Below are 114,863 nucleotides of genomic sequence, written 5' to 3' on the forward strand. Positions count from 1 at the left end.
CGTTCACGTACACACGGACGGTGTTGCGGAGCGCGAAGCCTCGAGCGATCAGCCACTCGCGGTAGCCGTCATCAAGCATGGTCGACCTGCCCCGGATTGGTGCCCTCAGGCCACGCGTCGTGCGCTGCCCGAGCAGCCAGCAGAGCAGCCAGGCCCTCCTTTACGCCCCGAACAGCGAGCTGGAGCGGTCCCCCGGCGACCCACGCGGGCCGGTCGTATCGGCCCTCAGCGAGCCGCGACTCGACGCTCTGCACGACGAGGAAGTCGACGAGCGGCTCGTTCCTTGCGATGTGCGCCGCGATGGCGCACAACTGCGACGGGCTCAGGGGATGCTGCGACTCATTCGACACTCGCGTCGCGAAGTCGACGAGCAGATCCCACAACTCAGCGACCTCATCCTCGGCATACGGGTGTGCGGAGCCGAGAGCGAGCTCGACTGCCATCCGGGCGTTGTCCTCGAAGTCTTCCGAGTAGACCACAGGTCACCTCCAGGTGTCCCTCCGTGAGCAGATAACTGCTCGACTCTGGAGCGGATCAACCTGGCGATTTCCCTCTGCGCACAGCGTTAGGCCGGGCCTTGTTACAAATCAGCTGCTCTGGCCAACTGAGCTACGCCAGCGAAGCGGCCGGCGCCAAGCGCCCTCGGTCATTGTACCGGCGTCCTCACCCTCGCCACCTCGAAGCATGCGATCGCCGCGGCAGCCGACACGTTCAAGCTTTCGACACCTGCGCCCATCGGGATCCTGGCGGTGACGTCGACCCGCTCCCCGGCGAGGCGGCTCAGCCCCGCCCCCTCGGCCCCGAACACCAGGGCGCACGGCTCACCGAGCAGGTCGAGGCCGAACAAACTCCTCTCTCCCGCTCCCGTGAGGCCGATCGTCCACACGCCGAGGCGGGAGAGTTGCCTCAGCGCCTCGGGGATCGAGCCAACGACTGCGACGGACGCCGACTCGAATGCGCCCGCGGCAGCCTTGAAGGCCGTCGCTCCGAGAGGCGCAGATCTGCGCCCCGGCACGACCAGACCGCGCATCCCTGCCGCCACCATGGAGCGGACGACGGCACCCGTGTTGCGGGGATCCTCGACGTGATCGAGCACGACGACGGCGGCCGGGTCGTTCGAGGCGAGGCATTCCTCGAGCGACACGAGCACGATAGGTGTTGCGGTTGCGACCACACCCTGCGGCCTGTCCGTGCCGGCGAGCGGACCCACGTCCTCGACGACATGGACGATCACTCCCGCCTCCTCGGCGTGGACGATGAGCGCCGCCACGTCGTCACGGGTCGCCCTGCGCCGCTCGACCGTCAGCAGCTCGACTCGGCCTGCTGCGAGCGCCGCCGCGATCGCGTGGACGCCGGCGAGGTCAGCTCCGATGCCAGCGGGTGCCATCGACCGTGTCCGTGGCGACGATTCCGACCTCCGCCAGCCCGTCGCGAATCGCGTCGGCCGTGGCGAAGTCCCGGTCGGCTCGCGCCAGGGCGCGCCGCGCCAGCAGCGCCTCGATCGTCGCCTCGGCTTCGGGCGGGGCAGCCACACCCACGTCGAGTGCGAGACGGGACAGCGCGTCCGCCAGGTCGACGACCCCCTCTGGCTCGTCCTCGATCCCGAGCACGGATGCGATCTCGTCGTATGCGGCCGTCAATGCGGCGGCGTCGCCCCCGTCGTCGATCGCCCGGTTCCCGTCCCTCACCAAGTCGAACAGCACTGCCAGCGCCCCGGCGACGTCGAGGTCGTCGTCCATCGCCTCCCGGAAGGCCGCCAGATGCTGGCTGCTGGGCTCGTCCTCCACCGGGCCCGGGGTCCTCCTGCGGAACGACCAGAGGCGCTCGAGGGAGGACTCGGCGTCGGCGAGCGCCTCCTCCGTGAAGTCGAGCGGCCTGCGGTAGTGGGTGCGGAGATAGAAGAGCCGCACCGCCACCGGCCGGTACTTCTCGAGGGCTTCGAGCAGGTCGATCACGTGCCCAGTCGACTTGGACATCTTCTCGCCGGCGAGGTTCACCATCCCGTTGTGCATCCAGTACCGGGCGAAACGGGTGCCCATGGCCGCTTCGGACTGGGCCACCTCGTTCTCGTGGTGGGGAAAGACGAGGTCTCCACCTCCACCGTGGATGTCGAAGCCGTCCCCGAGGTATGACCGCGCCATGGCGGAGCACTCGATGTGCCAGCCGGGCCGGCCCGGACCCCACGGCGACTCCCACTTCGGCTCGCCGGGCTTGGCCGCCTTCCAGAGGGCGAAGTCGAGCGGATCCCGCTTCAGCTCTCCGAGCTCGACGCGGGCGCCGCTCCGGAGCTCGTCGACGTTGCGGCCCGACAGCTTGCCGTAATCCGGGTAGCTCCTCACAGAGAAATAGACGTCGCCGCCGGACTCGTAGGCGTGACCGGCCGCGATCAACCTGTCGATGAGGTCGACCATCTCAGGGACGTGCTCGGTCGCCCGCGGCTCGATCGTCGGAGCGAGCACCCGCAACGATCGATAGGCCGAGGAGAAGGCCTCGGCCGACTCGGCGACGACCACGTCGATCGAGGTATCCCGCTCCTCGGCGGCGGCGATGATCTTGTCGTCGATGTCCGTGATGTTCCTCACGTACGTGACGTCGATTCCGAGCCACTCGAGGTAGCGCCGCAGCACATCGAAGACGACCGCATAGCGGCCGTGGCCCAGGTGGGGCCGCGACTGGAGCGTGGCGCCGCACACGTACATCCCGATGGCGCCTGAGCGACGTGGCTCGAGCTCGACGAGGCCGTGGTGGAGGGTGCTGAAGACCCGCATGGCGAGTGATGCTATCAGTGGGTCGTCTCGGGCCTCTCGGGAGCTCCCGACCAGGCGGCCCTCCGGCACACGGCCTGCCGCCCGTTCGCTTATGCTCCCGGGCAGACGAACGTGCATCTCACCAGGCCACCCCACCGTCCGCTCGTCTTCGCCCATCGCGGCGCCTCCGCGCTCGCACCTGAGAACACCGTGGCCGCCTTCGCACGGGCGGTGGAGGTCGGCGCAGACGGGGTCGAGCTCGACGTCCGCCTCACGCGCGACGGGACGATGGTCGTCCACCACGACGCCTCGATCCCACGGTTCGGGATCATCGCCGACCGCACGTTCGACGACCTGAGGACCGCCGCCCCGTCCGTCCCGACCCTCGAAGAGGCCGTGGCCGCCTGCGCCGACCTCGTTGTGAACATCGAGCTCAAGAACGACCCGGCCGAGCCCGACTTCGACGGCGACCACAGCGTCGCCGACCTCGTCGTCGAGTGGGCGGCGCGGTGGCGCCACCGGGTCGTCGTCAGTTCCTTCAACCACGACACCGTGACCCGGGTCAGGCACTTGGACCCGGCGGTGGCAACGGGTCAGCTCGTCGACAGGACTGCATACCTCGACTCCGAGCTCGACGGGGCGGCCGAATCCGGCCACCTCTATGTCATCCCGCACAAGCGTCACATGCGGTCGGACCCGGCCGGCGTGGTGGCGGCGGCCGCCGGGCGCGGCCTCCAGCTGATCGTCTGGACCGTTGACGGAGCCCGCAGCCAGCGGGAGCTCGCCGCCGCCGGGGTCGCCGCCATCGTCTGCAACAACCCGAAGCGGGCGCTGGCGCGCCTCGGATGACGCCTCAGGTGACCTCTCCGTGACCAGCCACCGAGGCGACCGCCATGGCGGCGATTCCCTCATCGCGGCCCGTGAACCCCAACCCGTCCGTCGTCGTGGCTTTGACTGAGACGTGTGAGATCTCGAGGTCGAGGACGGAGGCAACCCGCCTGCGCATCGCCTCGCGATGGGGGGCGATCCTGACGGCCTCGGCCACGATCGTCACGTCGACCGACGTCACCGTGTACCCGGCCTCTTTCGCCATCCCGGCGACGCGGCCGAGAAGATCCATCGAGTCTGCGCCGTGCCACCGTGGGTCGCTCGAAGCGAAGTGGTCACCGATGTCGCCGAGGCCTGACGCACCGAGGATCGCATCGGTGAGGGCGTGTGCCGCGGCGTCCCCGTCCGACGTGCCTGCGAGCCCGCGCTCCGAAGCGACGATCACCCCGCACAACACGAGGGGCCCGTCTCCGCCAAATCTGTGGGCGTCGTAGCCCCAGCCGGTCCTGATCACACCTGCTCCCTGGGAAGGTGCGAGGCTACCCGACCGCCTGGGCCTCGGTCGTCGGCCTGGCGAAGATCATGCGCCCGACGCTCGTGCGCAACACGTTGACGACCTCGACGTCGACATGATCGCCTATCAGGCCGTCTCCGCCTGCCACGACGACCATCGTGCCGTCGTCCGTGTACGCAACACCCTGGCCGGGCTCAGTGCCGGACCGCTCGATCTTGACGGACATGTGGTCTCCTGCGGTGAAGGCCACCCGGAGCGACTCGCCGATGGCGTGGGGATTGACCACCCGCAGCCCGCGCAGCCCGGCATTGCGCGCCAGGTTGTGGTCGGTCGTGACGATGGCGGCATCGTGCCGCTCGGCCAGCGTCATCAGCTTGGCGTCCACGTCGGCGTGCTCCGGCACGTCGTTGGCGAGCACCTCGAAACCTTGCCCGGCCTGGTCCCTGACCGCATCGAGGACCTCGAGCCCTCTCCGACCTCGACGCCTCCTCCCCGGATCGCCTGCGTCCGCGATCGCTTGGAGCTCGTTGAGCACGAAGCCCGGAACCCAGATGGAACCATGGAGAAGACCAGAGCGAACGAGCTCGACGATCCTCCCATCGATGGCGGCGGAGCTGTCGACGAGGTATCGAGACGACTTCGCCTCCATCTCGGGTGCGCTGGCGAACGGGTCGGCTCTTCGCAGACCGGCGACCGAGAGCAGCTCGTCCGAGCGCGATGCGAAGAGTCGGTAGCCGAACGAGGAGAACACGAGCACGACGAGCGCCGCAATCGGCCAGCCGACGGAGCGGGGCAGCAACGCCACCGCAGGAAGGGCGCAAACCGTGCCGACGACGAGCCCGGTGAGGAGACCGAACGCACCGGCGAAGAGCTCGGGTCCGGTTGCTCGCTGCAGGACGCGTGGCGTGCCGTCGAGTCCCCGGTCGACGAGGCGGCCGAACGTGCCCCCGAGGACGTAGCCGAGGCCGGCACCGATCACGGCGCCGGTGATCACAGCGACGTCCGGGTCGGCGCCGAGTTGCGGAAACCACGACGACCACGCCCGACCGACCGAGAAGCCGACGGCGGTGAACGTCAGCGTCACCAGCAGACGAATCGCTTCGACCATCACGATGGGCCTCCAAAGCCTCGCAGGCGGCGTTCCACAGGGCCTGATGAGCAGATCGGCGCAATCGGGACGACGCTGAAGAGATGACTGAAGACATGTTCGAGCGGGCCGGCGCCGGCGATCGACGGCGCCTGCCGCTACACGGCCTCGACGGGCTCGTCGACCTTGGGTAGCGACCGGTCGAGGCGCTTGATCGCCTCGTCCTCCTCGAGTTGGAGCGCGAATCGAAGCTCGCTCACGATGATGAGGCGCGCCTTGGCGAGCATGCGCTTCAGGGCGGGAGAGATCCCCTTGATCTGCTGGGCGTACGTGAGGTCGCGAACCACTTCGGCCACCTGGAAGATGTCGCCACTGTTGATCTTCTCGGTGAGCAGCTTGTACCAACGGCTCCAGTTCGCCCCCGCTTCCTGAGGCTCCTCACGGAACGTCTGGAACACCTTGCGTGCCATGTTCTTCGAGATCACGGGGCGCACCCCGAGATCGAGCGCCCGGGCGGCGGGTACCCGCACCGTCAGCTGGTCGGTCGCCACCTCCAACACGAAGTACTCGTGCTTGGCGCCGTCGAAGTCGATCCGCTCCCGGCGGATGATCGTGGCGGCGCCGTGGTGTGGATAGACGACCTTGTCGCCGACCTTGAAGGGGATCTTCGGCTTGGAGCTCCTGCCGGGGCCGTCGCCGCCGGTCGATGCGGGGGTGCTCCTCGGCTCTGTCTGCTTCGTCGGCGCCTGCTTCTTGGCGGGAGCCTTCGCCCTGCCGGCGGCGGCGACCTTCGGGGCGGGCTTCTTCGCTGCAGGAGTCTTCGGGCGCGGCCGGCCCGAAGGCTTGGTCGTCTCGGTCGACTTGGTCGACTTGGTCGACTTGGACGTCTTGCTCGCTTGCGACGGCTTCCCGGCTGCGGTTTTCCTGTTCGGCTGTGGCTTCTTCTTGGCAGGTGTCTTCTTGGGTGGCACGTGACTCTCAGGGTCGGGAGGGGGCATTGTACCGCGATGGCGGATGCACCCCGGGCCCGGTGCCGGCCCGCTCCGGCCTCAATCTGCGATCACGCCCCAGATGGAGCCGACCTCGAGGAGCCTGTCGAGGTACGAGCGGAGCTGCCTCGCCCTCGCCTGGCCGACACCCTCGACCTTGTCGAGCTGGGCGACGTCGGCATGGAGCAGCTTCTGGAAGTCGCGGAAATGGCCGATGAGGCTCTCTTTCACGGTCTCAGGTAGCCGAGGCACCCGGGAGAGCGCCCGCCAGCCCCTGGGGCGAACGCTCGTGTCGAGGGGGTCCAGGCCGAGGGCGTTCACGACGGCCGACATGTCGTAGAGGTCGTCCGTCACGAACTGGCCGAGGCGGTCGAGCACCGGGTTGGCGGGCCGCCCACGCCGCTTGGAGTAGTCGGCGTACACGAGCGTCGCCAGCTCGCCGACCCCTTCGACGAGATCAGCCGCCTGGATCGAGAGGAGCTTGCCCTCCCCGCCGAGCTCGACGACGGTGCGTTCGACCCGCTCGTCGAGTCTTCGGATGAGCGCCGCCCGCTGCAGGAGGAGAACGACGTCGCGGACGGTGACGAGGTCGTCGACCTCGTTGCGGGTGAGGTGGTCCTCGGCGTCGGCGAGACGCCGCCGCAGGCGCTCCAGCGAGTTGAGCATCTGATTCGCCTCAGCCTGCAGGTCCGTGGGGCGGCGCAGCTCGTAGCGGCTTCCGCCGAGGAAGACGCTCGCCAGAGAGGTCCCCTCCTCGCTGACGGCTAGCACGGGCGCCCCGGTCTGGGCGGCGAGCCGCTCGGCCGTCCTGAACCTGGTGCCGGTCTCCTTCGTGGCGAGCGTGGGATCCGGGATGAAGTGGACGTTGGCCCGCCTGATGGCGGTGGCAGCCTCGTCGACGACGATGCCGCCGTCCATCTTCGCCAGCTCGGCGACGCGCTGGGCGGTGAACGAGACGTCCTGGAGGAAGAAGCCGCCCGAGCAGACCTCGTCGATCGACGAGCCTGCCCCGAAGAGGATCAGGCCGCCCGTCCCCTGCCGAAGGATGAGCTCCACGGCGTCCCGCAGGTCGGTGCCTGGAGCGAACCGGCGGAGGACCGCCAGCGTGTCGACAGCCTTGGCGTTCATGGCGCCCGAGCGTAGTAGGCGGGCCGTCCACTCCGACGTCGCCAACCGTCCGTGAGCGCATCCGTCGCGCGCCCGGGTTCCGTCACGTCGCTCACGACACCACCGAGATCCTCCCCCTCGTCAGCCCGGCTGCCGCCAGTGCCTCCGGCAGGCGGCGAATGGCGGGGTCGCCCGGTGAGAGCAGCTCGGCGACGTCGAGGCGCGCCGCCTCCTTGCCCCTCCTCTCCGACTGGCTCACCGCCCGCAGCTCGCCCGTGAGGCCGATCTCCCCCCAGGCAGCCAGGCCGTTCACCGGGAGGTTGAGGGCCGAGGAAGCGAGCGCCAGGGCGAGCGGCAGGTCCACGGCCGGCTCGGTCACCCGGAACCCTCCTGCGACGCCGACGTACACCTCGTGACTGTCGAGCGAGATGCCGCCGTGGCGCGCCAGCACGGCCAGCAGCTGGCTGACCCGGGCGGGCTCCAGTCCCTTCACCGACCGCCTCGGCTGCGGAGACGACGTCGACGCGACGAGCGCCTGGACCTCGACGATGAACACGCGACGGCCTTGGGCTGCGGGGAAGAGCACCGACCCCGTCGAGGACGGATCCCGATCGGCCATGAAGAGCCGGCTCGGGTCGTCGATGCCCGCCAGACCCGAATCGCGCATCTCGAACACGCCCGACTGGTCGACGGAGCCGAAGCGGTTCTTCAGAGACCGGAGAAAGCGGAGTCCTCCCGGATCGTCGCCTTCGAGGGCGCAGACGACGTCGACCATGTGCTCGAGCAGCTTGGGGCCTGCGAGGTGGCCGTCCTTCGTCACGTGCCCGACGAGGATGAGGCACGTCCCGGAGCGCTTCGCAGCCGAGATCAGAGCCGCCGCCGACTCCCGCACCTGGGCCACGCCCCCTGCGGAGCCGTCGACGTCGTCGCTCGTGACGGTCTGGATCGAATCGACCACGACCAGGCCCGGCCGATCCGCCTCGATGATGCCGACGATCTCAGCGACGTCCGTGACGGCGACGATGCCCACCTCGGCGCCACCCAGGCCGAGCCGCTCCGCCCGGCGCGCCACTTGTTCAGGCGACTCCTCGGCGGCGGCGACGACGACACCGCTCGTGGCCGCCACCCCGGCCGCCACTTGGAGGAGGAGCGTCGACTTCCCGACTCCAGGCTCGCCCCCGACGAGGACCGCCGTGCCGGGAACGAGGCCCCCTCCCACCGCCCTGTCGAACTCGCCGACCCCGCTGGCGAGCCGGCGAGGAGGGACGGTGCTGACGACGTCCCGCAACATCGAAGGCGTGGCTCGGCGACCGGTGGCGGCGCCGTGCTCCAGGGCGTCCTGCGCCTTGCAGTCCGGGCAGAAGCCCATCCACCTCGCCGCTCGGTAGTCGCAGCTGCGGCACACGTAAGGCATTGCCTCCAACCTCTCACTCGTTCTCGGGAGAGGGTAAGAAACGGGTGTGACGAGAAGCCCGCAGGGCTTCAGCCGCGCAGGAAACGCCTGATCGCCCACACGAGGCCGAATGCAACGATGCCCAGGAGCAAGAGGCCTCCGAGGAGGTTCGTCGCGGTCCAGCCCTCCACCTCGCGTACCGCGACGATGAATGTCATCCGTGGCACAATAACCGCGCCGCGTGTGCTGCCGTTCTGGCGTCATCGGGGGGCGCGGCACCCCGAACGAGGAACTCGAGAGTGGACAACGGGCCCGACCAAGACCAGTTCGACGACCTCTTCGAGCCCTTCGAGCTCGAGGAAGGTCCGGCCGCCGATGCGCCGCCCGAGGATGTCCCGCCTCCCAGCCAGCAGCCGCCCTCCCCCGTTTCCACGCCGCTCAACTGCCCGAGCTGCGGTGCCGCCAATCCCCCTCAGAATCGCCACTGCGAGCAGTGCGGCGCCCGCCTCGGCAAGAGTCCACTCCCGGTCGCCCCACCGCCCGCCGTCAGGACCACTCCCGGGGGCAGGGCACTGAGCGTCTTGGCCGTCGTTGTCGGGATCGTCGCCATCATCACGATCGCCTTCAACCTGACGAGGGGGGAGCCGAATGCCCAGGTCACGACGACCACGATCGCCACCACCACGACGACCGATTTCGAGTTCACCGAGTTGCGGCCGACATCGGTCGAGGCGAGCTCGCATCTCACGGGCTACGAGCCGGACAAACTCCTCGACTGCACCGACGACGAGAAGTACTGGAACGACCAGAGTGCTCGCGGGGTCAACGCTGTGCTCACCTTCCGATTCGCCCAGCCGGTGCAGATCAGGGACATCGAGCTGCAGAACCTCGTCGACAACACGAAGTTCAAGTTGAACTTCAGGATCAAGGACTTCGTTATCACCGTCGACGACCTCGGGACGGAGACGGTGGGGACGCTCCGGGACGTCAACGAGCCGCAGAGCGTCGCCATCGCCAGCCTCAACACCACGTTGGTCACGCTCGAGGTGAGATCGACGTACCCGGCGGAGGCGGTCAACGACAACGCCCCGTTCTCCGAGCTCGCCCTGCAATGCGTTCGGTTCTTCGGAGCGACGGCCGGCTGAGACAGCCGCTACTCCTTCACGTACGGCTGACCGTCGGCGGCGGGCGGCCTGGCCCTACCAACCAGGCCGGCGACCACGAGGATCGTCACGATGAACGGAGCCATGCCCAGGAACTCCGACGGAATGCCCGTCTGGAGGATGCCGAGCGTCTGCGAGAGGGCGTCGGCGAACCCGAACACCAGCCCGGCCGCCATCGCCCCGACCGGGTGCCACCTGCCGAAGATCATCGCGGCCAGCCCGATGAAGCCCCGGCCGTTCGTCATGTTCTCGTCGAAACGCCCGACCGACCCGAGGGTGAAGAAGGCGCCGCCGAAGCCTGCGATGGCCCCACCGAGGATGACGTTGAGGTAGCGAGTCCTGTAGACGTTGACGCCGACGGTGTCGGCCGCCTTGGGGTGCTCGCCGACCGCACGCGCCCGCAGGCCCCACCTCGTCCTGAAGAGGAGGAACGTCAACAGCGCCACGAAGATGAACGCCCCGAACACGAAGATGTTGTGGTCGAACAGGATCGGCCCGATGAGCGGTATCCGGCTGAGCAGCGGGATGCCGAGCGGCTTGTAGATCGGCGCCTGGTTGAGGCCGCTGTTCTCGGCGAGCCACCGCAGCGACAAGAACGACGTAAGGCCCCCGACGAAGATCGTGATGACGACGCCTGCGATGATCTGGTCGACGACGTATCGGATCGCCAGCACGGCGAGCACCCACGCCAGGAGCATTCCGACCAGAACGGCGGCCAACACCCCCACCCAGCTCCCGAGGGGGGCGCCGAGTAACAGGCGGTCGTCGGGCTCCGTGAGCGGGGAGGCCACCACGGCCCCGACGAAGGCGCCGGCGAGTAACTGGCCCTCGATGGCGATGTTGATGACAGCCACCCGTTCCGACATCACGCCGGCGAGTGCCCCGAGCGTGATCGGGACACTGCGTACGATCGTCGCCTTGAGCATTCCGACCATGCTGAACGCCCCGAGGGAACTCTGACCGGTCGCCCACGCCAGGAAGGCGAAGATGAAGATGACGAGGCCGAGGGCGAGCACCAGGTTCTCTCGCCTCCCAAACCCTCTGACGAGCTGGTAGCCGCCGAGCACCGCCAGAGCGATCCCGCAGAACAGCGTCACCCGACCGGTCGACAGCGTCAGGTCGGGCAGCGACGGATCGGTCGGCCTGGCGAGACTGAACGTGAAGTTGCCGAGGTCGCGGCTCCACCTGGCGAAGTAGAACAGCACGAACGCCGCCAGCACCAGGTACGTGATGGCGAGATAGCGCGACCTGCGGATCTCGGCGGTCGTGCGGGCCGGAATCGCGTCTGGGTTCGTCGCCACGGCCGTCATGACGCCCAGCCTTTTGTGACCTGGCCCGTCCCCTCGCCGGTGCGCACCCGGAAGATCGCCCTGATGAGCGCCGGGGCGGCGATGAACACGACCACGAGCGCCTGGATGACGGCGATCAGGTCGATCGGGACGTCCGTCACGACCTGCATGTCGAGACCGCCGGCTCGCAGTGCCCCGAACAGCAGGCCCGCCGCGACGACGCCTGCGGGATGCGACCTCCCGAGCAGGGCGAGCGAGATGGCATCGAAGCCGATCCCCGCAGAGAAACCGGGGCTCGCTCTGAAGAGGAGCCCGTTGATCTGGTTCATGCCGGCCAGCCCGGCCAGGGCGCCGGAGAGGAACATGACGGAGACGTAGATGGTGGTCACCCTCATGCCGGCGTAGTGGGCGGCGTCCGGGTTGGCGCCGACCGCCCTGAACTCGAAGCCGATCGTCGACTTGAACAGCAGCCAGTAGATGCCGTAGGCGGCGATCAGAGCGAGGATGATTCCGAAATGGACCCGCAGGTCCGACCGGTCGAGGAAGCCGAGCAGCCTCGGCAGCCGCGCCGAGGTCGCGATGTCCCTGGAGACCGGGTCCTGCCTCCCCGCAGGCTGGAAGAACGATGTGGAGAGCATCCAGACCACGGCGAGCCCTGCGATCGAGTTGAGCATGATGGTCGTGACGACCTCGTGGGCACCCGTCTTCGCTCGCAGCCAGCCGGCGATGCCTCCCCAGATCCCTCCCCCGATCGCCCCGCCGACGAGGGCGAGAGGGAGGTTCAAGTAGATCGGCAGGTCGAAGGTGATCCCGAGCGCCACCGCAGCCATCCCGCCCATCAGCATCTGCCCCTCGGCGCCGATGTTGAACAGCCCTGCGTGGAACCCGATGGCGACCGCCAGGCCTGCGAAGATCAGCGGAGCTCCGAACTCGAGCGTCGACGAGAACGCCCGCAGAGAGCCGAACGATCCGATGAAGAGCGCCGAGAGAGCGTCGCGTGCCTGATCGAGGGTGTCGCCGAGTTGGTCGAAGCTCGGGTTCTGCCAGAGGTCGATGTCGGAGACCACGATGATCACGGCGCTGACCATCAGGGCGAGGAGGATGGCGAGCACGGGGACGAGAACGGCCCGTCTCCAGTCGAGTCGCGTGCCGAGAAGATCCTCGATGAACCCCGGAGAGTCGGCTGCGCCGTCGGGGCGGTCGCTCATCGGCTCGCCCCCGCCATCGCCAGCCCGATCTCGGCTGCGGTGACGCTCCCGCCCTGATACTGGGCGACGATCTCGCCTGCGAACATCACGATGATGCGGTCGGCGACCGCCATGACCTCGTCGAGCTCCGTCGACACGATCAGGAGGCCCGCCCGGTTGTCTCGCTCCTCGACGAAACGCTCGTGGATGTACTCGATCGACCCGACGTCGATGCCTCGAGTCGGTTGCGAGGCGATGACGAGCTTGACGTCGCGACCGAACTCGCGGGCGACGATCACCTTCTGCTGGTTCCCCCCCGAGAGCGTGCTCGCCGGCAGCTCGATGCTCGGCGTCCTGACGTCGTACTGCTCGACGAGCTCCTCCGCTCGCTTCCTCGCCTCGTCCCAGTCCATCACGATGCCGCGTGAGTACGGGCGTGAGTAGTACCCGTCCAGCACCATGTTCTCGGTGACGGTGAACCCGATGATGAGACCGCTTCGCTGCCTGTCCTCGGGGATGTGCGCCACGTTCTCCTCGTGGATCTCACGCGGCGAAGCGTCGGTCACGTCCTTGCCGCCGATGTAGACGTGGCCTGCAGTCACATCGCGCAGCCCGGTGATGGCCTCGACCAGCTCGGTCTGCCCGTTGCCCTGGACCCCGGCAACGCCGACGATCTCACCCTGGCGCACCTCGAACGAGATCCCTTTGACGGCGGGGTGCTGCCTGTCGTCGAGGACGACGAGGTCTTGGACGGTGAGCACCGGATCGCCCGGGGTGGCCTCGTCCTTCCTCACGACCAGCTCGACGGGGCGGCCGACCATCAGGGCGGCGAGGCCGGCCTCGGTTGCTTCAGCAGGCACCGTCTCGCCTACCTTGGACCCGCGCCGCAGCACCGCGATCCTGTCTGCGACCTCGAGCACCTCCTTCAGCTTGTGCGTGATGAAGATGATCGCCTTGCCTGCGTCGCGCAGCGAGCGCAGTATCCCGAAGAACTCGTTGACCTCCTGCGGCGTGAGCACAGCCGTCGGCTCGTCGAAGATGAGGATCGCCGCCTCGCGGAACAGCACCTTGATGATCTCGACCCGCTGCTGGAGGCCCACCGGGATGTCCTCGATGACCGCGTCCGGGTCGACGGCCAGCCCGTACTTGTGGGAGATCTCCTTCACCTCGGCGCTCGCCTTCTTGAGGTCGAGCACCCCGGCGCCCCGGGTCGGCTCGACGCCGAGCACGACGTTCTCCGTCACCGAGAAGACCGGCACGAGCATGAAGTGCTGGTGAACCATCCCGATACCGGCCGCGATGGCATCCCCGGGACCGGAGAAGTGCTGCGGCTCACCGTCGATGAGCACCTCGCCCTCGTCGGCGCCGTACAGCCCGTACAGGATGTTCATCAGGGTCGTCTTGCCGGCGCCGTTCTCGCCGAGCAAACCGAGGATCTCGCCTGAGCTGACCTTGAGATCGACACGGTCGTTGGCGAGCACGCCGGGGAAGCGCTTCGTGATGCCCTTCAGCTCGAGCGTCGCCACCGGCGCGTGCTCCCCTCATCTCGTGCCTGCGGTGCGGGCGGCAGACTAGACGAGCGGGTCCTTCCGATGTCGCCGGCCAGCCCGAGGCTGGGCGCCCCGGCCTCGCGGGCACCAGCGACGCGGGAGAGGGGCCCGCAGGCCCCTCTCCCCTCGATATCGCGAGCCGAGGCTCGCTGCGGATCAGCCCTCTTCCGGCGCCGCCAGCGCCTCGAGGTACGCCTCGAGGCTCCCTGCGGCGATGATGGCGGCCTGTTCCGCCGCGACGGCGTCGGCCAGCTCTTGCGGCACGGCGACGTCGTGGAACGGGGCCAGCCCGACACCATCGTTGGCGAGCGTGCCGATGTATGAGTTACCGATACCGCCGAGCACCAGGACGTTGTTGATCGTGTTGAACACGGCAACGTCGATGTTCTTGAGCACGGACGTCAGGTAGATGGCGCCGTACTCGGGGGCGGTCTCGAACCAGTCGGCGTCGACGCCGATCATCATGCAGGCCGAGGTCTCGGCGCACAGCGCAGCCGTGCCGTTCCCGACGGGGCCGGCGACGGGCAGCACGATGTCTGCGCCGTTGTCGATGAGCGTCTGCGTGAACGCCCTTCCGTCGTCCTGGCTCTCGAAGTTGTTCGTGAACAGACCGTCACCGGTCTCTACGTCGTATCCGAGCGCCTGCACGGAGGTGCCGTTCACCTCGTTGTAGCGGGCCACCCCGCGGACGAAGCCGTCCATGAAGATCGTCACCGGCGGGATCGGGAGGCCGCCGTAGGTGCCCACTGCACCGCTCTCGGACATCCCTGCTGCCAGGTAGCCGGCCAGGAACGCCGCCTCGTCGGTCTCGAACGTGATGCCGCGCACGTTGAGATAGTCGGCGAGCATGGTGCCCGAGGCATCCGCCCATGGCTCGAACGGCCCGGGCGCCTGGTCGACGATCCCGAACAGCTGCTCCGGGTTGTCCGCCGCGGCGGCCGCGGTGTCTGCCGCCAGCAAGAAGCCGATCGTCAGGATGACGTCACAGCCCTGGTTGATGAAGGCGTCGATGTTCGGCCGGTAGTCGGCCGCATCCTGGGATTCCAGGAACTCGATCGACACCCCCTCGAGCTCGGCGGCGGCGTCCTGGGAACCCTTCCACGCTGACTGATTGAAGCTCTTGTCGTCGATTCCGCCGACGTCCGACACCTGGCACGCCAGCACCGTGTTGCCTTCCGGTGGCGGCGGGAGCGTCGTGGTCTCCGGAGGCGCCGTCGTCGACGGAGGAGCCGTCGTCGTCGGAGCGGCCGTCGTGCCGGGCGCCGCCGATGTCGTCGTCGTGCTCGAGTCCGACTCGGCACACGCTGCGACCAGAAGAGCAAACGCGAAGAGGAGCGCTACCAGCGCGCCTCGCCGTCTTAGCCCTGCGAACATGTGTGATAACCCCTTCACTTGCGTGAGTGAATACCCGCCCTCTACTGGGGGCGGAATGCACGCGAGTGTACCCAGTTCGCGGGCGGCTTGTTCGCTGAGAGGGGTCTTGCTGCAACGCCGGACGCCGCTTGCGTGCCGTCGGCACGAGCGTCTCTCGCAGTAGCTGGTGTCGGATCCGCTTCCGGATCAGCCCTGGTCGGCGAGCTCGACGGGGGGCTGGTCGGGCATCTCGACCGCGTTGAAGGCCAGCCGCTCGCCGTCGTCCTGGTCTGCGTCGACCAGCACCGTCGAACCGGCGGTGAACTCCTTGTACAGCACCTTCTCCGACAGCGGGTCTTCGAGAAGTCGCTGGATCGCCCGCCGGAGCGGCCTGGCGCCCAGCTGCGGGTCGTAGCCCTTCTTGGCGAGCATCTCCTTGGCGTCCTCCGTGAGGACGAGATCGAGCGCCTGCGACTCGAGCTGGGCTCTCACCCGTCCCAGCATCTGGTCGACGATCTGCTTGACCTCGTCCAGGGTCAGCTCGTGGAACACGATGATCTCGTCGATGCGGTTGAGGAACTCGGGACGGAAGTGGCCCTTGAGGGCGTCCATCACCTTGTCCTTGATTTGGAGGTAGTCGAGGGCATCCGACTGGTTGGCGAAACCGATCGCCTTCTTGCGGAGCTCGGCGGTGCCCAAGTTCGACGTCATGATGATCACGGTGTTCTTGAAGTCGACGGTGCGTCCCTGCGAGTCCGTCAGCCTGCCGTCCTCGAGGATCTGCAGGAGGATGTTGAAGACGTCGGGGTGAGCCTTCTCGATCTCGTCGAAGAGCACGACGGAGAATGGCTTGCGCCTGACCGCTTCCGTGAGCTGGCCGCCCTCGTCGTACCCGACGTAGCCGGGGGGCGAGCCGACGAGCCTGCTGACGGCGTGCTTCTCCATGTACTCGGACATGTCGATCTGGATCAGGGCGTCGTCGTCACCGAAGAGGAAGTCGGCGAGCGCCTTGGCGGTTTCGGTCTTCCCGACGCCTGACGGGCCGAGGAACACGAACGAACCGGCGGGGCGCTTCGGATCCTTGAGCCCTGCCCTGGTCCTCCGGATGGCCTTGGAGACCGCCTCGATGGCGTCGTGCTGGCCGACGATGCGCTTGTGCAGCTCGACCTCCATGTTGAGGAGCTTGGTTGTCTCCTCCTCCGTGAGGCGATGAACGGGGATCCCGGTCCACTGGGCGAGGACCTCTGCGATCTCCTCCTCGTCGATGACCGACGTGTATCCGGCCATCGTTCCGAGACTCGAGGCTTCGCGCTCAGCCCGCTCAGCGAGGAGCTGTCGCTCCCGATCGCGCAGCTGGGCGGCACGCTCGAACTGCTGCGCTTGCACGGCGTCCCGCTTGTCCTCGCGGACCCGGGAGACCTGGTCGTCGATCTCCTTGACCTCGGGAGGGAGGTCGGACCGGCGTAGCCGCATGCGGCTGCCCGCCTCGTCGATCAGGTCGATGGCCTTGTCGGGCAGGAAACGATCGGCGATGTACCGGTCTGCGAGGTTGGCGGCGTTGACGAGCGCCTGGTCCGTGAAGCGGACCTTGTGGTGGTCCTCGTAGCTCGGCCTGAGGCCCTCGAGGATCTTGATCGTATCTGCCACGGTCGGCTCCTCGACCTGGATCGGCTGGAAGCGGCGCTCCAATGCCGAGTCCTTCTCCAGGTACTTGCGGTACTCCTCGAGCGTCGTGGCACCAACGGTCTGCAGCTCCCCTCTGGCCAGCATCGGCTTGAGGATCGAGGCGGCGTCGATGGCCCCCTCCGCAGCCCCGGCGCCCACCAAGGTGTGGATCTCGTCGATGAACAAGATGATGTCGCCGCGGGTGCGGATCTCCTTCAGCACCTTCTTGAGCCGCTCCTCGAAGTCGCCGCGGTAGCGAGACCCCGCCACCAGCGCCCCGAGGTCGAGCGTGTAGAGGTGCTTGTTGGTGAGCGTGTCGGGCACGTCGTTGTGGACGATCTTCTGGGCGAGCCCTTCGACGATCGCCGTCTTGCCGACGCCCGGCTCTCCGATGAGGACCGGGTTGTTCTTGGTGCGGCGGCTGAGCACCTGCATGACGCGCTGGATCTCGTCGGCGCGGCCGATCACGGGGTCGAGCTTGCGGTCCCTGGCGAGCTGGGTGAGGTTGCGCCCGAACTGGTCGAGCACCGTGGAGCCGCCCGGCGAGCTCTCGGAAGACGAGCCCCTGCCGGATCCGCCCGGGTGGCCGCCACCCGTCTCCTCGGCTTGCGGACCGGAAAGCAGCTGGATGACCGTCTGGCGCACCTTGTGGAGCTCTGCGCCGAGCTTCTGGAGGACCTGGGCGGCGACGCCTTCGCCCTCGCGGATCAGACCGAGGAGGATGTGCTCGGTGCCGATGTAGTTGTGCCCGAGCTGCAATGCCTCGCGCAGCGACAGCTCCAGGACCTTCTTCGCCCTCGGGGTGAACGGGATGTGGCCGGTGGGCGCTTGCGAGCCCTGGCCGATGGTCTCGACCACCTGGTTGCGCACCGCCTCGAGGTTGATCCCCAGGCTCTCGAGGCCGCGGGCTGCGACGCCCTCTCCCTCGTGGATCAGCCCGAGCAGGATGTGTTCGGTGCCGATGTAGTTGTGGTTGAGCAGTCGAGCCTCTTCCTGCGCGAGGACGACCACCCGTCTGGCCCTGTCGGTGAACCGTTCAAACACTCGCTCATCACCCCAAGAAAACTGTGGCGCACCGATCCGATCGGGCGCCTTGCGGAGTATAGCCAGGGGTCCTGTCTAGACCTCGTTGTGCCATGTCGGTCCGCATGCCCTTCTCTTTCGGCAGCTTGCACGCCGTTGTGTAGAACAGATCGCAGGCCGCCGGTATGCCATCGGCCCGAACCACGATCCTGCCCCGGTATACCATGTCCTGCATGGATGCTCCCATCCTGCGAGACCTCGTTCCCATCGACCGGGTGTGGGACCGGCTCGCCGCCGTCGAGCGGCGCCTCCTCGACGTCACCGAGGCGGACAACCCGTTCCTCACCGAGATCGCGCAGCACCTGATCATCGCAGGGGGCAAGAGATACCGGCCGCTGCTCGCCCAAGTCGCCGGCGAGCTCGGCCCGTCGGACGGCGACGGCCCGGTCGAGGCAGGCGTCGCCGTCGAGCTGGTCCACGCCGGATCTCTCTACCACGACGACGTCATCGACAACGCCGCCACCCGCCACGGCGTCGCCTCGGTCAATGCCAAATGGGACAACACCGCGGCGATCCTCGGTGGCGACTTCCTGCTGGCGAGGGCATCCGAGGTGGCGGCTCCTCTCGGCGAGGAGGCGGTGGCTCTCATCGCCAACACATACGCCGTCCTCTGCGAGGGCCAGGTGCTCGAGCTCCAGCTCGAGGGGAGCGTCGACCACGGCCCCGAGGATTACTACCGGGTCATCGAGGGCAAGACCGCCAGCCTCATCAGAACGTCGGCGAGGCTCGGTGCGCTCACCGCCGACGCCGACCGGGACGCCGTCGAGGCGATCAGCGCCTGGGCGTGGGAGATGGGGGTCGTCTTCCAGCTGGCGGACGACGTCCTCGACATCGTGGCGGACGCCGAGTTCCTCGGTAAGCCCGCCGGGTCCGACATCGTCGAAGGCACCTTCACGCTCCCCGTGCTCCACGCCATGGCGGGAGCTTCGGGGCGCGAGATTCGATCGCTCCTCATGGGAGGCGGCCCGTACGAGCCGGTGGCTGTGGAGCGGGTGATCCGTCTCGTCGTCTCCGGCGGGCACGTCGACGTGGTCTTGGACGAAGCGACCGACAGGCTGAGACGAGCTGAGGATGCGATCCGTGGTCTCGAAGATCGCCGCCTCGTCGCAGTGCTCCACACCCTCGACCGATATCTCCTCGACCGGGTCGACCTGGCGAGGACGTGACCGGAGAGCCCGGTCTCGCGTCGAACGAGGCGACGACGCGCCCCGTCCGGGGTCAGGCCTCGGGTCGCAGCAGCGGGAAGAGGATCACGTCCCGGATGTGGTGCTGATCGGTGAGCAGCATCACGAGCCGGTCGACGCCTATACCGAGCCCTCCGGTCGGCGGCATCCCATGCTCGAGGGCGAGGAGGTAGTCCTCGTCGACGGGGTGAGCCTCGGCGTCGCCCGCCCGGCGCAACATCGCCTGCGCTTCGAAGCGTCGGCGCTGGTCGAGGGGATCGTTCAGCTCCGAGAAGGCGTTGGCGTACTCGCTCCCGGCGATGAAGAGCTCCCATCTCTCGGTGAGGTTCGGGTCGTGGCGGTGCTCCCGGGCCAGAGGGGAGACCTCCTTCGGATGGTCCATCACGTACGTCGGCTGAACGAGGTCGTCGGCGACGAGCTCGTCGAAGAGAGCCTCGATGAGCTTGCCGTGCCCCCAATGCGCCTGCGGCTCGATACCGTGGCTCGTCGCCAGGCTGCGCACCTCGTCGAGGGGCGCCTCGAACGACACCGGGACGCCGACCCTCTCGGCCACCACGTCGGCCATGCGCACCCGTCGGTACGGCGGGGAGAGGTCGATCGCCTCGCCCTGGTACGTGATGGCGGTCGAGCCTGTCACGCTCTCGGCGATGGCCGCGAAGATCTGCTCGACCATCACGGCGACGTCGCCGTAATCGGCATACGCCTCGTACGACTCGAGCATCGTGAACTCCGGGTTGTGGGTCGAGTCGATCCCTTCGTTGCGGAAGATCCGGCCGATCTCGAACACCTTCTCGATGCCCCCGACGATGAGGCGCTTCAGGTAGAGCTCGGTTGCTATCCGCAGGTATATGTCCATGTCGAGGGCGTTGTGGTGGGTGGCGAAAGGCTCGGCCAGCGCTCCGGTCGCCAGCGGCGTGAGCACCGGGGTCTCCACCTCGACGTAGCCGCGACCCTCGAACTCCCGGCGCAGCCCGGACACGATGGCTGCCCGCGCCAACGCCACATTGCGCGACTCCTCGTTGACGATGAGGTCCAGATAGCGCCTCCGGCTCCGCAGCTCGATGTCGGCGAGGCCGTGGTACTTGTCCGGCATGGGTCGCAAGCTCTTCTGGAGCAGCGTGAAGTCCTTCACCCTCACCGAGAGCTCGCCCTTCTTGGTCGTGACCACCTCGCCGCTCGCCCCCACCCAGTCACCCAGGTCGAGCTCGGCGAAGGCCGGGAAATCGTCGAGCTCGGACTCGTCCGCCAGGAGCTGGATGCGACCCATGCCGTCCTGAAGGGTGGCGAAGACGAGCCTCCCGAACGACCGCAGCAGCACGAGGCGTCCCGCAACCGTGGCGGTGACCCCCGTCGCCTCCGCCGGGCCCAGCCCTGCGAACCGCTCGTGGAGCCCGGCGGCCGTCGCCGTCCGCTCGAAGCGGTACGGGTACGCCGACGCTGCCCGCTGGTGCTTCTCGAGCCTCCCGGCGGTGAGCGGATGATCGGCCAGCCCGACCGTCTCGTCGACGACGCTGTCGTTCGTCTGTGGCGTGTCGCTCATCCCTCGTCCACATTGCGCTCGTAGATCATTCGCAAGCCGTCGAGCGTGAGGAACTCGTCGATGACCTCGACGGTGCGGCAATGGGGGACGATGGTAGATGCAAGCCCTCCGGTGGCGACTCTCGCCGGCTCTCCCCCCACCTCGGCGACGAGCCGCTCGAGGATCCCGTCGACGAGGCCGGCGTGCCCGTAGAGGGCTCCCGATTGGATCGCCTCCACGGTGCCTTTGCCGATGGCGGCGCGCGGGGGCACGAATTCGACGTTGCGTAGCGCCGCAGCCCCCGAGATGAGCGCGTTGGTCGAGATCTCGAGCCCCGGGGCGATCGACCCGCCGAGGTACTCGCCTCCGGGGCCGACGACGTCGAAGTTCGTCGACGTCCCGAAGTCGACGACGATCACCGGCGCCCCGTACCTCTCCCTGCCTGCCACGGCGTTGACCACTCTGTCGGCGCCGACTTCCCGAGGGTTGTCGATCAGGATCGGCATTCCCGTCTTGGTGCCCGGCTCGACGACGACGACCGGACCGCTCGTCAGCTTCGATGCCACCATGCGGAACGTGCCTGTGATCTTGGGGACGACGCTCGACACCGCCACGCCGGTGACGTCGGACGGGTCGAACCCCTCGAGCTCGAGGAGCCCGGTGAGCCAGAGGCGAAGCTCGTCCGCCGTCCTGTCGGCGATGGTCGTGAGCCGCCAGTGCCCGACCAGGCTGTCGACGTCGTAGAGGCCGAGAGCGGTCTGGGTGTTGCCGATGTCGAGCGCCAGGAGCATCAGGTGGTCTCCTCGAGAACGGACGGCCGGTCGAGCACGACCCCGCGATCGGCCGTGAAGCCGCCGCCGGCACGCTCGAGATGGATGTTGTCGATGAGCGTCGTCGGGCCGACGTGAACCGCCGTGGCGAGAAAGGCGTCGCGATCGAGCGTTTCGATGCGGGAGCAGTCTGCGGTGGCGGCGAGGGTGACGTAGTCGAGGCGCAGCTCGGGCTCGGGGCCGATCTCCGACGCGACCAGGTCTTCCAGGACCGCCCCGCGACGCTCTCCCGATTCGGCTGCGTCGGCGGCAGCCATGAGGCCGCGGCCGATCGCCGACGCCGCTTCCCGCTGCGCAGTCGAGAGGAAGATGTTGCGCGACGACAGCGCGACCCCCCCGGCGTCGCGGATCGTCGGGCTGCCGACCACCTCGACGGGGAGCGAGAGGTCTGCGGCGAGACGCCTCACGATGGCGAGCTGCTGGGCGTCCTTCTTGCCGAACACGGCGACGTCCGGCTGGATGCCCGCCAGCAGCTTGGCGACGGCCATCGCCACCCCTGCGAAATGACCAGGGCGCCGTGAGCCCTCCATGGCGTCGGCCATCGACCCGACGTCGATCGTGACGACGGGGCGCTCCGGGTACATGTCGTCGACGTCGGGGGCGAAGAGCACGTCGACGCCGGCGGCGGCGGCGAGCTCGACGTCACGCTCGACGTCCCGTGGATAGTGGGCGAGGTCCTCGTTCGGGCCGAACTGAAGCGGGTTGACGAACAGGCTCATCACGACCCGGTCGGCGAGGGTTCCAGCCCGTTTCACGAGCGACAGGTGACCCTCGTGGAGGTAGCCCATCGTCGGGACGAGCCCGACGACGCCTCGGTTGCCGTCTCTGACTTCCCGAAAGCTCGTGACGACCTCCATCAGTCCGACTCCCAGAAGCGAAGCATCTCGTCGAACTGGTCTGATCGGCCGGTCAGCCTTGCGAGCTCCCTCACAACGACGACGAAGGCCGGCAGCCACGACGGGTCCGCGGCATGGATGGCGTCGAGTTGAGTGGCGACGGTCGCAACGTCGCCTCGGGCGACCGGACCCGTGAGCGCCGGCCGCGGGCCGATCTCGAAGGCGTTGCTCACAGCCGCCTCCACGAGCGGGCGGGCGGCCGCGAACGGCACACCCGCCCCGTCGAAGAGGTCTGAAGCCATCGCCAACGCCGCCAGCGGGAAGTTGGCGGCTGCGGACGCAGCCGCGTGGTAGAGCGGCTTGCGGGCGTCCTCGAGGTCGAACGGGGCGGCGCCGAGCGAGACGGCGAAACCGTGCAGCTCGGAGCGGAGCGGCTCGACCGCGGTGACCGCGATCCACGCCCCCCCGAGGCGGGCCGCCCCCGCCTCAGGCGTCGGCAACGTCTGGAGCGGGTGGAACGAGCCGACCCGGAGCCCGGCGGCGGCAAGCGGGTCGAGAGCGGAGACCGGAGTGAGCCCAGAGACGTGCACTGCGGCCGCTACGGAGGAGGCGTGCTGCGCGATCTGCGCCGCCACGGCGGCGATCGCCTCGTCACGGGTGGCGATCAGAAGCAGGTCGCTCGGTGGGAGATCGTCGGCCGTGGTGAGGGCGGCGCCTCCCACGAGGGCTACGCCCGCCTCTGCGCCCGCCTGGTCGCGACCGACGACGGCGGTGATGTCGTGGCCCGCGGCGCCGGCCGCCAGCGTCAGCGAGAGCCCTGCCCGCCCTGGCCCGACGAGAACGATGCGCATCTGGCTTCAGTCCCTTCTGGGTACCGGTACCGGTCGCCCGAGTGTAGGTGCTGCGGCTCCCCGACTCGGAGGCGCCTCAGAGGATCCAATCGATGATCCACCAGATCAAGAGGGACATGAGCAGCGTCGCCCCGGCGACCATGGGAGGAGCAACGAGCCATCCGGCGCGCCGCAGCCTGCGGACGTCCTGGTGGGAAACCGAGGGGAGGAGGCCGGCGGCCGGAGTTCCGTCGGGCAGGGCGGCGTCCGGCCACGCCTCCAGCAGCGGCTCGAGAACGAAACGGCGATCCGCCATCCTCGGGTGGGGGATGGTCAGGCCGGCGACGTCGACCTGGTCGCGGTCGTACAACAGCACGTCGAGATCGAGGGTCCTGGGCCCCCACCGTTCCCTGCGCTCCCTGCCCCTCGACCGCTCGATCTCCCTGAGCCGGGCCAGGAGATCGATCGGCGCCAGCTCCGTCTCGAGCACCACCACGGCGTTGAGGTACGGTCCCTGCTCGGGGCCACCGACCGGCGCCGTCTCGTAGATGCCGGACCTCGAGGCCACCCGGCCGATCGCACCGAGGGCCTTGAGCGCAGCTTCGAGGTGGGCTCGCCTGTCCCCGAGGTTGGAACCGAGCCCGATGGCGGCCCGGTGGAGGGTCACGGTCGGGCCAGACCGGCCGGTATGGGAGCCTCGTCGTCCATCCGCTAGCTCCTCACCGGGATGAGCCGCCTGCCCTCGGGGCCGAGCGGCCGGCCCGTGATCTCCTGGATGATGGTCGTGGCGATGATCGGGTCCTTGATGAGCCCGGCATGGACCAGGTAGCCGCCGAGGAGCCCGACGAGGGTGTCGTCGATGAGGTCGCGATGGACGAGCACCGAAGCTCCCTCCACGTCGAGCGCCTCGTCGAAGGCGTCGAACACCGCGGCGACGTCGCCTGGCTCGAGCTCTCCATCGATCGGCCTGTGAAGGAAACGGAACCCTGCCGCCTCGTACGCAGCTTGGTTCTGGTTGCCGGGGAGGAAGGACAGCACGGTGTTGATGCCGCGACCGGACAGCCAGGCGATCTCCTCCTCTCGCCTGACCCTCCTGTGTTGGAACCCGTAGCCACCGATGCGCTCGGATACGGCCAAGCGCCCGGCGATGACCCACGTGAACCCTCGCGGCTCAAGACCAGCCACGCCAGCCTCTCATGATTCGGGGACCCGTCGCCTGACCCTGGGAGGTTGCCGGCTCCCAGCCTCAGAAGAGTGCCTCACGATAGCGTCGGCGACGCGGGCGACCTGTAGCGTCCCTGCCACGTCGTGCACCCGAACGACGGCGACCCCCGAGGCGATGGCGAGTGTCGTGGTCGCCGCCGTTGCGGTGTCCCGCCCAGCGGCTTCGATACGGTGCCCTGCCGACTCGAGGATGGCGCCGAGGAACGCCTTCCTCGACGCCCCGAGGAGCACCGGGTAGCCCAGATCGACGAGGGATGGGAGATGCCCGAGCAGCACCAGGTTGTGCTCCAGCGTCTTGCCGAACCCGATGCCGGGATCGAGGCAGATCTGGTCGCGGCCGACCCCGGCCGCCTCGGCGGCCGTGGCCCTCTCCACCAGGAACTCGCCGACCTCGGCGACTACGTCGCGGTACGCCGGCGCATCCTGCATCGTCCCCGGGGTGCCTTGCATGTGCATGAGCACCACCGCGGCGCCGGCGGAGCGGCACACCTCGGCCATCCCGTCGGTGCCGAGAGCCGTCACGTCGTTCACGATCTGCGCCCCAGCCTCGAGCGCCGCCGCGGCGACCTCCGGTTTCCTGGTGTCCACCGAGACGATGACACCGCTCTCCGCCAGGGCGGCGACGACGGGCACGACCCTGGAGATCTCGTCGCCGACCGACACGGGGTCGGCGTACGGCCTCGTCGACTCGCCGCCGACGTCGACGACGTCGGCACCCTCGTCCGCCAGACGCAACCCTTTGGCGACGGCGGCGTCGGTGTCGAAACTGAGCCCGCCATCGGAGAAGGAGTCGGGCGTCACGTTGAGGACGCCCATGACGAGGGTGTGGTCGCCCGTGTCGAGCGTCGTATCGCGGAGCCGCCACTCCACGGGGCGCACGCCGGGGCCGTCAGTTCTTGGACTCGTCGCCGGTACGGGCGGCGACCATCCCGGACTCGCGAACGCTGCCACCCTGCGGCATCTGGATCCGCAGCGAGCCGACTTCCGTGTGCTCCCACTTCGGTACGTCGTGGAGGATCTCGGTCAGCTCGGATGCGTCGACCGTCTCCTTGTCCATGAGCACCTCGGCGAGCCGGTGAAGCGCCTGCTCGTGAGTGATGAGTATCTCCCGCGCCTCGTTGTGGGCTTGCGTGATGAGGAAGCGGATCTCCTCGTCGATGGCGGCGGCCACCTCGTCCGAGAGATCCGAAGAGCGCGAGTAGTCCCTGCCGAGGAAGACCTCCGCCTCGGGCCTGCCGTACTGGAGCGGACCGAGCTTCTCGCTCATGCCCCACTCCATGACCATCCGCCGGGCCAGGTTCGTCGCCTTCTCGATGTCGTTCGACGCACCCGTCGTCGGGTCGATGAAGATGATCTCCTCGGCGGTGCGGCCGCCGAGGAGCATCGCCAGCTGGTCGACCAGCTCGCTGCGCCGCATGTAGTTCTTGTCCTCCGTCGGGAGCGCCATCGTGTAGCCGCCGGACCGGCCCCTCGGGATGATGGTGACCTTGTGGATCGGGTCGGAGTGTGGCAGGGCGAACCCGACGACGGCGTGGCCGCCCTCGTGGTAGGCGGTGATCTTCTTCTCCTCGTCGGACATGACCCGGCTCTTGCGCTCCGGGCCGGCGATCACCCGCTCGATGGCCTCTTCCAGCTCTGACAGCGTGATCTCTTCCCGGTTGCGCCTCGCCGCCAGCAGCGCCGCCTCGTTGATGAGGTTGGCGAGGTCGGCACCCGTGAACCCGGGCGTCTGCCTGGCGAGGACCTTGATGTCGACGTTCGAGGCGATCGGCTTCCCCTTGGCGTGGACCGTGAGGATCTCCTCGCGCCCCCGCAGGTCGGGCCGGTCGACAACGATCTGCCTGTCGAACCTCCCCGGCCGCAGCAGTGCCGGGTCGAGGATGTCCGGCCGGTTCGTGGCCGCGATGACGATGACGCCCGTCTTCACGTCGAACCCGTCCAGCTCGACCAGCAACTGGTTGAGCGTCTGCTCACGCTCGTCGTGGCCTCCGCCGAGGCCGGCGCCGCGGTGCCGCCCGACGGCGTCGATCTCGTCTATGAAGACGATCGCCGGCGCATTCGTCTTGGCCTGCTCGAAGAGGTCACGGACCCTGCTGGCGCCGACTCCCACGAACATCTCGACGAAGTCCGAGCCGGAGATGGAGAAGAAGGGCACGCCGGCTTCCCCGGAGACGGCCCTCGCCAACAGGGTCTTGCCGGTGCCCGGCGGGCCGAACAGGAGGACGCCTTTCGGGATCTTGGCGCCCATCGAGCGGAACTTGCCCGGACTGGTCAGGAACTCCTTGATCTCCTCGAGCTCCTCGACGGCCTCGTCCGAACCTGCGACGTCACTGAACGTCACCTTCGGCTGATCCTTCGAGACCTGCTTGGCCTTCGCCTTGCCGAACTGCATCACGCGGTTCCCGCCGCCCTGGAGCTGCATCATGATGAAGATGAAGATCCCGAACAGCAGGATGTACGGGAACAGCGTCGTCAGGAACCACTGCAGGGCGGACGGGTTCTCGGGGTCCGGGTCGAGGTCGACGTCGGCGTCGAGGATCTCCTGCGTGAGCGTCCCCTCGAACTCGTTCGGGTACTGCACCTTGAACGTCGTCGAGCCCGAGACCGGCTCGACGAACTCGCCGACCAGCTCGTCAGACTTCGTCTTCATCGAGACCGTGGCGACGTTGCCGTCCTCGAGCTCCCTCTCGAAGTCGTTGAGCGACAACTCCGACGGATCGACGGCGCCGGGCGTGAACAGGCTCACGAGCGCGAAAATGCCGAGCGCCACTACGAAGTAGACGAGCACGGTGCGTGCTGTACGGCTCACGCTGCTCCTTGTCGGCGTCGTGGGTCGGCTTGCTTAGACGTTTTGGATGCCCCATCTTATGTCGTCCGACTTGCTAACCGACCGGAACCGGGCCGGTCGCACCAGGTTCGCCGACCGGCGCACGATGCCGCTCGGCCCGACCGCGAAGGGCGCCACCGGGTCCCGGACGGCCCGGGCGGGCGGGCGTCACTCCGGGTCGAACGTGCCGATGTACGGGAGGTTGCGGTACTTCTCGCCGTGGTCGAGACCGTACCCGATCACGAACTCCGGGCCGATGTGGAACCCCTCGTACTTCACGTGGAGAGGGGGCCGCTCGATGCCGTCCTTGATGAGCAAGGCGGCCAGCTCGAGCGACGCCGGCTGGCGGACCCGCAGGTTCCTCATGAGGTAGTGGAGGGTGAGCCCCGAGTCGATGATGTCCTCGACGATCAGCACGTCTCTCCCGGAGATCTCGGTGTCGAGGTCCTTGAGGATCCTGACGACGCCCGACGTCTTCGTCGCCGAGCCGTACGAGGAGACGGCCATGAAGTCGAACTCAACCGGAAGCTCGATGTGGCGGGCCAGGTCGGCCATGACCATGAAGGCGCCTTTGAGGATGCCGACGATGAGCAGGTCCCGGCCGCGGTAGTCCTCGGTGATCGCCTTGCCCATCTCGCTGAGCTTGTCGCGGATCTGCTCCTCGGTGATGAGACGGTTGGCTGGGTTCAAGGTTCCTCCACGATCGGATCGAGCGCCAGGAGCGTGATCGGTTCACCTCCTGGTGTCGGGCGGCACCATGCGGCAACCCTGACCCCTGCCACCCAGGCAATGTTCCCATCCACGGCGACGACAGGCCAACCGGCCCGCAGCCTCCTGGGCACGCCTTGCTCGGCAAGGGCGTCGAAGACACGCTTCGAGCCTCCTGTGATGGCGATCCTGTCGGTTCGCCGCGCCGCCCGCACCTCGCTCACCTGTGCCGCGCCGAGATCCACCAGCGCCCTGCTCCGACCGAGGATGGTCCGCCACGTGGCGGCTCCCGACGCGGCGAGACGCCACCCGTTCCACTCGACCGACCCGGGGATGGCGAGCTCGACCGGGTCCGGGGGCTCCGGGGTCTCGTCGCGGTACAGGGCGAGGTACGCCCCCTCGTCGGCGGCGACGAGGCCGCCACCGAGCTCCGTCGCCGGGGCGAGCCCTGCGGCGACCCTGGTCACTCTCTCGATCTCGGCGGAGGTACCGGGGTACGGAGGGCGCGCCAGCCTGATGGCGCGGCGGATGACCCTGGTGGCTACGGGGGCCGCCAGCGTCCTGAGCATCGACATCGGCACCAGCCAAGCGTCGCGATCCCGCTTGATCGGCACGTCGCCCGCCATGCCCTCGAGGGCCGCCTCGTCGGCCTCCAGGTGGGCCGCCGTCCTCACGAGGCGCTCCACCACCCCGGGACGCACCTCGTCGAGCGAGGGCAGCACCCTGTGCCGCAGCTGGTTGCGACCGTATGCCGGATCCTCGTTGGCGGGATCATCCAGGTAGGGCAAGCCGAGCTCGTCGGCGACCTCTCTGATCTCGGCCCGGGACGAGGTGAGCAGCGGCCGCCACCACCTGTCGCGTCTTCTCGCCATGCCGGCCAAGCCGTGCGCACCGGCGCCGCGCAGCAGGTTGGCCAGGACCGTCTCTGCCTGATCGTCGGCGTGATGGCCGGTCACGAGCAAGGCATCGACGGCGGCGACCTCGAGCGCCGCAAGCCGCGCAATCCGCGCTCGCTCCTCCCATCCGGCGCCAGGGGGAACGTCGATGCCGACCGTCTCGATCGGGAGCTCGAGGTGGCGGGCGACGGCGGCCGCCGCCACCCGCAGGCTCGCCGAGGCCGGCTGACCGTGATCGACGTGGATCGCCTTGACGGGCCTCCCGTCTGCGACGGAGGCCGTGACGAAGGCGGCGACCGCCGAGTCCGGGCCACCGCTGACCGCCACGGCGAAGGCGGCGGCGTCGGGAGCCGGGGCAGCTGCCTCGACGAGCGACGCGGCGAGGGGGGTCAGGCGACTCTCTCGAGCCACAGCACGGGATTCTCGATCTCGCCGAGCGTCGGGAGGTTGTCGGATCGCTCCCACGCCTTGTCGAGCGCCGACCAGCCGGCGTGTCGCTCGACACCCTGAATGAAGCGGGCCCCGTCCTCGTATTGCCGCATCTTCATCTCCAGCCCCACGAGGCGCATGAAGAGGGCGGTCCTCGGATCCTGGCGACGAGCCTTGAGCACCTGCGACATGCGCTGTTGGGTGACGAGCTCGCGAGCCCCGATCCTGTCCATCACGACGTGGCCGTGGCCCTCGAGAAGCGACATGAGCGCCTGGACGCGCTCGATGACATCCCGCTGAATCGGCGAAGCGAACACGCCGAAGAGGCCGGTCTGCCCGATGAGGGGGGTGCCCGACGCCGAAGCCTCTCGCATCTCTGCTGCCACCCTGGCGAGCCTGCCGGGTTCCGGCTCCGACGAGGCTACGAGCTCGTTGACCAGATCCAGGAAGTACTGGCGGAGCCACGGCACCCCGACGAACTGCAGCCGGTGCGTGCACTCGTGCAGCGCGACCCAGAACCGGAACTCGTCCGGCCGGAACTCGTGCTGTCGCTCCATCTGCAAGACGTTCGGTGCAACGAAGAGCACGGTGTCGCCGAACCCGTCGTCGTCGCTCGGCAACACGAGCTCGTATTGGCCGAGGACGCGCCGAGAGAGCAGCCCGAGGACCACGCCGAGCTCCATCCCGACGAAGCGGCGGCCGATGCCGGCGCCGACTCCTGCGGACGTGGCGAGCCGCTCCTCGGCGGGCGCGATGAGATGGGCGAACGACTCGACGTTGTTGGCGACCCAATCCTGTCGGCTGACCACTGCGACCTTGGGGGTACCTGTCCCCGTCAGCCCCGTCTCGCTCTCGACGAGCTCCGATGCCCTCGCCACCAGGCCGGGCGCCTGCCTTGCGTAACGAGCCTCGTGGTACGTGCCCTCGAGTGGATAACGGCCTGCGAGCCTGCCGGCGACACGCGTCACCGACTCCCAGTTGACGGTGCTCATGGGCTCAATGTAGCCCGCGCCGGTCGCGCAGCCGTCAGCTGATGACGCGGTAGCGCCGTCTGATGCGCACCCCGTAGTACGCGATCGCCCCGATCAGGGCGGCCAGGCCGAGCACGAGGACGAGGGGTGCCAGGAAGCGGGCCGTCCAGGGCTGTTCCTCCCCCTCTTCCTCCTCGGGGGGCGCCTCCACCGCCGGGGTGAGGCCGCTCGAGGGGGCCTCGGTCGTCGTGGCCGTCGGCTCCTCGGTGAACGCCATCAGAGACGTGCGCCCGTCGAGGGCGGAGGCGGGAGCGCCCACGGGCGACCCGAGCACGAGCGTCGCCGCCAGCGCCGCCGCGAGTGATACCTGGCTGGCTTTCATGGGGGCGGGATGGTAGTGCCGGGGGCTGGGAGGGATGGTCTCGACGCAGAACGATCGAGCCCATGGCTCGATCGTTCACCGGGACGAAGGGTTCAGCTGTCTGCGACGACCCTGCCGCGAAGGCGAGGGAACTTCGTTGGAGCGTGTGCGTAGCAGTGGTCCCGCCTGTTGTACCGGCTCAGAGTGGTGGCGCAACCCCGTTGGGCGCAGGTACGTGTCTCGGAGTAGGTCTTGGGGGCACGACTCGTGCCCATGATCCGCTTGCCTTTTTGAACGTTCTCAGCCATTGGTGCTTCCTGATCGTCGGCGCAGGAGCCCCGGGCCTCTCATGGCGCGCCTGGATCTCCTGCGGCTTCCTCGCGTATCAACGTTCGAAGACGGTCGAATAGTTCCTCGGGTGGATCATCTTGGCAGCGGTCCTTGATCATCCGTTTCACGCGCTGCTCGAACGTGAATGCGTCGGCGCATCCGCCGCAACGGTTGAGATGCCATCGGATGCGCAGCCGCCGCGACCATGTCATCTCCTCGTCGATGTACTGGTAGACGTAGGCGACGGCGTGGTTGCAGGCTCTACTCATGCATGTGGTCCTGTCAGGCCGCGTTCCTCTGCAAGCTTCCACAACTTCTGTTGGAGTGCTTTTCTTCCGCGGTGGAGCCGCGACATCACGGTTCCGATCGGGATGTCCATCACCTCTGCGATCTCCTTGTACGAGAAACCCTCGACGTCTGCGTAGTAGACCGGGAGCAGGAAGTGCTCGGGAAGGGACTCCATCGCCGCCTTGACGTCCTCGTCGACGAAGTGCTCGAGGACGTCTTCCTCCGCCGACCGGGTCGCCCCGGATTCTTCGCCCAGGCGCCTGAAGAGGTAGAGGTCCTGGAGCTCGCCGAGCTCGACCTCGCTCGGCCTGCGCTGCTGCTTGCGGTAGCGGTTGATGAACGTGTTGGTGAGGATGCGATAGAGCCACGCCTTCAGGTTCGTTCCCTCCTGGAACGAGTCGTAGGCCCTGTACGCCTTGAGGTATGTCTCCTGTACGACGTCTTCGGCATCCGCAGGATTGCGGGTCATCCGGAGCGCGGCCGAGTACAGCTGGGGGGCGTACTGGATCGCGTCCTTCTCGAAGTTCGCCTGATCGGCCACCCGGCGAGTATACGAACGGTCCCAGACGAGGCGGCAGCGGTCGGGTGCCGGACCGAGCGCCAGGCGACTGACCCCGAGCAGGCCACGCGGGGCGATCGACGGCGCGCTCGGCGTCGGAGGCGCGACGCCCGTGCCGTCTACAATCCAGCTTCCCGCCGGGGTAGCTCAGTCGGCAGAGCGACGCACTCGTAATGCGTAGGTCACGGGTTCGATTCCCGTCTCCGGCTCCACCTGAAACCCTGTCCTCGCACGAGTTTCAGCGATTCCAAAGACCCTCAGCTACCAACCCGGGGCGCGCGCTCGGGGCGCGCCGGGGGCGCGGCAGCTTCGGACTGTCGGCGGTCGAGGCGCTCCATCACGTCGTCCGCGGCGTCGTCGAACAGCCCAACATACGCCCAGCGCGGCGACGATCGGATCATCTACGAGATCATCGAGGACGAGAAGGTGGTGCTGATCCACCGGGCCCAGCACGCCAGGGACGTGTATCGACCGCGGTGACAACGGCCCGTCACGCGCAGGCGCTATCTGTCCAGCGCGAACAGCTCGACCGAGGTGGCGACCCCGCGCAGTTCAATGGGTCCGAGGCTCTCGACTGCGATCCCGTCCGGGATGGTGACCGCCTCGACCACATCTGCGGATGCGAGGAAGGTGCGCTCGAAGTCCCGACACGCCTGCTCGATCCGTGCCGCCGTGTTCGGCGTGTCACCCAGGTAGACGATCTCGTGCTTGACCGTCCCGATCTCACCGGCGACCACCGGCCCCATGTGCAAGCCCGCCCAGAAGCTGGGCACCGCACCGAAATCGGCCAGGTAGTCGCCGGACGACCGGTCGATTGTGTCAGCCATGGCAAAGACGGCCTTGACGCACGCCGCGTTCTCCAGGCCCTTGCGTTCGGTCCAGGTGAGAACAACCTCGTCACCGACGAACCGGTGGACGTCGCCACCGTGGCGGGTGGCGCTGGTAGAGATGTCGTCGACGAAGCGCTTGAGAAAGGCGTGATAGCGCAGGTTGCCCAGCTGCTCGGCGATCTGGGTGGAGCTGCGCAGATCGACGAAGAGGAAGATGCGGACCTCCTGGCGTGGTCGGTGGTAGCGGCCGAGAATCAAACCGACGAGCACGCCCCGACCGAGCAGTCGGTTGACCTGGGCGACGAAGTTGAACAGAAGGGCAGCGAGGAAGCTGATGACGACGGACCAGGCAAATCCTTGATCGGCCAGGTCGCTCCACGCCACCCCGCCGACCGTCAACAAGGGCACGGCGATGCCGGCCACGATGATGGCGAGCCAGGCCAGGCTCCGCGTGACGAGAACCACCAGGAACGGAGCCTCCCGCCATTGGCGGGGAATGAGGTCAACCGCCCAGGCCACCTCGAACGCGACCATGCCACCCGAAACAAGAGCTCCGATCAGCGCTCCGGTGATGAGCGAGCGGGCTGATCCATCGCCGAGGAAGTAGCCGGGGATCATTCCGATGAGCGCTCCCAACGGAGCGACGACGGCCGCGACCCGCATCACGATGCGCCACTGCTCAGAAGTCGTCACGTATCCGGCTGCTCTGCTCGGGCGGGCAATCGTAGGGATTGCGTTGGTACGTGCTTGTCAGTAGTTGAGCAGCGTCTTGATAGCGGTGCTGACCTGGCTGGCGACATCTGGTTCTATGGCGCCGAGGCGATGGACGAGACGGTTTCTGTTGATCGACCGGATCAGCTCGCATTGGATGTAGCTGGTGGCATCGAGACCGCTGTCGGCGCTGGCCTCGGTCTCGATATGCAGCGAGAGACCACGCCGGACCGTGGTCAGCGGGACAACGATCACGAACGGAAACCCGGGGCCGAACGTGTCGGGCGGACCGAGGATCAATGCGGGACGGTGCGCGGCCGGCTCACCGGGATACGGCTCGCCGAAATCGACGAGCCAGAGATCATCAACCGATGCCATCGGGCACCGACGTGTCATCCGCCTCGGCGAGGTAGGTCTGCCATGCCCGGGGGTCCTCTCGGAGTTCGGCAATCTCTGCGGCTACCTGATGGGCGAAGCGTTGGCGTCGGAGCGCTTCGGCGGCGTCGCGAACTGTCTCGATGAGCGATGCCCCGGTCGCTTGGCTCAATGCGAGGAGGCGGGCGTGGGTGTCGGTGTCCACTCGGATCGTCGTAGTTCCCATAGAAGCAGTCTACATTATGTATGCGTTCTGTCTACACCTATACTTTCACGCTCTGCGCACGCCGATCACCTGATACCGGACGAGAACGCACACCTCGACGAGTGCACGAGATCGGCACTTCCTGAGCGGGCGTTCCCGCACGTCTCGAGAGCATCGAGTTGAGTTCGGCTCCACGCGGCGGGTTGCCTGGTCGCCCTTCCGAACGTGCCGAGGCCTCAGCCCGCCTCTTGCCCCGCCCTCCACGCCGTGTACTCGTCTGCGAAGCCGAGCATCAGCAGCGGGAGCAGACCCCCCGTGAACACCCCCGCCGGCGTCGCCACCACCAGGAGCACGAGCGTGTAGATGGTGCTCACGACGACCGCCCACACCCGGCGCCGGTACACCCTGTCGAGGGGCAAGGGGTTGAGGGTGATGGCGCCCCCTGCCCCGAATGCGGCGGATGCTCCGAGCGCGGGCGAGAGGAGCCCGACGGACAACCCGACGAGCAAGAGGAGCCCCATGGCGCGCAGGACCATTCCCGGGGCCCGCGGGTTGCGCGAGACGAAGGCGAGGACCACGAAGACGAACGGGGCGATCGTCAAGGCGATGGCGATGAGCCCCACGTTGATCCGGACGACCTCGTCCTCGGGCGCCGCGAAGGCGTACCCATACGAGAAGTAGCTGAAGACCATCACCACCGTCGCCGTGGCGATCGCCAGCCAATTGCGGCGCCGCAGCTTCTCGATCGGTGTTCCGGCGGGCGCGGTCGCGGCCTATCCCTTCACGGACCCGGCCGTCAGCCCACGCACGAAGAACCTCTGCAGCGAGAAGAACACCACCATCGGGAGCACCATCGTCACGAAGGCGGCCGCGGGTAACAGGTTCAGCGCCCCTTCGCCGCGGCCCGCCAGGGTGGCCAGGCTGACGGTGAGCACCTCGACGCTCGGGTCGTTGCCCAAAAAGACGAGTGCGACGAGATAGTCGTTCCAGACCCAGAGGAACTGAAAGATGGCGAACGACGCCAGCACGGGAACCGACAGGGGCAGGATCAGACGGGCGAAGATCGCGAAGTGATCAGCGCCGTCGATCTTCGCCGACTCGACGATCGACTTCGGGAGCGACCCCATGTAGTTGCGCAACAGGTACACAGCCAGAGGGAGCCCGAAACCGGCATGGGCGAGCCACACCGCCGGGAAGGTCCCGTTCACGTCGAAGTCGACGTAGATCCTGAGAATGGGAATGAGCGCCATCTGGAGAGGCACGACCAACAGCCCGACGACCGTCACGAACAGGATATTGCGACCAGGGAACTCCATCCACGCGAAGGCGTAGGCCGCGAAGGCGGCGATGGTGATGGGAATCACCACGGACGGGATGCTCACTGCCACCGTGTTGGCGAAAGCATTCCCGAACCCCTGATCCAGCACGACTCGGTAGTTCTCCAACGTCCACGCAGCGCTGTCGAACACATCAGTGAAGGCCGACCACCAGCCCGACGCCCGGATCGAGCGCGGGTCACGGAGCGAGTTGATCAGCAGCCCAAAGGAAGGGATGGTCCACAAGGCGACGATGACGGTCACGGCGAGGTAGATCAGACCTCTCCGCGACGCTCGCGGGCCGCTCGGAGCGCCTGTTTCAGTGGTTGCCGCAGCCTCTGACGTCGTCGTCATCGGAGTGCCTCCTCGGCTCGGAACCGGCGCACGTTCAGGATCAGGATCGGCACCACGGCAACGAACAGCACCACGGCGAGGGCAGCTCCGACGCCGTTGTTGCGGTTCGTGAAGAACTCCTGGACCATCTGTTGCGCGACGACCTGGGTGCCCTCACGGCCTCCGGTCATCACCCACACGATGTCGAACACCTTCCACACCGTGATGACGACGGTCGTCCACACCACCACGACCGTGGAGAAGATCGACGGGAACACGACCCGCCAGAACGACTGCCACTCTGTAGCCCCGTCGATCCGTGCCGCCTCGAGCAATTCCTCGGGCACACCTTTGACCGCGGACGAGAGGATGACCATCGAGAACCCGGTCTGTAGCCACACCAAGATCACCATGAGGTACAGGTTGTTCCAAGGCCGTTGGGCCAGCCAGTTCGTCGCTTCGTTGCCGATCGACGTCCAGATGGCGTTGAGGATGCCGATCTGGTCTCCGAACCCCTCCGGCCTGAAGCTGTACACGAACGTCCACACGACGCTCGCCCCGACGAACGAGATCGCCATCGGGAGGAAGATGAGCGACTTCGTGGCCGACTCGATACGCCTGCCGAGCTTGTCGGCGAGCGTGGCGAACGCCAGTCCGATGCCGACCGCTGCCAGCGGGACGACCAGCACCCAAATGGCGCTGTTGCGCAGCGAGACCAGGTATTCGCTCTCCGTGAAGATTCGCACGTAGTTGTCGAAACCGACGAACGACTCGCTCCGGGCATCCTGGAACGAGATGATCGTGGTGTTGATCGCCGGGTAGACCAGGTAGAAGGCCAGCAGCACGAGAGCCGGTCCTACGAAAGCGAAGGGGCGGACGCCGATCCCCGCCTTCAGCGGGAGCCGGTCGACCAGGCGGTCCATCCCCCAGTAGAGGGCCCAGACGCCTCCGATGCCGACAACGAGGGCCACCAACACCTGTATGGCCTTGTTGGCCTCCTCGTCCTTGAGGAACCCGAAAGCGAAGAAGAAGACCACGATGACGACCGGGACGACGAGCGCTGTAGCGATCCTGAGAGCCCAGACGCCCAAGCCTCCCGGCTGCTCGAGCTCCCTCAAAGGCGTCGACGTGACCGGCTCGTCCGGAGTCGTTACCGGTGGTGTCGTCATCGCACCTCCCTCCTCAATCGCCTCAGAGCCAAGACCATAGCGAAAGGGAGGGGCGGCCTGCAGGCCGCCCCTCCCAGAGGTTGCTCAGTCGATTCGGCTCACGGCCAGCTCGCCTCAACGGCGTCCACGACTTCCTGGGTCGACGTGCCACGGCTCCAGTTCACGATGCCCTCCCAGAACGAGCCCTGGCCAACGGCCGCAGGCATCAGGTCTGAGGCATCGAACACGAACGTGTTCGCAGCCAGAGCATCGGTCACCGAAGCGGCGAACGCCTTCGCCGCGTCGGAGTCGTAGCAGTTCGAGTCGACGTCCTTGTGGCCTGGGAGCCGCTCGACGCCGGCCACACCGTGGCCACCGTGCACGGCGATACCGCCGCCGGTCTCAGACGCCAACGTGCACTGCCACTCGGGCGTGATCCAGTCGGTGATCGCCTGGACGGTGGCATCGTCGCCCTCGAAGACGATGATCGTGTCACCGCCGCCCATGGCGCCCGGGTTGCCGTCGATCGTCGGGAACGGGAACGTGGCGATCTCATCCGCCTCGCCCTCCTCGAAGCCCGGGGCCTGCTCGAACACGTTCGAGATGAACGAACCCTGCTTCAGCATGAGACATCCCGGCGGGTCATCGAACAGCGGTGCCGGCGAGTCGTTGAAGTTCACGCCTGCCGCGTTCTCCGGACCACCGAGGACGAAACCCTCGCCGAAGAAGATCTCGCCGAATGTGTCAAACGCAGAGGCCACGGCGGGATCGCTGAACGGGATCTCGTGGTTGAACCAATCGGCATAGGTCTGGGCGCCCGCCTCGCGAACGAGGATGTCCTCGATCCAGTCGGTACCCGGCCAGCCGGTCGCGTCACCGCTCTCGAAGCCGAAGCACCACGGCGTCATGCCGTCGGCGACGATCTGCGCGGAGAGTGCGACCATGTCCTCGTACGTCTCAGGAATCGCGTAACCCTGCTCTTCGAACGTCGGGACGTGATAGAACACGATCGACTTGAAGTTCGGGAACCACGGAACCCCGTAGTGGTTGCCGTCGGCGCACAGGCCGAGATCCATCCAGAACTTGGAGTGATTCGCCTCCATCTCGGCGATGTCGAACCCCATGTCCTCGAGCGACACGAGTGCACCCTCGTCCGCAAACTCGCAGATCGAGCCCGGCTGCGGCACGAATGCCACTTCGGGCGGGTTGCCACCGTCGACCTGGATCCGCAGCTCCTGCTCGAACCCGTCGGATCCGATGACTGTGATGTTCGAGTCTGTCGTCTCGTTGTAGACGCCGACGAACCCCTCGAGTGCTTCGAGCTCGACGCCCGTCGGTGCACCGAAGATCGTGAATTCGGCTCCCACCGTCATGTCCTCGCCGGCAGTCGTCGTCGTTCCGTCGTCACCCGCCCCGGCCGTGGTCGTCGTGCCGCCGTCGCCGCATGCGACCGCAATGATCGCGAATACGGCGAGCAGCACCAGCCACTTGGTCTGCTTCATGTGTCTATCCCTCCGGATTGTTTCCTCCGCCCACCGCAAAGCCGCGGGCAGTCAGCCAAGTTAGAGCAATATTCCCTTCGAGGCGAACAAACCTGCGACCAGGAGGTGGAGCAGACCCGGGCGACGCCCGCGCCGGCCGAGACCGTTGGGATCCGGCGGCGGTCGCCACCAGGGTGCCGGCATCGCCGGTCCTAGTGTTGTCTCGATGGACTCGGCAGAGATCGACGGCGTGCTCGAGGCGGCGGAACGATCGGTGTTTGCAGGCAGCGGGCTCTCCGGGACCAGGTTCTGGGGAGCCGTTGCGCTGGTCAAAGCCGACCGCCCGCTCGTCGATCGATACGCCGACCGGATCGCCGCCATCGACCAGGAAGCTCTGCAGCGTTGGGCGATGCTCACGGTGCCGCTCGGTCTCGGCACCACGCTCATGTCCATAGCCACGCTCGCGGGTTTGGCGCTCGTCGGGTGGACGTACGCACTGGACGGTCTTCCGGCGGTGGCCGTCTTCGCCGTCGGGCTCGGAGCGCTGCTCGTGACGACGCACGGTCTCGCCCACCTCGTGGTCGGCCGCCTTGCCGGCATCCGGTTCACGACATGGTTCGTGGGTCCGTTGTCCGTGCCGCTGACGGGTGGGGTCAAGATCGACTACGGCACCTACCTCAGGGCGGCCGCCAAACGCCGGGCCTGGATGCACGCCTCGGGCGCCATCGTCACGAAGCTCGTCCCGTTCGCCCTCGTCGGCGCGGCCATCGCCGCCGATCTCCCTGCCTGGGCAGTCTGGGGGGTGATCGCGCTCGGAGTCGCCAACGTCGTTCTCGACCTCGTGTGGTCGACGAAGCGCTCGGATTGGAAGCGCTTCCGACGTGAGATGACATTCGCCCGCTCGGCCTGACCGGCGGGCCTGCTACGCCTCGCCGGGCTGTGCAGCCAAGCCGTCTCCGGTTGCGACACGAGCGGCGACCACCTCGTGCCAGCGGAGCATCATCGCCCCGACCGGATCGGCGTGATCGATGAAGTCGAGAGCATCGAGTGGCTCCTCGATCCACATCGTCAGGGCGGTTCGCTTGAAGCGAGGCTCCGACTTGGAGAGCACGTTCTCGGTGCCGACGATGGCGATCGGCACGACGGGCGCTCCGGTGAGCAGCGACAGCCACGCGGCCCCATTCGCCGGGTGATCCGTCCCCCACTGCTCGACTCTCCTCCCCTCCGGGAAGACGACGAGCGGCTCGCCCTGCTCGAGCCTGGCGATCCCCTCCCGGAGGGCGGCGATGGGTGGCCGACCTCGCGGCGTCGGCACGGCGCCGAAGAACCGCGTCATTCGATCGAACCCCGCCGACTTCCCGAACAGCTCGTCGATGGCGAGGTAATACGAGCGGCGCCCCGCGGCGAGCGTGACGATCACGGGGTCGATGAACGACAAGTGGTTGGCGGACAGGATCACCGGCCCCGCTTTCGGCATGTGCTCCCGACCGCGGACCTCCAGGCGCCACCACGCCTTCGAGAACCACCCGACCGGGTGGCGCAGGACCACGACGGCGGCCCGGGCGACCTCGTTGGCGTCAGGTAGCCGCACCGAGATCCGCGAAGAGGTTGGCGAAGGCGAGCTGGGGGCGCTGGTTGGCGGCGAGAGCCTCGACGGTTTCGAGCACCCGTTCGGCGTTGGCGACGGCCGTCGTCGGGAGGACCCTGGTGAGCGAGGCCGCCGACACGTCCATGTTCCTGACCGGGGCTCCGAACTGGGCGGCGGCGACGTCGCGATAGAAACCGGCGAGGATCTCGAGGCCAGACACGTAGAGAGCGGATGTGGCTCTCTTCACCTCGCGGTCGTGGCGATCCTTCACGACCCTCCCGGCATCGCCGGCGGCATCCGTCTCTGTGCCCTGCCTCTCCCTGAGGGCCGCCAGCAGTGGCTCGGCGGCTGCCTGGACCGCATCGGCGAGCTGGAAGGCCCTGGCGGGATGCTCCGCCAGCTTTTCGGGTATCGAGAGCCACACCTTCCTGAACTCGGCGACCTCCGGCCGCGTGGCCAGCGCGATCGCCAGCCCGGGCCGCCCGCCGGAGATACGAGCCGCTCGGTCGGCCTGTCCCGACTCGACGCCGCGAGCGGCGAGGCCGGCCGATACGTCGTCCTCGCCGACCCGCCCGAACACGACAGTCCTGCATCGGCTGGCCACGGTGTCCGGGAGGTCGTCGACGGATTCGGCGACGATGATGAAGACGGTCGACGGTGTCGGCTCCTCGAGCGTCTTGAGGAGGGCGTTGGCGGCTTCGTCGTTCATGGCGCCTCCCTCCTCGAACACGAACACCTTCCTCTCGGCCTGGAGGGGGGTGAGGGAGGCGTGTGAGACCGTGAGCCTCGCCTGATCGACGGTGATGGCGGCCTTGCCGTCCGGCTCGACGACGACGAGGTCCGGGTGCACCCCGGCGAGCACCCGCCGGATCCCGTCATCGTCGCCCCGGCACAAGAGGTCGGCCGAGAAGCGTCGGGCAACCGTCGCCTTCCCGACCGACTCGGGCCCGACGAAGAGGTACGCCTGCGCGGGAGCGTCGACCTCGGAGGCGAGCAGGGCCAGCACCTGGGCGTGGCCTATGACTCCGTCGAATGTCCCCATGACCGTTCCTTCAGCTCCTCGAGCACCTCGGAGACGACGCCGGCGACATTCTGGTCGGCATCGACGACGAGAAATCGGTCAGGCTCGGCTGCAGCCAGCGAATCGAAGCCGTCGGCGACCGACTGCTGGAAGTCGTGACCCTCCGACCCGATCCGATCGGGCTCATGCTGGCGTTCGATCCCCCTCGAGGCGGGTACCCGGAGCAACACGACGACATCCGGCCACGCCGCCAGCCCGGGCTCGTTGATCGCCCGCACCTCCTCGACGCCGAGCCCCCGGCCGACGCCTTGGTAGGCGAGCGACGAGTAGACACTGCGGTCGGAGAGCACCCAACGACCGACGGCCAGCGCCGGGGCGACGACCCGGCGCGTCAGCTGGGCGCGTGCTGCCGCGAAGAGCAGCGCCTCCGCCCAAGGAGCGACCGGCTCGACACCGTTGAGGACGGCGTCGCGGATCAGCTCCCCCGTCGGGGTGCCTCCCGGCTCGCGCACGACGAGCACCGGCTCCCCCAGCTCGGTGAGGGCCGCTGCCACGAGGCGACACACCGTCGACTTGCCGGCCCCCTCGATCCCCTCGAACGCCACGTAGCGACCGCTCACTCGGAGTCCTCCTCCTCAGCGGACGACCTATGGCGGCTCCGCCTCGACGCCTCCTCCAGGAATTCACGGGTCGCCGGCTCCAGCACCGGCGTGCCGAACACGGTTCGCATGCTCCACAGCGTCACCAGGCCGGTCAGGACGATCACCGCTCCGCCCAGGAACATGACGGCTCGCGTAGGCGCATCGAGAGGCCCACCCAGGTCGAGTTTCGAGATGGCGCTGTCGAGCGGCACTGCGATGAGCATCGAACCGAAGAGGGCGATCCGCATGAGGGAGAACAACGAAGCGAAGATGCGGCCGCGCAGAGCGTCGTCGACCGTCTCGTGCAGGTGAGTCAGCCCCATGACGTACGCCGAGCCCGCCCCGAGCCCGAACAGGAAGATCCACCCAGAGGCCCCGAAGACCGTGGACGTGAGGGCGGCGGCGCACAGCCCGAAGCCGGTGACGAGCACCGAGATCGCGAACGTCACGTCGCGGCGCAGCAGGCGGGCGCCGTAGAGGGACACCGACAGGAACCCGAGGCCGGCGCCGATGCCGAGCGTGGTCACCACTGCGAAGAAGCCCGTCGCCCCGGCGCGGAGCACGTCCTCGACGAACGGCTTCCCGATGACGATGATCACCCCGCCCCCGAACAGAGAGGCGGTGATACCGAGGATCACCCGGCGCACCGTCCGCTCGGTCCAGAGGAACGCCAGCCCTTCGAAGAGGTCCTGCCGCGTCGATCCGGGTTGTCGACCGTGCGTCTTCGCTCTGTCGGCCAGCCCGCTCCGGAGCGTCGGCAGCGACAGGATGATGAGACCGGAGACGAGGAAGGTCGCCGCGTCGCTGAAGAACGCCAGCACGAACGGCGCCGTCTCGTCCGGAAAGAATTCTCCGCCCGGATTCGGGAGGGCGGTCACCAGCCAGTTGACCGCCGCGCCGATCGGGATCGTGCCGTAGGTGGCACCGAGAATCAGGCTGTTGGCGTTGACGAGATTCGCCCGGGCCACCAGGCGAGGCACGACGGCGGCGCGTGGCGACTGGCCGAGGAGGCTGAGAAGCTCCGAGACGACCCCGATGAGGACGAGTAACGGCAGTGTCGTGGCGAACACGAGCATCGGGACGAGGAGCGCCCTGCCGAAGTCGGCGACCGCGATGAGGACTCGCCTGTCCACCCGATCCGTGATGACGCCGACGGCGGCGCCGAACAAGAGTCCGGGGAGGATTCGCGAGAGCACGGCGAGGAGGATCCCTTGCCCGCCCGCGATCGTGTCCCCGAGGGCGATCGTGGCGAAGATCGTGATCCAGTCCCCCGTGCTGCTGATGACGCTCGTCCACCAGAGGCGGGCGAACGGTCCGCGGGTGACGAGAGAGAACGACGAGCGGGCGGCCTCGGGGGAGGTCATCGGGCCAGGCTAGGTCGACCGGGTCGAAGTTCGACTCAACCCGAGCAAGGTGACCCGAGCGGGACGGCCACTCAGAACTCGGAGCTTTCCTTGCTCGACGCCGTCTCGTTAACTGCAGCCGGCTTCTTCCTCGCAGCGGGCTTCCTCTTCGCAGCCGGCTTCCTCTTCGCAGCCGGCTTCTTCTTGGCCGCCGGCTTCTCCTGGACCTTCTCGGCAGGCGCCTTCTCTCTCCGCTCGGCGAGCAGCTCGGCGGCCCGCTCGAGCGTGATGCCCTCGATGGTGTCGCCGACGCGCAACGACGCGTTGTGTGCGCCGTCCGTCACGTACGGACCGAAGCGACCGGAGCGCACCGTGACCGCTCCCCCGCTGACCGGGTCCTCGCCGAGCTCCCGCAGCGGCGAGCTCGCCCTGCCCCGGGAGCTCTTCGGCTGGGCGAGCATGCCGACGGCCTCCTCGAGGGTGACGGAGAAGATCTGTGGTTCGCTCTCGAGGCTCCTGGTCTCCTTACCCCACTTGAGATACGGCCCGTAGCGGCCGTTCTGGGCGACGATCTCTGCGCCGTCGTCCGGGTGCAGGCCGACGAGCCGAGGCTGGCTGAGCAACGCCAGCGCTTGATCGAGGCTCACGGTCGCCACATCCATGTCCTTGAAGAGCGATGCCGTCTTCGGCTTCAGCGTCGACCCGGGCTCGAGCTCGCCGAGCTGCACGTATGGCCCGAAGCGGCCCGACCTCGCGAGCACGACGACCCCCGAGTCGGGATCGACGCCGAGCTCCCTGTCACCGCTCGGCATCGAGAGCAGCTCGATCGCCTTCTCGACGGTCAGCTCGTCCGGTGCGAGGTCGTCCGGTACGCCTGCCGTATCGTCGCCGCGCTGCAGGTATGGCCCGTAGCGCCCTGCCCTGACCACGATCTCGCGACCCTCGGCGTCGACTCCCACCGGGATGGAATTGATCGCCCTGGCGTCGATCTCCTCCAGGTTTGCCGATACGAGTTGGCTGAGGCCCGGGTGCCCATTCCCGAAGTAGAAGGCGTTGAGCCACGGTATTGCTTCCTGCTCTCCGGTGGCTATCTCGTCGAGGTCGTCCTCCATCCTGGCAGTGAAGGCGTAGTCGACCAGGTCGGGAAAGTGGAGCTCGAGGAGGGTGATGGCTGCGAACGCCGTGAACGTCGGGACGAGGGCGGTTCCCTTCTTGTGGACGTACCCGCGATCCTGGATCGTCGAGATGATCGACGCGTAGGTGGAGGGCCGGCCGATGCCGAGCTCCTCGAGGCGCTTGACGAGCGATGCCTCCGTGTACCGAGCAGGCGGCTTCGTCTCGTGCCCTCTCGCCTCGATGGCGAGCAGGTCGAGCGGGTCACCCTCGCCCATGGCAGGGAGGAACCGCTCCTGGTCGTCCAGGGCGGCGTCGGGGTCGTCGCTGCCCTCGACGTACGCCCGCATGAATCCGGGGAACTCGATGGTCGTCCCCGAGGCTGCGAATCGGGCGACGCGGCCGGTCCGGGCGCCGGTGCCGACGATGCGCACTTGGACGCTCTCGCCCCTCGCATCCTTCATCTGGCTGGCGACGGTGCGCTTCCAGACGAGGTCGTAGACCCTTGCCTCGTCGCTCGTCGGACCGAAACGCGACGCCACGACCTCCGTGTCCGTGAACTCCTCGCCCGCCGGACGAATCGCCTCGTGCGCCTCCTGGGCGTTCTTGACGCTGTTCCGGTACGCACGCGGGCTGTCGGGCAGGTAGTCGCTGCCGTACTTGGTCGCCACCAGCCGGCGAGCCGTCGCCATGGCGGCGTCCGACAAGGTGATCGAGTCGGTTCGCATGTATGTGATGAAGCCGCTCTCGTAGAGGCGCTGGGCCGCCGACATGGTCCTCCGGGCACCGAAGCGCAGCTTGCGGCCCGCCTCCTGCTGCAGTGTCGAAGTCCTGAACGGAGCGTACGGTTTGCGGGTGTACGGCTTCGCTTCGACGGACTGGACCGAGAACGGTGCTCCCGTCAGCTCGGAGGCGAGCTCGGTTGCTTCCACCTCCGACATGACGACGACTCCGGGCGACGCCAGCGTCCCGGTCGAATCGAAGTCGCGGCCGGTCGCCACCTTGGCGTCGTCCACCGATACGAGGGTCGCTTCGAAGGGCGTCTCGTCACTCGGTGCGGTGAACCGGCCTTGCACGTCCCAATAGCCTGCACCCACGAATGCGATGCGCTCGCGTTCTCGCTCGACGATGATGCGGGTCGCAGGCGACTGAACGCGGCCGGCAGACAGGCCCTGACGCACCTTCTTCCAGAGCACGGGTGAGACCTCGTACCCGTAGAGGCGGTCGAGGATGCGGCGTGCTTCCTGGGCATCGACGAGCCTCCTGTCGAGGTCTCGCGGGTGCTCGACCGCCTCTCGGATCGCCGTAGACGTGATCTCGTGGAAGACCATGCGCCTGACGGGGAGCTTGGGGTTGAGCACTTCCATGAGATGCCAAGCGATCGATTCGCCCTCACGGTCCTCGTCGGTAGCCAGGTAGAGCTCGTCGGCGGCCTTCAAGAGCTCTCTGAGCCTGGCGACTTGCTTCCTCTTCTCCGACGGAACGATGTAGAGAGGCTTGAAGTCGTTGTCGACGTCGACACCCAGGCGGGCCCACGGCTCTCCTCGCATCGACGCCGGAACGTCCGCCGCCGAGCGCGGCAGGTCACGAACGTGACCGATCGACGACTCGACGACATACCCGCTGCCGAGATAGCCACCGATCGTCTTCGCCTTTGCCGGCGACTCGACGATGACGAGTTTCGTGCTCATAGGGAGTTCCGTGACCGGGGCAATGGGCCCCTGACTGGAGAAACGGAGTGCAGTTGTATCGAAGGCCTGGACGTCTTGTCAAGACCACGCATCGACACCTGCCGTCGAAGACTGAACAGAGTCGCACGGCACTTCCATGTGCCGGACCCAACGTGACCTGGCGTTATCCCTGCTCCGTCGAAGTGAGGAGCCCGGCTTTGAGGCGCTCGGCGACGAGCTCCCAGCGGAAGCGGGACAACACCAGCTCCCTGCCGCGTCCGCCGAACTCACGGGCAGCCGGCATGAGCAGCTCGATCGCCTCCGCGATGGCGGCAGGTGATGTGGCGATGTAGCCCGACTCGCCGGGGATCAACGTCTCGGGCGCCCCGCCGGAGTCGCCCGCGATCACGGGAAGCCCCGATGCCGCCGCCTCCAGGAACACCAGCCCGAGCCCTTCGATCTCGAGCCCGCCCCACCGCGACCGGCACGGCATGGCGAAGACGTCCATCTGGCGGTACAGGCCCGGGAGGTCTTCCCACGGCACTGCCACCTCGAACCTGACGGGCACGGCTTCGTGGACCGCCAACTTGCGGAGCCGCTGCTCCGTCCTGCCCTTCCCCACCAGGAGCAGGTCGACCTCGACGCCACGCCGGTGCAGCAGCGCCACGGCCCTGATGAGGCGGTCCTGGCCCTTGCGGGGCACGAAACGACTGACGCAGCCGACGACGAAGGACCCGCCGTCCTTCGTCCCGGGGTGGAACGCCTCATGATCCACCCCGGCGCCCAGGTACACCACCTCCCGTCCGGTGAGCGCTCCCACGGCGCGGCGGGTGTACTCCGACACGGCGAACACCACGTCGGCCTGCCTGAGCCATCCGGCGAGGGCCTGCCTGGCGCCGGGCACCGCCGCCGGGATCGTCACCTCGGCGCCGTGACAGATGACGCCGAATGGGACATGGAGCCGGCGGCGGAGCTCTGCACCGAGCCTCGGAAGCGGGTGAGGGGCGCCGAAGAGGATCGCATCCGGGCGGAAAGGGGCCGCCTGCTCGACGATCCATCGGGCGAGGCTCTTCGTCGGCCACATGAAACGCCGCCGATTCCGCACCACTGCGGCTTCGCCGCGTCTCGTGCCGGCTGCTGCGTCGTCGGCTGGCGCGACGACCAGCAACTCACCGTCGAAGGCATCGAGGGCGTTGCCGAGATACTGCTGGATGCCGCCGGGCTTCGGCGGGTAGTCGTTCGTGATGACGAGGAGCCGCATCAGGCGACGAAGTGGGGGGCGAGGTTCCAGTCGACGAGCCGCCGCCCGTTGGCCGAGTACACGACGCGCGAGAAGGCGGTGTTGTCCATCGAGGCGAGCCGGTGGCGGTTGGCGGGACCCATGCCGAGGAGGCCGGACGCGAATGCCCGCAGCGCCCCGCCGTGCGAGACGATGCCGACCGTCTGACCCCGGTGATTGGCGGCGATCTCGTCGATGGCGGTCGTGACCCGCTGGCGGACGCCCGCAAACGCCTCGCCGGATCCGCCGCGGATGACGTGCTCGTCTCCTGCTCGCAGCAGAGCCAGACCCTCCGGGTCGCGCTCGCCGATCTCGTCGACCGTCAGGCCCTCCCACGAGCCGAACCCGATCTCCTTGAGGTCCTCGACCTGGACCGGTTGCATGCTGAGGGAGTCGGCGACCGCCTCTGCCGTGTGGACGGCGCGCGCCAGGGGCGACGAGTAGATCGCATCCAGCCGAGGCAGGTGGGCGCCCACCGATCGGATCTGCCGACTGCCGCGCTCCGTGAGCTCGCCGGGCTGGTGCCCCTGCCACCTGCCCTCGATGTTGGCGACGGTCTCGCCGTGCCTGATCAGGATCAAGTGGGTCTCCTGATCGGAAGGCATCGGAACGTGGTCCGGGAGCAGGTGGGTCGAGTCGTTGTACCGCACGAGCCGGATGCCATGTGGGTCGGGCGTGAGGGTGACGACCGCCGTGTTGAACGGCAGCGCCAACGGGGCAGGCCGTGACGTGCCGAGCAGCTGCGAGGCGAGAGTGAGGATTGCGAGGCCGTGACTCACGACCAGAGCCCGCCCCGACTCGCCGACGCGCCGGACGAGGTCGCCGAGGGCGTTGCCCAGCCTGACCGCGGTGTCCGTGAGGCGTTCGCCGCCCCCGAGCTCGACGTCGTCGCCTGCCAGCAGCCTGCGGATACGCTCCGGCTCCCGTTCAGAGATCTGCTCGAACGTGAGCCCCTCCCACGAGCCGATGTTCGGCTCTCTCCAGCGAGGATCGACCTCAGGAACGAGTCCCATCGCCGCCGCGGTCGCCTCGGCTCGGCCGAGATCGGACGAGGCGACGATGTCGAAGCGCTCGGAGGCGAATCGCAGCCGGAGCCGCTCGAGTTGCACTTCACCCTCCGGCGAGAACGGCGCGTTCGTCGATCCCTGCCACACCCTGGTGCGATTGGCCGTGGTCTCGGCGTGTCTCACGAGCACGATCTCAGGCGGCAAGGGGCTCTCCGGGAGGGCGGGATGCGGAACATACCACGGGCTTTCCGATGCCCTTCTCCCCTTTCTGGGTATCACGGGCCGGCGGGCCGCATCGTCTGGCGGAAGGAGGCTCATACATGCAAGAAGAGCAGAGGTTCGTGCTCCCGTTCCCCGCCGCCGCCCAGGTGAAGGGACTCGAGGAGTTGGCGAGGATGCGGTCCCACCGCCGAAGCGGCGCAGGCATGCTCAGCCGGGCCAAGGCGTTGGTGGCGGCCGCGAGACGGGTGCGCCGCGCCGCCGTGCCGGCCACGGTCGAGGTGGAGCACCCGGCATCGGTGGCCCGGTAGGGCAGCCCGGCCAGGAGGGTTGGCGTCGGGCCGGTAGGGTGAGCCGGTGCCGGCACCCGCCCTCGTCGCCCAGGCCGCCTCGAACGGCGTCAGCGCCGGACAGGTCATCATCTGGATCGTGGTCGCCGCCCTGCTGCTCGGCCTCTATCGCCTCAACCGAGCCAGCAGACGCAAAGCCGATGCCGAGTATTGGCGTCGGCGGGCACGCCAGGAGGAGCTGAAGCAGAGCGATCCCGACATGGCGCCACCCTCCGACGAAGACGACCCCGGCTGACCCACCTCAGACGAACGCCGAGGCGAAGATGAGGCTCACGATCGTCATCACCTTGATGACGATGTTCATCGCAGGTCCCGAGGTGTCTTTGAAGGGATCGCCGATCGTGTCACCGACGACCGCCGCCTTGTGGGCGTCCGAGCCCTTGCCGCCATAAGCGCCTGCCTCGATGAACTTCTTGGCGTTGTCCCATGCGCCGCCGGCGTTCGCCATGAAGATCGCCAGGAGGAACCCGGTGACGAGGGCACCCGCCAGCAACCCGCCGAGCGCCCGCACCGAGATGAACCCCACCACGAGGGGCAAGGCGACGGCGAGGGTCCCCGGCACGACCATCTCCCGGAGGGCGGCCGCCGTCGAGATGTCGACGGCGCGGGCGGAGTCGGGCCGCACACCGTCCAACCCCTCCAGGAGCCCCGGGATCTCACGAAACTGCCTGCGAACCTCCTCGATCATGCGATTGGCGGCGCGGCCGACAGCCTGGATGGTCAGCGCCGCGAACAGGAACGGGAACATCGCTCCGATGAACAGTCCGACGGTGACCGGGATGTCGAGGATGTCGATCGTCGTCAGCACCGGCTCCAATCCCTCGGCGATGGCGGCCTCGTTGACCGCCTGGCGGAAGGTGAAGAAGAGGGCGAGGGCCGTGACGGCCGCCGAGCCGATGGCGAACCCCTTGGCGACCGCCGCCGTGGTGTTGCCGAGCGAGTCGAGCGCATCCGTGGCCTGGCGAACCTCAGGCGGCAGGTGGGCCATCTCGGCGATCCCTCCTGCGTTGTCGGCGATCGGTCCGTATGCGTCGACGGACACCGTGATGCCGAGGGTCGAGAGCACACCGATGGCGGCGATGGCGATGCCGTACACGCCGGCGATGGCGTCGGGCACATCGAAGGCGACCGTGCCTCCCCAGAACGCCGCCAGCATGCCGAACGCCACCAGGACCACGGAGAATGCGGCCGATCGCATCCCCTCCGAGATGCCGGCCAGGACCACGGTGGCGGGACCCGTCTGCGCCTGCCTGGCGACCTCCTTCACCACCTTGTGGTGGTCGGAGGTGAACCATTCGGAGACCTGGCCGATCAGCCAGCCGAGCAGCAGGCCGGAGACGACGGACACGACGAGGCCCCAGGCGTTGTTCTCGACACCGTCCTGGCTCCCGAAGAGGAGCGGGGTGAGCACGACCGTGCCGACCACGGTGACCCCCATCGCCGCCCACGTACCCTTGTGGAGCGCACTCGCCAGGCTGCCGCCTCCCGGCTTGACGAAGAAGCTCCCGAGTATCGACGCCCCCATGCCGAGCGTGGCGATGAGGAGCGGATAGAAGAACGCCTCCTCTTGGAACGCTGCTCCGCTGAAGGCGAAGGCGGCGAAGGCGATCGGGGCGATGAGCGCCCCGACGTACGACTCGAACAGGTCGGCGCCCATACCTGCGACATCTCCGACGTTGTCGCCGACGTTGTCGGCGATGACTGCGGGGTTGCGCGGGTCGTCCTCAGGGATGCCGGCCTCCACCTTTCCGACGAGGTCGGCGCCGACGTCGGCAGCTTTCGTGTAGATCCCGCCGCCGACCCTGGAGAACAGAGCGATCGACGAACCTCCGAGCCCGATCGCAGTCAGGACGCTGTACGGCTGGTTCACCTCGAGCAGCTCCACGAAGACCAGGTATCCGAGCGACAGGCCGAGCAGCCCGAGCCCGGCGACCGTGAACCCCATCACCGCGCCGCCTCGAAACGCCAGCGGGAGCGCTCGGCTGATGCCGCCCGTCCTCGCCGCCTCTGCGGTCCTGGCGTTGGCTCCGGTTGCGGTCCGCATCCCGATGTAGCCCGCCGACGCCGAGAGCGCCGCTCCGAAGACATAGGCGATCGCACCCCACGGCCGGCCCCAATCCAGGAACACGAGGATGAGGATCGCCAGCACGACGACGAAGCCGGCCACCGCCATGTACTCACGCCGGATGAAGGCCATCGCTCCCTCACGGATCGCAGCCATCAGCTCCTGCATGCGCTCGTTGCCCGGATCAGCCCTGTTGACCTGGTTGGCGAAGAAGTACGCCAGACCGAGTGCCGCGACCGACACCGCGATCGCCAGATACAGCCAGATGATCGGATTCACGCGCCAGGCTCCTCAGTCATTCGGGGTCCACGACCGGGCGGGGAGTGTAGTTCCGCCGCAGTGGGCGACCTGAGTGCTGCCTGCCGGTGCGGGCGGCTCACGACTCGCCGGTCGACGACCGCACCCGCAGCGTGATCGCCGCCCCGAAGAAGCCGAGCCCCGCCAGGAGCGGCCACCACGCTATCGGCTGACTGAGCGCCCTGCCTTCCTCGATGACGTCGAGGCCGACCACCTCGAGATACGACTCTCCGCCGCGGTCCGGGTCGTGGTGGTGCCACACTCCGGTGAGGCTGACGACGGGTCCTCTCGTGCCGTAGCCGCCGGCAGGGTCGAGCCCCTCCGCCAGCCCCGCAGGGATCATCACCCCGATGCCGGTGTTCGACCCGGATCTGGCTCCTCCCTCGCGAAGCGGCATGGTCACGTACGAACCGCCGTTCAGCTGTGCCCACGTCGTCCCGTCGTCACGGTTGCCGTAGTCACCCACGAGCTCCCCCTCGACCGTTATCTCGATCCCGTCGAACTCGGCCGATCCGAGAACGATCGCTTCGACGCTGGTCGCCTGCGCCTCCGCCGGCGCAGCCGCGCCGACCACGGCGGACGTGGCGGCCAGCCAGACGATCACCACGGCCCGCTTCATTTGCCCCTCACCCAAGCGAGAAGGAAGCCGATGAGCGCGAAAACGGCGACGAACTCGAGGCGCCCGGCCCACATCTGCAGCATGAAGACCAGCTTGAGGACGGCAGGCATCATCGTCGGATCCACGACCCCGACCGAGAGCCCGACATTCGCTCCGGCGCTCACCGACTCGAACAGGGCATGCTGCAGCGAGTAGCCGTACGCCATGCCGACACCCGCTCCTAGCAGGAACAGCGCCACGTAGAGGAGCGACACCGCCATCACGGACTGGGCGAGCTCAGGGGTGAGGCGCTTCCGGCTTCCCTGGAAGTACCCGGTACCGACCACCGCCCCGTCCGGGAGCAGGACACGCCTGACCTGGTTGCCGATGGCCTTCAACGTGAGACCGATCCTCAGAGCCTTGACTCCCCCCGAGGTCGACGAGCCCATTCCCCCCAGCGCCATCGCGATGGCGATGCCGCCGTACTCGAGGCCTCCCCAGCCACGCAGCTCGGCGCTGCTCACGGTGGCGAAACCCGTCCCGGTGTGCGCGCTGAGCAGCTGGAACGTGCCGGCCCTGGCAAGCCCGGAGATCGACGAGTAGACCCCGGTCACGGCCAGCCCGACGATGGTGAGCACGAGCGTGAACCCGAGCGATCCGAGGATCGTGCGGGTCTCGAGGTTGCGCAGGACGGATCCAGGGTTACGCCGCCACAGCGCGTAGTGGACCCCGAACGACATCGCCCCGGCGACCATGAGCACAGCCGTGACAGCCTCGAAGATCCCGGAGTGGTAGTAGCCGAGGCTCGTGCTCTGAGGGGCGAACCCCCCCGTGTCGAACCCGGCGAAGAAGATCATCAAGCCGTGGAACGCCGACCGCATCGGAGAGAAGCCGAGAGTGACCCAGCCCACGAGAGTGAGCGCGACGACGCCGCCGACGAGGTGGACGATGGCGACGCCCCATATGAAGCGGGCAGTCGAGGTCACCGAGGGCATGATCCGCTCTTCGCGTGCCTCCCCGTGATAGAGGGTCAGGCCACCACCGGCCGCGAAGAGGCTCAGAGCGGCGAGGATGATGCCCTGGCCGCCGAGGAAGTGCAGGAAGTGGCGCCAGAAGTTGATCGACGAGGCGAGATGATCGAGGTCGTGGACGAGCGAGAGCCCGGTCGTCGTGAGCCCCGACATGGCGTCGAAGTACGAATCGAGCGGCCCCGACCAGTGGCCCGATAGCAGGAGCGGGATCGAGCCGACGAGCGGAGCGAGCGCCCACGTCAACGCCACCACGGTCATCCCGTGGCTCCAGTCGAGCCTTCTGACCTTGGGACTGGAACGCAGACCGATGGCGGCGAGAGCGGCGTAGCAGCCCGCCATGAGGGCGAACGAGCTCATCGGGTGCCACTCGCGAGCGAGGGCGGCCCACAGCAGAGGCACGAGGCTCGCCACCGTGAAGATCGCGAACACCCGGCCCATGAAGAACCCGATGATCCTGAAGTCCTCGGCTACCGGTCGAATCAACATGTCACGAGAGGGCCACTATCAGGGCCGCCACGGCGAGGCCGACCAGGATCACCGCGACGACAAAGAGCGTTTCGAATCCGATCGTCACCAGCAGGCCGGTCAAGCGGCTCCCGATCGTCTCGACCCGCCGGTGGGGCTCCTCGCTCACGGAGCATCCGCCGCCGACGCCATGGCGTCGAAAGCGTCACAGAAGGCCTGCTCGTTGTCGATGGACGTGACGGCGAGGAGGCGATCGCCCGGCTCGATACGGGTGTCGGCGCCTGGGACGAAGACCTTCCCATGGCGAACCACCGTGACGAGAACAGAAGGGGCAGGGAATCGCAGCTCGGCAAGAGGGGTGTCGGGGAAGCCCTCCGGTACCACCCGCTCGACGAGCGAAACTTGACCATCGCCGAGCAGCGCAACGCGGCGCAGCGTCGTCAACTCGATCTCCCGCGAGATCATCGAAGCCATCAGGTCGGTCACCGCCACCACAGGAAGGTCGAGGGCGTCGAATGTCGGCCTGTTGCGCGGGTCGTTGAGCCGGGCGAGCACCCTCTCGGCACCGAGCGTCGTGGCGAGCTGGCAGGCGACGAGGTTGTCCTCGTCCTTGCCGGTGACTGCCAGCAGCCAGTCTGCCCGGTCGACGTCCGCCGCCTCGAGAAGGCGCACGTCCGTACCGTCGCCTTGGAACACGAGAAGATCGTGCTCGTCGGTCAACCGCTCGGCCAGGCGGGCGTTCGACTCGATGACGGTCACGACATGGCCGTCGTCGCGCAGCTCCCGAGCGAGATACCCGCCGACTTTGCCGCCTCCGACGACGATCACCCGCACCGCCGACCACTCATCCTTCCCGTGCCAGGTACTTGTGGAGCTTCCTGCGAGCACCCGCCCTCGCCGCCGCTACGACGAGGTCGCCCGCGTGGAGGGCGAACTCGGCGTCCGGGACGAATGTGGTGGAGCCGCGCCGGACGGCAGCGACGCGCAACATGTTCGGGCTCTCGAGTTGCTTCACTGGTAATCCTTCGGCATTGGCGCCCATCTCCATCTCGATGACCTCGACGTCTCCGCCGCCGAAGGTGACGTGATACCGGAACTCCTCGTCGACGATCTGCTCGTGGATCACCTTGCTCACGAGCTGCGCCCCGGTCACGTACGTGACGTTCAGCGTGCGGTAGGCCTTCGCCCTGGCGGGGTCGTCGAGCCGCGCGATCGACTTGGGGACCCCGAACACCGACTTGGCCACCTCCACCGCCATGAGGTTGGCGTTGTCAGACGACGTCACGGCAAGGAAGGCGTCCGCCGATTCGATGCCGGCGTCTCGCAGCACGCTGACGTCGTATGCCAGTCCGACGTGGGTGGCGCCGTTGAACGTCGAGCCGAGGGCTCTCAAACGCGACTCGTCCGAGTCGATGATCGACACGTCGTGGCCCTCCTCGGACAACGTGAGCCCCAGCTCGCTCCCAACCCTGCCGCAGCCGGCAATGACGATCCGCATCGCACTCCCAGTGGTCGACCCGCGATGTTACGAGGTGCCGGGCGGGTCGCGGCATCGCGTCGCACCGTCGCCGCTCACGTCACCTGCGCCGGAGCCCTCTGGTGAAGCGGAGGATGATCGGGGACACCGCCGGCCGCCCGACGATCGTGAGCACGGAGAGGAGGAGCCTCCCGGGCCATCGGACTGCCAACGACCCCCGGATCGGGCATAGCTCCGGAGCGTCGTTACGATCCGGGCTCGTGCGAGCCCGCACCTCTCTCCTTGCAGCCCTCACGTGCGCCGCCGTGGTCGGTGCGGCGTGCTCGGGCGCGGCCGAGCCGACCACAACTCCCGCTCCGTCGATGACGACCCAACCGGCGTCGACGACGACGAGCCGGCCGGCCCCCACGACGACGGTGGCCGTGAGAGGCGTCACCGTGTCTGGGGATCTCGACGAAGGCCTGCTCACGGCGACCGCCGAGCTCTATTCGTGGATACACGACCACCACAACCCGCGCCCGGCCATCCCGTCACTCCTCTGGCTCCGCCTGCTCGACACCGAACGTCCCGCCGACGAGATCGAAGCGTCCGGCGTCGTCGCCGATCTCGACAACGGGGAATCCGTCGCCGTGGTGCACGCCGGTGAGGATCTCCTGATCGCCGTCCGTGATCCTGCGTGGCGGATCGTCGGGGCCGACCTCGCCGACGCCGACCCGTGGTTCGGACGACCACCTCGCAGCCTGCTCGTCATCGGCTCGGATGCCAGAGTCGGCGAGAACCAGCAGCGTCTCAGGGCAGACAGTGTTCACATCGTCACGGTCGTACCGAGCGAGGGAGGCACGATCGTCGGATTCCCTCGTGACAGCTGGGTCGACAGTCCGGCAGGCACCATGAAGCTGACCAACGTCCTGGCGGGGCGAGGTCCCGAGGTTCTCCTCGAGACGACGGAGAGCCTGACCGAGCTCGACCTCGAGGGCTACATCGTCACGGGCTTCAAGGGGTTCTCCGACCTGATCGGAGAGCTCGGCGGGCTCGTCATCGACCTGCCGAGCGCCGTCAACAGCGGTGTCGCCGAGTGGGAGAGCTATCCGGCCGGCGAGCAGAAGCTGTCGCCGGTGCGCACCCTTCGCCTGGCGCGGATCCGCAAGACCCTGGCAGGCGGCGACTTCACGCGGAGCGCCAACCAGGGCCTCATCATGCTCGCAGGGATGCAGATGGTCCGCGACCTCGGGATCGACACGCTGCCGAGCATGGTCGAAGCGCTGCTGGCCCATGCGTTCACCGATCTCACGACGGAGGCGCTCCTCACGTTGGCGGCGTCGATGTACACCGTGGATCCCGACGACCTCGTCAACCGGGTGCTGCCCGGCAGAGTCGGATCGGTTGCCGGGCAGTCCGTCGTGTTCCTGTCGGCCGATGCGACCGACGTCTACCGAGACTTGCGCGACGGTCTCCTCGACGAGTGAGGCGCCGCCCATCGGTGGCTTGAATGAGGGCGTGGTCGCCGACGACAAGAGATCATCGATCGCCGACGTCATCGACGCATGGCTCGACGACCCGGAGATCGCGCCCCGGATCGTCCACATCGAGCGGATAGAGGGCGCCGACGCCGTCTTCGCCGACATCGCGGTAGGGGCGGCCGTGCGGGGGCGCCTCGAGGCCGCCGGGGTAGGCAGGCTCTACCGGCACCAAGCGGAGGCGATCGCTGCGATCCGCTCCGGGAAGCACACGGTGGTCGTCGCCGGCACGGCCTCCGGGAAGTCGCTCTGCTATCAGATCCCGATCGCCGAGGCCATCGAGGCGGACCGGCAAGCGACCGCCCTGGCGGTGTTCCCGACGAAGGCCCTCGCCCAGGATCAGCTCGGAAGCCTGCTCCGCACCGGAACGTCGAACCTGGTGGCGGCCACCTACGACGGGGACACACCCCGGGACGAGCGGGCGTGGATCCGCCGCAACGCCAACGTCGTCGTCACGAACCCGGACATGCTGCACCTGGGAATGCTGCCGCACCACGAGCGCTGGAGGCATTTCCTGGGTCAGCTCCGATACGTGGTCGTCGACGAGATCCACAGCTTCAAGGGCATCTTCGGCAGCCACGTCGGCCTGGTGCTGCGCCGCCTCAGGAGGCTGGCTGAGAAGTACGGCGCCACTCCGACGTTCGTGTTCGCATCGGCGACGATCGGCAACCCTGCCGAGCTGGCAGGCGCCCTGTCCGGGCTCGATGTCGCCGCGGTCACCGACGACGTCGCCCCGCGCGGGGCGAAGACGTACGTGGCTTGGAACCCACCGATCGAGGACGAGGCTCGAGGGCTGCGGGGGAGCCCGCTCACCGACGCCACGAACGTCTTCTGTGACCTGGTCGCCAACGACCTGCAGACCATCACCTTCAGCCGGAGCAGGAAAGCGAGCGAGCTCATGTACCGCTGGGCCCGCGACCGGCTCGACGAGGAGCGCCGGGCGCTGGTGGCGCCCTACCGAGCCGGCTACCTGGTCGATGAGCGCCGGCGAACCGAGGAGGAGCTCTTCTCCGGCAGGCTGCTCGGGGTCATCGCGACGAATGCGCTCGAGCTCGGGATCGACGTCGGCGGCCTCGACGCCGCGGTGCTGACGACTTTCCCGGGAACCATCTCGTCGTTTCGCCAGCAGGCTGGACGGGCAGGTCGATCGCGCCGGGAGTCGCTGGCCGTGCTCGTCGCGGGCCACGACGCACTCGACCAGCACTACATGGCACATCCTGAGGAGCTCTTCGTGCGACCCGCCGAGGCGGCGGTCGTCAACGTCACCAACGAACAGATCCTGGCGGACCACCTGCGGTGCGCTGCATACGAGGCACCACTCGTCCCAGAGGACGCCGAATGGTTCGGGCACGACATCGAGACGATCGTTCCCGACCTGGTGCGGTCGGGCGATCTCGGGCTGCGAGAAGGCAGGTTGTACTGGTCCGGTGGCGGAGCGCCCGCCTTCGACGTGGACCTGCGCACCTCCGGCGGACCGCCGTACGAGATCATCGACGAGCAGTCGCGCCACATAGGCACGATCGACGAGGCCCGGGCGTTCACACAATGCCACGAGGGCGCCGTGTACCTCCACCAAGGCGAGGGCTACGTCGTCGAGGTGCTCGACGTCGAGGTCCGAGAGGTGCGGGTACGCCGCGGCGAGGTGGCGTACTTCACCCAGCCGCAGACGGCCAAGGAGCTCACCGTCGTCGCACGGGAGGATTCCTCGACAATCGGACTCGTCGACCTCGGGCACGGGAGAGTCTCCGTCACGACAGAGGTGCTCGGCTTCCAGCGGAGATCGCTGTCGACCGGCGAGGTGCTCGACACGAATCCGGTCGACCTGCCACCGCGCAGCTTCACGACACAAGCGCTCTGGCTCTCGTTTCCGCCCGATCTCGTCGATCAGGCCGGCGTGACGCCGGCGGCGCTCCCCGGCACCATGCACGCCATCGAGCACACCGCCATCGCCATGCTGCCGCTCTACGCCATCTGTGATCGCTGGGACGTCGGCGGCCTGTCGTCCGCCTTCTTTGCCGACCTCGGCGGGCCCGGGTTCTACATCTACGACGGATACCCCGGCGGCGCCGGCATCGCCCCCATCGCCTACCAGCGAGCCCGACAGCACCTCGCCGCGACACTCCAAGCGCTCGTCGACTGCCCGTGCTCGTCTGGATGCCCATCCTGCGTCCAGTCACCCAAGTGCGGGAACTACAACGACCCGCTCGACAAGCACGGAGCCATCGAGCTGCTCGCCGTCGCGCTCCGGTAGCTCGCCCCGGGCAATGGAATGCAACCGCTCGGCGCACGGGCGCTCTTACACTCGACGCGTCCGGTGAAGGCCGGGCTGCCAGATTCGAGTACCGGCCGATGCATGGCCGGGAGTTCCAAAAGAGGAAACGTGGCTATCAAGAAGGCTGCGGCCACGAAGGCTGCACCAGCGAAGAAGGCTGCGGCGCGCAAGCCGGCGGCCACGAAGGCTCCAGCCAAGAAGGCTGCACCGGCGAACAAGGCTGCGGCCAAGCCGGCGGCCAAGAAGGCCCCGGCCAAGAAGGCCCCGGCCAAGAAGGCTCCAGCCAGGAAGACGACCGTCAAGGCCGCCGCCAAGCCGGCAGCCAAGAAGGCCCCGGCCAAGAAGGCCCCGGCCAGGAAGCCGGCGGCGCGGGCGGCGGCCAAGAAGAGGTAGTCGAACCCAGGGAGGAGGGGCCCGAGCGCGTGGGCGACGGGCCCCTTCTGCGCGACTCAGAAGGATTCAACGGACCCGGGTCGGCCGACCCTTCAGCCGCTCCTCGAATGCCGGCAGACGCGCCGGCACGAACTCGGCCCTGCTGCGCGCCTCCACCGTCACCACCCCGAACACGAGGAGCCGGCGATCAAAGGCGACGGTCACCTCCACTGCTCTCTCGCTCCACGACTCATCGACAGCGCAGGCGCACGCCACGAGCCGGCCACCATTGAGCGTGGCGAACCGAGCCGCCTCCTGGGCGGGTGTGCCGGCGGCTCCGAACGGGCGGAACGTGACCGGGGCGGCGGCGAGGGCGGCAGCATCGGCCGCGATGCTTGCCTGCGCCCTCGCCTGCAACAGCATGCCGACGTCCGCCACGACGATCGTGAGCGCTACCACGAGCACACAGACCGCCAGAAGCGGCAGCGACGCGGCGCCCTCGTCGGTCATGCCTCGACCCGCATCGCCGCCCTGCCGGTGAGCTCGATCACAAAGCCACCGAGAAGGGGCGACGCCACCCGATGGGTGAGCCGGACTGTGACCGCGGCCTGCTCTCCAACGACGTGCGGACGAGATACCGAGACCCGAGCAACGGAGCCGCCACGGCCGAGGGCCGCCTTGGCGGCGGCGACCGCCCGAGCGGGGTCGGGGCTGGTGGCCGCCTCGCGGGCTCCCTCGCGAGCAGCGTTCATGACCTCGAGCTGCGCCCGGGCCACGACCGCCACCTCGACCATCGCCAGGACGAGGAGGAGCACGAGTGGGAGCACGATCGCAAACTCGACGACCGCACTCCCCCGCTCGCTGCTCACATGAAGTCCTTGACCCTGGCGAGCACCGCGTCGAACAGACCTGCCAAGGCGTCGGTGTTCGTAGCCCACACGATGAGAGCGAAAGCGACGGCCGCTGCAGCCACGATGACCAGGGCATACTCGGCGGTCGCCTGCCCCTCCTGGCGGAGGATGATCGAGTGCATGTGACACTCCTTCCATCTCGGACATCCCGGGCTGCCCCCGGGCGGCGGGAAGTCAGAGGGCGAGGCGATCGAAGGCGCTCAGCAACGTGGGGCCGACCGTGAGCACGAGGAACCCAGGCAGGATCAGTAGAGCGAGCGGGAACAGCATCCGAACGGGCAGCCGCTTGGCTGCGGCGACAGCCCTGGCTCGCTCCTCGGCCCGCTGCTCGACGACGAGCGCGGCGACGATCTCGAGCAATGGCGCTCCTGTGAGGGAGGCGCGTCCTGCCGCTCGGTAGAGGTCGGTTGCCCGCCCTCCGGCTGCCTCGAGCGTCGCCTGTCCTCCAAACCGAGTGGCCTCCCGAATGACCGAGAAGACCTCGCGGCGCAGCTCGGGGTGAACCTCTCGGGCTGCGAGGCGCAGAGCCGCCCGGAATCCGAGGCCGGCTCCGAGTCCCAAGACCGTCAGTTCGCTGAGGAGCACGACGTCGGAGTCTGCGCCGCCGGTGTCGGCGAGCCGGTCGGTGCGGCGACGCCGCAAGCGCACAAGCGGCACCGCGGCGACGAACGCCACACCTGCGAGTGGAGCTACGACGAACGCCACCGCAGCCGCCAGCAACGGTGCGAGTGCCACGTCGTCGAGACGGCGGATGGCAATCATCGAGACGGCCGCCAGAACACCCCTGGCCATCACGTCGCTCACGCCTCGCTCATCGCGATCGTGCCAGCATCGTTGCGACGATCGCGATGCCGGCGACCTCGAGCCCGACACCGGCCGCCAAGATCGTGAAACCCACCACGCCGTGGTCGATCAGGACTCCGGCTCGCCCGGTGAGGAGGAGCAGCATTGCGAACCCGAGTGGGGCCACGCCGACGACGAGCGCAGACAAGCGTGCCTGTGCGGTCAGCACTGCCCTCTCACGAGAGAGCTCGGCCTGGTGAGCTGCCCGATCGGCCAGTACCTCGAAGATCGCAGCCGCTCTCCCTCCCGTGGAACCCGCCAGCCGCAGCGCCGGGGCGGCGACGCGGCCGTTCGCCGGAAGCGATGCGGCCACTGCCGCGGCCACGTCCTCGAACGGCGCCCCGACGACAGCACGCCGCTGAGCGCCGCTCAGGTCGAGGGATGGCACCCGCGCCGCCGCATCGCCGATGGACATCCGTAGCGAGGCACCGGACCGCAACTCCGCGGCAAGCGCCCTGAAATACTCAGCCTCGAGAGATGGCCGAAGCCGTCTACGCATGACCCGCCGCCCGCTGACAGCCACAGCCCAGGCGGTGATCATGGCCGCCGCCACGAGAGGCTGGCGTGCGGCGACGACGCCCACGCCGATGACCCACCACGGCACACCCGTCGCGATCATCATGGCGATGAGCAGCGCGATCACCACGAGTAGACCTCCTCCAGGTCGTCGAGCGTGACCGCGGCGATCCGGCTCACCCGTCGGTTACCACCTCGCCGCTCGACTTGCACCACGATGTCGAGCGCCGACCGCAGCTGGCGCCGCACGGTCGCAGGCGACACCCTCCTGTCCCCAGACAAGGCGAGCGACTCGACGCGCCACACCGCTTCCTCGGGTCCGTTGGCGTGGACGGTCGACATCGATCCGTCGTGCCCGGTGCTCATCGCCTGGACCATGTCGAAGGCCTCGGGGCCTCTCACCTCGCCGACGATGATTCTGTCTGGTCGCAGGCGGAGGGCGTGTCGCACGAGGTCACGCAGTGGGATCTCGCCGAGGCCCTCGACGTTGGCGGGTCGAGCCTCCAGCCGCACGACGTGGCCTGCGAGGCGAAGCTCGGCGGCGTCTTCGACGGTGACGACCCGCTCGCCGGCGGGGATCACTCGCGACAGAAGGTTGAGGAGAGTCGTCTTGCCTGACCCGGTCCCCCCGCTCACCAGGATGTTCCTGCGAGAGGAGACGGCCTCGGCGAGGAGATGAGCCCCGTGGTCGTCGATCGCGCCGGCGGCGACGAGGCCGTCCAGGTCGGAGACCGCCTCGGTGAAGCGCCGCACCGCGACCACCGGCCCATCGACCGCGATCGGGTCCATGATGGCGTGCAACCGCGAGCCGTCCGGCAGGCGGGCGTCTACGACCGGGCTCGCCCTGTCGATCCGCAGGCCGAGCGGAGCGATCACCCGCTCGACGGCAGCAAGCACCGCCCGGCCGTCGGGGAACCGAATCGAGGTCCGCTCGAGAGCGCCGGCGCGCTCGACCCAGACCTCCCCGGGCCCATTGACGAGCACGTCGCTCACCTCACGATCGCGCAGCAGGGACTCGAGCGGGCCGAGGCCCACCAGGGCGTCGGCCGCGTCGACGGCGACGGACGCAGGGGCCAACGGCGCCTCCTCCAGGAGGAGCCGTTCCGCGGCGGCGACGAGCGCGGCACGTTCCAGGGCGACGTCGGAGTCGATGAGCCGGCGCGTCAGGCGGTCGATCAATGCCATGGGTGCTCCCATACGTCGCCCCAGGCGCGCAGCCAGCGGTCTCGCCGTGGCAGAGCACCAGCAACGAGCGCCCGAGCGGTCGCCAGCGCCATTCGGGGCAGGACGATGGATCTCCCCGGAGGCTCGGTGCGCAGCCCGAACGGCTGGTAGACGGCGGCCACGTCCAGCGGCTCGAGCCACTCGGAGGGGAGCAGCGGACGCACCGGGACGACCCCGTCGAAGCCGGGAGGTCGATGGCGCCCGAGCCTGAAGACGACCCTCGGCCACCCTGCCAGGAGCGCCTCGATGACCTCGCGCCCCTCGTCCGGCAAGATGCCGCCGTTGCGGAGCACCGCGACGCCGCGACGCAGTGGGGACAGATCGGACGCCGTGGGGCTGTCCCGCACCATGGCGGCCAGGCTCCCCGAACCGGGATAGCCGGGCCCGGCAGGGTCGAGGTCGACGACGAGCGCCGTGTCACACGCCGCGGCCAGCGCCAAGGGCGCGATGGCGCCGAGCACCCCGTCCTCCGGTGCCCAAGTCGAGAGCGCAACCATGCGCCCACCTCTCAGAGTCCGGCGGGGAAGGCCCCGCAAACCTATGGGACGAGCGCGACACGTTCAAGACTCCCGATCGGCAGCCGCCAGACCCACTCCACGCTGGGACCTCCATGGTCGGGGAGCCGTCGACGTTCATCGTGAGGGCCGCAACGAGTTCTGAACTGCGCCTTTGCCGCTTCACGGGCCGTGGGATGCTGCCGATAGGACACCCGTGAGCGAAGCAACCGGTGCCGGGCGGGTCCGACGCGCCGTCCTCGTGACCGGCACGGTCTCGGTGAGCGCCGCGCTGATCCTCGAGCTCCTCCTCGGATCGGGAACGTACCAGCCGCAGCCGCTCCGCATAGCCGCATACCTCGTCATCCTGCTTCTCGTGTGGGACGCCAGACGCCGAGGCAATCGGGTCGAGGTTCTCACGCTCGGCTCGGCGGTGCTTCTCTGCGTCCTGTCACTCGCAGACGGTGCCCTCCCCGAGCGAGGCGCCGGGTTCGGCCCCGGGACGACTGCAGGCATCGCCGGCCTCGTCTGTGTCATGTACCTGGCGACCCGCGAGACGACCAGGATGTGGCCCGTCTGGTCGATGAGCGCCGGCATCGCCGCCTTCGGGGTGCTCTCGGTGGCCATCGAGCGGCCGTCGGGAGCCATCGCGGTCACCTGGCTGCTCGTGGCGATCCCTACCCAGGCACTGGCGATCTGGCTCGTCGTCGACCTCACGGCGCGGCTGGCGAACCACGCCAGAGCGGAGACCGTGAGAGTCAGGATCCAGAAGGCGCTGGCGGCGTGCTCCCACATCCTGCTGGCGCGCGACGACGAGACGGCGATCGAGAGCGCGTTGCGCGCCCTGCTCGACGCCACCGAGGCCGACTACGCCTACGTCGACGTGAACCAGTCCGAGCCGGACGGCAGGGTGACATGGCGGATCGTCCATGACGTGATGAGCTCGCGGGTCCCGATCGGCCCCGGCGATTTCCAGGACGGCAACTACGACGACATGCCCTGGGTCGCCGACATGCTCGGTGCAGGAGAGCACGTCGAGATCCGCGTCGAAGAGCTTCCGGAGCGGCTGAGAAGCCGGTATGAGGCAGAGGGGGTGAAATCCGAGCTCGCCGCCCCGATCCTGATCGGCGGCGCGTGGATAGGGACGATCGGGTTCACCGACTTCTATCGCGACGGGGTGTGGACGGACCTCGAGGTCGATGCCCTCATGCGGGCCGCCGACATGGTGGGGGCGTACTGGACGCGCGAGCGCGCCCGCGAGGGGCTGGAGAACCTGGCCATGGCGAAGGACCGGTTCGTGGCATCCGTGAGCCACGAGCTGCGGACGCCCCTGACGGCGGTGGCCGGGTTCTCCGCCGAGCTGCGCGAGAACCTCGAGCGACTCACGACGACCGAGATCAGAGAGATGGTGGAGCTCATCGCCGGGCAGAGTGACGAGGTCGCCAACCTCGTCGAGGATCTGCTCACGGTCGAGCGGGCCGCCGCCGGCAACCTCGCCGTCAACCCGGTCGAGTTCGACCTGACAACCGCCGTGGCGTCCGTGGTGGCCACGACGCCGCTCGACGGCAAGTCCGTCGTTCAGGTTCCGGGCTCGATCTTCGCCGTCGCTGATCCGCTGCGGACGCGTCAGATCGTTCGCAACCTACTCACGAACGCCGCCCGCTACGGCGGCCCGTCCGTCAGGGTCACGTGCACAGAGCACGGCGTCCACGCTTCCGTGACCATCGCCGACGACGGCCCCGGGGTCGAGGGCATGGACGCCGAGCGCATCTTCGACCCGTACTTCCGCTCGCGTCCGGAAGGCGGCGTGCCGGGTTCCGTCGGCCTCGGGCTGGCCGTCGCCCGGCAGCTGGCACGCCTCATGGGAGGCGAGCTCGTCTACGGCCGCAAGCGGGGGTGGACCGAGTTCGTCCTCACTCTCCCGAGCCGGCTGCCCGCCAAGGGGCAGCCGGTCGGGGCCGGCGCCTCGGTGTCCCGATGACTCCCGGAGACAACTCGACGTCGCACGTAGACTCGCCGGTGATGCAAGAGGCAGCATTCTTCGACCTCGACAAGACCGTCATCGCCAAGTCCTCGACGCTCGCCTTCGGCAAGCCGTTCTACAAGGCGGGCTTCGTCGGGAAACGAGCGCTCATGAAGATGGGATTCGCCCAGCTCTTCTACGTGCTGTTCGGAGCGGACGAGGAACAGCTGCAGCGAGCCCGCGACCAGATGCTGCAGCTCACTTCGGGTTGGCACCGCGCCGAGATCGAACAGCTCGTCGAGGAGACGCTCGATGAGGTCGCCGATCCTCTCGTCTACGCCGAGGCGCTGACCCTCATCGACGACCACAAGCGGCAGGGCCGCCTCGTCTACCTCGTCTCGGCGAGCCCGGTCGAGATCGTGCGTCCCATCGGTCGCCACATCGGCGTCACCAACGTCATCGCAACCAGGGTGAAGACGGACTCGGCGGGCTTCTTCCTCCCCGAGCTGGCGCTGTACGCCATGGGCCCGGGCAAGGCGGACGCCATCAACGAGCTCGCCGAGCGAGAGGGCATCGACCTCGGCTCGTCGTTCGCCTACAGCGATTCGATGACCGACCTCCCGATGATGGAGTTGGTCGGCCACCCGGTGGCGGTGAACCCGGAGAAGGACCTCAGGAAGCTCGCCGAGGAGCGGGGATGGGAGATCCTCGAGTTCCAGCGGCAGGTGTCGCTGCGCACGCGTCTCGCTCGACCCGTCCCCATCATCTCCGGAGCGACGATCGCGGCGGCGGGCATCGGCGCCCTGGCCGTGATCCTGCTGAAGCGCCGCGCCGCGGCGAGGGCGTGACGTCGCAGACGGCGGCCGCGCCTGCAGGCCCGATGGATGCCGCTCAGGCTCCCGGCGCCTTCTCCGCTTCCTTGGCTGCGATCCCCTCCGCCCTGGCGGCCTCGAGCTTGGCGGTGGTCAGCTTCGGGGCGGCATAGAGGAACACCAAGGCGTACGCCGCCGCGGTCACGAACCACGGCATCCGAAGGGCCAGCTCTCGGCTGGCGAACGTGTCGGTGGCCGATACGATGAGCCCGCCCAACGCCAAGCCGATCGGCATCATCCCCCAGGCGAAGAACCGGTACACGCTGTTCACCCTGCCGAGAAGCCTGTCGGGGATGATCGTCTGGCGCAGCGACACCGTGATGACGTTCCACAGCACCGCCGTGAACGTGAACGCCACGAACATCAGCCAGGCGATCGGCCAAGCAGACGTGACGCCGATGACGAGGGATGTGATTGCCCCGCCGATGAACGTCACGTAGAGCGACGTGCCGCTCCCCAGCGCCTTGCTGACCCGCGATGCGCTGACGCTTCCGATGATCCCGCCGAGGGCGCCGCCCGTCATCAGCAGGGCGAAGGCGAACGAGCCGATGCCCAGTACCTCCTGGGCGAAAAGGACGAGTGTGGCGAACGTGAGGCTCGACAATGCGTTCATCAGGCCGAGGATGATCGCCATCGGGCGGAGGAGCGAGTGGCCCCAGAGCCAGGAGAAGCCCTCCGCGATCTCCCTGCGCCACTCGACCTTCTTCGATGCAGGCACGTCGCGCCTGGTACGGAAGTCGCCGGCGACGAGGAAGACGAGAGCCGCGGCGACGGCAAACGTGCCTGCATCGAAGAAGAACGGGAGAGCAAAGAGCGCCGCGATGAGGAGGCTGCCGAGGGGCGGTCCGACGAAGCTGTTGGCAACCATCTCGGCTCCCCACATCCGCCCGTTCGCCTTCTCGAGAGCGCCCGGCTCGACGATGGCCGGCATGATCGTCTGGGCGGCGTTGTCCCGCAGCACCTCCGCCAAGCCGAAGAGGAGTGAGGCGGCGACGAGAACGGAGTAGATCGCCATGTTGGTGGAGATCGCGATCCCGCCGGCTACCTCGTCGGGGGAGGGCAGCGAGTCGGCGCCGACGACGACTGCAACGGCGACCCCGAGGGTGACGACCGTCCTGAAGGCGTCCATGGCAACCATGATCCTGCGCCGATCGACCCTGTCGGTGATGACGCCGGCGGGAAGCGTGAAGACCAGCCACGGGATCCGCTGGGCGACGGCGATGAGGGCGATGAGCAACGGGTTGCGCGTGACGGCAGAGGCGAGCCACGGGTAGGCGATGAGGGCCACACCGTCCCCCAGGTTCGAGATGACGCTTGCGGTCCAGAGCTTCCAGTAGTTCCCACCCAGCTTGGCGCGGTCGCCCTCGGCGGCCCGAGCCGCGGTCTCCTGGTCGGTCATTCCCTCGGCTCCTTGAGCGATGGTCGGTCTGTTGGATAGACGGCGGCGACGAACCCGTAGACCCGCGATCCGCCTCGCGGCATGCGGACGAACTCCTCGGCCAGCAAGAGCACCCTCCGTGAGAACTCCGCGGCCGCCTCCTCCGGGATCCTGACATGGCGGAGCGTGGTCATCGGGAGCGCCGAGCCGGCCTCGGCCACGGCCTCCTCGGCAGCTTCGCTGAGCATCCACATCTCGCCCTCCGCCGGAATCGCGCCGAAGACGATCGTGCGGCCCGTCCTGCCGTAGTACTTCTCGGTCATCGCCCTCACCTTCCTAGTGCGGACGACCCGGACGAGGTCGGCATCCTCGAGGACCTTGATGTGGTAGCCGACCGTGCCCTTCGGCTTGCCGAGCGCCGCCGCCAGGTGCGACGTCGTCGCGGCCCGCTCGAGCAGCATGTCGAGGACGGTCTTCCGCGTCGGGTCGCCGATCGCCTTCAGTTGTTCAGGTGTGTCGGCGACGACGTAGTCGTCGAGGCTGTAGTCCGGGATGCTCTCAGGTGCCGGCAGAGGTATGGTCGACATCTTCCGTATTGTCGGGATTTCCCGACCCAATGTCAACCGGACGTCGAGAGCCGCGCCCTCCGAGCACCCAGACCGCCACAGCGGCGAGGGCAGCCGCCGCGGCAGCCAGCCCCAGCCAGCCCCACCGGCGGGTGTCCCCGTCGCCCGGATCTTCGATGGCCGGATCTTCGATGGCCGGATCTTCGATGGGTCGTGTCGTGCCTCCGCCGGAAACCTGCTGCAGCGCGGCCGGATCGACCCCGAGCTCGACCAGGGTGTGCACCTCGGAGACGACTGCGGTCGTCCCCGACTCGGCGATCAACTCGAAGCCCATGCGGAGGTCGGGTCGGATCGGAACGGTCACGATCCCCTGCCACACCCCTGACCGCACGTTCGAGAGGGCGACCGGGGGAAGCTCGGCGCCATCCACGCCGACGGTCCGCGCCAGGACCGCAACGGCGCCCACCTCGACCTCGACCGTCACGCTGAGCTGGAGCTCGCCGTTGCCTGCCCGGATGGCGCTCACCTCGGCCTCACCGAACGGGGCGGCGAGCGTGACGGAGAGCAGCATGGCCAGCAGCGTCGGCACAGAGGCAGGTTACCGTCGGCAAGGGTTCTCGACGGGTTGCCTACTATCCGACGATGGCTGCCAGCACCCTGTTCGACAAGGTCTGGGCCGACCATCTCGTCGAGGATGGCGACCCTGCCTTGATCTTCGTCGACCTGCACCTCGTCCACGAGGTCACGTCTCCGCAGGCGTTCGAGTCGCTCGAGCTGTCCGGCCGTCCGGTCCGCCGCCCCGACCTCTGCCTGGCGACGATCGACCATGGCGTGCCGACGGAGGGGAGAGCCCTCGGTATCCAGGATCCGCTCTCTCGCCGGCAGATCGACACTCTGGTGGAGAACTGCCGCAGGCACGGGATCACGCTGTTCGGGATCGACGATCCGCGCCAGGGCATCGTGCACGTGATCGGCCCGGAGCAGGGCGTCACCCAGCCCGGGATGACGATCGTCTGCGGCGACTCGCACACCTCGACCCACGGCGCCTTCGGGGCGTTGGCTTTCGGGATCGGAACCAGCGAGGTCGAGCACGTGCTGGCGACGCAGACGCTGTCGCAGACCAAGCCCAAGTCCATGGCGATCAACGTCGAAGGCACCCTGCCGACCGGGGTGACGGCGAAGGACGTGATTCTCGGCATCATCAACCGCATCGGCGTCGCAGGCGGCACCGGCCACGTCATCGAGTACCGGGGCTCGACGATCCGGTCTCTGTCGATGGAGGGTCGGATGACGATCTGCAACATGTCCATCGAGGGCGGGGCCAGAGCCGGGATGATCGCCCCGGACGACACGACGTACGAGTACCTCGTGGGAAAGCCTCACGCCCCGATCGGTGCCGCGTGGGACGATGCCCTGGCGTACTGGGAGAGCTTGCCAACGGACGAAGGGGCGCTCTTCGACGCCGAGGTCGACCTGAGAGCCGCCGACCTGGCGCCCTTCGTGTCGTGGGGCACCAATCCGGCACAGAGCGTCCCGGTCACGGGGCGGGTGCCCTTCCCTGACGACTTCGACGATCCGCTCGACCGCGACGCCACCGAGCGAGCACTGGCGTACATGGACCTCGAGCCGGGCACGGCCATCGAGGAGATAAGGATCGACCGGGTCTTCTTCGGTTCGTGCACGAACGCCAGGATCGAGGACCTGCGGGCGGCCGCCCCGCTCCTGGAAGGCAAGACGGTCCACCCGGACGTCTCGGCGATGGTGGTCCCCGGTTCGGGGCTCGTGAAGATGGAGGCCGAAGCAGAGGGCCTCGACAGGGTCTTCAAGGAGGCGGGCTTCGAGTGGCGAGACGCCGGCTGCTCGATGTGCCTCGGCATGAACCCGGACATCCTCGCGCCCGGCGAGCGATGCGCCTCGACGTCCAACCGGAACTTCGAGGGCCGCCAGGGAAGGGGCGGGCGAACCCACCTCGTGAGTCCCGAGATGGCGGTCGCCGCCGCCGTCGAAGGCCACTTCGTCGACGTGAGGAGGTGGACGTGAGAGCCGTCACGATCATCGAGGGACAGATGGCCCCGCTGCCGCGGGCGAACGTCGACACCGACCAGATCATCCCCAAGCAGTTCCTGAAGCGCATCGAGCGGTCCGGCTTCGGGCCGTTCCTGTTCTACGACTGGGCGGTTGACGAGGAGGGCGAGCTCGTCCCGGACTTCATCATCAATCGCCCCGAGTACCAGGGTGCCAAGGTGCTGGTCACCGGCCCGAACTTCGGCTCGGGGTCGTCACGCGAGCACGCCCCGTGGGCCCTGGAGGACCGCGGTTTCGAGGCGATCATCGCCCCGTCGTTCGCCGACATCTTCCGCGGTAACTGCCACAAGATCGGGCTCGTACCGGTGCAACTCGCCCAGCACGAGGTCAACCACCTCATGGGGCTCGCCGAAGATCCGCGCAACGCAGTGACGATCGACATAGCCAACGATCAGGTGATCGCCGAGGGCTTCGAGGCGACGTTCGACCTCGACCCGTTTGCCAAGCACTGCCTGGTGAACGGGTTGGATCACATCGCGCTCACGATGCAGCATGCCGGCGCAATCGGCGAGTTCGAAGCGGCTCGACCGCCCTTCAAGCCGTCTCTGGCATGAATGGGCCGGCGCCTTCGCCGTCCTGAGCAGGGCGAAGCTTCATTTCTCGCCGTGGTTCTCGCCGTGGTCGTGGTGGTGGTCCCGGGAGCCCCGACCGGGCTCGCCCTCAGCGGTTCGTCAACACCCGGGCTCGCCGTGATTTCCGCAGCAGGCTGACCCCGTCCTCAGCTTGATCCCGGTGTTCTTGAGCGACAAACGCAGCTTCTTCGCCGTCGACGCCTCGTACGTGCTCCAGTTGTCGAAGAAGTCGCGCACAACGTTTGCCATCCATCGAATGTAGCCGTCGCCGACTCGCCGGTCAGCCGGCGAGCGGTGGGTCCACTGCCACGCTCGGCCAACCGAGCGGAGGATCGACCGCCACGCTCGGGAGCTCGAGCAGCGGATCGATTGCGACGTCGGGTGCACCGAAGATCGGATCGACTGCCGCATCGGGATTGTCGAGCAGCGGGTCGACTGCGACGTCGGGTGCGTCGAGCGGCGAATCGATTGCGATCTCAGGCGTGCCGGTATCGGCCACGACGGACTGCTCGTTGACGGGCTCGTCGACTTCTCGGGGTGAGGAGCTATCGGCGTCGAGCGCCGCCGCCAGACCGAATGTTCCCAGTCCGATGAGGAGCGCCAGCAAGAGTGCGTCTGCGATCCTCGCCAAACGTTCGTCGTCCATGCCGCTACGACGCCCGCGGCTCCGGCCCGGTTCCGTCTGTGCCACCGGCGGGAACCGGTCCGCGGTGATCCGTCGTTTCTCAGTCACACTGATGTCGGTGAAACTCCTGCCCTCGATCGTGCTCGCATGCAGCGTCCTCGCTGCGTGTGGGGGACGCGCAGATCAGACGACGACGCTCGCCACCACCTCGACGACACGCGAAGCGGCAGTCTCGACGACCGTCGCTGCGACGACGGCAACGGAACCGGACACCACGCCGCCCGAGCTGACGGTGATCGACCCCGAGCCGAACGCGGTTGTCTTCCAATCCGTCTACACGTTCCGAGGAACGACCGAGCCGGGAGCCGCGGTCGTCGCCGCCGGCCGGTACGCGGCCGACGTGGCCGATGACGGGAGCTGGTCGGTGGTCCTCGTCCTCACCGAGGGAGGCAACCTGGCGGTGTTCGTGGCGACGGACTCCGCTGGGAACGAGGAGCGAGTGAGCTTGCAGGTGGCGTATCACCCGCAGTTCGAGGGCGACTGCGGCGACCTGCCCCGCGACGTCATCCCCGACGGCGTGTCCGATTTGGACGCCGGCTTCGGCGACGTCGACGGGGACGGCCGGCAGGACACGATCACCGTCTACAACATCGACGGAGTCGGCTATCTCCACTTCGCCCTCGGGTACGGTTGGAGCGTGCAGTCCAGGCTCGCCCGTGCAACGCCGGGCGGCGTGGAGCGGGTCGTCGACATGGGAGGGCCGGTCGTATTGCTCCGTCTCGACGAGAGCAGCGATGGAAGCGCATACGGCCTGTACGCCCTCCACGGTTGCGAGATCGTCGCCGTGCCGGAACCGGACGGCTCCGTCCCCACACTGTTCCGCGGGTTCCGCGACTCCGACGCCGGATGGTTCTCTTGCAGCCCCGACGGGGTGACCCAAGTGCTCGCCTTCATCGAAGGCGGTGAGGTGCATGCGCAGTTCCACGAGTACCTGTACGACCCGGCGGCGGCGAGCGTCACCGAGGTGAGCGCCACCGAGACCGTCGAGAGCGGCAGTCTCTCCGACGTCACAGCCCGGCTCATGGGCGTGTACCCCTCGTGTGTCGACGGCTGAACCGAATCCCGCCCGTTGCTTGCGTCGGCACCGTCCTAGCCTGCCGGACACGGTGGAGCGGCCAACGAGACACGAGCAGGCTCAGGCGATCCTCCAGCTGAAGGGGGCCCGCCTCGCCTCCCGGATCATCGGCAGGCACGCCAGAACGGCCTCCGACTATGAAGAGGCCTTCAACCTCGAGCTCGTGGACCTCATCAGCGAGATCACCACCCCCGCCGCCCTTCTGGCGCTCGGCCGCAACGTGGTCGGCCCGGCGGACGGGTTGTACGTCCTCGACGACGGAGATACGTACCGGGTCTACCTGCAGGACCGCGGCGACATCCGCTCGGCAGTGAGTGGGGCCTCGTTCGAGGAGGCGAGGACTGCAGCCGTCGAGTGCATCCTTCGTCTGGGAGGGCTCCCCTACCGCCCGCCCGGTTGATCAGGCCCTCGCCGCCACCACGTCGTTGAGGACGTCCGGCCGGTCGGTGACGATCCCGTCGACGCCGAGGTCGAGCAGCCTGTGCATGTCCGCCGCGTCGTCGACCGTCCACGTGTGGACCTGGGCTCCCGTGGCGTGGGCTCCGTCGATGAACCTCCTGTCGATCGGCATGCCCCGTTGGTCGAACGGCACCTGGTACGCGGTGGCCCCGACCCGGGGGGACCGGCCGAGGCGCGACGCCACCCACATCGCAACGGACGCCGCCGAGCCTGCCGAGGTCGCCACCTGTCCGCCGGTCAGCCGCGTGAAGCGCGCGATCCTGCGGTCCGAGAAGGAGGCGATCAGCACGCTGGGCCGACGATCGAGGCGCTCGACGATCTCGGCTACCGCCTCGGGCGTTCCGGTGGCCTTCAAGTCGATGTTGAAGTGCACGTCCGGCCACGTCGCCAGCACGTCCTCGAGAGCGGGGATCCCGATCCCCTCGCCCCGATACGGGAAGTCGCCGGAGGGCTGGTACGTGAAGGCGGCATCGAGCTGTGAGAGCTCGTCGAAGCGCCAATCGGCGACACGCCCGGTGCCGTTCGTGAGCCGGTCGAGCGTTGCGTCGTGGAACACCACGACGACTCCGTCCCTCGTCAGGCGCACATCGGTCTCGAGGTAGCGATAGCCGAGGTCCACCGCACCCTGGAACGCCTCCATCGTGTTCTCGGGCCAGAGCAGACGGCTCCCGCGGTGAGCAAGGCGGATGGGGTGCTCCTTCGAGAGGTATGGATGGATCGTGCTCACACCCCCAGTCTGGCAACCATGCGACGGTCGACGAGCGCCGTCAGCCGAACGACTCGGGCAGCGGCGTCGGCGCGGCGACGGTGACGCCGTCCTTGAGCACAGCGTGGACGAGCGGGCTGTCCGGGCGGTACGCCAGGTGGACATGGCTTGGCGCGTCGAGGACGACGATGTCGGCGGCGGCTCCCGGCCGCAGCCATCCCTTCGAGCGCTCCCGAAGAGCGAGAGCGCCTCCCCGCGTCGCGCTCCACAGGGCGTCATCCGGGGACATGCCCATCTCGAGAGTTGCCAGAGCGATGACGAACGGCATCGTGAGGACGTAGCTGGTACCCGGGTTGGCGTCCGTGGCGATGGCGATCGTCACTCCCGCCGCGGCGATCCTTCGAGCGTCGGGCTGAGGCAGCCGCATCGAGAACGAGACGCCGGGCAGGAGAACGGCGACTGTTCCTGCCTTCTCCATCGCCGCCAGCTCGTCCCCTGTGACATGATCGAGGTGGTCGGCGGAGGCGGCGCCCACCTCGGCGGCGAGCCCGGCTCCGCCGGACGAAGCGAGCTGGCAGGCGTGGAGGCGGGGCACGAGACCATGGCTTTTCGCCGCTTCGACGATCCGCCTCGTCTCGGCAACCGTGAAGACGCCCTCGTCACAGAACACGTCGCAGAACCGCGCCAGCGGGGCGCACCTCGGGAGGATATCGCCGACGACGTCTTCCACGTAGGCGTCCCGGCCGCCCGGCCATTGGCGTGGAACCGTGTGCACCAGGTAGGTCGAGGCGACGTCGAGCGGAAGCTGCTCCATCACCGCCCCGGCGATCTCGAGGAGGCGCTCCTCACCGGGGCCGTCGAGGGCGTACCCGGACTTGATCTCGACGGTCGTCGTGCCCGCTGCGAGCATCGTGGCCGCCCTGGCCCGGGTGGCCTCGAGGAGATCGGCCGTCGCCGCAGCGACGGTGGCGGCGACCGTCGCCTCGATCCCGCCACCGGACGCCAGGATCTCCTCGTAGGCGCGCCCTGCGAGCCGCTCGCCGAACTCGCCCGCCCTGTCGCCCCCGAAGACGAGATGCGTGTGCGAGTCGACGAACCCGGGCACCGCGGATCGTCCTTCGAAGGCAACGCTCGGCATGGCCTGGAAGTCACCAGGGAGCTCGCCGCGCTTGCCGACCCATGCGATCGTCCCGTCGACGATGGCGATGGCGGGGTCGGTGACGATGCCGAGCCTGCTCCCGTGGGCTGGATCGTTGGTGACGACCTGGCTGAGGTCGGTGAGGACGAGATCGCTCACACCTGATCCATCGGGATCGTGACGCCCCGCTCGTCCGCCGTCCGCCGGGCCCGTGCGTAGCCGGCATCCACGTGGCGGATGACCCCCGTCCCGGGATCGTTGGTGAGGACCCGCTCCAGGCGGAGCGCCGCCTGCGCAGTCCCGTCGGCAACCACTTGGGCGCCGGCGTGGATCGACTTGCCCATGCCGACGCCCCCACCGTGGTGCACCGCGACCCACGCCGCCCCGGATGCAGTGTTCAGCAGGGCGTTGAGGATCGGCCAGTCGGCGACGGCGTCCGACCCGTCCGCCATCGCCTCGGTCTCCCGATATGGCGAGGCAACGGACCCGGAGTCGAGGTGGTCACGCCCAATGACGATGGGCGCCGCGACCTTCCCGGAAGCGACGAGGTCGTTGAAGGCGAGGCCCGCCTGATGACGCTCTCCGTACCCGAGCCAGCAGATCCTGGCGGGGAGCCCCTGGAAGCTGACCCGCTGGGCTGCCAGCTCGAGCCACCGGTTCAACGGGCGGTTGTCCGGGAAGAGGCGAGCAACCGCGTCGTCCGTGGCTGCGATGTCCGCCGGATCGCCGGACAGGGCGACCCAGCGGAAGGGACCGAGGCCCTCGCAGAAGAGATCTCGTATGTATGCGGGCACGAACCCCTGATAGGCGAAGGCGTCGTCGAACCCTCCGAGCTTCGCCTCGCCTCTGAGGTTGTTCCCGTAGTCGAACACTTCGGCACCGGCTCGCTGAAAGCCGACGATGGCCTCGCAGTGGACCGCCATCGACTCTCTCGCCGCCTTGATGTAGCCGGCAGGGTCCGACCGTCGCAACTCCTCCGCTGCCTGCAAGGTCATCCCCCTCGGGACGTATCCGTTGAGAGGGTCGTGCGCAGACGTCTGATCGGTGACGATGTCGATGTCGGCGCCGCGAGCGAGCAGCTCAGGGAACACGTCGGCCGCGTTCGCCTCGACGGCGACCGACAACGGACGTCCCTCCCGCTTGGCGGCCTCCGCAACGGCGAGCGCTTCGTCGAGTGACTCGGCGACCTCGTCGAGGTAACGAGTCTCGAGACGGCGGCGGATCCGGTCGGGGTCGACCTCGACGCAGAGGGCGACCCCGTCGTTCATGGTGACCGCAAGCGGCTGGGCGCCGCCCATGCCGCCGAGACCGCCCGTGAGCGTGATGGTGCCCCGCAGGGTGTTGCCGGCTCGTTTCTCGGCGATGGCGGCGAACGTCTGAAACGTGCCCTGGAGGATGCCCTGCGTCCCGATGTAGATCCAGGAGCCGGCGGTCATCTGGCCGTACATCATGAGCCCTGCCGCTTCCAGCTCCCAGAAGTGCTCCCAGTCCGCCCAGTCTGGAACGAGGAGGCTGTTGGCGATCAGGACCCGGGGCGCCATCTCGTGTGTCGAGAAGCGCCCAACGGGCTTCCCGGACTGGACGAGGAGCGTCTCGTCGTCCTCGAGATCGCGCAAGTGGTGGACGATGGCGTCGAACGCTTCCCAGCTGCGAGCCGCTTTGCCGCGACCGCCGTACACGACGAGGTCCTCAGGACGTTCGGCCACCTCGGGGTCGAGGTTGTTCATGAGACAGCGCAGCGCTGCTTCCTGCAGCCAACCCTTGCAGGACTTCTGGGAGCCGCGAGGCGCCGTGACGAGCCTGGGACCGGTCACGCCGTCACCCTAGTTCGGCGTACATGCCCGGGAGGCTCCATGATCGACCCCGTGATCGACCCCGGACGCGCCGCGGCCGCCGACGAGCGGCGGCCGCATCGATCCGCCGAGGACTCAGACCCCTCCGCCTCCGCCTTCGCCTCCGCCTTCGCCTTCGCCTTCATCTGGCCCGTCGTCGTCGCCCTCGAACCGATCCTTGACGTCGCCTGCGACATCCTTGGTCTTGTCCCAGGCCTTCTCGGCGACGTCACCTGCTTTCTCGACCATCGGCTTCGCCTTCTCGGCCACGGTTCCTGCCGAATCCTTCGCCATGCCGAGCCACTTCTTGACGGTGTCTATGAATGCCACTGCTCACTCCCGGGGTCGCTGATCGTTGCCCGATTGTACGCGGCGGAGAACTGATCGTGCGGACCCGTGAGTACGTCACGGCCCCGACGACCTCGCCTCGGCGACGAGGTCGTCGAATCGCCCCTCCCTCAGGATGGCGGCGACGGCATCGATGTCGGCTCCGATCGGGCGATCGCCGTCCAGTCGGGGGACCCGGGAGCGCACGATCTCGAGGGCGCGACCCGTGAGGTGGGCCGGGCGAAGGGGTGCGCGCTGTTCGACACCTGCCGCGGCGCACATGAGCTCGACGGCGATCACGCGTTCGGTGTTGGCCAGCACCTGCGAGAGCTTGCGGCCTGCGCCCCACCCCATGGAGACGTGGTCTTCCTGTGATCCCGACGTCGGGATCGACTCGACGGACGCCGGATGGGACAACACGCGATTCTCGGCGACGAGTGCCGCCGCGGTGTATTGGGACAACATCAGCCCGGAGTTGACACCAGGACGGGTCGCCAGGAACGGCGTGAGCCCGGCCGACCGCTCCGGATCGAGCAGCCGGTCGGTCCGCCTCTCCGATATCGACCCGAGCTCGGTGACCGCGATGGCCATGTAGTCGAGGGCGAACGCCAGCGGCTGTCCGTGGAAGTTTCCTGCCGACACGACGTCGCCGTCATCGGGAAACACGATCGGATTGTCGACGACGGCGCCGAGCTCTCTCGTGAAGGTTTCCGCAGCGAAGCCGATCGTGTCCCTGACGGCGCCGTGCACTTGAGGCGCGCAACGCAGCGAGTAGGCGTCCTGCACCGCATGGTCGAAGTCGTCCGCATGGCTGGCGCCGATCTCGGATCCCTCGAGCAGCGCTCCGATGAGGGACGCCGTGGCGGCTTGGCCGGGGTGCGGGCGGAGGGCGTGGATCCTGGCGTCGAACGGGCGAGCTGAGCCGAAGAGAGCCTCGATCGACAACGCGCAGGCGAGGTCGGCCGCATCTGCGATCCGCCGAGCCCTGGCCGTCCCGAGCACGCCCATTGCCAGCATCCCCTCGGTCCCGTTGAGGAGGCTCAACCCCTCCTTGGAGGCCAGCGTCAGCGGCTCCAGCCCGTGCCGGGCGAGCACGAGTGCTGAGGGCTCGGGCTCGCCGCCGTCGGTCATCTCGCCCTCCCCGATGATCGGGAGGGCCAGATGGGCGAAAGGAGCCAGATCGCCCGACGCACCTACGGATCCCTGGGCGGGCACGGAAGGGAGGAGATCACGGCGCAGCAGCTCGACGATCCGCTCGACGATGACGGGGCGAACGCCGGAGTGCCCTTGCGACAGCGTGCGAGCCCGCAACAGCATCATGGCTCGCACGAGGTCCGGAGGGAGTCGCTCGCCGACGCCGGCGGCGTGCGATCGGACGAGCGAAACCTGCAGCTCCTCTATCTCGTCCGGGGCGATGCGAGTCGAAGCGAGTGCACCGAAGCCGGTCGTGACGCCGTAGACGATCCGCTCTTCTCTGGCGAGACGCTCGACGAGCTCACGCGCCGGCGCCATCCGAGCAGCAACGCCCTCGGCGAGCGTGACCGTTGCGGCTCTCCCTGCGACGGCCACGACGTCCTCGATGTCGAGCGAGCCGCCGTCGATGATCACCTCACGCACGTCGCCGAGACTAACGAGCGTTCGGGCACCGCCCCGTCGGGGTTGGACGGAATGGCCCCCGCGGGGCACCGAGCGTCATCCCCCGCAGCCATTTTGCGAGACGAGGGCCGGGGCTAGTGCGACGACCAGAAACGTTCACATTGCTTGGTGGGGGTGCACGAGGGGGCGGCCCTTGTGCCGGCCCCCTCGTACTGGGCGGAGCGGCTTGCCGCTTCGACCAGGGCAATAGGCGCGGCCGGCAGGCCGCACCAGCAGAGCCGAAGCCCCGGTAGGGGCGCAGGCGACAAACTCGACCAGCAACCGTAGGTTGCTGGTCGAAGCACTAGCCGAGCACCGAAGCCACGGAGAGGAGCCGGCGACTCGATGGGGCGCGTTAGCGTGACGGTATGAGAACCGGCCGACGCGTGCTGCTCGTCCTGTGCGCTGCATTCTCGGTCGCCGCAGGGCTCATCCTCGCGGTAGGCACGGCGGTCATCTCGTCGCTGACGGGCGATGCCGCGGTGAGCGACACGGCGGGCATCGTCGCCGCGGGTGCCGCCGGAGCCGTCGGCGTGCTCGCTGCCGTCCTGTGGCGCAGCAGGGTCACCGAGCGGACCGTGACCATCGCCCAGCTGCGCGCCACCATATTCGTCGCACTGGCGATCGCCGAGGTGGGGATGCTGCTCGGGCTCGTCTGGGGGTTCTTCTCGCAGTCGCCGGCGCCGCTGTGGACGGGTGCGGCGTTCTACGCGCTGTCGCTCGTCCTCGTCGCCACCGGCATCGCCAGGGCGGACGTGGCGCAGCTGCCATGAACGATCTGCACGAGGGGCTGGCGCACCTGGCTTTCCTCGTCGGCACGTGGCGCGGGTCCGGTGTCGGGGTGTACCCGACGATCGAGACGTTCGAGTACCGAGAGGAGGTCGTCATCGGCCACATCGGCAAGCCGTTCCTCACGTACGCGCAACGCACCACCCGGGCCGGCTCCCACCCCGAGGCAGGCGTCCGACTCCACTCCGAGACGGGGTACATCCGTCCCGCCGGCGCCACCGGGGTCGAGTTGGTCGTCGCTCAACCGACGGGCATCGTCGAGATCCACGAAGGGCGGCTGTCCGGGACGACGCTCGAGATCGAGCCGCGGCTCGTGGCGACCACGGCGACGGCCGTGGCCGTCTCACGCGTCGAACGGCGAGTGGTCGTCTCGGACGACGAGATGCGCTACGAGCTGTGGATGGAGGCCGTCGGCCAACCGCACCAGATCCACCTGGAAGCGACGCTCACCAGACGGGATTCCTGACGCCGGTCACAGCTTCTCAGCGATCCCTCCCTGTTCGCGTCCCCGAAACCCCTCGTACACCGACAACAGCTCGAGGCGTTGGGCGAGGGACTTCGGGTGCGATGTCTCGTGTTGCGCGAACCATTGCCGTACGTCGTCTGCCGACTCGGGATGCGTCAGCGCCCGCAGGCCTCGATGGAGGTTCTTGGCGATGGCCTCCGGGACGATCTCGTGAACCTCGTCCCATCTCCGCTTCAGCTTGGCCCAAACCGCCGCGTTGACCCTGCGATTCGTCAACATCGTGGCGATGAGGCCCGGGGCGTCCTGGCTCCTGATCCTGCCGGCCAGCATCATGCGAAAGACCTCATCTGCCTGTCGCTCGTGCGGGAACGCCGCCAAGGAGTACAGGAATCGAACCTTGTCCTGAGGTGTGGCGGCGTTCTCGAAGCGCTCCACGAACCGATCGAAGTCGTCGTCCGTCCCATGCCAGGCGACGACACCGACGGCGGCGGCCGCCAAGTCCGGGTCGTGCGCTCCCCCGCCGTCCAAGATCGAGGAGACGATCGTCCTGCTCCTGTCGATCGCCTCGTCATGGTCGGCGAGCCGGCCCGCTGCGCGCAGGGCGGTCGCCCGCAGCTTGCGGACGAGGTCATCGTCGCCGTCGACCGGCGCCCACCCGAGGTCGACGAGCAGCGGCGTGAAGACGGCATCGGCCCTCGCCTTGAAGGCGTGGCGGGCAGCATCAGGGACGATCCTGTCGATCTCCGTCATCGCCGACTCGACGACGTCCCAAATCGCCGGCTGGCGCTCGTCCCCGAGGTTCTCGAGCAGATCGAGGAACACCTCCAGCCCGACGTCGCCCGACAGCACGAGCCCCCAGGTGTCGTCGACGAGCATGAATCGCTCCAGCGGAGCGAGGCGATCGTAGGCCTCGGATGTGGCGGCTCGGCAGGCATCGTCGTAGTCGACGAGGTAGAAGCCATGGCCGCCGGCGTTCACGATGATGGGCTCGTCAGACGTCACGACCGCCTGCTCCTCCAGCAACAGGCGGTGCGAGTCGGCCGATCCGACCGGTCGCCACAGCACGGGAACGATCCAGCGGCCTCCCGCCCCGCCATCGAGCAGCTCGAACTGCCGCTGGGTCAGGCGGTAGCCGCCTTCGATCTTGGCGACCCGGACGACGGGAAGCCCCCCCTGGAGGATCCAGGTGTCCATGATCGATCCGACCGGCTCCCCGCTCGCCTTCTCGAGCGCCTCCCACAAATCGACCGCCTCGGCATTTCCGTATTGGTGAGCCCGCAGGTAGTCGCCGACCCCGCGCCGGAAGGCCTCGTCGCCGACGTACTGCTCGAGCATCCTCAGCACCGACGCCCCTTTGTCGTACGTGAGGGCGTCGAACATCTCGTTGGCCTCGTCGGGGGTCGCCACCGGGAAGTCGATGGGCCGCGTCGCCGCCAAGGCGTCGATCTCCCTGGCCGAAGCGGCCTCCGTTCCGAAGTCGATCCATCGCCCCCACTCCGGCCGGCATGCATCCGTCGTCTTCAACTCCATGAAGGTGGCGAACGCCTCGTTGAGCCAGATGCCGTTCCACCATTTCATGGTGACGAGGTCGCCGAACCACATGTGGGCGATCTCGTGCGCGATCACATCGACGATTCGCTGCATCTCACGTTGTGTCGCACGTCTCGGATCGACGAGGAGCAGGTTCTCCCGGAACGTGACGCAGCCGAGGTTCTCCATGGCCCCCCAGGCGAAGTCCGGCACGGCCACGAGGTCGAGCTTGTCCCCCGGGTATGGAATGGCGTAGTAGTCCCGCAGGTAGCGCAGCGCAAACGCTCCGGCCGCCAGGGAGAAGCCGGTGAGCTCCCCCTTGCCGGGCTCGTGGACGATGCGAAGCGGCACACCGTCCACGTCGACGGCTTCGGTCGCCTCCAACTCGCCGACGATCCACGCCAGGAGGTAAGTCGACATCTTCATCGTCTCCGCGAAGCGAACCTGTCGCCTGCCGTCCTCGCGGATCACGTCCTCGACGATGGAGCTGTTGCTGACGACGAAGAGGTCGGGCTCAACGACGAGCGTGAGCGAGAACGTCGCCTTGATGTCCGGCTCGTCCCAGCACGGGAAGGCCCTCCTGGCATCGGTCGCCTCGAACTGGGTGACGCCGATCGTGCGCTCTTCGCCCTCCGCGTCGCGATACCGGGACCGGTAGAAACCTCGCAGTTGGTCGTTGAGGATGCCCCGAAACTCGATGTGCAGCCCATGGGGACCCGCCGGGAGGGGTTCGTCGAGCGTGAGGACGAGGCGTTGATCCTCGGCTTCGTGATCGGGCGTGAGAGTCGCTCCCGAGCCGACAACGGCGACCGCGTCGATCTCGAGCTCCGCTGCGTTCAGCTCGATTCGATCGACGGGTTCGACGACGTCCACGTCGATGACGACCGAGCCCGAGAATCTCGCCGACTCCAGGTCGGGGACGATCGTGAGCCGGTAGTGCGATGGGACCACAGCTCGGGGCAGACGGTGTGGATCGGCGGCAGACAGTTGAGAGCCTCCTGGACGGCGGCGGGATGGTACCCAGCCAGTGGAGCAACCCGAGCGGGATAAGCTCAGACGATGTGCAGAAGCATCAAGACTCTCCGCAGCACCGAGTCGCCGGCGACGCCGGAAGAGATCGAGGCCGCCGCACTCCAGTTCGTGCGCAAGATCTCGGGATACCGACAGCCGTCGAAGGCCAATCAGCAGGTGTTCGACGCAGCAGTCGACGAGGTGACGCGGGCCTCTGAGAGGCTCCTCGCCAGACTGGTCGTGAGGACGCCGCGCAGCGCATGACCGTGGAGGCGACGCGACGAGGGGGCCGGCTGGGCCGACCCCCTCTGACACGATGGTGAGCGAACCTACTTCATCGAGTCGAGCAGCTCTTCGAGCCGGTCGAACGTCTCTTGCATGCCGCCCTCCATGCCCGAGTTGATGTGACCGTCCCGGTACTCCTTCTTCTCGTGGAGAACGACGGTCGTCAGGGTCGTTCGACCGTTCTCCTCGGTCAGGGTCACCGTATTGACGGACTCCGCATCCGGGAAGCCCTCGTAGACCTCGGTCGACACGAGGCGGTGCGGCGCCTCGATCTCCCGGTAGACGCCGTGGAACCCGTGCTCGTCGTCCCCAGGGCCTCTCACGACGTATCGCCACGCTCCACCGACCTGCAGGTCGATCTCGCACACGACGAAATGCGAGGTTCGCAGGCCCCACCACCGCTCGACCAGCTCAGGGGTGGTCATGGCCTCGAAGACCAGGCGGGCTGGTGCGTCGAACACCCTGGTGATGACGATCTCGAGATCCGACGGCAGGGTCACCGATGCCGATCCGCTATGCGCCACGTTCATCTCGATCCTCCTTCTGCTTGAGCTCCTCGAGGAGCTCGTCCAATTGATCGAACCGCTCGTTCCAGAGCCGCTCGAAGCTCTGCGCCCAGTCGTGGACGGGGCGAAGGGCAGCACCGTTCACTCGATAGAGTTGCTGCCTCCCGCGGCGGCGGCTGGCCACCAGGCCCACCTCCTTCAGGACTCCGAGGTGCTTCGACACCTGCGGCTGAGCGATGCCGAGCACCGCAACCACGTCGTTGACCGCCATCTCGCCGGTCGAGAGAACATCGAGGATCTCCCTGCGGCGTGGCTCGCCGATCGCCGCGAAGGCATCGACTGTGGTGGCGAGGCGTGGCATGGGGGACAATCATATTCCTATATCGGAATATGTCAACTTGGTGCCGTCAGCGGTTTTCGACCTCACCGACCTTGATCGTGCCGATCTCCCTGCCCAGGATCAGGTCGTCGATGGCGTTGACGAGCACCTGGGGGTTCGAGATCGGCCCGCTGATCTTGCCGACGATGGTCCCATCCCTGTCCACGAGGAACGTCTCGGGAAGACCGAGCACGCCGAACTCCAGCCCGAGGCGGGACCCGGCGTCGACGACGTAGGTGTACGGGTCCCCACGGCCGAGCTCATCCAGGAAGTCGAGGCCGTTCGACGGGTTGTCCTGGTGGAGGATCCCGAGGAAGCGGACGTCGAACTCGGCGTACTGGGCGGCGGCGTCCGTGAGCGCTGGATGCTCGACGCGACACCCGATGCACCAGGATGCCCAGAAGTTGATCACGACGATCGAGCCGTCCAACTCGTCGCTCGACAACTCTCCTTCGAACTCCAGGTACGGGGCGGAGAACTCGGCCACGGGCAAGCCGATGAGGGGCGATGCCGTGAGATCCGGATCGGTACCGAACCGATCGGACAACACCACCCCCAGCACGACCACGGCCGCGCAAGCCGAGGCGAGCGACCAGAACCCGAGCGTGCGGCCTCGCGTCCGACCGGCGACCGTCACAGCTCGGCCTCCGCAACGTCGAGCAGCTCTTCGGCCTCGGTGCGGACGTCGTCCGGCAGCTCATACGTGAGGAGCCGCTCTAGCGGGTCGATGGCGCCGCCCGGGTCGGCGAGGCCGAGCAGGCGGATGTTCCCGAGGTACCAGTACGCCTGGGGGAAGTCCGGCTCGACCTCGATGCTCCGCTCCACGTAGTCCTCGGCGATGTCCGGCTCGTCGGAGAGGTACGTCATCCACCCGACGCTGGCGAGGGCTTCGGCGTTGAGTTCCCGGTCGAGCACCCCCAGAAAGTGGGGTAGAGCGGCCGTGAAGTCGCCTGCTTGGAAGTATCTCCTCGCCAGAGCCAGACGCATCCCGACGACATCGGGGTTCTCGGCGACCACTTGCTCGAGCTCCTCGTTCGTGACGGTCGCGAGGTCGACGGGGTCGTCCGCCTCCTGGAACACGCCCCCGGTGATCAGCCCGGACGGATCTCGGTCGGCCACAGCCCCGATGACGGCGAGTGTGACCGCCGCACCGCCGACGACGAGGATCCCCGCTCCGATGAGCCTCTTCCGGTCGACCTTGCGAGGAGCATCGGCTGTTTCCCCCTGCGCTCCGGCTGCCGCCACTGCCAGCTCTTCCTCGAGGTACGACGCCCGCAGGCGCCCTGCAACTGCCGGCGTCAGCTCGCCGGCCGCCTCCTGGAGCTCGAGCTCGCCGAGGTCGCGCCGGACGTGGTCGAGCTGGTCCACGACGTCTCCTGCCGGCACCGCGACCCTGCCCCGTCGCCGCGACCGGATGGCGATGACGCCGACGGCGACCGCGACGAACGGCACCGCCCAGAGAACCAGGCCCCATCCGGACCAGACCGGGCGAAGGAGGACCCGCTCCGTGTAACGGGCGACAAAGTAGTCGTAGACCTCCTGATCGGTGGCCCCGGCGCCGACCTGTTCGGTGATGAACCCCCTCAGGTCACGGGCGATGGACGACGTCGACTCAGCGATCGAGACTCCACCACAGAACGGGCAGCGCAGGTTGGCGGCGATCTGGTCGACGCGATCCTCGACGGTCGGCTCGACCTCGCCGCCGGACGCCAGCCCGATCCCGATCACCGATCCCAGGATCACGAGCGCCACAGGTGCCGCCCATCGCCGCAGTGCCGGGATCACCTGGAAGCCTCAGCGAGGGCAGGCTCGGATGCCGCCCTGCGGCGGCCGCCGGTGAGCGACCAGGCGCCTCCCCCTACCGTCACCAGCCCTCCGATCCAGAGCAACCACTGGAACGGGAACACGAAGACGTCGAGGATCAGGTCACCGCTCGCCGTGATGCCTGCGAGGCTGAGGTACACGTCATCCACGAGGCCCGTATGCACGTCCGGCGTCGCCACGGCCTGAGCTGCGTTCGGGTAGCGATGGACGCGAGGAAACATCGTGGCGATGCGGTCGGTGCACGACTCGTCCATCAGCCCGACCTGGGCGCCCTCGACCGTCCGGTTCGGCTCCGTTCGCTGGAAAGGACCCTCGTAGAGCACGCAGTAGCTGCCGATCCTCACCAGGCCGCCTTCCGGGATGCGCACCTCTTGGCGGGTGGCGAGCCCTGCAGACGTGGCGATGCCTATGGCCGCGATGGCCACGCCGACGTGGGCGATCTGCCCGCCCCAGTAACCCCGTTCGCGTTTCAGGATCATCGCCGCCGCCGTCGTGGTTCGAGCGCCGCGCTCTCGTTGCGCCTTCAGCTGCCGCCCGAAGTGGGAGGCGACGACGCCTACGACGAACGATGCGAGCACGACGGCGATGACGACCGGGACAGACCGCACACCGAGGAGCACCGCTCCGGCACCCGCAGCCATGGCGGCAACGGCCGCCCCCCTGATCCTCGGCCACACGACGGCGCCGGAAGCGGCGCGATAGGGCGTGATCGGCCCGACCCCCATCGCCAGCAGCAGGGCGAACGCGATCGGCAATGTGATCCGGTCGAAGAATGGCCTGCCGACAGACACCTGGCGGCCTGTGAATCCCTCGAGAAAGAGCGGATACGTCGTCCCGATGAGAACCGTGAAGGCGAACAGGGTGAGTAGCAGGTTGTTGAGGAGGAACACGCCCTCGCGGCTGGCGAGTGAGTCGAGCCGAGGAGACGACGACACCAGGTGGGCGCGGGATGCGAAGAGGGCGAACGAGGCGACGACCACGACCGCCAGGAAGCCGAGAAGCGCCGGACCGACGGCGGACTGCGTGAACGAGTGCACGGACGCGATGACGCCCGACCTGGTGAGGAAGGTTCCCAAGATGGTGAGCGCGAACGTCGAGATGATCAGGACGAAGTTCCATGCCTGGAGCATCCCTCGGCGGCGCTGCACGACGGCGGAGTGGAGGAAGGCGGTGGCGACGAGCCATGGGAGAAAGGCGGCGTTCTCGACGGGATCCCACGCCCAGTATCCCCCCCAGCCGAGCACCTCGTAGGACCACCACGCCCCGAGGAGGATCCCGAGCGTCAGGAACGTCCAGGCGATGACGGTCCAGCGGTGCGTTCTCTCCAGCCAGGCCGCCCCCGAGACCTTGTTCGCCAACGCCGAGATGGCGAAGGCGAACGGCACGGACAGGCCGACGTACCCGAGGTACAGCATCGGAGGGTGAACCGCCATGAGGATGTGGTTCTGGAGCAACGGGTTCGGCCCGAACCCGTCCAGTGGGGCGACCGCCGCCGCGAATGGATGCCACGTCGACGCCAGGCATCCGACAGAGGCGGCTTCGGTGCACACCCGGAAGGGGTCGGCGACCGTGGCCATCATCCCGAACCAGAAGATGCCCACACCACCGAGGACGGCGAGTGCTCCGGCCCCGAGCCGGTCCCCGGCGTGCACCCCACGCGCCACCCACCACGTGAAACCGGCGAGCACGAGCCCCCACAGGGCGATGCTGCCTTCGAGGGCGGCCCAACCGCTGGCGAGCAGGAAGACGAGCGGGGTGGCACGAGCGGTGTTGGTTGCCACGTACTCGATCGTGAAGTCGTGGGCGACGATGCCGACTTCGAGAGCCACCATGGTCACGACCGCACCGCCGAGGAAGAGCCCGGCCGCCCTGCGGAGCCGAGGTTGTCTCGCCTCGTCGCTCCGGCACGCGGTGACACCGAGGACGACGAGTTGGGTCGCGCCTGTGAGGGCGGCCAGTATCCCGAGGTACCCGACGACGGCGATCATGGACCGGACCCCGCTTCGGTCGGCGTCTCGTAGACCGAGTCCTCCGTCCGGTACTGCTCGTCGTGCTTGACCAGCATCGAGTCGGAGTGGAACGTCGCCCCGTCCCACTCACCTTCGACGATGACCCCTCGGCCTTCGGCGAACAGCTGCTGCGGCGCTCCGCTGTGGACGACGACCACGGACTGCCGTCCGTCCGTGACCTCGAAGGTCACTCCGTCGCTCGTGCTGGCCACCGACCCTTCGACGACCTGCCCGCCGAGGCGCAGCCGACTGTCCCTGGCGCCCTCGTCATGCAGCTCCGTCGGCGTGTTGAAGAACACGAGGTTGTTCGAGAGGTTGAACAACAGGAAGGCGACGACGCCGATCAGGGCGACCGCAGGGATGACGAAGCGCCGGTAGCGGATCACGGACGTTCGACGAGCCGCTTCTCCAGGCGGGCTCGTCGCACCGCCAGCGACCTCGCATACAGCGCGATGGAGACGATCGTCACTCCGTAGCCGGCCAGGACCCAGGCCCATCCATTCATCGGGCGACCTTCGGCGAGCGCCGCTCGAGGGCCGGGGGCGTCACCGCGTCGCCGGCGACACCGCCGGAACCGGCGATCGCAACCCGCTCGACCTCGGCCTCGAGCGAGGCGACGGCGAGGCGGCGGCGCAGCAATGACGCGCCGATCATGAGGAAGGCGACGAGACCCGCCAGGAATGCGGCGAAGAGGACCCCGTCGATCTGCATCTCGTCGGGCCGCAGCAGCGTCGCCTGCTGGTGGACGTCGCGCCACCACACGACCGAGAAATGGATGACCGGGATCTGGATGAGCGACAGGATCCCGTACACGGCCGAGCGGCTCGCCCGCAGCTCGGGATCGGCGATCGCCCGACGCAGTGCCAGGTAGCCGAGGTACACGAAGAACATCACGGCGGTGAGGATCAACCTGGCCGACCACGTCCAGTACACGCCCCACGTCGGCTTGGCCCACAGCATCCCGACGACGAGTGTCAGCCCGTTGAAGAGCACTCCCACCTCGGCCGCAGCTGCGGCCAGGTGATCCCACCAGAGGGCCTTCCTCGCCAGGTAGACGATGCTCGCCACGAACGTGACGCCGAAGGCGACGTACATGACGGCGATCATCGGGAGGTGGAGGTTGAAGAGCCTCGCCGGATTGCCCTGGGTGACCTCCGGCGGGGTTGCGAACGAGAAGGCGATGGCACCGACGACGGCCGCCACCGCCAGCTTGTCGTAGGTCGTGCCGAACCTCGCCACACGCGCTCCTGGATTCATCCGGTGTCCATCAGCGCCCTGGAGGAGAGGACGCCAGCTACGGCGAGGCCGGTGTCGACGGCGACCATCAGCATCACCCAGGCGAGGATACCGTTGGGGGGCCGCAACGAATCCAGCGCCTGCGTCGCCGCCAGGAGGAGAGGCACGGACAGCGGGGCGACGAGAAGCGGGATCAGCCCGGCACCGGCTCCGACGTTCGCCGCGATCGCCGCGGCGACGGTGCCCAGCAGCCCGAGGCCGATCGCTGCCAGCGGCACCACGGCGACGATCCACGGCCACCGTGTCAATTCGATGTCGTAGAGCACGACCGCCACGACCCCCACGACGGCCTCGAACCCGAGGAGCATCACGACGTTGGCGGCCGCCTTCCCTGCGAAGCTCGCCGCCGGGTCGATGCCGCTCAGCGACGCCGCGTCGCGCTGGGCAGGCGTCTCGACGGCGGTCCGCCTGACGGCCGTGAGCACACCGAACAAGAGCACCACCACCCAGTACATGCCCGGTCCGATGCGCCGCAACAGCGCCGTGTCGGTGCTGATGGCCAGCGGGATGAGGAGGAGGGCGACGGCGGCGAACGGGACGGTCACCCACAACACCTCGCCTGCCCTCCGCTCCCGGAGGACGTCACGCCCGGCGACGATGGCCGCCTGCGTGACCAACGTCGGTGCCTGCATCACGCCAACGTCCCGGCTGCCAGCTCCACGGTGCGTGTCGCCAGCTTCTCGACTCGCTCGCGATCGTGGGAGACCACGACTGCGGCACCTCCTGCATCAGCGACGCCGGCTACGAGAGACGTGACGAGCTCGGCCGCGGCCGCGTCGAGTGCCGAGTGGGGCTCGTCGAGGAGCAGCAACGCCGGCATCCGCATCAGCTCTCTGGCGAACTCGGCTCTCCTTTGCATCCCGTGGGAGCACGCTGCGGCCGGACGCCCCGCCGCCCGCGTGAGCCCCACCTGGTCGAGCGCCGACCTCGCCTCATCGGCACGGCGACCGTCGAGCCTGGCGCTGAAGACGAGGTTCTCCTCGAGCGTCAGCTCCGGGTAGAGCCCCGGGACATGGCCGATGAGCCCGATATGGCGCCTGACGTCGATCCTCGCTGAGGAGTCGACGGCGGCGCCGAGGACCGTCCCCTCCCCGGCGTCCGGCACGAGGAGGGTCGCCAGTATCCGCAGCAGCGTCGTCTTACCGGCTCCGTTGGCGCCGAACAGACCGACGACGTCACCCGGTTCGATTCGCAGATCGACGTCGCGCAGGATGGTCGTCGAACCGACACGCGCTCCCACGGCTCGGAGCTCGGCGATCGGGGAGGGAAAGCTCACCACCGGAGTGTATGAGCCGCGACCAGACACGCGAACAGGCACGAGACCCGTTGACTGCCCGTCGGAGCCCTCAGTCGGCGCCGAGCCACGGCCAACGGGTCGTCGGACACGCCGGAATGTTGCCGAGGGACGGCTGGTTTGTAGGGTGCAATTCCCGCGACCACCGGAGTAATCCATGTCAACCCTGGCACTCACAAAGGAAACCTTCGAAGAGACGATCGCCGACAACGACATGGTCCTCGTCGACTTCTGGGCCGAGTGGTGCGGGCCGTGCCGGATGTTCGGCCCGGTCTTCGAGAAGGTCTCCGAGGACCACCCGGACATCGTCTTCGCCAAGGTCGACACCGAAGCGCAACAGGAGCTGGCCGGGTACTTCAACGTCCGCTCCATCCCGACGCTCATGATCTTCCGTGACCAGATCGGGATCTACTCGCAGCCCGGGGCCCTTCCCGAAGGCATGCTCCGCAGCCTCGTCGATCAGGCAAAGGCACTCGACATGGACGACGTGAAACGCCAGATCGAAGAGCACGACCACGACGACGACGGCCACGACCACGACCACGCCGGCCACGACCACTCGGAGCATCCGCAGAGACGAACGCGCTGAGCAGCCCCCCACCGGCGGGACCCGGGACCTAGGCTTGCCGCCGACGCCGGGAGGACGCTTGTGAACACGAGTCGCTCGATCATCGCCGCCATCGCCGCCACGGCTCTCTCGCTCACTCCCGCCGCGGTGGCGCGGGCGGCAACGTGCGGCGGGCTGCCGGCGACCATCACCGGGACGCCCGGGGACGACGTCATCTCGGGTACGCCTGGAGACGACGTGATCGTCGGCATGGGTGGCGCAGACGTCATCAGGGGCAAGGGCGGCGACGACGTGATCTGCGGCGCCAAGGGACGCGACCGGCTCCTCGGCGGCGCCGGCCACGACACGCTGATCGGGGGTACAGGCGCCGACACGCTCCAGGGCGGACCCGGTGACGACCTGCTGCACGGCAAGAAGGGCACGGACGAGGCCGACTACCGCGACTCGTCCTCCGGCGTGACCGTCAACCTCGGCGCGGGGACCGGGATGGGCCGCGGAACAGACGTCCTCACCCGCATCGAGAACGTCGCCGGCTCCGACTTCGACGACAGCATCTATGGGGACGAGGAGCGGAACGTCCTGCGTGGTCGCGACGGGTTCGACTACATCAACGGCTCGGGGGGCGACGACGACCTGCTCGGCGGCGGCGGCAACGGCGACTACCTCGAGGGAGGCGCCGGTGACGACCTCGTCGACGGAGGCTCCTCGAACCCGGGCTACGGCGACTACGCCTTCTTCAGCGCCTCCGCAGCACCCGTCACGGTCGACCTGGCGGCCGGGACGGCGTCGGGCGACGGCAACGACGTGCTCACCGGCATCGAAGGCATGTTCGGATCGGCACACGACGACGTCCTCTACGGAGGGCCCGGCAACGACTCCATCGGCGGCGAAACGGGCGACGACCTGATCGTGGGGCGCGGAGGGAGCGACAATCTCGGCGGGGGACCCGGGAACGACGACGTCCGTGGTGGGCCGGGCGACGATGTCGTGAGCGGATCGACCGGCGACGACGCGCTCGACGGAGGAGCAGGCCTCGATCGACTCGACTACACCACCACGGCAGGCGCCGTCACCCTCGATCTCGCCGCCGGAACGGCGACCGGAGACGGGTCGGACACCATCGAGCGCGTCGAGATCGTGTGGGGAACCAGCGGTGACGACGTACTGCGCGGTAGCAGCATGCCGGACGTCATCGACGGACGAGCCGGCGACGACGTCCTGGCGGGGCGCGGCGGCGACGACACGCTCAACGGCAGCCTCGGCACTGACGACATCGACGGAGGCCCCGGAACAGACCGATGCATCGACGGTGAGGTGCTGGCGCGCTGCGAGCTGTGAGCCACATGGCCCCCGTGCCGGGTCATCTCACCAGGTCTGCGATGAGGCGCTGACCCTCATCCGAGCGGCTGCGTGCCACGTAGACGCGCACCAGCCGGCGACCACCGAAAGGCCCTGGGTCGGACTCGATATTCGCCGGGATGCCCGCCTCGGCGAGACGAGCCCACGCCACCTCGGCGGCCTCCCTGTCCGAGAACTCGGCGATGGGCACGAGCTTGTCCCGCCGGGACATCTCAGCCTGCTGCGCCGCCGGTGAAGTGCCACGACGCCAGGCGGAGCGAAGGGGCATGGATCACGGCAGGGCCGAACTCGGAATCGGCGAGCCTGCCGTCGTCGCCCAGCCCCAGCAGCCGGCCGGGCCCGAGCGCCGCCACGAAGCTCTGCGTGAACCTCATGTTCGTCACCGCCCCCGTGATCACACCATTCTCGATCATGAACGTGCCGTTGCGGGTGAGCCCGGTGACGGCCAGGGTCTTCGGGTCGAGGACCCTGCAGTAGTTGAACGTCGCCACGTAGAGCCCCCGGTCGACCGAGGCGATCATGTCGTCGACCGAGGCGGCGCCCCCTTCGACGAACACGTTCAGGGGGAACGGCCCGAAGACCTCTCCTCCCGGGACGGCGTGGCCGGTCGAGCGCTCGCCCGCCTTGGCGGCCGTGCGCCGGTCGTGCGCCAGCCCCGACGTGACGCCCGACGAGACGAGGTGGACCTGCCCCTTCGGCGTCCCCTCGACGTCGAACCCGAACCCGACCGCCCCGAGGCGCCCTGCATCGTCGACGAGGTGCAGCTTCTCGTCGAATTGCTGGTCACCGAGCCTGGCGAACGACTGGCCCTCGATGTGCGCCTTGGCGTTGAAGCCGTAGCCGGCGAGGAAGACGGCGATCGTGGCGACGCACTCCGGCGCCAGGACGACCTCGTACTCGCCCGGCTTCACGTCGTATCCGCCTTCGCCGTCGCGGGCGCGCCGCGCCGCCAGTCCCCCGACGGCCGCTGCATCGATGTCTGCGATGCGCGCCGAAGTAGCGTGCCCCGATCCGGCCGAGGTGCTCGTCCGGTGGATCCCGTCGAGGGTCGCCTGCGTGTACGAGGCGCCGGCGACGTGGCCGGCACTGTTGGCAAACGCCACCTCGTTGGCGATCGTCTGGCAGTAGCCGGCTGCATTGAGGCCCTGCCCGGCGTCGATGAAGGCTTTCACGAGCTCGGCGCGCTCGCCGGGGCCGCACGACTTGGTCGCCTCGTCCTCGTGACCAGGGATCGTGACATCACCCGACGTCGCCAAGCCCGGCCAGTCGTGGTCGACCGGTTGGAGAGCTGCGGCTGCGATTGCCCGCTCGACGAAGCGCCCGACGACGCCGTCGTCTGCACCGGTCATCGTCGCCGAGCCAACCCTCTGGTCGACGGCGACCCGGAGCCGAATGCTCACCCCCTCTTCGGCCACGTTCTGATGGATGAACGAGTTGGCGAAACGGGTGAGCCCGTCCGTGCCGGCGGTCACCACCACTTCCGCCTCGGCCTCGTCGCCAACGTGCTCGAGCACCCTCTCCGCAATGGCGGCGGTCCTCGTCATGCCTTCACCCCGACCCTCACGGAGGCGAAGCGTCCCGGTGCCGCCGAGTGGCCCGTGTGCGCCACTTGCATCGGCTGGCCCTTGCCGCAGTTCGGTGTCCCCCAGTGGACCCACTCGGTCTCGCCGGCCAGCCGGTCCATGGTTCCCCAGAACTGCGGTGTGATCCCGGTGTAGGTCGGGTTCTTGACCATCCGCCCGAGCCTGCCGTTCTTCACCTCCCACCCGACCTCGCAGCCGAACTGGAAGTTGAGCCTCGTGTCGTCGATCGACCACGAGCGGTTCGTCGCCATGTAGACGCCATCCTCGGTGTCGGCGATGATCTCGTCCAAGGTGCCCTCGCCGGGGACCAGCCCGACGTTCGTCATGCGAACCATCGGAAGGCGGTTGTAGCCGTCGGCACGCACCATCCCCCCGGGGAGCAGGTTGGCGATGGAAGCGGAGTCGCGCCCGGAGAGAACCCCGACCCACACGCCGTCTCGAACGATGTCGACCCGCTGGGCGGGGGTCCCCTCGTCGTCGAAGCCGAACGTCCCCAGCGCCCCGGGCAGGGTCGCGTCTGCGGTGATGTTCATGAGCGGTGAGCCGTAGCGGTGGGTATGGAGCTTCGGCAGCTCGAGATGTGACGTCCCCGCGAAGGCGGCCTCCCAGCCGAGGATCCGATCGAGCTCGATGGCATGGCCGACCGACTCGTGGATCTGGAGGGCGAGCTGCGAACCCTCCAGGATGAGCTGCTTCTCACCTTCCTCGAGCTCCGGTGCCGAGAGAAGCTGGGCGGCTTCCTCGGCGACCCGCCCGGCGTGCCCTGGGAAGTCCCACTGCCTGACGACTTCGAAACCCCCCGTCTCGTACTGACCGAAAGACTGCGGATAGCTGCGACGCTGGGTCTCGGCATCCGAGATGGCTGTGGCGTCGAAGCCGCCGCCGGATTCGACGATGTGCTGGTGGATGCGATGGCCCTGAGAGGACACGAACCACTTGCTGGTGTCCCAGAAGGCGAGGCTTGCCCTGGCGAGCGCCACCCCACGCACCCCGGCCATCGTCTTCGTGAGGTCGAGGAGCATGTCGACCTTCTCAGAGAGCGGCACGTCGAAGGGGTGCACCTCGACCGGCGTGACGTACTCGGCTTCCACGATCGGGACGTCCGCGAGGTCGAGCGGAGGGCCGGCGACGAGTGCCGATGCCCTGGCGATCTCGGCGGCTCGCTCGCCCGCTCCCCTGGAGGCTGCCGCAGTCAAGTCGTCGATCGCGAAGAAGCCCCAAGACGACCCGATGAGTGCCCTGACCCCGAGGCCGACCGACTCGGAGTGACCGGCCGACTCGACTGCTTCGTTCTGGACGTCGATCGACTCGTCGCGGGTTGCCACGACACGCGCATCTGCGTACGCCGCACCAGCAGCCAGCGCGCCTTCCACGGCCGCTTGCGCGTGATCGAACAATGGAGCCTCCGGCTGGGCGAAGCGTCGATGGTAGCCCTCGGCCTTGGAACGCCGACGAGGGTCAGGACGCGCCGAGTGTGCTCGTCGTCGGCAACGAGAGCGTGAAGATGCTCTGGTCGTCCGTGTAGGCGTACGTCAGGTCGCCGTGCATCAGCCGGGCCAGCTGCCTCGATATCGTGAGGCCGAGCCCGAGCGCTCCCAGATGGGCGTCCTGCTCGCGCGAGCGCTGGTACGCCTCGAATATCCGCTCGCGGTCCTCCGTCGGCACACCGGGGCCGTCGTCGCACACCGAGATGCGGGCGGCGGACTCGGCACCCATGTCGATCCTGACCTCGACGTTGTCGCCGCCATACCGGCCGGCGTTCGTGAGGAGGTTCCGAACGATCTGACGGACCCGGATCGGGTCGGCCACCACCCAGGTCGGGTCGCCGACGACCGAGGGGCGCCGTGGCAGGTTCCCGGCCCTCGTCGCTTCGCCGATCGTCGCCTCGACCTGATCGGTGAGCTCGATGACGTGGCTGTGGACGGCGAGCTCGCCCATGTCCATCTTGGCGGCGACGAGGAGGTCCTCGACGAGGCTGGCGAGGTCCGAGCTCTGCTCGGCGATCACTCCGACCAAGGTGTGCGCCTCGGCCTGGCTGAACTGCTCCCAGCGGTTCGACAGCTCGTCGCTCAATCCGAGCACTGCGGCGAGCGGCGTGCGCAGCTCGTGGCTGACGGAGGCGATGAACCGGTCCTTGTCCGCCACGAGCTGCTCGAGGCTGCGCTGGTTCTTGCGGATCTCGGTGAGGTCCAAGAAGGCGACCACCACTCGGGACAGGTCGAGCTGGCCGTCGACACGGTGGATGTTGACCGTCACGAACGCCTCGAAGGGCTCGCCCTTCTTGTTGTATCCGATGAACTCGGCTTCGTGGGCGGAGCCTCCGTTCCAGATCGTGATGAATTGGCGCCGGAACGACTCGAGCGTCTCCGCCGTGAACTTCTTGGGTCGGAAGGAGGCGTGGAGCTCGTCCATCTCCTCCGATTTCATGAGCTTGGAGAAGGCGGGATTGACCCGGCTCGTCCTGATGCTCCCGATGGCGGCATGGAACTCGGCCTCGTGAGAGTCGATGTACGGCGCGATGTCGGTGACGCCTGCCGCCCGCAGGTCATCGAACCACGAGCCGACGGCCGAGAAGTCCTCCTCTCGCATGGCGACGGGCGCCGTCATGAAGAGCGTGCGGAACAGCTCCTGCTCGGCGTCGAGCCGCCGCAGCGTTGCGAGGTCGGATGAGCGGTCCTGTAGGACCACGGACAGGACATACCGGCCTTCGAGCTCGAACCGCGAGGCAGCGATGTCGACCGGGATGAGGGTGCCGTCGGCGCCCGCGCACGTCACGCTGAGCGTCTCCGGATCGCCGCTCTCGATGGTCCTCCTCAAGGCGTGGGCGAGGTCGTCCGTGCTCGCCGGAGCGACGATGCCGAGCAGCGAGCGTTCGCCTACGGTGGGCCCGAAGACGTCGAGGGCGGTGCGGTTGCACTCCACGATGCGGAGGTTCTCGTCGACCACGATCAGAGCAACCTGGGCCGCGTCGAACAGACCGCGATGCAGCGGTGTCGAATCGACGGAGACCATTCGATTCGCCAAGTACCGATCCTCGTTAGCGTGCTCCGGCCCCAGGAGCGGGGATGCCACGACGGAGCTCGGCACGTGTGCCTGCTCTGTCGAAGCACGAGCTCCGAAAGCCTCGATGAGCTATCGGCACTCGTGAGCAGGCAGTTGACCCTTCCCATTGACGGCCCATTGACGGCTCGTGGAACGACTTCGCGTGGGATGTCAGCCGTGGACCTCGCCGATCACGAAGGGTGGAAGCCATGGCGCGTGACGGCTGCCGGGAGATCGGCATGTGGTTCGTATGCTGTCGAGGGTGACCACTCCCCCGACCGACCATGCCGATCACGTCTGGCCGGGAGAGTTCACGTATTGCCCGCATTGCGCACACGCACTCGAGACCGTCACGGTCGAGGGCGAGCCCAGGAGGCGCTGCCCGGGGTGCGGTTACGTCCACTTCCGCAACCCGGGGGTGGGCGCCGCCGTCGTCGTCAGGGACGAGGCTGCCAGGGTGCTGCTCGTGAAACGTGGCGAGGGAGCGTCGAGACCCGGCAGGTGGTCCGTGCCTGCGGGATTCGTCGACTACGGCGAGGAGGTGCGCGCCGCGGCTGCCCGGGAGCTGCTGGAAGAGACCGGCCTGGTCGCCGAGATCGGCGACGTGATCCACGTGGCGTCCAATTTCCACGACCCCGAGAAGCTGACGATCGGGATCTGGTTCGCGTGCCGCGTCGTAGGAGGGGAGCTGGCGGCCGGCGACGATGCAACAGATGCGCGATTCTTCCCGCTCGACGACCTGCCTCCGCTGGCGTTCGAGACGGACGCCGAGCTGTTCCACATACTGGCGCAGCGTTGACCTGCTGCCGGCGCGCTTGCCAAACCTCGGCCCGGGCCGGATCATTCAGCGGTGAGAGCGCAGCGCGACCTCGGCGGTGATGGGTCCAAGGTGCGTGTCCTCGATCCGATCGCGGACGGTCTGCCCCGGGTCTCGCAGCCGCCACCGCAAGGGCAGCCGCCCCCGAGGCCGCATCGGTTCTTGCCGGTGGCGCTCGCCTTCTTCGCCTTGGCGGCTGCCTGGCTCGTCGCCCTGGCAGCCGGAACCGACGAGCCGGGGCCACCCGGCACCACCACGCCGCCCGCCGCGCAGGCCCCACCGACCATCGCACCCGGTCGGGTTGCCGTCGTGCTGCAGGCCCCGGAGGAGAGCGGCGGGATGATCTCATGGGCGGCCGCATCGCTCGGCAGCGAGGCGGTCGTCAACGACATCGTCCAGCTCGGCGGGCTGTATCTCGCGGTCGGCTCGCTCGAAGGCGCCCCGGCGGCGTGGCGCTCGCCGGACGGGATCCAGTGGCGGAGCGTGGCGGTGGGGGGTGCCGACGAGCCCGGGTCGATCGATGTCCTCTCGACGAACGGCGCCACCCCCGGCGACATCATCGCAATCGGCCAGAGCCGGGGGCGCGCCGCCGTTTGGCGGCCCCCACTCGTCCCGCAGCTCGAGCTCGTCGGCATCGAGCCGGAGTTGTCCGCCGCAGAGCTCGTCGCAACCGTCCGTCTCGGTGACGCCTGGCTGGTGCTCGGGCGGCAGGCGCCGTCTGGCGATTCGTTAGGTGAACCGTCTGGCGATGCTGTCACGTCGACCAGCTGGCTCGGGTCGCCGGAGAACGGCTGGAGCCTGGTGGGGACCATCCCGGGCAGCGTCTCAGACGTCGTCGTCCACGACGGTGTCGTGTACGCAGTCGGCGCCCAGTGCATCGAGACGGGCTGCCGCCCCGCCATCTGGACGAGTTTCGACGGCGCCGACTGGGAGCCGGTCGCCACCGAATCGACCGGCTTGCCGGGCTCGATCTCGTTGCGCCTCGGCGACCTGAGCGCCGTTGCCGCGGCGGGTGACACCCTGATCGCCGTCGGAGCCATCGGCACCGGCGAGGGATCGCGCGCCGCCATCTGGCGGTCGATCGACGGGAAGAGCTGGCGGGAGACTCTCCCCGGCGAGGGGGCAGGCGTCACCATCGTGATCGCAGCCATGGCGCTGCCGCTCGACGACGACACCCCCACGGCGATCGTCGAGGTCGGGGGGGAGCGCTTCGAGGTGACCACCGGGACGGTCATCGAGACCGACCTCGGCGACGTCTTGGTGAGGGCGGTCGATCGGGACGGCGTCCACGTGGTATACGGCTGCACTCCATACGGCCAACCGGAAGGGACTTGCGGGGGATCGATGTCTCCGGGACGGCCCCTCGAGATCGGCGGCCTGGAGCGTGCAACACACGTAGCGGCCTTCGGCGAAAGAGTCGTCGTCTCGGGCGTCGAAGGCGTCGCCCGGTCGCGCCCTCTCACGTGGACGTCGAAGGACAGCGGGACGACGTGGCGCGAGTCGGTCGTCACCGGGACGGGAGCAGGAACGCTGGTGGCGACCCGCCTCGCCGACGTTGCTCTCATCGTCGCCGAGGACGGCGAGTCGACGGTGGCGCTCCGAGGGGTGTGGAGGACATCGGAGGAGATCGCAGCGGGCCTCGACAAGGTCGACCGGCTGGTGGCGGCGCTCAACGGCTCGGGAACGGCGAACGACCTCGTCGATCTGCTCGCCAAGGACGACCCGGCGACGCTGGAGATCCGAGGCCTCCCCGGGATCGGGCCGATGATCCCCCACTGGGTGAGCGACAGCGGCAGGCGAGTGCGCACGGCCGCCGTTTCGGACACGCTCGAGTTCGCCGCCGTCACCCGGCTCGACGTGACCCTGACGCAGTGCTCGGGCACCCACGACTTCGAGGCCGGCCTCACAAGGGTGAGGTGCGGGTACCTGGCGACCTCCGCCGTCCTCGAGCGCCTCGGCCTGATGGGCTTCGTCCATGGGACGCTCGTGGCCCACGTGAGCGACGGGGGCATCACGTACGTCTCGGTGACGGGCAACGAGGAGCATCCGCTCCTCCAGCTCGCCGAGTGGGTGCTGTGGACCGATCCCCTGCGGTTCGCCCCGACGTTCGGCAGCCTGGCCGGCGACGGCTCGTTCGTGGTCGACCCTGCGCTGACGAGGGCAGCAGCCAGGCGCCAGCTGCGCCTCGCTCGCCAGTACGCCGCCGCGTCCCACCAGGCGGCGTCTCCATACGAGGCAAGCACGCCGTTCGGGTCGATGCAGTTCTACCCTTGGTCGACGAGCGGCCCGGGGGACGACCCCGCCGCCACATATCCCGACGTGACCTACGACGGCCGTGGATACGTGGCCCTCCAGCAACGGACCAGCTCGACGTGGGCGCTGTTCACCTCGCAGGACGGGCAGACGTGGACGGGGAACATCCCGGAGACCGACGCCGAGCTCACCAGGTTCCTAGGCGCCGCCGACCACACCATCGTCTCGGACCCTTCGGGTGAGGCCCTGTGGGAGTGGACGGGCACGGGACTCCTGCCCATCGACCTCGAGCGTCCCGAGGGGACGCGCGCCTACGCCACTTCGGCGGCGTCGCGCGCCGGCGTGACACTGATCGTCGGCAACACGGATCACGCCGACAGCGCCACCGGGATCTCCACGTGGCGATACGAGGCTGGGACGGCGACGAGAGTGTTCGACCCGAGGGACGTCGGGATCGTCGATCCGATCATCACTGCGACGGACTCGTGGTTCCTGATGCTCGACCGAACGAACGGGATCGCTGCCCGCTCCGACGACGGGGTGACCTGGGACCAAGCGGCCCAGCTCACGCTGCCGGGCGCATCCGTAGTCGAGGCTCTGTGGGTGGTCGGCGAGACCGTCTACGCCAACCTCGCGGTCGACGCCTCGTGCGTGCCTGGGAGCGTGGCCATCACGGCCTGTCGACCTTCGTCGTCCGTGAGGCGTCTGATAGGAGGCGCTTGGGAGGAGATCGAGGGTCTGCGGCTCGAGACCGCCTTCGCCGGCCCGCATGGCATCGTCGCGGTCGCCAAGCCGAAGATCGACCACCACACCGTCTCCGGGCCGTTGCTCATGTCCGTCGACGGCGAGACCTGGCAGCCGCTGGGCGCCTTCTACCCGGTGGCGATCGCCCCCGGGTCCACACGACGGGTGAGCGGAGCGGCAGTCGGCGACGACGGCATGCTCATCCTCGTCCAGAACGACGTCGGCGATACGCTCCTCGTCGGGTCGCTTCGCTAGCCGAGCGCCTCCTCGAGCGCCTCCTGGAACGCCTGGAGAGTGGTTGCGGCGTCCTCCTCCGTGTGCGCAGCCGACACGAACCACGGCTCGAGGCCGTCGTCGTTCGGCATCACCCCGCGCCGCACCATCGCCCTGATCACGGTCTCGTAGAGGCCGGCGTCGTGGTCTGCGGTGTCCCGAAAGTCTGCGGGCGGCTCGTCCGAGAAGACCAGCCCGAACATCGCCGGATGGCCGATGACGTGGGCGGGAACTCCCCTGTCGGCACAGACGGCCGCCAGCCCCTCCATGAGCAGGCGACCGACCTTGTCGATCCTGGCGTGCGGCTCTCCCGTCGACAGCACATCGATCGTGGCCGACACGGCCGCTGCGGCGATGCCGTTCCCCGAATAGGTGCCGGCCTGGACGATTCCCCCTTCGCTCCAGGCATCCAAGACCTCCCGCCGCCCCCCGATGGCGGCGACGGGGAACCCGTTGCCCATCGACTTGGCGAACGTGCCGATGTCGGGGGCGACGCCGAAGACCTCCTCGGCGCCCCCGAGGGCGAAGCGGAATCCGGTCTTCACCTCGTCGAAAACGAGCACGCAGCCATGCTCCGTCGCCAGGTCGCGCAGGCCCTCGAGAAAGCCGGGAGCCGGGTAGATGCCGAAGCAGTTGCCGAGCGCCGGTTCGACGAGGATGGCGGCGACCGACCGCCCCTCGTCGGCCAAGATCCGGGCGACGGCCTCGATGTCGTTGAAGGGCGCGGTGCGCACCAGGGGTCCGATGGCGGCCGGGATCCCGGACGACGCCTGCAAAGGCATGGGCGACCGTCTCGAACCGAGGCCGTCCGTCGGGCCACCGGGGGTGGAGAACAGGACGTAATCGTGGGCACCGTGGTAGCAGCCCTCGAACTTGAGGACGAGATCGCGACCGGTCACGGCACGCGCCAGCCGGACGGCATGCATCGTCGCCTCGGTTCCCGTGTTCGTGAAGCGCATGGCCTCGACGTATCCGACCGATGCCTGCACCTTCTCGGCGGCCTCGACCTCGCCCGCCGTCGTCATGGCGAACGTCGTCCCGGACTTCGCGGCGGCCACGACTGCGTCCACGACGGAAGGCTCGGCGTGGCCGAGCACGATCGGCCCGAACCCGAGTTGGTAGTCGATGTAGCGCTTGCCGTCCATGTCCCAGACGTATGCGCCCTCGCCGCGATCGATGACCATCGTGTCGTCGGGGCCCCAGTACCGGAACCCGCTCGACACCCCGCCGACGAGGACCTTGCCCGCCCGCTCGAACCACTCAGCAGTGCTCGTGCCTTGAAGACCCATGCTCTCGCCTCCTTGGCCGAGAAGGTAGTACGGCGGCCCCGGCTCACGTCCCGGCGGCGGCACGTCGAAGGGTTCCCAGCGGCACCGGGATGATGGCGCTGCCGGACGAGCGAGAATCCCCGGATGCGCTTCGAGTCCATGCCGAAGGTGGAGCTCCACCTGCACCTCGAGGGCGCCATCCCCGTCGCCACGATGTGGGAGCTCATCGAAGGGCGCGGCGGGCACCCGGACGTCCCCGACCTAGAGGCGCTCGTCCGCCGGTACGAGTACCGCGACTTCGCCCACTTCATCGAGACCTGGATCTGGATGAACCAGTTCCTCGACTCCTACGACGCCTTCCAGGCGGCCGCCGAGGCCGTCGCCGCCAGTCTCGCATCACAGCGAATCGTGTACGCCGAGGCTTCGTACTCCCCTTCCGACTTCGCTCGGTTCGACCTGGCGCCGGACGAGCTCGCCATGGCGATCCGTCGCGGGTTGGACCGCATTCCGCACGTCCGTGTCGGCCTCGTCGCCGACCTCGTGCGGGACAAGGGACCACAGCGAGCCGAACGGACGCTCGACGCCGTCATCGACGTGGCACCCGACGCAGGCATCGTCGGGATCACGATCGGTGGGTCCGAAGCCGAGTTTCCCCCGGAGCCCTTTGCCGCCGTGTACTCCAGGGCCCGCCGGTCGGGCCTCCGCCTCAGCGCTCACGCCGGCGAAGCCGCCGGGGCGGCGAGCGTGCGCGGCGCCCTCGACCATCTCGGCGTCGACCGGATCGGCCACGGAATCCGCGCCGTCGAGGACCCTGAAGTCCTCTTTCGCCTGGTGAACGGGAACGTGCCGCTCGAGGTGTGCCCGAGCTCGAACCTGGCGACCGGTGTGGCCGACTCTTGGGACACGCATCCTGTTCGGACCCTGATCGACGTCGGCGCCATGGTCACCATCAGCTCGGACGACCCTGCCATGTTCCACAACTCGGTTGCGGGAGACCTCGAGGCGCTCTACGGGCTCGGGTACGGCGACGCCACCATCCAGCGGCTCGCCGAGAACGCCATCGAGGCCTCATGGGCGCCGCCCACCGTGAAGCTGGCTCTCGCCGACGAGCTCGGCGCATGGTGGGACGGCATGGCGCGAGACGCTTCGTTCACGTCCACTTGAGGCGCCAGCCGATGGCGATCGCCGCCGGGACCTGACGCGCCACGTCACGCAGCGCCGACTCGAGCTCGGCACGCGCCACGGCGAAGACGTCGGGGCGATTGGAGACCGCCACCGCCAGCAGGGCGCACTGGTTCAGTATCGCCTCGTCCGCCGAGTCCGCCGAGAGCGTGCCGGCACGCCGTCGGTCCAGCAGTGTGGCGACGGCGTAGGCACTTGCCGCCACTTGCGGGTCGTTGACGATCGACTCGACGTTGGCGGCGAAGAGGCGGCCCCCGGCATCGTCGAGCAGGCCGACGACTGCATCGGTGAGCTGCGGATCGGTGAACCCATGGCGCCCGAGCGCGTGGAACAGGTTGCGCGTCAGGGACGGCTCGAGCCCGTTCTGCCACCGGACCGCCTCGAGCGTTGCGTTGCGAACGGACACGCCGATGAGCTCGCCGAGCTTGGTGTGATGGCCGGCCCATTGCAGCCTCCTGGCGCCGTGCGCCGGAGCGGCTACGCAGAACTGGTCCGTCCCGGTGCCGGTCGCCAGCCGGTCGGATGACTTGCTCGGGACCGCCAGCTCGTTGAGCGCCGCCGTCTTCGCCTCGGTGAGCAGCCCGACCGACCTGGCGAGTGCCCCGGACGACAGGCCGATGTTCGAGACCAGGATCGTGTTGATCGTGCCAGCCACGTTCGAGAAGTCTTCCGGCTCCTCATACCACGGGCCGGGGTCGCCTGCCGTCGCGGCGTTCGTCGCCACTCCTGCAGTGACGACCGCGGTGACCGTGATCTCCCTGAAGGAAGACCGCTCGATCGCCACGTACTGCATCTGGGCGGCGGTCCCCATGAGTGCCACCTCGGCGGGGTCGAGCCCGAGGGAGGCGCACACCGCATCGTGATATCCGGAGACTCCGAGCTCGGTGAGCTTGGCGTGTGCCCGGTCGTCGCCGGTGCCCTCACACATCTGTTCGTTGACGAGGTGCCGCAGCCCGGAGCGACTGCCACCGTTGACCGAGGACGTCGACAGCACGTCGTGCGGTTCGGCGAGCGAGACCCCGACGACCTTGCCCGTGCGCCAGATCGTGAATGTCTCCGCGGCGCCGAGCGTGATCGCCCCGGCGGGAATGGCGCCTTCCCCGCTCATGCAGTGCTCCCGAAGGGGGGCCACGGGGCGAGCAACCGCTCCGGCCAGGGCACGACACCCGCGACTGCGAGCACCAGAAAGGCGACGACCATGAACAGGAACGTAGTCACTCCGATCAGCAGGACGGCACGTCGGACGTCCGACAGCGTCGCCGCCTCCCTGTCCTCTTCACGACCGAGCCAGATCCCGTCCACGACCTTCACGCCGTCACGCCACACGTCGCCGACGAGGCGGAGGCGGAGCGCCCCGGCGGTGGATGCTTCGCTCCACCCGGCGTTCGGGCCGGGTACCAGCGCGTGCTGCCGCACGCCGCACCGGGCGGCGTCCCTCCCGGACATGCCGGGAAGGACGGCGGCCGCCAAGACGACGAGGAGCCACGTCAGCCGGGCCGGAACGAATGCGAGCACGTCGTCGGCCCGGGCGCTCGCCCAGCCGACCCGGCGGAACCGCTCCGACTTGTACCCGACCATCGAGTCCGCCGTGCTCACCACCTTGAAAGCCAGCAGACCGAGGAGCCCGAACAACGTGAAGTAGAAGAGAGGGGCGACCACGCTGTCGGTCAGATTCTCTCCCAGGCTCTCGATCGCCGCCCGGTTGCAGCCCGCTGCGTCGAGCCTCTCGGTGTCTCTCCCGACGAGCATGCCCGTGGCGGCGCGCGCCTCGCCGAGGTCGCCTGCGTCGGCGGCTCGGCCGATCGCCAGCCCATGGCCTGCCAGGTCTCGCACCGCGACGAGGTGAGCGCCCAGGACGACATAGGCGATCCACCCTGCGACTGCGGAGACCGCCCACAACACCGACAGCACACCGGCCGCAGCGCCAGCGGCCACCGCGACCGACACCAGGAGCAGGGCAACGCCGCCGGCGTACCCGTTCCAGCCGCGGGAGCGGAGCAGTCGCTCGCCACCACCGATGAACGACCCGATGAGCCGGATCGGGTGGAGGCGATAGCGAGGGTCGCCGACCAGCACGTCCACCAGCAGGACGGCAGCGACGAGCAGGAACGCCTCAAACGACATGTGGGGGGCGCCTCACCGGGCCCATCAGTAGTCGATACCGCGGCTCGCCGTGATACCCGCTTCGTAGGCGTGCTTCACCATGCGCATCTCGGTCACCGTGTCTGCGACCTCGATCAGCTCGGCCGGGGCGTCCCGACCCGTCAGGATCACGTTCACCTTCTCGGGGCGGTGCCGGAGCGCATCGACGACGTCCTCCGTCGCGATCCACCCCCAGTTCATGGGGTACGTGATCTCGTCGAGGATGACCATCTCGTACTCGCCACCTGCCAGTTTCTCCTTGGCGAGGCGCCACGCCTCCTGGGCGATCGCCTGGGACTCGCCGAGGTCCTCGGAGTCCCACGTGAACCCGTCTCCCAGCGCCCACCAATCGACGCCGAGGCGGCCGGCGACCTCTTCCTCGCCGACCTTCCACTTCCCGGACTTGATGAACTGGATCACCCCGACCCGCCAGCCCCTGGCGACGGCCCGCATGGCCGTGCCGAAGGCGGCGGTCGACTTCCCCTTCCCGTCTCCCGTGTTGACGATGACGACGGAAGCTGCCCGCCGTGGTCGCGGCTCCGGAGCGCTCGTCGGTGGCGTGTGGGTCATCTGGTGGCCTCCTCTCGGTCGCCTGCATGGTGCCGCCTCAGCGGGATGACGACGACGGTGCCTCCCGGTCCCTCGAGCACGGTCACGTCTGCGCCGTAATGACGACGAATGTTGTCCTCGGTGAGTACCGAGCGCGCCGGCCCGGAGCCGGCCACAGTCCCGTTCGACAGAAGGACGAGTCGGTCGCAGAACTGGGCGGCGAGAGTGAGGTCGTGCAAGGCGGCGACGATCGTCAGCGACCTGTGGCGCCGCAGCGCCTCGACCTCCTCGAGGACCTGCACCCTATGGCCGACGTCGAGCGCCGACGTCGGCTCGTCGAGCAGCAGCACCGGAGCAGCCTGCGCAAGGGCGCGTGCGATCACAACTCGCTGCAGCTGGCCGCCGGAGAGCGTGTCGAGGGGCCTGGCGGCGATGTCGACGAGGTCGAGGGCATCCAGGGCGGCCCGCACCGCGGTGGCGTCCCGCGCTCCCTCCCGCTCGAACAGGCCCAGGTGCGGGGTCCTCCCGAGCATGACGTAGTCGAAGACGAGCATGCCCGGAGGCACGACCGGGTCCTGCGGCACCGAGGCGAACAGCCTCGCCCTTCGCTTGGCTCCGATCGCCTCGAGCGCTTCGCCGTCGACCACGATCTCTCCCGAATGGTCGAGCCCTCCGGCGAGCGTCTGGAGGAGGGTCGACTTGCCGGCGCCGTTCGGCCCGATCAGCCCGAGCCACTCTCCCGGTGCCACGTCGAGATCGATGCCGCGCAGAACGGGGTGCTTCCCACGAACCACGCCGAGCGCTCGAACCGTGAGAGACGTCATGCCAGCCTCTTGTTCGAGCGGAGGACGATGAGGAAGAAGGGAGCGCCGAGGAAGGCGGTCACGACTCCGATGGGCAGCTCGGCCGGGGACACGAGCGAACGCGCCGCCACGTCCGCCCCGACGAGAAAAGCCGCCCCGAGGATCGCCGAGAGCGGGACCACCCGCCGGTAGCTGGTCCCGACGAGGAGGCGCACGGTGTGCGGCACGATGATGCCGACGAAAGCGATGAGGCCCGAGACGGCCACGACGGCGGCGGTGCCGAGCGTCGCAGCGAGGACCACCCAGCGCCGTACGGCGGGGGGGCTCACGCCGAGAGACGCCGCTTCCTCATCGTCGAGGGAGAGCACGTCGAGCATCCTCCGGCTCGAGAAGATCACGGCGGCGGCGGCGACGGCGTAGGGGGCGGCGACCCTCACCTCGGACCACCCCGTCGTGGCGAGCCTGCCGAGGATCCACCCGTAGAGAGCTCGCAAGTCGATCGCCGACCGCTGCTGCATGTACGTCTGGGCGGCGGTGAAGAACGCAGCCACGGCGACTCCGGCCAGGATCAGCGTCGCAGTCGACCGGCCCCCGGCCGAGCGCCCCAACGAGTACGTGGCGGCGACGGCGAGCACCGCCCCGGCGAACGCACCCACGGGGAGCAGCGGGCCACCCGAGGCGTTGGCGGCGAACACGATCGTAGCCCCGAGGCCGGCGCCGGCCGCCACGCCGAGCAGGTAGGGGTCGGCGAGGGCGTTTCTGAAGACGCCTTGATAAGCCGTCCCCGCCAATGCCAGCATGGATCCGACGATGACGCCGAGAACGATGCGGGGCATCCGGATCTGCCAGAGGATGGCCGCCTGCTGGTCCGTGAGGCCCGAGTCGACCTGAACGAGAGGCAGCCGATCCGCCAGCTCCCGAAGCGCCCCCATGGACCCGATGCTCGCCGGCCCGGTCAGCACGGCGATGGTGAGCACGACGAGGAGGGCGCCGACCGACACCGCCAGGGAGAGAGGCTCGACCCGCGTGCCCGATGCTTCGCTCACTTGCTCTCCAGCAAGGATCTCACCGCATCGCCCACCGCCCGCAAGAGGTCGACGATCCTCGGCCCCCAGCGTGAGGCGACATCGTCGTCGAGCTCGACCACCGCGCCGTTCCGAACGGCTTGCATCGCCTCCCACCCGGGACGCTCGGCGACCGTGGCGGCTGATTGCCCACAGCAGACCGTGTCTGCCAGGAAGATGAGGTCCGGATCCGCCTCGATCAGGTACTCCTCGGAGAGCTGCGGATAGCCGAATGCTGCACCGTCCTCGTCCGCACCGTCTGCGACGTTCACGAGCCCGAGCAATGCGTAGAGCCGGCCGATGAAGGTTGCCGAGGTCGCCGAGTAGAGGTCTTGCCCGAGTTCGTGGTAGTACGTGAGACCTGCCGCCTCGGCAGGCAGGGCCGCCGCGATCTCCGCCAGGTCGCTGGTCAACGCCTCGTTGAGCGCCGCCGCCTCAGGTGCGTGACCGGTGGCGGCGCCGAGGTGCTCGATCTGACGGTGGGTGTCGTCGAGGGTGACGGCCACCCCCTGGACGACGACCGGGATGCCAAGTGCCTCGAGCGACGAGACGAGATCGCCGGGGTCGAACGAAACGACGACCAAATCGGGCTCGTAGACGGAGATCGCCTCGACGTTCGGCGTCAGGCCCGACAGGTCGGTCAGCGGCGCCTCAGGGGGATATGTCGAGAACTCGTCCACGGCAACGACCTGATCGCCGGCCCCGATCGCGAACAGGATCTCGGTTGCCGTGGCAGACAGGGACACGACGGCGGCCGGTGCCGCGGCGATGGTGATGGATCCGTTGTCCGCATCGATCGTCACCGGGAAGTCTGCCGCCCCCGTCGTCGGCGTCGCCTGGGTCGTCGACGGCTGGGCCGTGCTCGGCACACCGGCCGTCGTCGTGACCACAGGGGTCGTCGCTTGCAGGGGGGCGGTGGTCGTGGCTGCGGCACCGCCGCACGCCGCCGCCAGCACCACAAGTCCGATGGTGAGGTTCCTGAAGCGCAAAACATCCTCCCGGCGGGAGGATGAAGGGTGGGTCGTATGGTCCGGGGACCGCACGAAGTCGCCTTCATCCGAGACTCGTTCGTGGCCGGGAAGGCAGGCGATCTGGCTCGCTCTCCGAGGAGAGCATCACAGCTGCGGGACAGCGCCCGGGATCTCACCGGGACTTCGCTGGCTTCACGGCCCCCCCGTGAAGGGGCATCCTGATCATACCGCGGCACGGCCGGCGGCATTGACCGCCGGTGCGGCCGCACGGCACCCGTCGAAGTCAGCGCCTGGCTGCTTCGTAGAAGGCGGCGCTCGCCTCGACCTGGTTGAACGTGAAAACGTGGACCCCTGCGATGTCGAGCTCGTCGGCGGCGGCGATGCGGGCGAGAGCGTCGACGAGCTTGCGTGGCCGGTATCGGCCGGGTCGGAGCAAGCGCCACAGCGCTCTCCTGTTCTTGGCGAGGTGACGCATCGACGTCCCGACGCCGATGCGGGCACCGATCGACACGAGCTTGGCGGTCTCGATCACCCCGGGGACGCCGATCACGACGGGCAGGGCGATACCGGCGAGGCGCTGCTCGCCGATCCAGGTGCTGATGCGTTCGGCGTCGAAGCACATCTGGGTCGTCATGTACGAGGCGTGGGGCTGCTTGTCGAGGAGCGCCTGCCGGAGTCTGGCGTCGTCGATGACCGGGTGGCCTTCCGGGTAGGCGGCGACACCGATCCGGGTGAAGGAGTGGTCGAGGCCGGCGAGCGCCTCGAGAAGGGAGAGCGCGTCGGGGAAGTCCCCCGGGTCGGCTCCATCGCCTCCGACCACGAACGCATCGGTGAGCCCGAGGCCTGCGAGCCTCTCGACGATCTGGCCGAGCTCGCCCGCCGATTTCGTGAGCCGGGCGGACAGGTGCGGGATCACATGGAATCCCCGACCGGCGAGCGCCTCGCACAGCTCGACCGTCGCCAGCATCCCCTTGGCCGGCGAGGCGGTCACCGATACGGCCGCCCCAAAGGGGAGATGCTCGGCGGCGGCGAGAGTGCTCTTCATCGGAATGAGCTCGTACACCACGTGGCCGAGCAGGCGAGCCGTGCCGGCCTCACGATCACTCACGACCCGGCAACCCGATCAGAAGAGGCCGACAACGTTGCCGTCCTCGTCGATGTCGACATTGAGGTATGCAGGTGTCGATCCGAATCCCGGCATGGTCCTCATCTCACCGAGGAGGGGGTAGATGAAGCCGGCGCCGACGGAAGCTCGCACCTCGCGGACCGGGACGGTGAAGCCGCTTGGAGCGCCCTTGAGGCTGGCGTCGTGGCTCATGGACAGGTGGGTCTTGGCCATGCAGATCGGCAGGTACCCGAAACCCGCCCTCTCGAACTCGGCGATCTGCCCGTCGGCGATCGGTGAGTACTCGACGTCCGCCGCCCCGTACATCTCCTTGGCGATGATCTCGATCTTCTGCTTGATCGACATGTTGAGCGGATACAGCGGCGCCCACTCGTTCGCTTCATCGCACGCCTTGACGACCGCCGACGCCAGGTCGGTTGCCCCTGCGCCGCCTTGTGACCAGTGATTGGCGACGACGGCGTCGGAGGCGCCCGCCTCGAGGGCCGCCTGACGGATCAGGTTCATCTCGGCCGTTGCGTCCGTCGGGAAGGCATTGATGGCCACCACGACCGGCACACCGAATCGCTTGACGTTCTTGATGTGTGCCAGCAGGTTCGGCAGCCCTGCCTGGAGGAGGGAGAGGTTCTCCTCGGTGTACGCCTTGTCGAGCGGCCTGCCCAGCACGACCCGCGGGCCTCCGCCGTGGGTCTTCAGGGCTCGGACGGTGGCGACGAGCACGACACAGTCGGGGTGGAGGCCGGACGTCCTGCACTTGATGTCCATGAACTTCTCCATGCCCATGTCGGCACCGAAACCCGACTCCGTGATCACGTAATCGCCGAGGTGGAGAGCGATACGGTCGGCGAGGATCGACGAGTTGCCGTGGGCGATGTTGGCGAACGGGCCGGCGTGGACGAACGCCGCCTGTCCTTCGAGGGTCTGCATGATGGTCGGGTGCAGGGCGTCCTTCATGAGAACCGTGACCGCTCCCGCGATCCCGAGGTCCTCGAGCGAGAGCGGCTTGCCGCTCTTCGCGACTCCGAACACGACCCTCCCGACCCGCTCCCTGAGGTTGCGAAGGGCGCTCGCAGCAGAGTCCCCGTCCACGAGGGCGAGGATCGCCATGAGCTCGGAGGCGACGGTGATGTCAAAGCCCGTCTGTCGCGGCATGCCCTCGGCGCGGCCCCCGAGCCCGACGATCACGTTGCGCAAGGCGCGGTCGTTGACGTCGACGACGCGGTTCCATTGCACGTTGAACTCGTCGATGTCGAGCCTCCGCAGACCGGCGCCCGCCAGGGCTTCGTCGGTCATCCTGCCCTCGTGGTACCAGCGGGCGTCGATGGCCGCAGCCACCAGGTTGTGCGCCGCTCCGATGGCATGGATGTCCCCCGTCAGGTGGAGGTTGAACTCGTCCATCGGGATCACCTGGCTGTACCCCCCGCCGGCGGCGCCGCCCTTGATGCCGAATGTCGGCCCCATCGAGGGCTGCCTGATGCAGGCGATCGCCTCGTGCCCGAGTCTTCCGAGGCCCTGGGTGAGCCCGATCGTGGTCGTGGTCTTGCCCTCGCCCAGCGGTGTCGGCGTGATGGCCGTGACGTCTACGTACTTGCCTCGCGCCAGGTGCCCGATTCGCTTGAGGGCGTCGAGATGCACCTTGGCCTTCGACGAGCCGTATGGGATCAACTCGTCGGGGAGCAGCCCGATCCGCTCGGCGACGGCCGCGATCGGCTGCAGGGTGGCATCCCTGGCGATGTCGATGTCGCTCGGCACCGATGCGCTCACTGATCCTCCTCGACTGGGCCGGGCATCCGCCCGATCGTAGTGAAGGGCGGAGTCGGCGCGTCCTCCTCCGCAGGACCGATACCCGATGGCGCGTAGGATCAGCACGTGACCAGCAAGGACAGCCGTGCCGGGCGCGCCACGGGGGGCGCCGTGCGAACCGGCGTGTGGGCCCTGCACATGGCCCTTCCCCTGCTGGCGTTGTGGCTGCTCCTCGTCAGGCCGGACCTCGACGTTCGGTGGGAGCACCACTCGAGTCACTTCTGGCTCGTGCTCGGAGTCGCCGCCGTCAATGTGCTCCTCGGGTTTCGCATGCACTGGGCAGCGTGTGCCAGGGGCGACGCACGGCTGCTGCTCGTCTCGCTGGCCTTCGTCGCCAGCGCCGGATTCCTCTTCCTGCACGCCGTCGCCACCCCCGGCGTCGTGCTCGACGAGGCGAATGTCGGATTCGAGGTGGCAACGCCGATCGGTCTGGCGATAGCGGCGGTGCTCCTCGCAGTGTCGGCCGCCGACTTCTCCGAGGAGCGCCAGCGCAAGCTCGTCGGCCGGGCACCGCGTCTTCGGGCCGGCCTCCTCGCCATCATGGTCGCGTGGGCGGCCGCGTCGCTTCTCGGCCTCCCTCCCCTCGACTTCCTCCCGGCGGAGACGGAGGTGGATGGACCGCTCGCCGTTGTCGCCATGGGCGCGATCGCGCTCTACGCCATCGCCGCGGCCGGGTATCTGCGGATCCACCTGAGGCGGCCCGCCGTGATGCTCATCGCATTGATCACCGCCTCCGCTCTCCTCGCCGAGGCCATGGTCACAGTCGTGTTCGCGCCCAACTGGCAGCTGTCGTGGTGGCTCTGGCACATACTCATGACGGCCGGCTTCGGGTTCTTCCTGTACTCGGCGTTCGTGCAGTACCGCCGGGAAGGCTCGTCCGCCGGGCTGTTCAACGCGATCAGCACCGAGGCGACGGCGGCGGCGATTCGTACCCAGTACGGCAGCGCCCTCACCGAGCTGACGGCGGCGCTCCACAGATCCCAGATCGGCGCGTTGACCCGTGAGGAGATCGACAGGATCGCCGCAGGCCTGGCAGCACGCTTCGACCTGACCGAGCGCCAGACGGAGGTGCTCTCTCGTGCCGCCGAGGCGCTCGCCAACGAGCAAGAGCATGGCAGGAGGCTGGCGGTGCTCGCCGAGGTCGGAGCGGCCTCGCCGGTGAAGCTCCCGGAGAACGAGCTTCTCGAACGCATCGTGGCGATCATCGGAACGGCTTTCGCACCGGACGCCATCAGGATCGGGCAGTCGGAGGAGGGCCTCGTCGCCTTCCTACCCGAGCTCACCAGCGGGGACTGGAGTGAAGGCGGCGATGTCGCCGCCTTCCCGATCCTCATCAAGGGCATACAGGCGGGTGTCGCCGAGTTCCGGAGGCCGATCGGCGAGTTCAGTGACGCCGACCGTTCCATATTCGAGATCTTGACAGCCGAGATCTCCATCGCCCTCGAGAACTCGCGGCTCTATGGCCAGGTGGAGAGCCTGTTCCGCCAGTACATGTCGCCCGAGGTGGCGGCGGCGCTGCTCGCCGATCCGAACGAGGCGCGCCTCGGCGGGCGGGTGATCGAGACGACTGCCCTGTTCGCCGACCTGCGCGGCTTCACCCGGTTCTCCGAGCAATCGGACCCCGTGGTGATCGTCGAGCTCCTCAACCGCTACTTCGCGACTTCGGTGCCCATCGTGCTCGAGGAGGGCGGCACTGTCGTGCAATTCATCGGCGATGCCATGCTCGCCGTCTTCAACACCCCCAACCGTCAGGACGACCACGCCTTGCGCGCCTGCCGAGCGGCGCTGCGCATTCAAGACGCCATGCTCGAGGTGGCGCCCGGCGACGACATGCCCCGGTTCCGAATCGGCATCAACACGGGCCCGGCGCTCGTCGGCAACGTCGGCAGCGACGAGATCCGCAGCTTCAACGTGATGGGCGACACGATCAACGTCGCCGCCAGGCTCGAAGGAGTTGCGTGGACCGGCAACGTCGTCATCGGGGAGACGACCAGGCAGGCGATCGGGGAAGCAGGCGTCGTCGAGCCGCTCGGAGAGCTCGAGCTGAAGGGGCGGACGCAGCCGGTGACCGCCTACCGGCTCGTGGGCCTCAGGGCGTCTCAGGAACAGCACGCCTGACGGATCGCCTTCGTCGCTTGGCCACGACGCGCAGGCGATGCTCTTCGTTAGGGGCTCGATTCACGTCGTCGGCGGCCGCTCGCGAAGCCTGATCGAGGTCGACCCGGTCGACGGTGAGGGCGGCGACGATCTCGTCTATCGAGGTCGACTCGGCCGACGCGATGAACCTGCCGACGAGGTGCATCGGGCTCCATCCTCGGACGATGGCCCTGCCGAGCCAGGTGGCGTCTCCGTCGCGCTCCGTCACTTCGGCGGAAGCATCGGGGACCTCACACAGCCGGTTGGCGAGGCTCCAGGCCAGGTCGCGCCCCATCCTGATGCCGATCCGCATGAACGTCTCGTCCCAACTCCCACCGAGCCTGTCGAGCAGGGACATGCGAGGCGAGACGGCGCCGAGACCTCCCTGCAGCCCGTCGAGGATCTGGAAGAGGATCTCGTTCACGCGGACGAAGTCGGCGTACAGGGGCGGGAGACGTCCCCCGCTCACCTGCGCCGCGGCGACACCCAAGTCGAGGTTGATGTGAGCGTTCATGCCGAGCAACACATGTTGCAGGATCATGTGCCGGCGCGTGGCTTCTGCGATCTCGAAGGCGAGCGTCCAGCAGGCGGGCGGCTCGCCTTTCGAGCGGTGACGGTCGTAGGCGTCGAGGTAGAGGTCGGCGAACACGACGGTCAGCTCCTCGAGGCGGGCGTCGTCGTCGAAGAAGCCGCCGGAACGTACCGCGTCTCGCACCGCGCTGGTGACACTCCGGTACATCGCGGGGAACACCGCCAGGTAGCTGGCGGCGGCGCACGACTCGTCGACGATCTCGTCGAGCTTGGCGACCGTGTGATCGAGCGACGTCGTGGCCATGTGCGGCCCAACGTACTGCGGCACCGTCCGGCCCGCCTCGATACGCCCCGCGGTCGATCAGTCTCTCGGCGGCAGGACCCGGACCGCAGATGAGCTCGGGGTGTGGCCCGCAGGCTCCCGGAGCCCGTCGACGAGCCGGAGGGCGATATGGTCGGCGAGCGGGCTGCTGCCCTCGACGCCGACGTCCCGGTTCCATCCCCAGGCGTCTTCGTAGCGCTCCGAGACGGCGTTGGCGAACGACCGGAGCCCGACCGCCAACGCAACGAGCGCCACCGCATAGGTGCCGATCGTCGTGACGAAAGGTGCCAGCGCCATGAACAGGGCGATGCAGACCGTGGCGGTGACGCCGTTGAACGACACCCTCAGGGTGCGAAGGTGCTGCTTCTCCAGGCGCTCCGCTGCCGCCTTCGCCGCCCCCGGCGTGCGGTGGCGGGAGCTCGACTCGACGGCCGGTTGCCGGGGAGGGCGTGCCAGGACGTCGAGCTGCCAGGATCCGGCAATCGTCGCGGAAGTGCGGCGGACGCGGTACGGGCCGCTCTCGTAGCCATCGTCGTGGCTCTCCCAGTCGAGGCTCGGCATCGTCGTCCTCTCTCCTTGCACCACGAGTATGCACCGAACCGCGCCACAGGTGAAGCCCGGGATTCCTCGACGACCGTCATCAGCCGGTGACCTGCACCGGCGGTAACGTGCCCTCGCACCGAGCGCGGAGGAGTGCAAGTGGCCCGGGATCTCGAGATCTACCTCGCGGGAGAGTGGACGGAGGGCACAGGTGACGGACATCACGAGCTGATCTCGCCGGTGACCGGTGAGCACGTCGCCAACGTCCCGATGGCGTCCGACGCCGACGTCGATGAGGCGGTCACCGCCGCCAGGGCCGCCCAGGAGGAGTACCGCTTCTGGTCGGCGTTCGAGCGGGCGGAGCTGTGCCACAGGGTCGCGGCGGCCATCGAGGACCTCGTTCCGGAGATCGCCCGCATCCAGACTCTCGAGCAGGGCAAGCCGTACCACGCCGAGTCGCTGGCGGACATCACCGAGGCGAATCAGTACTTCCTCAACGCCGCCGAGGACGTCAAGCGCCTCGGAGGCGAGAACATCCCGACGACCGACCGCAACAAGCGGATGTTCACGTTTCGGCGTCCCGTGGGCGTATGGGCCGCCATCACGCCGTGGAACTTCCCGGTGACGATCCCGCTCGAGTACGTGGGTC

117 protein-coding genes and 1 tRNA gene (1 of these 118 running past the window's edge) are annotated in these 114,863 nt (G+C 68.3%); 26 read left to right on the forward strand and 92 right to left on the reverse strand.

Features of this window, described 5'->3' with window-relative positions:
• Positions 1-71: 71 nt before the first annotated feature.
• The 3 genes from VGC47_04045 to cysS all read right to left on the reverse strand — a co-directional run bounded on the left by VGC47_04045 (position 72) and on the right by cysS (position 2,768).
• Positions 72-479 (reverse strand): hypothetical protein, encoded by a 408-nt coding sequence (locus tag VGC47_04045; GenBank protein HEX9854462.1) that lies wholly within the window; start codon positions 477-479, stop codon positions 72-74.
• 167 nt (positions 480-646) lie between these two features.
• Positions 647-1,387 carry an RNA methyltransferase gene (locus VGC47_04050; protein ID HEX9854463.1) on the reverse strand — a complete coding sequence of 247 codons (741 nt, stop codon included), beginning with the start codon at positions 1,385-1,387 and terminating at the stop codon, positions 647-649.
• Positions 1,362-2,768 (reverse strand): cysteine--tRNA ligase, encoded by a 1,407-nt coding sequence (gene cysS / locus VGC47_04055; protein ID HEX9854464.1) that lies wholly within the window; start codon positions 2,766-2,768, stop codon positions 1,362-1,364. The genes VGC47_04050 and cysS overlap by 26 nt, the downstream gene beginning before the upstream one ends.
• A 111-nt stretch (positions 2,769-2,879) precedes the next feature.
• Between cysS and VGC47_04060 the strand changes: the two genes are divergently transcribed.
• The gene (locus VGC47_04060; protein HEX9854465.1) at positions 2,880-3,596 is read left to right on the forward strand and encodes a glycerophosphodiester phosphodiesterase family protein; all 717 of its coding nucleotides are present in this window, start codon (positions 2,880-2,882) and stop codon (positions 3,594-3,596) included.
• A gap of 4 nt (positions 3,597-3,600) precedes the next feature.
• Here VGC47_04060 and ispF read toward each other — a convergent pair whose 3' ends face one another.
• The 6 genes from ispF to VGC47_04090 form a co-directional block, all read right to left on the reverse strand.
• A complete protein-coding gene (ispF, locus tag VGC47_04065; protein ID HEX9854466.1) occupies positions 3,601-4,089 on the reverse strand; it encodes a 2-C-methyl-D-erythritol 2,4-cyclodiphosphate synthase in 489 nt (162 codons plus the stop codon).
• Between the two features lie 25 nt (positions 4,090-4,114).
• Positions 4,115-5,197 carry a TRAM domain-containing protein gene (locus VGC47_04070; protein HEX9854467.1) on the reverse strand — a complete coding sequence of 361 codons (1,083 nt, stop codon included), beginning with the start codon at positions 5,195-5,197 and terminating at the stop codon, positions 4,115-4,117.
• Positions 5,198-5,334: 137 nt separating this feature from the next.
• Positions 5,335-6,147 (reverse strand): CarD family transcriptional regulator, encoded by an 813-nt coding sequence (locus VGC47_04075; protein ID HEX9854468.1) that lies wholly within the window; start codon positions 6,145-6,147, stop codon positions 5,335-5,337.
• A 78-nt stretch (positions 6,148-6,225) separates the two neighbouring features.
• A complete protein-coding gene (gene disA, locus VGC47_04080; GenBank protein HEX9854469.1) occupies positions 6,226-7,293 on the reverse strand; it encodes a DNA integrity scanning diadenylate cyclase DisA in 1,068 nt (355 codons plus the stop codon).
• Positions 7,294-7,384: 91 nt separating this feature from the next.
• Positions 7,385-8,686: a DNA repair protein RadA gene (gene radA, locus VGC47_04085; GenBank protein ID HEX9854470.1), complete on the reverse strand. Its 1,302-nt coding sequence runs from the start codon at positions 8,684-8,686 to the stop codon at positions 7,385-7,387.
• Positions 8,687-8,754: 68 nt separating this feature from the next.
• Positions 8,755-8,883, reverse strand: coding sequence for a hypothetical protein (locus tag VGC47_04090; protein HEX9854471.1), 129 nt, complete (start codon positions 8,881-8,883; stop codon positions 8,755-8,757).
• Positions 8,884-8,964: 81 nt separating this feature from the next.
• Here VGC47_04090 and VGC47_04095 point away from each other — a divergent pair, with 81 nt between their 5' ends.
• Positions 8,965-9,810 carry a zinc ribbon domain-containing protein gene (locus tag VGC47_04095; protein ID HEX9854472.1) on the forward strand — a complete coding sequence of 282 codons (846 nt, stop codon included), beginning with the start codon at positions 8,965-8,967 and terminating at the stop codon, positions 9,808-9,810.
• An 8-nt stretch (positions 9,811-9,818) separates the two neighbouring features.
• On the opposite strand, the gene VGC47_04100 is transcribed toward VGC47_04095, so the two are convergent.
• The 5 genes from VGC47_04100 to VGC47_04120 form a co-directional block, all read right to left on the reverse strand.
• Positions 9,819-11,138 carry an ABC transporter permease gene (locus VGC47_04100; GenBank protein HEX9854473.1) on the reverse strand — a complete coding sequence of 440 codons (1,320 nt, stop codon included), beginning with the start codon at positions 11,136-11,138 and terminating at the stop codon, positions 9,819-9,821.
• The gene (locus VGC47_04105; GenBank protein HEX9854474.1) at positions 11,135-12,325 is read right to left on the reverse strand and encodes an ABC transporter permease; all 1,191 of its coding nucleotides are present in this window, start codon (positions 12,323-12,325) and stop codon (positions 11,135-11,137) included. Before VGC47_04105 ends, VGC47_04100 begins: the two co-directional genes overlap by 4 nt.
• The gene (locus VGC47_04110) at positions 12,322-13,830 is read right to left on the reverse strand and encodes an ABC transporter ATP-binding protein (GenBank protein ID HEX9854475.1); all 1,509 of its coding nucleotides are present in this window, start codon (positions 13,828-13,830) and stop codon (positions 12,322-12,324) included. Before VGC47_04110 ends, VGC47_04105 begins: the two co-directional genes overlap by 4 nt.
• Positions 13,831-14,010: 180 nt before the next feature.
• Positions 14,011-15,246 (reverse strand): BMP family ABC transporter substrate-binding protein, encoded by a 1,236-nt coding sequence (locus VGC47_04115; GenBank protein ID HEX9854476.1) that lies wholly within the window; start codon positions 15,244-15,246, stop codon positions 14,011-14,013.
• A gap of 168 nt (positions 15,247-15,414) precedes the next feature.
• Complete coding sequence (locus VGC47_04120) at positions 15,415-17,916, reverse strand: ATP-dependent Clp protease ATP-binding subunit (protein ID HEX9854477.1); 2,502 nt, start codon at positions 17,914-17,916, stop codon at positions 15,415-15,417.
• 212 nt (positions 17,917-18,128) lie between these two features.
• Here VGC47_04120 and VGC47_04125 point away from each other — a divergent pair, with 212 nt between their 5' ends.
• Positions 18,129-19,121, forward strand: a complete 993-nt coding sequence (locus VGC47_04125; GenBank protein ID HEX9854478.1) for a polyprenyl synthetase family protein — start codon at positions 18,129-18,131, stop codon at positions 19,119-19,121.
• A 52-nt stretch (positions 19,122-19,173) separates the two neighbouring features.
• On the opposite strand, the gene lysS is transcribed toward VGC47_04125, so the two are convergent.
• From lysS to VGC47_04195, 14 genes are all read right to left on the reverse strand, one after another.
• Positions 19,174-20,679 (reverse strand): lysine--tRNA ligase, encoded by a 1,506-nt coding sequence (gene lysS, locus VGC47_04130; GenBank protein HEX9854479.1) that lies wholly within the window; start codon positions 20,677-20,679, stop codon positions 19,174-19,176.
• Complete coding sequence (locus VGC47_04135; GenBank protein ID HEX9854480.1) at positions 20,676-21,449, reverse strand: type III pantothenate kinase; 774 nt, start codon at positions 21,447-21,449, stop codon at positions 20,676-20,678. Before VGC47_04135 ends, lysS begins: the two co-directional genes overlap by 4 nt.
• The gene (gene panC / locus VGC47_04140; protein ID HEX9854481.1) at positions 21,449-22,345 is read right to left on the reverse strand and encodes a pantoate--beta-alanine ligase; all 897 of its coding nucleotides are present in this window, start codon (positions 22,343-22,345) and stop codon (positions 21,449-21,451) included. The genes VGC47_04135 and panC overlap by 1 nt, the downstream gene beginning before the upstream one ends.
• Positions 22,345-23,175, reverse strand: coding sequence for a DUF2520 domain-containing protein (locus VGC47_04145; protein ID HEX9854482.1), 831 nt, complete (start codon positions 23,173-23,175; stop codon positions 22,345-22,347). The genes panC and VGC47_04145 overlap by 1 nt, the downstream gene beginning before the upstream one ends.
• A gap of 76 nt (positions 23,176-23,251) precedes the next feature.
• Positions 23,252-23,821, reverse strand: a complete 570-nt coding sequence (gene folK / locus VGC47_04150; protein ID HEX9854483.1) for a 2-amino-4-hydroxy-6-hydroxymethyldihydropteridine diphosphokinase — start codon at positions 23,819-23,821, stop codon at positions 23,252-23,254.
• A 44-nt stretch (positions 23,822-23,865) separates the two neighbouring features.
• Positions 23,866-24,339: a hypothetical protein gene (locus tag VGC47_04155; GenBank protein ID HEX9854484.1), complete on the reverse strand. Its 474-nt coding sequence runs from the start codon at positions 24,337-24,339 to the stop codon at positions 23,866-23,868.
• 9 nt (positions 24,340-24,348) lie between these two features.
• Positions 24,349-25,248 carry a dihydropteroate synthase gene (folP, locus tag VGC47_04160; GenBank protein ID HEX9854485.1) on the reverse strand — a complete coding sequence of 300 codons (900 nt, stop codon included), beginning with the start codon at positions 25,246-25,248 and terminating at the stop codon, positions 24,349-24,351.
• Between the two features lie 19 nt (positions 25,249-25,267).
• The gene (ftsH, locus tag VGC47_04165; GenBank protein HEX9854486.1) at positions 25,268-27,187 is read right to left on the reverse strand and encodes an ATP-dependent zinc metalloprotease FtsH; all 1,920 of its coding nucleotides are present in this window, start codon (positions 27,185-27,187) and stop codon (positions 25,268-25,270) included.
• Between the two features lie 186 nt (positions 27,188-27,373).
• Positions 27,374-27,895, reverse strand: a complete 522-nt coding sequence (gene hpt, locus VGC47_04170) for a hypoxanthine phosphoribosyltransferase (GenBank protein HEX9854487.1) — start codon at positions 27,893-27,895, stop codon at positions 27,374-27,376.
• Complete coding sequence (gene tilS / locus VGC47_04175) at positions 27,892-29,220, reverse strand: tRNA lysidine(34) synthetase TilS (protein ID HEX9854488.1); 1,329 nt, start codon at positions 29,218-29,220, stop codon at positions 27,892-27,894. Before tilS ends, hpt begins: the two co-directional genes overlap by 4 nt.
• Positions 29,199-30,230: a zinc-dependent metalloprotease gene (locus VGC47_04180; protein HEX9854489.1), complete on the reverse strand. Its 1,032-nt coding sequence runs from the start codon at positions 30,228-30,230 to the stop codon at positions 29,199-29,201. The genes tilS and VGC47_04180 overlap by 22 nt, the downstream gene beginning before the upstream one ends.
• A gap of 34 nt (positions 30,231-30,264) precedes the next feature.
• Positions 30,265-30,591: a hypothetical protein gene (locus VGC47_04185; protein ID HEX9854490.1), complete on the reverse strand. Its 327-nt coding sequence runs from the start codon at positions 30,589-30,591 to the stop codon at positions 30,265-30,267.
• 326 nt (positions 30,592-30,917) lie between these two features.
• Complete coding sequence (gene rsrA / locus VGC47_04190; protein HEX9854491.1) at positions 30,918-31,169, reverse strand: mycothiol system anti-sigma-R factor; 252 nt, start codon at positions 31,167-31,169, stop codon at positions 30,918-30,920.
• Positions 31,166-31,729, reverse strand: coding sequence for a sigma-70 family RNA polymerase sigma factor (locus VGC47_04195; protein HEX9854492.1), 564 nt, complete (start codon positions 31,727-31,729; stop codon positions 31,166-31,168). Before VGC47_04195 ends, rsrA begins: the two co-directional genes overlap by 4 nt.
• A 154-nt stretch (positions 31,730-31,883) precedes the next feature.
• Here VGC47_04195 and VGC47_04200 point away from each other — a divergent pair.
• Positions 31,884-31,959 (forward strand) — tRNA-Thr (locus VGC47_04200).
• 291 nt (positions 31,960-32,250) lie between these two features.
• On the opposite strand, the gene VGC47_04205 is transcribed toward VGC47_04200, so the two are convergent.
• The 7 genes from VGC47_04205 to VGC47_04235 all read right to left on the reverse strand — a co-directional run bounded on the left by VGC47_04205 (position 32,251) and on the right by VGC47_04235 (position 38,167).
• Positions 32,251-33,270: an adenylate/guanylate cyclase domain-containing protein gene (locus tag VGC47_04205; protein ID HEX9854493.1), complete on the reverse strand. Its 1,020-nt coding sequence runs from the start codon at positions 33,268-33,270 to the stop codon at positions 32,251-32,253.
• 57 nt (positions 33,271-33,327) lie between these two features.
• Positions 33,328-33,666, reverse strand: a complete 339-nt coding sequence (locus VGC47_04210) for a type II toxin-antitoxin system PemK/MazF family toxin (GenBank protein ID HEX9854494.1) — start codon at positions 33,664-33,666, stop codon at positions 33,328-33,330.
• The gene (locus tag VGC47_04215; GenBank protein ID HEX9854495.1) at positions 33,653-33,889 is read right to left on the reverse strand and encodes a hypothetical protein; all 237 of its coding nucleotides are present in this window, start codon (positions 33,887-33,889) and stop codon (positions 33,653-33,655) included. Before VGC47_04215 ends, VGC47_04210 begins: the two co-directional genes overlap by 14 nt.
• A gap of 215 nt (positions 33,890-34,104) precedes the next feature.
• Positions 34,105-34,560, reverse strand: coding sequence for a hypothetical protein (locus tag VGC47_04220; protein ID HEX9854496.1), 456 nt, complete (start codon positions 34,558-34,560; stop codon positions 34,105-34,107).
• A gap of 81 nt (positions 34,561-34,641) precedes the next feature.
• Positions 34,642-35,538 carry a carbohydrate ABC transporter permease gene (locus VGC47_04225; protein ID HEX9854497.1) on the reverse strand — a complete coding sequence of 299 codons (897 nt, stop codon included), beginning with the start codon at positions 35,536-35,538 and terminating at the stop codon, positions 34,642-34,644.
• Entirely contained in the window at positions 35,535-36,686 is a 1,152-nt protein-coding gene (locus VGC47_04230) for a sugar ABC transporter permease (protein ID HEX9854498.1), read from the reverse strand. The genes VGC47_04225 and VGC47_04230 overlap by 4 nt, the downstream gene beginning before the upstream one ends.
• 98 nt (positions 36,687-36,784) lie before the next feature.
• On the reverse strand, positions 36,785-38,167 hold the full coding sequence (locus VGC47_04235) for an ABC transporter substrate-binding protein (protein ID HEX9854499.1): 1,383 nt from the start codon (positions 38,165-38,167) through the stop codon (positions 36,785-36,787).
• A gap of 205 nt (positions 38,168-38,372) precedes the next feature.
• Between VGC47_04235 and VGC47_04240 the strand changes: the two genes are divergently transcribed.
• Entirely contained in the window at positions 38,373-39,056 is a 684-nt protein-coding gene (locus VGC47_04240) for a hypothetical protein (GenBank protein HEX9854500.1), read from the forward strand.
• Positions 39,057-39,068: 12 nt separating this feature from the next.
• On the opposite strand, the gene VGC47_04245 is transcribed toward VGC47_04240, so the two are convergent.
• The 7 genes from VGC47_04245 to VGC47_04275 form a co-directional block, all read right to left on the reverse strand.
• Positions 39,069-39,737: a lysophospholipid acyltransferase family protein gene (locus VGC47_04245; protein HEX9854501.1), complete on the reverse strand. Its 669-nt coding sequence runs from the start codon at positions 39,735-39,737 to the stop codon at positions 39,069-39,071.
• Positions 39,724-40,776, reverse strand: a complete 1,053-nt coding sequence (locus VGC47_04250) for a hypothetical protein (protein HEX9854502.1) — start codon at positions 40,774-40,776, stop codon at positions 39,724-39,726. The genes VGC47_04245 and VGC47_04250 overlap by 14 nt, the downstream gene beginning before the upstream one ends.
• A complete protein-coding gene (gene tmk, locus VGC47_04255) occupies positions 40,752-41,375 on the reverse strand; it encodes a dTMP kinase (protein HEX9854503.1) in 624 nt (207 codons plus the stop codon). Before tmk ends, VGC47_04250 begins: the two co-directional genes overlap by 25 nt.
• Positions 41,372-42,760, reverse strand: a complete 1,389-nt coding sequence (locus VGC47_04260) for an MFS transporter (GenBank protein HEX9854504.1) — start codon at positions 42,758-42,760, stop codon at positions 41,372-41,374. Before VGC47_04260 ends, tmk begins: the two co-directional genes overlap by 4 nt.
• A gap of 71 nt (positions 42,761-42,831) precedes the next feature.
• Complete coding sequence (topA, locus tag VGC47_04265) at positions 42,832-45,543, reverse strand: type I DNA topoisomerase (protein ID HEX9854505.1); 2,712 nt, start codon at positions 45,541-45,543, stop codon at positions 42,832-42,834.
• A 163-nt stretch (positions 45,544-45,706) separates the two neighbouring features.
• Complete coding sequence (locus VGC47_04270; protein HEX9854506.1) at positions 45,707-46,783, reverse strand: glycosyltransferase family 4 protein; 1,077 nt, start codon at positions 46,781-46,783, stop codon at positions 45,707-45,709.
• Positions 46,783-48,012: a histidine phosphatase family protein gene (locus tag VGC47_04275; protein HEX9854507.1), complete on the reverse strand. Its 1,230-nt coding sequence runs from the start codon at positions 48,010-48,012 to the stop codon at positions 46,783-46,785. The genes VGC47_04270 and VGC47_04275 overlap by 1 nt, the downstream gene beginning before the upstream one ends.
• A gap of 116 nt (positions 48,013-48,128) precedes the next feature.
• On the opposite strand from VGC47_04275, the gene VGC47_04280 reads away from it, so the two are divergent.
• A complete protein-coding gene (locus tag VGC47_04280; GenBank protein HEX9854508.1) occupies positions 48,129-48,338 on the forward strand; it encodes a hypothetical protein in 210 nt (69 codons plus the stop codon).
• Positions 48,339-48,384: 46 nt separating this feature from the next.
• A complete protein-coding gene (locus VGC47_04285) occupies positions 48,385-48,612 on the forward strand; it encodes a hypothetical protein (protein HEX9854509.1) in 228 nt (75 codons plus the stop codon).
• A gap of 6 nt (positions 48,613-48,618) precedes the next feature.
• Here VGC47_04285 and VGC47_04290 read toward each other — a convergent pair whose 3' ends face one another.
• The 7 genes from VGC47_04290 to VGC47_04320 all read right to left on the reverse strand — a co-directional run bounded on the left by VGC47_04290 (position 48,619) and on the right by VGC47_04320 (position 54,746).
• Entirely contained in the window at positions 48,619-50,721 is a 2,103-nt protein-coding gene (locus tag VGC47_04290) for a sodium-translocating pyrophosphatase (GenBank protein ID HEX9854510.1), read from the reverse strand.
• A gap of 97 nt (positions 50,722-50,818) precedes the next feature.
• Positions 50,819-51,358 (reverse strand): hypothetical protein, encoded by a 540-nt coding sequence (locus tag VGC47_04295; protein HEX9854511.1) that lies wholly within the window; start codon positions 51,356-51,358, stop codon positions 50,819-50,821.
• Complete coding sequence (locus tag VGC47_04300; GenBank protein ID HEX9854512.1) at positions 51,355-52,854, reverse strand: potassium transporter TrkG; 1,500 nt, start codon at positions 52,852-52,854, stop codon at positions 51,355-51,357. The genes VGC47_04295 and VGC47_04300 overlap by 4 nt, the downstream gene beginning before the upstream one ends.
• Before the next feature lies 1 nt (position 52,855).
• A complete protein-coding gene (locus VGC47_04305; protein ID HEX9854513.1) occupies positions 52,856-53,002 on the reverse strand; it encodes a hypothetical protein in 147 nt (48 codons plus the stop codon).
• A complete protein-coding gene (locus VGC47_04310; protein HEX9854514.1) occupies positions 52,999-53,667 on the reverse strand; it encodes an NAD-binding protein in 669 nt (222 codons plus the stop codon). Before VGC47_04310 ends, VGC47_04305 begins: the two co-directional genes overlap by 4 nt.
• Positions 53,668-53,677: 10 nt before the next feature.
• Complete coding sequence (locus tag VGC47_04315; protein HEX9854515.1) at positions 53,678-54,331, reverse strand: NAD-binding protein; 654 nt, start codon at positions 54,329-54,331, stop codon at positions 53,678-53,680.
• A gap of 79 nt (positions 54,332-54,410) precedes the next feature.
• Positions 54,411-54,746 (reverse strand): hypothetical protein, encoded by a 336-nt coding sequence (locus tag VGC47_04320; GenBank protein ID HEX9854516.1) that lies wholly within the window; start codon positions 54,744-54,746, stop codon positions 54,411-54,413.
• Between VGC47_04320 and VGC47_04325 the strand changes: the two genes are divergently transcribed.
• The 3 genes from VGC47_04325 to VGC47_04335 all read left to right on the forward strand — a co-directional run bounded on the left by VGC47_04325 (position 54,733) and on the right by VGC47_04335 (position 58,492).
• Positions 54,733-55,776, forward strand: a complete 1,044-nt coding sequence (locus VGC47_04325; protein HEX9854517.1) for an LCP family protein — start codon at positions 54,733-54,735, stop codon at positions 55,774-55,776. The genes VGC47_04320 and VGC47_04325 overlap by 14 nt on opposite strands.
• 19 nt (positions 55,777-55,795) lie before the next feature.
• Positions 55,796-58,078: a DEAD/DEAH box helicase gene (locus VGC47_04330; protein HEX9854518.1), complete on the forward strand. Its 2,283-nt coding sequence runs from the start codon at positions 55,796-55,798 to the stop codon at positions 58,076-58,078.
• Positions 58,079-58,207: 129 nt separating this feature from the next.
• On the forward strand, positions 58,208-58,492 hold the full coding sequence (locus VGC47_04335; protein HEX9854519.1) for a hypothetical protein: 285 nt from the start codon (positions 58,208-58,210) through the stop codon (positions 58,490-58,492).
• Between the two features lie 66 nt (positions 58,493-58,558).
• Here the strand turns inward: VGC47_04335 and VGC47_04340 are convergent, their stop codons facing one another.
• From VGC47_04340 to VGC47_04370, 7 genes are read right to left on the reverse strand one after another with little or no spacing between them, the layout of a single operon-like run.
• Complete coding sequence (locus VGC47_04340) at positions 58,559-58,981, reverse strand: pilus assembly protein TadG-related protein (GenBank protein HEX9854520.1); 423 nt, start codon at positions 58,979-58,981, stop codon at positions 58,559-58,561.
• Positions 58,978-59,340 (reverse strand): TadE/TadG family type IV pilus assembly protein, encoded by a 363-nt coding sequence (locus VGC47_04345; protein HEX9854521.1) that lies wholly within the window; start codon positions 59,338-59,340, stop codon positions 58,978-58,980. The genes VGC47_04340 and VGC47_04345 overlap by 4 nt, the downstream gene beginning before the upstream one ends.
• A complete protein-coding gene (locus VGC47_04350) occupies positions 59,337-59,504 on the reverse strand; it encodes a hypothetical protein (protein ID HEX9854522.1) in 168 nt (55 codons plus the stop codon). The genes VGC47_04345 and VGC47_04350 overlap by 4 nt, the downstream gene beginning before the upstream one ends.
• Before the next feature lie 52 nt (positions 59,505-59,556).
• Positions 59,557-60,186: a type II secretion system F family protein gene (locus VGC47_04355; protein ID HEX9854523.1), complete on the reverse strand. Its 630-nt coding sequence runs from the start codon at positions 60,184-60,186 to the stop codon at positions 59,557-59,559.
• A 7-nt stretch (positions 60,187-60,193) separates the two neighbouring features.
• Positions 60,194-60,871 carry a hypothetical protein gene (locus VGC47_04360; protein HEX9854524.1) on the reverse strand — a complete coding sequence of 226 codons (678 nt, stop codon included), beginning with the start codon at positions 60,869-60,871 and terminating at the stop codon, positions 60,194-60,196.
• Complete coding sequence (locus tag VGC47_04365; protein ID HEX9854525.1) at positions 60,865-61,926, reverse strand: CpaF family protein; 1,062 nt, start codon at positions 61,924-61,926, stop codon at positions 60,865-60,867. Before VGC47_04365 ends, VGC47_04360 begins: the two co-directional genes overlap by 7 nt.
• Complete coding sequence (locus tag VGC47_04370) at positions 61,917-62,462, reverse strand: hypothetical protein (GenBank protein HEX9854526.1); 546 nt, start codon at positions 62,460-62,462, stop codon at positions 61,917-61,919. The genes VGC47_04365 and VGC47_04370 overlap by 10 nt, the downstream gene beginning before the upstream one ends.
• Positions 62,463-62,676: 214 nt before the next feature.
• Here VGC47_04370 and VGC47_04375 point away from each other — a divergent pair, with 214 nt between their 5' ends.
• Both VGC47_04375 and VGC47_04380 read left to right on the forward strand, forming a co-directional pair.
• Positions 62,677-64,440 carry an ATP-binding protein gene (locus tag VGC47_04375; protein HEX9854527.1) on the forward strand — a complete coding sequence of 588 codons (1,764 nt, stop codon included), beginning with the start codon at positions 62,677-62,679 and terminating at the stop codon, positions 64,438-64,440.
• A gap of 41 nt (positions 64,441-64,481) precedes the next feature.
• On the forward strand, positions 64,482-65,270 hold the full coding sequence (locus VGC47_04380) for an HAD-IB family hydrolase (protein HEX9854528.1): 789 nt from the start codon (positions 64,482-64,484) through the stop codon (positions 65,268-65,270).
• Positions 65,271-65,313: 43 nt separating this feature from the next.
• On the opposite strand, the gene VGC47_04385 is transcribed toward VGC47_04380, so the two are convergent.
• The 3 genes from VGC47_04385 to VGC47_04395 are packed head-to-tail and all read right to left on the reverse strand — an operon-like array spanning position 65,314 to position 67,827.
• Positions 65,314-66,693, reverse strand: coding sequence for an MFS transporter (locus VGC47_04385; protein HEX9854529.1), 1,380 nt, complete (start codon positions 66,691-66,693; stop codon positions 65,314-65,316).
• Positions 66,690-67,259, reverse strand: coding sequence for a winged helix-turn-helix domain-containing protein (locus tag VGC47_04390; GenBank protein HEX9854530.1), 570 nt, complete (start codon positions 67,257-67,259; stop codon positions 66,690-66,692). The genes VGC47_04385 and VGC47_04390 overlap by 4 nt, the downstream gene beginning before the upstream one ends.
• The gene (locus VGC47_04395; GenBank protein HEX9854531.1) at positions 67,231-67,827 is read right to left on the reverse strand and encodes a hypothetical protein; all 597 of its coding nucleotides are present in this window, start codon (positions 67,825-67,827) and stop codon (positions 67,231-67,233) included. Before VGC47_04395 ends, VGC47_04390 begins: the two co-directional genes overlap by 29 nt.
• Positions 67,828-67,880: 53 nt before the next feature.
• Here VGC47_04395 and leuC point away from each other — a divergent pair, with 53 nt between their 5' ends.
• Both leuC and leuD read left to right on the forward strand, forming a co-directional pair.
• Positions 67,881-69,278 carry a 3-isopropylmalate dehydratase large subunit gene (gene leuC, locus VGC47_04400; GenBank protein HEX9854532.1) on the forward strand — a complete coding sequence of 466 codons (1,398 nt, stop codon included), beginning with the start codon at positions 67,881-67,883 and terminating at the stop codon, positions 69,276-69,278.
• Entirely contained in the window at positions 69,275-69,877 is a 603-nt protein-coding gene (gene leuD, locus VGC47_04405) for a 3-isopropylmalate dehydratase small subunit (GenBank protein HEX9854533.1), read from the forward strand. Before leuC ends, leuD begins: the two co-directional genes overlap by 4 nt.
• A gap of 117 nt (positions 69,878-69,994) precedes the next feature.
• Here the strand turns inward: leuD and VGC47_04410 are convergent, their stop codons facing one another.
• Together VGC47_04410 and VGC47_04415 are read right to left on the reverse strand one after the other, a co-directional pair.
• Positions 69,995-70,144 (reverse strand): hypothetical protein, encoded by a 150-nt coding sequence (locus VGC47_04410; protein HEX9854534.1) that lies wholly within the window; start codon positions 70,142-70,144, stop codon positions 69,995-69,997.
• Between the two features lie 31 nt (positions 70,145-70,175).
• Positions 70,176-70,541 (reverse strand): hypothetical protein, encoded by a 366-nt coding sequence (locus tag VGC47_04415; protein ID HEX9854535.1) that lies wholly within the window; start codon positions 70,539-70,541, stop codon positions 70,176-70,178.
• Between the two features lie 97 nt (positions 70,542-70,638).
• Between VGC47_04415 and VGC47_04420 the strand changes: the two genes are divergently transcribed.
• Positions 70,639-71,634 carry a hypothetical protein gene (locus tag VGC47_04420; GenBank protein ID HEX9854536.1) on the forward strand — a complete coding sequence of 332 codons (996 nt, stop codon included), beginning with the start codon at positions 70,639-70,641 and terminating at the stop codon, positions 71,632-71,634.
• Between the two features lie 52 nt (positions 71,635-71,686).
• Positions 71,687-72,055, forward strand: a complete 369-nt coding sequence (locus VGC47_04425) for a hypothetical protein (protein HEX9854537.1) — start codon at positions 71,687-71,689, stop codon at positions 72,053-72,055.
• Here the strand turns inward: VGC47_04425 and VGC47_04430 are convergent, their stop codons facing one another.
• The 5 genes from VGC47_04430 to hutH form a co-directional block, all read right to left on the reverse strand.
• Positions 72,056-72,841: a glycerophosphodiester phosphodiesterase gene (locus tag VGC47_04430; protein ID HEX9854538.1), complete on the reverse strand. Its 786-nt coding sequence runs from the start codon at positions 72,839-72,841 to the stop codon at positions 72,056-72,058. It abuts the gene before it with no gap.
• Positions 72,842-72,881: 40 nt separating this feature from the next.
• Positions 72,882-74,117, reverse strand: coding sequence for an imidazolonepropionase (gene hutI, locus VGC47_04435; protein ID HEX9854539.1), 1,236 nt, complete (start codon positions 74,115-74,117; stop codon positions 72,882-72,884).
• Positions 74,114-75,772 carry a urocanate hydratase gene (hutU, locus tag VGC47_04440; GenBank protein HEX9854540.1) on the reverse strand — a complete coding sequence of 553 codons (1,659 nt, stop codon included), beginning with the start codon at positions 75,770-75,772 and terminating at the stop codon, positions 74,114-74,116. The genes hutI and hutU overlap by 4 nt, the downstream gene beginning before the upstream one ends.
• Before the next feature lie 114 nt (positions 75,773-75,886).
• A complete protein-coding gene (locus tag VGC47_04445; protein HEX9854541.1) occupies positions 75,887-76,120 on the reverse strand; it encodes a hypothetical protein in 234 nt (77 codons plus the stop codon).
• Between the two features lie 75 nt (positions 76,121-76,195).
• A complete protein-coding gene (gene hutH, locus VGC47_04450) occupies positions 76,196-77,734 on the reverse strand; it encodes a histidine ammonia-lyase (protein HEX9854542.1) in 1,539 nt (512 codons plus the stop codon).
• Positions 77,735-78,120: 386 nt separating this feature from the next.
• Between hutH and VGC47_04455 the strand changes: the two genes are divergently transcribed.
• Positions 78,121-78,525: a hypothetical protein gene (locus VGC47_04455; protein ID HEX9854543.1), complete on the forward strand. Its 405-nt coding sequence runs from the start codon at positions 78,121-78,123 to the stop codon at positions 78,523-78,525.
• The gene (locus VGC47_04460) at positions 78,522-79,007 is read left to right on the forward strand and encodes an FABP family protein (GenBank protein ID HEX9854544.1); all 486 of its coding nucleotides are present in this window, start codon (positions 78,522-78,524) and stop codon (positions 79,005-79,007) included. The genes VGC47_04455 and VGC47_04460 overlap by 4 nt, the downstream gene beginning before the upstream one ends.
• A gap of 6 nt (positions 79,008-79,013) precedes the next feature.
• Here VGC47_04460 and VGC47_04465 read toward each other — a convergent pair whose 3' ends face one another.
• Positions 79,014-81,488 carry a M1 family metallopeptidase gene (locus VGC47_04465; GenBank protein HEX9854545.1) on the reverse strand — a complete coding sequence of 825 codons (2,475 nt, stop codon included), beginning with the start codon at positions 81,486-81,488 and terminating at the stop codon, positions 79,014-79,016.
• A 108-nt stretch (positions 81,489-81,596) separates the two neighbouring features.
• On the opposite strand from VGC47_04465, the gene VGC47_04470 reads away from it, so the two are divergent.
• Positions 81,597-81,812, forward strand: coding sequence for a DUF2277 domain-containing protein (locus VGC47_04470; protein HEX9854546.1), 216 nt, complete (start codon positions 81,597-81,599; stop codon positions 81,810-81,812).
• Positions 81,813-81,877: 65 nt separating this feature from the next.
• On the opposite strand, the gene VGC47_04475 is transcribed toward VGC47_04470, so the two are convergent.
• From VGC47_04475 to ccmA, 10 genes are read right to left on the reverse strand one after another with little or no spacing between them, the layout of a single operon-like run.
• Positions 81,878-82,363 (reverse strand): SRPBCC family protein, encoded by a 486-nt coding sequence (locus VGC47_04475; protein HEX9854547.1) that lies wholly within the window; start codon positions 82,361-82,363, stop codon positions 81,878-81,880.
• Positions 82,347-82,700, reverse strand: coding sequence for a metalloregulator ArsR/SmtB family transcription factor (locus VGC47_04480; GenBank protein ID HEX9854548.1), 354 nt, complete (start codon positions 82,698-82,700; stop codon positions 82,347-82,349). The genes VGC47_04475 and VGC47_04480 overlap by 17 nt, the downstream gene beginning before the upstream one ends.
• Before the next feature lie 46 nt (positions 82,701-82,746).
• A complete protein-coding gene (locus VGC47_04485) occupies positions 82,747-83,355 on the reverse strand; it encodes a redoxin domain-containing protein (protein ID HEX9854549.1) in 609 nt (202 codons plus the stop codon).
• Positions 83,352-84,503, reverse strand: a complete 1,152-nt coding sequence (locus VGC47_04490) for a cytochrome c-type biogenesis protein CcmH (protein ID HEX9854550.1) — start codon at positions 84,501-84,503, stop codon at positions 83,352-83,354. The genes VGC47_04485 and VGC47_04490 overlap by 4 nt, the downstream gene beginning before the upstream one ends.
• Complete coding sequence (locus VGC47_04495; protein ID HEX9854551.1) at positions 84,500-86,530, reverse strand: cytochrome c-type biogenesis CcmF C-terminal domain-containing protein; 2,031 nt, start codon at positions 86,528-86,530, stop codon at positions 84,500-84,502. Before VGC47_04495 ends, VGC47_04490 begins: the two co-directional genes overlap by 4 nt.
• Positions 86,527-86,937 (reverse strand): cytochrome c maturation protein CcmE, encoded by a 411-nt coding sequence (locus VGC47_04500; protein ID HEX9854552.1) that lies wholly within the window; start codon positions 86,935-86,937, stop codon positions 86,527-86,529. The genes VGC47_04495 and VGC47_04500 overlap by 4 nt, the downstream gene beginning before the upstream one ends.
• A complete protein-coding gene (locus VGC47_04505) occupies positions 86,934-87,056 on the reverse strand; it encodes a CcmD family protein (protein HEX9854553.1) in 123 nt (40 codons plus the stop codon). The genes VGC47_04500 and VGC47_04505 overlap by 4 nt, the downstream gene beginning before the upstream one ends.
• The gene (gene ccsA, locus VGC47_04510; GenBank protein HEX9854554.1) at positions 87,053-87,790 is read right to left on the reverse strand and encodes a cytochrome c biogenesis protein CcsA; all 738 of its coding nucleotides are present in this window, start codon (positions 87,788-87,790) and stop codon (positions 87,053-87,055) included. Before ccsA ends, VGC47_04505 begins: the two co-directional genes overlap by 4 nt.
• Before the next feature lie 14 nt (positions 87,791-87,804).
• Positions 87,805-88,479, reverse strand: a complete 675-nt coding sequence (locus VGC47_04515) for a heme exporter protein CcmB (GenBank protein HEX9854555.1) — start codon at positions 88,477-88,479, stop codon at positions 87,805-87,807.
• Positions 88,479-89,123 carry a heme ABC exporter ATP-binding protein CcmA gene (ccmA, locus tag VGC47_04520; GenBank protein ID HEX9854556.1) on the reverse strand — a complete coding sequence of 215 codons (645 nt, stop codon included), beginning with the start codon at positions 89,121-89,123 and terminating at the stop codon, positions 88,479-88,481. The genes VGC47_04515 and ccmA overlap by 1 nt, the downstream gene beginning before the upstream one ends.
• A gap of 175 nt (positions 89,124-89,298) precedes the next feature.
• On the opposite strand from ccmA, the gene trxA reads away from it, so the two are divergent.
• Both trxA and VGC47_04530 read left to right on the forward strand, forming a co-directional pair.
• On the forward strand, positions 89,299-89,730 hold the full coding sequence (gene trxA, locus VGC47_04525; GenBank protein ID HEX9854557.1) for a thioredoxin: 432 nt from the start codon (positions 89,299-89,301) through the stop codon (positions 89,728-89,730).
• Positions 89,731-89,790: 60 nt separating this feature from the next.
• Complete coding sequence (locus VGC47_04530; protein HEX9854558.1) at positions 89,791-91,047, forward strand: calcium-binding protein; 1,257 nt, start codon at positions 89,791-89,793, stop codon at positions 91,045-91,047.
• Between the two features lie 22 nt (positions 91,048-91,069).
• Here VGC47_04530 and VGC47_04535 read toward each other — a convergent pair whose 3' ends face one another.
• From VGC47_04535 to VGC47_04550, 4 genes are all read right to left on the reverse strand, one after another.
• Positions 91,070-91,279, reverse strand: a complete 210-nt coding sequence (locus VGC47_04535) for an SPOR domain-containing protein (GenBank protein HEX9854559.1) — start codon at positions 91,277-91,279, stop codon at positions 91,070-91,072.
• Between the two features lies 1 nt (position 91,280).
• Positions 91,281-92,612, reverse strand: coding sequence for a metallopeptidase TldD-related protein (locus VGC47_04540; GenBank protein HEX9854560.1), 1,332 nt, complete (start codon positions 92,610-92,612; stop codon positions 91,281-91,283).
• Entirely contained in the window at positions 92,609-94,048 is a 1,440-nt protein-coding gene (locus VGC47_04545; protein HEX9854561.1) for a TldD/PmbA family protein, read from the reverse strand. Before VGC47_04545 ends, VGC47_04540 begins: the two co-directional genes overlap by 4 nt.
• Positions 94,049-94,109: 61 nt before the next feature.
• On the reverse strand, positions 94,110-95,675 hold the full coding sequence (locus VGC47_04550) for an ATP-binding protein (GenBank protein ID HEX9854562.1): 1,566 nt from the start codon (positions 95,673-95,675) through the stop codon (positions 94,110-94,112).
• 280 nt (positions 95,676-95,955) lie between these two features.
• Here VGC47_04550 and VGC47_04555 point away from each other — a divergent pair, with 280 nt between their 5' ends.
• Positions 95,956-96,492 carry an NUDIX hydrolase gene (locus tag VGC47_04555; GenBank protein ID HEX9854563.1) on the forward strand — a complete coding sequence of 179 codons (537 nt, stop codon included), beginning with the start codon at positions 95,956-95,958 and terminating at the stop codon, positions 96,490-96,492.
• A 51-nt stretch (positions 96,493-96,543) separates the two neighbouring features.
• On the forward strand, positions 96,544-99,762 hold the full coding sequence (locus tag VGC47_04560) for a hypothetical protein (GenBank protein HEX9854564.1): 3,219 nt from the start codon (positions 96,544-96,546) through the stop codon (positions 99,760-99,762).
• On the opposite strand, the gene VGC47_04565 is transcribed toward VGC47_04560, so the two are convergent.
• Positions 99,759-101,069 carry an aspartate aminotransferase family protein gene (locus VGC47_04565; protein HEX9854565.1) on the reverse strand — a complete coding sequence of 437 codons (1,311 nt, stop codon included), beginning with the start codon at positions 101,067-101,069 and terminating at the stop codon, positions 99,759-99,761. The genes VGC47_04560 and VGC47_04565 overlap by 4 nt on opposite strands.
• A gap of 123 nt (positions 101,070-101,192) precedes the next feature.
• Here VGC47_04565 and add point away from each other — a divergent pair, with 123 nt between their 5' ends.
• Positions 101,193-102,212, forward strand: coding sequence for an adenosine deaminase (add, locus tag VGC47_04570; protein HEX9854566.1), 1,020 nt, complete (start codon positions 101,193-101,195; stop codon positions 102,210-102,212).
• On the opposite strand, the gene VGC47_04575 is transcribed toward add, so the two are convergent.
• The 8 genes from VGC47_04575 to VGC47_04610 all read right to left on the reverse strand — a co-directional run bounded on the left by VGC47_04575 (position 102,199) and on the right by VGC47_04610 (position 110,646).
• A complete protein-coding gene (locus VGC47_04575; protein HEX9854567.1) occupies positions 102,199-103,338 on the reverse strand; it encodes an adenosylcobinamide amidohydrolase in 1,140 nt (379 codons plus the stop codon). The genes add and VGC47_04575 overlap by 14 nt on opposite strands.
• Entirely contained in the window at positions 103,335-104,354 is a 1,020-nt protein-coding gene (gene cbiB / locus VGC47_04580; protein HEX9854568.1) for an adenosylcobinamide-phosphate synthase CbiB, read from the reverse strand. The genes VGC47_04575 and cbiB overlap by 4 nt, the downstream gene beginning before the upstream one ends.
• Before the next feature lie 24 nt (positions 104,355-104,378).
• The gene (gene cobO / locus VGC47_04585) at positions 104,379-104,942 is read right to left on the reverse strand and encodes a cob(I)yrinic acid a,c-diamide adenosyltransferase (GenBank protein ID HEX9854569.1); all 564 of its coding nucleotides are present in this window, start codon (positions 104,940-104,942) and stop codon (positions 104,379-104,381) included.
• Entirely contained in the window at positions 104,939-105,745 is an 807-nt protein-coding gene (locus VGC47_04590; GenBank protein HEX9854570.1) for an ABC transporter ATP-binding protein, read from the reverse strand. Before VGC47_04590 ends, cobO begins: the two co-directional genes overlap by 4 nt.
• The gene (locus tag VGC47_04595; protein HEX9854571.1) at positions 105,742-106,770 is read right to left on the reverse strand and encodes an iron ABC transporter permease; all 1,029 of its coding nucleotides are present in this window, start codon (positions 106,768-106,770) and stop codon (positions 105,742-105,744) included. Before VGC47_04595 ends, VGC47_04590 begins: the two co-directional genes overlap by 4 nt.
• Complete coding sequence (locus tag VGC47_04600) at positions 106,767-107,777, reverse strand: helical backbone metal receptor (protein HEX9854572.1); 1,011 nt, start codon at positions 107,775-107,777, stop codon at positions 106,767-106,769. Before VGC47_04600 ends, VGC47_04595 begins: the two co-directional genes overlap by 4 nt.
• A 265-nt stretch (positions 107,778-108,042) precedes the next feature.
• Entirely contained in the window at positions 108,043-108,867 is an 825-nt protein-coding gene (locus VGC47_04605) for a methylenetetrahydrofolate reductase (protein HEX9854573.1), read from the reverse strand.
• 15 nt (positions 108,868-108,882) lie between these two features.
• A complete protein-coding gene (locus tag VGC47_04610) occupies positions 108,883-110,646 on the reverse strand; it encodes a formate--tetrahydrofolate ligase (GenBank protein ID HEX9854574.1) in 1,764 nt (587 codons plus the stop codon).
• A gap of 105 nt (positions 110,647-110,751) precedes the next feature.
• Between VGC47_04610 and VGC47_04615 the strand changes: the two genes are divergently transcribed.
• Complete coding sequence (locus VGC47_04615) at positions 110,752-112,803, forward strand: adenylate/guanylate cyclase domain-containing protein (GenBank protein HEX9854575.1); 2,052 nt, start codon at positions 110,752-110,754, stop codon at positions 112,801-112,803.
• On the opposite strand, the gene VGC47_04620 is transcribed toward VGC47_04615, so the two are convergent.
• The gene (locus VGC47_04620) at positions 112,775-113,656 is read right to left on the reverse strand and encodes a DUF5995 family protein (GenBank protein ID HEX9854576.1); all 882 of its coding nucleotides are present in this window, start codon (positions 113,654-113,656) and stop codon (positions 112,775-112,777) included. The genes VGC47_04615 and VGC47_04620 overlap by 29 nt on opposite strands.
• 57 nt (positions 113,657-113,713) lie before the next feature.
• Complete coding sequence (locus VGC47_04625; GenBank protein ID HEX9854577.1) at positions 113,714-114,235, reverse strand: hypothetical protein; 522 nt, start codon at positions 114,233-114,235, stop codon at positions 113,714-113,716.
• Positions 114,236-114,373: 138 nt separating this feature from the next.
• Between VGC47_04625 and VGC47_04630 the strand changes: the two genes are divergently transcribed.
• Positions 114,374-114,863, forward strand: partial view of an aldehyde dehydrogenase family protein gene (locus VGC47_04630; GenBank protein HEX9854578.1) — the 5' portion only. 944 nt of this gene lie beyond the right edge of the window; only the first 490 of its 1,434 coding nucleotides appear in the window; it begins with the start codon at positions 114,374-114,376; its stop codon lies off the right edge, out of view.

This window comes from Acidimicrobiia bacterium (assembly GCA_036396535.1).
Classification (GTDB): Bacteria; Actinomycetota; Acidimicrobiia; order Spongiisociales; family UBA5794; genus DASWKR01.

Excerpts from the sequence above, each read along its gene's own strand:
- VGC47_04050 (HEX9854463.1), bottom strand. The coding sequence starts at position 1,387 with ATGGCACCCGCTGGCATCGGAGCTGACCTCGCCGGCGTCCACGCGATC.
- cysS (HEX9854464.1), bottom strand. The coding sequence starts at position 2,768 with ATGCGGGTCTTCAGCACCCTCCACCACGGCCTCGTCGAGCTCGAGCCA.
- VGC47_04070 (HEX9854467.1), bottom strand. The coding sequence starts at position 5,197 with ATGGTCGAAGCGATTCGTCTGCTGGTGACGCTGACGTTCACCGCCGTC.
- disA (HEX9854469.1), bottom strand. The coding sequence starts at position 7,293 with ATGAACGCCAAGGCTGTCGACACGCTGGCGGTCCTCCGCCGGTTCGCT.
- radA (HEX9854470.1), bottom strand. The coding sequence starts at position 8,686 with ATGCCTTACGTGTGCCGCAGCTGCGACTACCGAGCGGCGAGGTGGATG.
- VGC47_04090 (HEX9854471.1), bottom strand. The coding sequence starts at position 8,883 with ATGACATTCATCGTCGCGGTACGCGAGGTGGAGGGCTGGACCGCGACG.
- VGC47_04100 (HEX9854473.1), bottom strand. The coding sequence starts at position 11,138 with ATGACGGCCGTGGCGACGAACCCAGACGCGATTCCGGCCCGCACGACC.
- VGC47_04105 (HEX9854474.1), bottom strand. The coding sequence starts at position 12,325 with ATGAGCGACCGCCCCGACGGCGCAGCCGACTCTCCGGGGTTCATCGAG.
- VGC47_04125 (HEX9854478.1), top strand. The coding sequence starts at position 18,129 with ATGGATGCTCCCATCCTGCGAGACCTCGTTCCCATCGACCGGGTGTGG.
- lysS (HEX9854479.1), bottom strand. The coding sequence starts at position 20,679 with ATGAGCGACACGCCACAGACGAACGACAGCGTCGTCGACGAGACGGTC.
- VGC47_04135 (HEX9854480.1), bottom strand. The coding sequence starts at position 21,449 with ATGCTCCTGGCGCTCGACATCGGCAACACCCAGACCGCTCTCGGCCTC.
- panC (HEX9854481.1), bottom strand. The coding sequence starts at position 22,345 with ATGGAGGTCGTCACGAGCTTTCGGGAAGTCAGAGACGGCAACCGAGGC.
- VGC47_04145 (HEX9854482.1), bottom strand. The coding sequence starts at position 23,175 with ATGCGCATCGTTCTCGTCGGGCCAGGGCGGGCAGGGCTCTCGCTGACG.
- VGC47_04180 (HEX9854489.1), bottom strand. The coding sequence starts at position 30,230 with ATGAGCACCGTCAACTGGGAGTCGGTGACGCGTGTCGCCGGCAGGCTC.
- VGC47_04185 (HEX9854490.1), bottom strand. The coding sequence starts at position 30,591 with ATGAAAGCCAGCCAGGTATCACTCGCGGCGGCGCTGGCGGCGACGCTC.
- rsrA (HEX9854491.1), bottom strand. The coding sequence starts at position 31,169 with ATGAGTAGAGCCTGCAACCACGCCGTCGCCTACGTCTACCAGTACATC.
- VGC47_04210 (HEX9854494.1), bottom strand. The coding sequence starts at position 33,666 with ATGGCATCGGTTGATGATCTCTGGCTCGTCGATTTCGGCGAGCCGTAT.
- VGC47_04215 (HEX9854495.1), bottom strand. The coding sequence starts at position 33,889 with ATGGGAACTACGACGATCCGAGTGGACACCGACACCCACGCCCGCCTC.
- VGC47_04220 (HEX9854496.1), bottom strand. The coding sequence starts at position 34,560 with ATGGTCTTCAGCTACTTCTCGTATGGGTACGCCTTCGCGGCGCCCGAG.
- VGC47_04225 (HEX9854497.1), bottom strand. The coding sequence starts at position 35,538 with ATGACGACGACGTCAGAGGCTGCGGCAACCACTGAAACAGGCGCTCCG.
- VGC47_04230 (HEX9854498.1), bottom strand. The coding sequence starts at position 36,686 with ATGACGACACCACCGGTAACGACTCCGGACGAGCCGGTCACGTCGACG.
- VGC47_04235 (HEX9854499.1), bottom strand. The coding sequence starts at position 38,167 with ATGAAGCAGACCAAGTGGCTGGTGCTGCTCGCCGTATTCGCGATCATT.
- VGC47_04240 (HEX9854500.1), top strand. The coding sequence starts at position 38,373 with ATGGACTCGGCAGAGATCGACGGCGTGCTCGAGGCGGCGGAACGATCG.
- VGC47_04250 (HEX9854502.1), bottom strand. The coding sequence starts at position 40,776 with ATGGGGACATTCGACGGAGTCATAGGCCACGCCCAGGTGCTGGCCCTG.
- VGC47_04260 (HEX9854504.1), bottom strand. The coding sequence starts at position 42,760 with ATGACCTCCCCCGAGGCCGCCCGCTCGTCGTTCTCTCTCGTCACCCGC.
- topA (HEX9854505.1), bottom strand. The coding sequence starts at position 45,543 with ATGAGCACGAAACTCGTCATCGTCGAGTCGCCGGCAAAGGCGAAGACG.
- VGC47_04270 (HEX9854506.1), bottom strand. The coding sequence starts at position 46,783 with ATGCGGCTCCTCGTCATCACGAACGACTACCCGCCGAAGCCCGGCGGC.
- VGC47_04280 (HEX9854508.1), top strand. The coding sequence starts at position 48,129 with ATGCAAGAAGAGCAGAGGTTCGTGCTCCCGTTCCCCGCCGCCGCCCAG.
- VGC47_04295 (HEX9854511.1), bottom strand. The coding sequence starts at position 51,358 with ATGAAGCGGGCCGTGGTGATCGTCTGGCTGGCCGCCACGTCCGCCGTG.
- VGC47_04300 (HEX9854512.1), bottom strand. The coding sequence starts at position 52,854 with ATGTTGATTCGACCGGTAGCCGAGGACTTCAGGATCATCGGGTTCTTC.
- VGC47_04315 (HEX9854515.1), bottom strand. The coding sequence starts at position 54,331 with ATGCGGATCGTCATTGCCGGCTGCGGCAGGGTTGGGAGCGAGCTGGGG.
- VGC47_04340 (HEX9854520.1), bottom strand. The coding sequence starts at position 58,981 with ATGACCGACGAGGGCGCCGCGTCGCTGCCGCTTCTGGCGGTCTGTGTG.
- VGC47_04350 (HEX9854522.1), bottom strand. The coding sequence starts at position 59,504 with ATGCACTCGATCATCCTCCGCCAGGAGGGGCAGGCGACCGCCGAGTAT.
- VGC47_04365 (HEX9854525.1), bottom strand. The coding sequence starts at position 61,926 with ATGGCATTGATCGACCGCCTGACGCGCCGGCTCATCGACTCCGACGTC.
- VGC47_04370 (HEX9854526.1), bottom strand. The coding sequence starts at position 62,462 with ATGGTTGCGCTCTCGACTTGGGCACCGGAGGACGGGGTGCTCGGCGCC.
- VGC47_04380 (HEX9854528.1), top strand. The coding sequence starts at position 64,482 with ATGCAAGAGGCAGCATTCTTCGACCTCGACAAGACCGTCATCGCCAAG.
- VGC47_04385 (HEX9854529.1), bottom strand. The coding sequence starts at position 66,693 with ATGACCGACCAGGAGACCGCGGCTCGGGCCGCCGAGGGCGACCGCGCC.
- VGC47_04390 (HEX9854530.1), bottom strand. The coding sequence starts at position 67,259 with ATGTCGACCATACCTCTGCCGGCACCTGAGAGCATCCCGGACTACAGC.
- leuC (HEX9854532.1), top strand. The coding sequence starts at position 67,881 with ATGGCTGCCAGCACCCTGTTCGACAAGGTCTGGGCCGACCATCTCGTC.
- VGC47_04410 (HEX9854534.1), bottom strand. The coding sequence starts at position 70,144 with ATGGCAAACGTTGTGCGCGACTTCTTCGACAACTGGAGCACGTACGAG.
- VGC47_04415 (HEX9854535.1), bottom strand. The coding sequence starts at position 70,541 with ATGGACGACGAACGTTTGGCGAGGATCGCAGACGCACTCTTGCTGGCG.
- VGC47_04455 (HEX9854543.1), top strand. The coding sequence starts at position 78,121 with ATGAGAACCGGCCGACGCGTGCTGCTCGTCCTGTGCGCTGCATTCTCG.
- VGC47_04460 (HEX9854544.1), top strand. The coding sequence starts at position 78,522 with ATGAACGATCTGCACGAGGGGCTGGCGCACCTGGCTTTCCTCGTCGGC.
- VGC47_04470 (HEX9854546.1), top strand. The coding sequence starts at position 81,597 with ATGTGCAGAAGCATCAAGACTCTCCGCAGCACCGAGTCGCCGGCGACG.
- VGC47_04475 (HEX9854547.1), bottom strand. The coding sequence starts at position 82,363 with ATGAACGTGGCGCATAGCGGATCGGCATCGGTGACCCTGCCGTCGGAT.
- VGC47_04480 (HEX9854548.1), bottom strand. The coding sequence starts at position 82,700 with ATGCCACGCCTCGCCACCACAGTCGATGCCTTCGCGGCGATCGGCGAG.
- VGC47_04495 (HEX9854551.1), bottom strand. The coding sequence starts at position 86,530 with ATGATCGCCGTCGTCGGGTACCTCGGGATACTGGCCGCCCTCACAGGC.
- VGC47_04505 (HEX9854553.1), bottom strand. The coding sequence starts at position 87,056 with ATGAATGGATGGGCCTGGGTCCTGGCCGGCTACGGAGTGACGATCGTC.
- VGC47_04515 (HEX9854555.1), bottom strand. The coding sequence starts at position 88,479 with ATGCAGGCACCGACGTTGGTCACGCAGGCGGCCATCGTCGCCGGGCGT.
- trxA (HEX9854557.1), top strand. The coding sequence starts at position 89,299 with ATGTCAACCCTGGCACTCACAAAGGAAACCTTCGAAGAGACGATCGCC.
- VGC47_04535 (HEX9854559.1), bottom strand. The coding sequence starts at position 91,279 with ATGTCCCGGCGGGACAAGCTCGTGCCCATCGCCGAGTTCTCGGACAGG.
- VGC47_04540 (HEX9854560.1), bottom strand. The coding sequence starts at position 92,612 with ATGACGAGGACCGCCGCCATTGCGGAGAGGGTGCTCGAGCACGTTGGC.
- VGC47_04565 (HEX9854565.1), bottom strand. The coding sequence starts at position 101,069 with ATGGGTCTTCAAGGCACGAGCACTGCTGAGTGGTTCGAGCGGGCGGGC.
- add (HEX9854566.1), top strand. The coding sequence starts at position 101,193 with ATGCGCTTCGAGTCCATGCCGAAGGTGGAGCTCCACCTGCACCTCGAG.
- VGC47_04575 (HEX9854567.1), bottom strand. The coding sequence starts at position 103,338 with ATGAGCGGGGAAGGCGCCATTCCCGCCGGGGCGATCACGCTCGGCGCC.
- cbiB (HEX9854568.1), bottom strand. The coding sequence starts at position 104,354 with ATGTCGTTTGAGGCGTTCCTGCTCGTCGCTGCCGTCCTGCTGGTGGAC.
- cobO (HEX9854569.1), bottom strand. The coding sequence starts at position 104,942 with ATGACCCACACGCCACCGACGAGCGCTCCGGAGCCGCGACCACGGCGG.
- VGC47_04590 (HEX9854570.1), bottom strand. The coding sequence starts at position 105,745 with ATGACGTCTCTCACGGTTCGAGCGCTCGGCGTGGTTCGTGGGAAGCAC.
- VGC47_04620 (HEX9854576.1), bottom strand. The coding sequence starts at position 113,656 with ATGGCCACGACGTCGCTCGATCACACGGTCGCCAAGCTCGACGAGATC.
- VGC47_04625 (HEX9854577.1), bottom strand. The coding sequence starts at position 114,235 with ATGCCGAGCCTCGACTGGGAGAGCCACGACGATGGCTACGAGAGCGGC.